We start from the raw sequence: 115,343 nt of genomic DNA on the forward strand, positions 1-115,343 counted from the left end.
ATGGAAGACGCTGCTGCTGGCCTGCATCTTCCCGCTCAGCCATTTCATCGTCTATTCGCTGGTGGTGCGCTCGGAGGACTGGCTGAGCGGACCGACGATGGCGGTCGTGCGCTTCCTGCTCGAGCTGGCCTATGACGACGTATCGATGGACTTCGCGGCCAAGGTCATCGGCACCAGCCGCTTCGACGTCATCATCGATCACCTCTGCTCCGGGTATGAAGGCATAGGCATGATGACCGTGTTCCTGATCTGGTATCTGCACAGCTTCAGCCGCGACTTCCGCTTTCCCCCCGCGCTGTGGCTGTTCCCGCTGGCGGCGCTGGCGATCTGGCTGTCCAACTGCCTGCGCATCGCGCTGCTGATCGGGATCGGATCGTCGATGTCGTCCGAAGTCGCGATGGACGGCTTCCATGCGAATGCCGGGTGGATCTTCTTCATCGCCGTGGCGCTCGGCATGGTGGCGCTGGCACGGCGCAGCGCATTCCTCTGCCGCCGCGCCGCGCCGCGCGGCCTGGTGATCGATGCCGACAATGCGCTGGCGATACCGTTGCTGGCGATGCTGGCGGCGACGCTGCTGACGTCGGCAATGGAAAGCGGCTTTCCGTGGCTGTACCCGGTGCGCATGCTGGCGACCGCCGCCGCCATTGCGCTTCTATGGCCGCACCTGCGCCCGTACCTGCAACTCCGCTTCACCCCCGCTGCGCTGCTGCCGCGGCTGTTCCCCGCGCTGGCCGGACTGCTGGTATTTTTACTCTGGATCGCGCTGGTGCCGCCGTCGGCCGCGATGGACCGCGCATTCAGCGACAGCCTGTTCGCCGCGCCGGCCGCCTTGTCCGCGGCATGGATCGTGATGCGCATCGCCGGATCGTCCGTCGTCATCCCCATTGCCGAGGAACTGGCGTTCCGCGGCTACCTGCCGCTGCTGTTCAGGGGCGGCGCGGATGCGTTCCGGCCCGGCGGCCCGATACACTGGCCGGCCTTCGCCGCGTCCTCGCTGCTGTTCGGCGCGCTGCACGACGCCTGGCTGGCCGGCACGCTGGCGGGCGCCGCCTACTACCTGGTCAGGCAGCGTTCGGGACGACTGTCCGACAGCATCGTCGCGCATGGCACGACCAACCTGCTGCTGTGCGCCTACGTGCTGATCGACGGGCGCTGGTCCTACTGGTAACGCGGCTTCGGGCGCTTCACTGCGTGCTGGCGGCGCTATCCGTCAATGGCTGGCCGTCGGCGGCCAGCGCCTTGCGAGCGTCATCGGACTTGCTGCGGGCCTGGCCTTCGGCGTCGCTGTCGGCGCCGTCCTTGCCCGGCACGGCCGACAGCATGCCGGCCGAATATTCCTGCAGGAGGATATCGAGCAGCGTCACGGTGGGCGCGAGTTGTCCGGTGCCGCCGGTCCGGGGAGCGGCTGCCGGGGCCGGCGGCGGCTTGAACGCCGGGCCTTGCGAATCGCCGGCATCGGAAGCGGTGCGCTTGGGGGCGGGCGGCAGCGCCGGGAAATGGACCAGCCTTGTCGGACTTTGCAACTGGGTCAGGATCCGGCGCTTGACGCCCTGCCGGCCCGGCTGCAACGCCTGCGGCTGCGGCGCCGCGCGCACCACCGTCGCCCTTCGCCGCACGACAGCCCTCCGGCCGGATGTGGACATCGCCGTCGGCGCCTGGCGTGCAGGATGTTCCGGCAGCGTTGGCCGCTTCGCCGCCATGGCCTCGGTCTGGGCCCGGCGCAAGGCCGCGGCGGCCGGGGAAGTCACCCGCGGACTCCGGGGCGAACGGGTCGCGCCCGGGCTGGTAGGCCTCGCGCCGTGCAGCGCGCCGACCAGCCAGTCGACCGCATCGAACCAGAGAAAATCGGCCTTCCTTATCTTTCCTGCAACGATGGCGCGCCGCCAGCGCGCGATGAACAGGCGCAGCAGCGGGCCGTCCGCCTCCTTGCGCGCCTGCGCCGCCAGCGCATCCGGTGAGCGCCCGCCGCCTTTCATCGCTTCGACGATGTAGTTCATTGCCGCCACCCGGAAAATCGCGATGCAGGCGTCGATCGATGCCGGCGCGTCGTTCGCGGCGCCCATCAGCGCGGGCAGCCTGCCGGTGGCGACGCTGTCGATGCAGAACCGGCGCAGCTGCACCCGCCGCGCGCCGTCGCCCAGGGTCAGGCTGTTCGCGCCGGTCTGCGCCAGCCAGCCGGAACGCGGTTTTGCCGGACTGTCGGCGAACGAGCGCTTCCTGCGGTTCCCGGCCAGCAGCGCAACCGCGTTGCGCAGTTGCCCGGCCCGGATGTCGCGGTCCACGTCGATGCCGGACGCGTTCTGCAGCGCGTCCACCGCGAGCCGCCCCGGCGATCCGAGCGAACGCAGCCGCTCGGGCGTCACGTTGCAGGCCGCGCTGGCCAGCGCGGCGCGCAGCGTCATGCGCTCGGCGGCGATGTCGCCGCGGCTGAAAAGCCGCCGGACCAGCGGGTCGCGATGCGGCAGCGCCCGCACTTCCACCAGGCTCCCGTCGTGGGTGCCGCGCAGCCTGGCCTTGTCGCGGGCGTCCTGGAACACCGCATTGATCTGGCGGCAATGCAACCGGTCGAGCGGGAGCTGCAAGGTGGCGGTTCGGACGGCTTGACCGCGTGTCGGCTGTTTGGGCATGGGCTCCTCGGCGAAATGCCATGACGGCGAGGGCACGCTTGCCCACCCCGCATGGAGCGCCTTGGTAACCCGACCGGCAGGCCGGTTCGCCGCCGGCCGTTGCGGCGCGGCTGGCAAGTTGCTGGGCTGAATGACGGGTAACGGCGCTACGCGCCAAAGCGGCGGCGCTGGCGGAACTCCTGCTCCCGCAGCAGCCGCCCGAGTTCGGTCGACTGATCCGGCATTTCGTCGGGCGCGTCGTTGGGCGCGAACAGCAGCGAACGGTCGTCGTCGGCGAACTGGCCGGCGAGACTGCCGGTCCTGCGCGCCGGACGGGCGCTTTCGCGCCCGGCCAGCGGCCCGTTCTCGTCGACCATTTCGCCGACCAGCGCATTGCCCTGCGGCTCGACCACGCCGTCGAAGAAACGTCCGACCTTGTCCATCGACAGCGGCTCGACGCTTGCCATGGAAAGCGCGCCGACGCTGCTGCGCGGCGCGCCGGCGGCAGGCGCCGGGTCGTCGCGGCTGCGCGGCGCCTGGCGGACGCCGCTGACTTCCTTGCCTGTATCGGCCATTGCCTGTTCCTCCATCACGCCGGAAGGTTTGCCGCAGGCGCGCCGGTCAGCGCCGGTCCGGCTGCCTGGATGGACAGGGCAACTGCATCAGCCTGTCGATCAGCCTGTCGAGCGCCTGCCGCTGTTCCGGCGTGAACGGCGCGGCCTCGACCGGGTAGCCGTCATCCGGGACGCAGCCCGGCCGATGCGGCATCCGGCCCTGCGACCCGTCGCCCGGCAGCGCGCTGACGGTCTTGCAATACAGCCGGGCCAGCACCGTCAGCGGCGGCGCCAGCCAGCCGGCCTTCGGCACGACGTTGCCGGCCAGCTGCTCGCGGACGTTGGCCACCAGCGGCCGCGCGCCCGGCATGCCGTCGACATGCTGCAGCACCACTTCGATCGCGACCCGCGCAGCCACGGCGGCGCGCGGACTTGCCTGCCGCAGCAGGGATGGGCGGTCCGTGCGGACATACAGGATGACCGCGCCGTCGGCGCCCGGCCTGCCGCCGACCTCGTCGCCCGGGGACAGGCTGTTGAACAGGGTCGCCAGTTCGACCGGCGTCGTGTGCGTGCTGACTGAAAGCTCCCGCATCCATTCCTCAATAGGGTCGATAAATCAAAATTCCGGTCGCCCGCGGTGAGCGGCGTCATGCTCGCGGCGCGACCGGCCCATCAGGCAGGTAAGTGATCCGGAACCGATCTTTGTTCCATAATCGACCGTTAAAGCGATTATCGGAATCTTATTTTTTCAGCCAGTAGCGCATCACGGTCAGCAGGCGACGGGCGTCGACCGGCTTGGTGATGTAGTCCGACGCGCCCGCGGCGATGCATTTTTCACGGTCGCCCTTCATCGCCTTCGCGGTCAGGGAAATGATGGGCAGCGTGGCGAAACGGGCGATCCGGCGGATGGCGCGGGTGGTGTCGTAGCCGTCCATTTCCGGCATCATCACGTCCATCAGCACGATGTCCACCCGTTCGCTCCGTTCCAGCGCCTCTATGCCTTCCCTGCCGTTTTCCGCGAACAGCACCGTCATCCGGTGCCGCTCCAGCACGGAGCTGAGCGCGAAGATGTTGCGCAGGTCGTCGTCGACGACCAGCACCTGGCGGCCGGCCAGCACATCGTTGTCCGCGTCGGCGTCCGCCTGCCCGGCGCCGGCCGCCGCGTCGCCGTCGTAGGCGTCCTCCCTGCCGCCGAGAATGCGCGATGTTTCCTCAAGCAGGCGCAGCGGCGAGCGCGCGTCCTTGGGCACCACCGCGCGCACCAGCCGCCGCAGCCGCAATGCGTCGTCGTCGCCGACCTCGGTGGCCGTATGGATCACCACCGGCAGCCCGTGCAGGCGTTCGTCCCGGTCTATCATTTCCAGCAGGTCGTAGCCGTCGATGTCCGGCAGATTCAGGTCGAACACCATGCAATCGAATGGCTCGGACTTCAGCGCATGCAGCGCCTGGCCGCCGCTTTCCACGGCGACCACGCGGACGTTGGGCATGCTGATCAGCGCCGTGACCGCATCCCGCTGCACCGGGTCGTCCTCGACCACGAGCACGCTGCGCCGGTCGTCCATCAGGATGCCGGTCGCCTGTTGCGATTGCGGCAGCTGCAGCAGTTGCGGTGATTGCGGGGAGTCCAGCGATGTCGCCGGCTGCAGCGACGCCGGCGACATCGCTTCCAGTGGCGCGGGCATGGGCGCCGGCGGCCCGGCCTGGCTGCGCTGCGGCAGGTAAAGGGTGAACGTGCTGCCTGCGCCGATTTCACTGCTGACCTGGATCTCGCCGTCAAGAAGCCGCGCCAGCTCGCGGCTGATCGACAGGCCGAGCCCGGTGCCGCCGTACTTGCGCGCCGTGCTCCCGTCGGCCTGCTGGAATGCCTCGAAGATCAGCTGCAGCTTGTCGGCCTTGATGCCGACGCCGGTGTCGGTCACCGAAAAGGCCAGCACCGTGTCGGCCCGCTCCAGCCCGGGATGGCCGGGGGTCCAGCCGGAACGGGCGGCGGCGACCGACAGGGTGATGCGGCCGCGGGCAGTGAACTTGAACGCGTTCGACAGCAGGTTCTTCAGAATCTGCTGCAGCCGCGTGATGTCGGTCGAGATTGCCGCCGGCAGGCCGGGTTCGATGACCACCGAAAACGCCAGCTGCTTCAGTTCGGCCATGTGGCTGAACGTGCGCAGCACGTAATGCTGCAGCTGTTCGAGCGGGTACTTCGTCACTTCCAGCGTGACCGTGCCCGATTCGATCTTTGACAGGTCGAGGATGTCGTTGATCAGCGTCAGCAGGTCGCTGCCGGACGCATGGATGGTGCGGGCGAATTCGACCTGGCGCGGCACCAGGTTCTGGTCCGGGTTGTCGGCCAGCTGCTGCGCCAGGATCAGCAGGCTGTTCAGCGGCGTGCGCAGCTCGTGCGACATGTTGGCCAGGAACTCGGACTTGTACTTCGACGACAGCGCGAGCTGCGTCGCCTTGTCCTCCAGCGCCAGCTTGGCCTGCTCGACCTCGCGGTTCTTGCGCTCGACCTCGATGTTCTGCTCCGACAGCAGCCGCGCCTTCTCGGCCAGCGCCATATTGGTCTGCTGCAGCTCGTGCGCCAGCGACTGCGACTGCGTCAGCAGGCTTTCGGTGCGGCCGTTGGCCTCGATCGTGTGGAGCACCACGCCGACGGATTCCATCAGCTGGTCGAGGAAGGAAAGGTGGGTGTCGGTGAAGCGTTCCAGCGACGCGATCTCGATCACCGCCTTGACCTGCTGCTCGAACAGGATGGGCAGCATCACGATGTTGGCCGGCGGCGCCGACCCGAGCCCGGACGAGATGCGCACGTAGTCGGGCGGCACCTGGTCCAGCCAGATCCGGCGCTTCTCCAGCGCGCACTGGCCGACCAGCCCCTCGCCCAGCGCGAACGCCGGCGCCACGCTGTCCCTGGCCTGGAAGCCGTAGCCGGCGATCATGGTCAGCATCGCGTCGCGGCCCTGGTCGTCCATCAGGTAGAACACGCCATGGTGGGCAGACACCAGCGGCGCCAGCTCGGACAGGATCAGCGCGCTGGTGGTGGCGAGGTCGCGCTGGCCCTGCAGCAACCGGGTGAAACGGGTCAGGTTGGTTTTCAGCCAGTCCTGCTGCGCGTTCTTCTGCGTCGTCTCCTTCAGGTTGCGGATCATCTCGTTGATGTTGTCCTTCAACCGCGAGACCTCGCCGCGCGCCCGCACCTGGATCGAGCGCGACAGGTCGCCGCGGGTCACCGCGGTCGCCACGTCCGTGATCGCCCGCACCTGCGTGGTCAGGTTGGCCGCGAGCTGGTTGACGTTCTCGGTCAGGTCCTTCCAGGTGCCCGACGCGCCGGGCACGCTGGCCTGGCCGCCCAGCCGGCCTTCGGTGCCGACCTCGCGCGCGACCCGGGTCACCTCGGCGGCGAAGGCGCTCAGCTGGTCGACCATCACGTTGATGGTTTCCTTGAGCTCCTGGATCTCGCCCTTCACATTCACGGTGATCTTCTTGGACAGGTCGCCGCGCGCCACCGCGGTCGTGACCTCAGCGATGTTGCGCACCTGGGCGGTCAGGTTGGACGCCATGAAGTTGACATTGTCGGTCAGGTCCTTCCAGATGCCGCTCATGCCGCGCACCTGCGCCTGGCCGCCCAGTCGGCCCTCGGTGCCGACCTCGCGCGCGACCCGGCTCACTTCGGACGCATAGGCGTTGAGCTGGTCGACCATCACGTTGATGATGTTCTTCAGCTGCAAGATCTCGCCGCGGACGTCGGCCGTGATCTTCTTCGACAGGTCGCCGCTGGCGACCGCGCCGATCACCAGCGCCATCTCCGTCGTCGGGCGCACCAGGTCGTCGATCAGGTTGTTCACCGCCTGCACCGTGTCGGCCCAGCCGCCCAGCGCGGACGGCATCGGCGCGCGCTGCGCCAGCCGGCCTTCCTGGCCGACCGCCTGGCTGACCCGGCTGAGGTTCTCGGCCATCCACTGGTTCATGCCGACGATGTCGTTGAACGCGTCGGCGATCTTGCCGGCCACGCCGTCGGCGTCGGCCGGCAGGCGCACCGAGAAATCGCCGCGCCTGAATGCCTGCAGCGCCCGCAGCAGTTCGCCGGCATTGTAGGCAGCGTCGGATGGCAGCCCCGAAAGCGGGTCCTCGTGGCTGTTCTCCGCGGGATTGGTCATCCGTTTCCTTCCTTCATGCTGCGCGCCGGCGCGACGATCGCATCAGGCGCGGCTGGTCTGGGACATCTGCCGTTCGAGGAAGTCCGCCGGCAGCGGCTTGCTGTAGTAGTAGCCCTGGTATTCGTCGCAGCCGAGCGACTTCAGCAGCGCCAGCTGCTCCCGGGTCTCGACGCCCTCGGCCACGACCCGCAGCGCCAGCGCGCGCGCCATGCTGACCACGGCCGCGACGATCGCGGTGTCGCCGGCGGTCTTGCCGAGGTCGCGGATGAAGGACTGGTCGATTTTCAAGATGTCGATCGGCAGCGACTTCAGCACCGACAGCGACGAATAGCCCGAGCCGAAGTCGTCGATGGCGATGGTGATGCCGCCTTCGCTCATCTCGCGCAGCATCGCGCCGGCGCGGTCGAGGTCGCGCATCAGCATCGATTCGGTCAGCTCGAGGTGCAGCAGCCGCGGCGGCAGCCCGTGCTGGCGCAGCATGTCCAGCAGCCTCGCCGGCAGGTCGGCGTCGACCTGCGGCAGCGCGATGTTGACCGCGATGGGCAGGTTGGCCATGGTCTTGTTGCGCTGCCACTGCTGCATCTGCGTGCAGACCGCGTCGATGACCCAGCGGCCGATCGGCGCCAGCAGCCCGCTGTCGGCTGCCTGCTGCAGGAAGGACGCGCCGGCCATCATGCCCAGCCGCGGGTGCCTCCAGCGCAGCAGCGCTTCCATGCCGACCACCCGCGAGCTCATGATGTCGACCTTGGGCTGGTAATGCAGCTCGAACTCGCCGCGCTCGAGCGCCTGCTGCAGTTCCTGTTCCAGCAGCGCCCGCTCCTGCACCCGAACATTCAGCTCCTCGTGGAAGAACTGCACGCTGCCGCGCGCCTGCTGCTTCGCGTGGTACATCGCGAGGTCGGCGTTCTTCATCAGCGTCTGCACGCTGTCGCCGTCCTGCGGATAGACGCTGATGCCGATGCTGACCGAGGTCTTCAGCACATGCGCGCCGATCTCGCACGGCGCGCTGTTGGCCTGGACGATCTTGCGCGCGACCGCCGCGGCGTCCGGATAGTCCGGCAGGCCTTCCATCAGCACCACGAACTCGTCGCCGCCCAGCCGCGCAACCACGTCGGACTCGCGGACCGCGCCGGACAGGCGGCTCGCCACCTGCATCAGCAACGCGTCGCCGACATCGTGGCCCAGCGTGTCATTGATGGTCTTGAACCGGTCCATGTCGAGGAACAGCACGGCCAGGCTGCCGCCGGCGCGGTTGGCGCGGGTGATCGCCTGCTCCAGCCGCTCCATCAGCGAGCGCCGGTTGTAGAGCCCGGTCAGCGGGTCGCGCGTGGCGAGGCCATGCGCCCTTTCCTCTGCCTGCCGGCGCTCGACGATTTCCGCCTCCAGCGCCGCGTTGGCGTCCTTCAGGTCCTTCATCCGCTGCACCTGCAGGTCGCGGTTTAGTTCGGCCAGCTCCTCGGCCTGGCGCTGCAGCAGCAGGTTCTTCCTGGCCAGGTCGACGAACACCGCGACCTTGTTCTGCAGGATCTGCGGAATGATGGGCGTAAACAGGTAGTCGACGGCGCCCTTCTGGTAGCCCTTGAGCCGGTGCATCTCGTCCGCATAATGCGCGGTCACGAAAATGATGGGCACCGATGCCGAGCGCGGGTGGGAATGGATGATCTGCGCGGTCTCGAAACCGTCCATGCCCGGCATGCTGACGTCCAGCAGGATTACCGCGAACTGCTGCTGCAGCACGTGCCGCAGCGCTTCCTGGCCCGACTGCGCGGTAATGACCTCGTAGTCAGCCTCGTCATGCTTGCGCACCAGCACGCTTTCCAGGGCCATCAGGCTTGCCGGATGATCATTGACGAGTAGGACTTTGGGCTTCATCGCATTTTCTCTCTTCAGTCGGTGCGCTTCCGGAACCGCACCAGCGTCCGTGGGCGATTATCACAAGCTAACACACTTACTTTATGGCAATGACAACAAAGTTAAGTTGATCGAGTGCAAGTTTATCGTGATTCAAGGAAACATTCTCCGCAGATCATAGCCGCGAATCAAAAGGAGGAGCCCGGTTCTTGCAAAAAGGATACTTCTTCCGGTGTCGATTCCCGACCGAGGATCGCGTTCCTGTGCGGGAAGCGGCCGAAACGTTCGATCACGCGCCGGTGCCGCAGCGCATAGGTCAGGAAATTCCGGTACTGCTCGACTCGGGAAGGCGGGGCCTGGTGAAACAGCTGCGTATATAGCTGGACCGAGCGGTTCTGGTCGGCGATGGACTCGGCATGCTCCAGCGGAAGGTAAAGGAAAACCCGTTCTATCGGCTTGAGCTGGCGGTCCATGCCGCTGTCGATGGCGGCGACCGCGGCAGCATGGGCAGCCTGGTCGGACCCGAAGGCAGCGGCGGAACCGCGGTAGATATTGCGCGGCAGCTGGTCGGTCAGCAGGATGAAGGCCAGCGCGCCCTGCGGCGCGGCTTTCCAGTCATCCAACGCGCCGGCGCGAGCTGCTTCGACCAGCGGCGTGAAGCGCGTGGCCAGTTCCGCATCCAGCGCGGCCGATTTGCTCCACCATAACTTGGACTGCCGGTCCGCCGCCGAGTCGTCGGCAGGACCGCCAAACCAGCAGGCGTGCAGGGATTCCGCTGTTTCCATACCGCCCACCGTTGTCGTAAAGCTGCATTTTAACCACGATTAACAAAGATCACACTCCCCTAACTTCGGTAGAGATCGATGCACTTTTGGCAACAAGCGAATAAGTTGCGCAGAAGCTATAGTTGTCATCGTCGGCGATGCTATGCTCGATTCTGACCGGGAATGTTTCCCGTGGGGCGGCATAGCGCAAGGGAATGAAAAGAGAATGAAAAGCACGTTTGCAATACCTGCCGGATCGAATGACCGGCAGCGCGGCGCGGCGCGTCCTGGCGTTGGCCGCAGATTGATGACCGCCCTGCAGACAGGTTTGCTGTGCCTGGCGCTGAGCGCCTGCGCCAGCCTGCCGGACCTGCGCGACCTGTCGGCATCGCTGCAGCCGAGCAAGGTCGCGACGGTCGAGACGCAAAATGGCGCGCTTCCCGCATCGAAGGCACAGTCCCTCCTGGCGCAGCGGCTCCGTGGCGCGAAGAAAACCGACCTGACCGCGCTGGCGGCGCTGGAAGAAGCCGCGACCGGCAGCCCGCTGACCGCCGGCAACAAGACCACGCTGCTGTTCGACGGCCCGGCCACGATCAGCGCGATGATGGCTGCGATCGAGCGTGCGACCGACCACATCAATTTCGAAACCTATATCTTCGACGAGGACGAGGTCGGCCTCAAGTTTGCCGACCTGCTGATCGCCAAGCAGCGCGCGGGCGTCCAGGTCAATATCATCTATGACAGCGTCGGCACGCTGGGCGTGTCGGCCGGCTTCTTCCAGCGCCTCCGCGACGCCGGCGTCAACCTGACCGAATTCAACCCGGTGAACCCGCTCAAGCGCTTCGGCGACTGGCGCATCAACAACCGCGACCATCGCAAGATCCTGATCGTCGACGGCAAGACCGGCTTTGCCGGCGGCGTCAATATCGCGGAAGACTACTCGCACAGCTCGCTGTTCCGCTCCCGCAAAACGCGCAGCGGCGAACTCGGCTGGCGCGACACGCACCTGCAGCTCGAAGGGCCGGCGGTGGCGTCGCTGCAATGGCTGTTCCTCGACACCTGGGCGCAGCAGAACAAGAACCCGCTTCCCGATCTCGATTATTTCCCGTCCCTGCCGCCGGTGGGCGACAAGGTCGTGCGCATCGTCGCCAGCCACCCGGGCGGCGACTTCGAGATCTACAAGGCATTCACGCTGGCGCTGCAGGAAGCGAAGCAGTCGATCCACATGACCAACGCCTATTTCGCGCCGGACGCTCAGATACTGGAACGGCTGCTGGACGCGGCACGGCGCGGGATCGATGTAAAAATCATTTTCCCCAGCCAGTCGGACGCGGGCGTCGTCTATTACGCGGGACGTTCGTTCTATACCGAACTCCTGCAGGCGGGCGTGCGCATTTTCGAACTGAAGGGGTCGGTGCTGCATGCGAAGACCACGGTGGTCGACGGCCTCTGGTCCACCGTCGGTTCATCCAATTTCGACATCCGCAGCTTCATGCACAACAGCGAGATCAATGTGATCGTGCTGGGCGACCCGTTCGGCCGCACGATGGAATCTGCCTTCCAGGAAGACATCCGCAACTCGCACGAAGTGAAGCTGGAAGAGTGGGAGCAGCGCTCGCCGGCCGAGCGCGTGAAGGAATGGAGCGCCAGGCGGCTCGCGTACTACCTCTGAACGGATGAATGCGGGGAGCGGCGCCGCCCTCCCCGCATCGTCTTCGCTATACCAGGTGGCAGCGTATCGCCGCGCTTTCCCCGCACAGCTTCTTCATCAGCGACTGCTCGATCGGCGCGTCGACGTCGGTCACCGCATAGCCTATCGGACCGCGCGTCTGCAGGTGCTGCGCCACGATGTTCAGCCCGCTTTCCGCAAACAGCGCATTCATCCGCGCGATGACACCCGGCTCATTGCGATGCACATGCAGGATGCGGCTGACCACTTCCTTCTGCTGGTGCGCAACCTCGGGGAAGTTGACCGCCGAGCGCGTGGTGCCGGCCGACAGGTAGCGCGCCAGCTTGTCGGACACCTCGCGGCCGATGTTTTCCTGTGCTTCCTCGGTGCTGCCGCCGATATGCGGGGTCAGGATCACGTTCTCCAGCCCGCGCAGCGGGGACACGAATTCCTCCTTCTCGCTGCGCGGCTCGACCGGGTAGACGTCGAGCGCGGCGCCGCCGAGCCTGTTGCCGCGCAGCGCCGCATTGAGCGCGTCGATGTCGACCACGCCACCGCGCGACGCATTGATCAGCACGGCCGACGGCCGCATCAGCGCAATGCGTTCCGCGCTGAGCAGATTGGTCGTGGACGCGCCGCCGGGCACATGCAGCGTCACCACGTCGGCCTGGCGCAGCAGTTCATCGAGCGGCATCGGACGGGCATTTCCCAGCGGCAGCTTGCTTTCCGGGTCGTAGTAGCAGACCCGCATGCCGACGCTCTCGGCCAGGATGCCGACCTGCGCGCCGATGTTGCCGTAGCCTATGATGCCCAGCAGCTTGCCGCGGGTCTCGAACGCGCCGGTCGCGCTCTTGTCCCAGACGCCGCGATGCGAGCGGGCATTCTTTTCCGGAATGCGCCGCAACAGCAGGATGGCCTGCGCGATCACCAGTTCCGCCACCGACCGGGTATTCGAATACGGCGCGTTGAACACCGGGATGCCCAGCGTCGCCGCGGTATTCAGGTCGACCTGGTTGGTCCCGATGCAGAAGCAGCCTATCGTGCGCAGCCTGGGCAGCGCGTGCAGCACATCGGCGGTCAGCTGGGTGTTGGAGCGGATGCCGACCGCGTCGGCGTCGGACAGCGCGTCGATCAGTTCCGCCCCGGCCAGCGCGCGGGGCACCTGGACGATGTTGGTGAAGCCCTGCGCCTGCAGGTTTTCCACGGCGCTCGGATGAATCTTTTCCAGTAGTACGATCTTGTCGTTCAATGCATTCCCCCTCGATTAGCTGAAGGGCATTTTATGGCAGAATCGGCAATCACAAGGGGCAGCACCACTTTTAAGGCCATACCATGACAACAGGACCCCTGACCAGCGACAAGGGCACGCGCGAAACCATCACGCAACTGCATCGCTGGACCGACAAGCTCATCACCTTCCGCATCACGCGCCCCGCCAACTACGAGTTCACGCCGGGCCAGTACGCCCGCCTCGGCCTGCCCGACGGCGACAGCCTGATATGGCGGGCCTATTCGATCACCTCGACGCCGGGCGAGGACACGCTGGAGTTCTACGGCATCATCGTCGAAGGCGGCCAGTTCACCAGCAGGCTGGATCAACTCCAGGCGGGCGACCCGATATGGCTCGACCGCCAGGTGTTCGGTTTCATGACCGAAAGCCGCTTCAGCGATGGCGAAGACCTGTGGATGCTGGCGACCGGCACCGGCGTCGGCCCCTTCATCTCCATACTGCGCGACAAGCCGCTGTGGCAGCGTTGGCGCAACGTGGTGCTGGTGCATTGCGTGCGCCATCCCGACGAGCTGGCCTATGCCGACGAACTGGCGGCGATGGTACGGGCCGAGACCGGGGCTGCCGGCGGGCCCGGCAGGCTGCGCGTGCTGCAGCTGGTGACCCGCGAAGCGGCCGGCGACTACCTGCATGGCCGCATCACGACCCTCCTGCAGGACGGCGCGCTCGAAAAGGCGGCCGGACTGCCGCTGAATGCGGAACGGTCGCGGGTCATGCTATGCGGGAACCCGGCGATGATCGAGGAGACGCGCAAGCTGCTGCATGAACGCGGCATGCGGCCGGTGCGGCGGATGAATCCCGGGCAGTTCGTCACCGAGAATTACTGGTAGCGCTCGCGCCTGGACGGCCGTGTTTCAGCCGGTCGCCGCGCGCGACAATGCCGGCCCCGGCGTCGCGTCGTCCGCATGCGCCAGGTTAAGCGCCGAATTGATGATGCCGATGTGGCTGAACGCCTGCGGGAAATTGCCGAGCATGCGCCGCCGCTCCGGGTCGTATTGCTCCGCGAGCAGGCCCACGTCGTTGCACAGCGCCAGCAGCCGTTCGTACAGGGCGCGCGCGTCGTCGCGGCGTCCCAGCAGCACCCACGCGTCGACCAGCCAGAACGAGCAGATCAGGAAGCTTCCCTCGCCGGCGGGCAGCCGGTCGACGTCGCAGCCGCCGAGGTAGCGCTGCAGCAGGCCGCCGCGCATTAACTGCCGTTCGATGCGCTCCACCGTGCCGCGCACCCGGCTGTCGTCCGGGGGCAGGAAACCGGTGAGCACGATATGCAGCAGGCTGGCGTCGACGTCGTCCGCGCCGTAGTACTGGACGAAGCTGCCGAGCGCGGCGTCGTAGCCTTCGCGGCAGACCTGTTCATGGATGGTGTCGGCCACCGCGCGGCAGCGCCTTGCCAGCGCCTGCCCTTCTTCATCGTTCCAGGTCTCGGCGAACCAGGTCGCATAACGGTCGAAGGCGGCCCAGGCCATTACCTTGGAATGCACATAGTGGCGCGGCGCGCCGCGCACTTCCCAGATGCCGTGGTCCGGCTCGCGCCATGCCGACTCCAGGAAGGCGACGATCTGCCGCGACAGCGCCGGCCCGCGCGGATGGCCGGACACGCCGCCGCGCAGCGCCTGCGTCATCGCGTCGACGACCTCGCCGTAGGTGTCGAGCTGGCGCTGGCTCGCCGCGCCATTGCCGATGCGAACCGGCCGCGAGCCTGCATAGCCGGACAGCCACGGCAGTTCCATCTCCGGCAGGCGGCGCTCGCCGCTGACGCCGTACATCACCTGCATCTGCTCGGGATTGCCCGCGATGGAGCGCATCAGCCAGTCGCGCCACGCCCGGGCTTCATCGAAATAACCGAGCTTCATGAAAGCCATCAGCGTCATCGTCGCGTCGCGCAGCCAGCAATAGCGGTAATCCCAGTTGCGCTCGCCGCCCGGCCACTCGGGCAGCGACGTGGTGGCCGCCGCGACGATGCCGCCGGTCGGCCGGTAGGTCAGCGCCTTCATCGTGACCAGCGAGCGCTTCACCTGCGCGCTGTAGGGACCGCAGGCCGGGCACCGTGACGAGAATTCCTCCCACCATGCCTGCGTATCCCGCAGCGCCTGCTCCGCATCGACCGGCGGCGCGACCGGCAGGTGCGACGCCTGGTGATGCAGGCAGAACGCGACGCGCTGGCCGGCCCGGACGCTGAAGCGGCTGACGGTATGCTGGTTGACGCCATGCAGCGGCGCCCGCGTGCGCAGCACCAGCAGCTCCGGCCCGGCGACCGCCGTCAGCGTCTCGCCGTCGAGCCGCTCGACCCAGGGCACGATGTGCCCGTAGTCGAAGCGCATGACCAGGCTCATCAGGAAGGGCACCTCGCCTTCGACGCCTTCGACGATGCGGACCACGCCGGGAGAATGGGAGTCGACCGGCATGAAGTCGATCAGCGTCGCCGCGCCGTCCGCGGTGCGGAAGCGGGTCTCCAGCACCATGGTGCCGTCGCGATAGGCGCGGCTGGTTTCGTAAGCCTGGTCAGGCGCGATCTGCCACAGGCCGTTCTCCGGGCCGCCCAGCAGGGCCGCGAACGGCGTCGCGGAGTCGAAGCGCGGCAGGCACAGCCAGTCGATCGAGCCGTCCCGGGACACCAGCGCCGCACTCCGGCAGTCGCCAAGCATTGCGTAATCTTCTATCGGTGCAGCCATGTCGTCATCCGGTCATCCGTGGTCGCGGCATGACAGGATACGGGACTTCGCCAATGTCTTCCGGGGCCGGGCCGGCCCTGCACCCGCCGGTTTATGCGTTCAACCTGCGTAGCGCACGGCCTTCACGGCAGATAACGCCAGCCGCCGTTCCTGATCTGCACCATCACGCGCGCCCGCGCATCGAGTCCAAGGTGGTCCTTGGCGCTCATGTTGACGATGCCGTTCGTGGTCGGCAGGTCCTTGATGCCCTCAAGCGCATCGCGCAGCGCGGACCGGAATTCGGGCGTGCCGGGCTGGGCCTTCTTCAGCGCCTCCGGGATCGCGCGCTGCAGCAGCAGGCCGGCATCCCATGCATAGGACGCGAACGCCGCCACGCTGCCGGCGCCGTGTATCGCCTCGTATTTCTTCGAGAAGTCCAGCGCGGCCTTCCGGGTCGGATTGCTCTCGGGAAGCTGGGCCGGCACCATCACCGGGCCGGTGGCAAGGAAGGTGCCGTCGCAATCCTTGCCGCAGACGCGCAGGAAGTCGCTGTTGGCGACGCCGTGGTTATGGTAGATCGGGCCCTTGTAGCCGCGTTCGACCAGCGCCTTGACCGGGAGCGCCGCCGGCGTGCCGAAGCCGCCGATGACGACCGCGTCCGGCCGGGCTCCCACCACCTTCAGCACCTGCCCGGTGACGCTGGTGTCGGTGCGGCTGAAACGCTCGACCGCGATCACCTTGATCTTCTTCAGCTCGGCGAACTTCGACACCTCGATCAGGAAATTCTCGCCCAGCGCGTCCGAGAAGCCGATAAAGCCCATGGTCTTCACGCCGTTGTCGCTCATGTGCTGCGCAATCGCCGTCGCCATCATCGTGTCGGTCTGCGGCGTCTTGAACATCCATGCGCGGTTCGCATCCATCGGCTCGATGATGCGGTTGGACGAGGCCAGGCTGATGGTCGGCGTCTTGCCCTCGCCGATCACGTCCACCATCGCCAGCGAGTTCGGCGTGGTGGTCGAGCCGATGATGGCGTCGACCTTTTCCTCGGCGATCAGCTTGCGGGTATTGGTCACGGTGGTGTTGGTGTCGGACGCATCGTCGAGGATGATGTAATCGACCTTCTTGCCGCCAATCTCGCGCGGCAGCAGCGCGATGGCATTCTTTTCCGGGATGCCCAGCGAGGCGGCCGGGCCGGTCGACGAGATGGTGACGCCGATCTTGATCTGCGCCATCGCCGGAGCCGCCGCCACAAGACCGGCGACCGCGGCGAACGCAAGTATGCCGGCCTTCAGGCGCGGCAATGCGGGTGAAGTAATACGCATGGTGAAGGTCTCCTCCGGTTTTCCGGAATGCTCCGCTGGGCGGAATTATTATTTGCGGGTGTCGCAAATGGAAGGTAGAGGATGACCCTGGGAAAGTCAATACGGCGCCCGGCAGCCTTGGCCTTGACGAAATCATGCGGCCGGACCTGGCTTGGCGGCGATGCCCCTTCCAGACAGCGTGATCGCTGATTATCCGCTCGCGGAGGTCTGTCACATGCTGAACCTCAGGCACAGGCATCGCGCCGAGTCCTGCGGTTGCGGTAATGCATGATGGTTTCACCAGTCCAGGTTGCGTTGCCTTTCCTGTCGCAATCGGCGCAGCCGGCAAGCAAAAGCCCCCTGCGCATACAGGGGGCTTTCGTTGTGACGCGTATGCGGCAGTCGCCGGACGGCTATGCCCTTATTCCCATTCGATGGTCGCCGGCGGCTTGCCCGAGATGTCGTAGACCACGCGGTTGATGCCGCGCACTTCGTTGATGATGCGGTTCGACACCCGGCCCAGCAGTTCATGCGGCAGGTGCGCCCAGTGCGCGGTCATGAAGTCCTGCGTCTGCACCGCGCGCAGCGCGACGACGTATTCATAGGTGCGTCCGTCGCCCATCACGCCGACCGACTTCACCGGCAGGAAGACCGCGAAGGCCTGGCTGGTGGCGTCATACCAGTTCTTGTGGAACATGCCTGCGCCCTGCCCCTCGGCCAGTTCGACCGGCAGCGGGATCGCGGTGTTGCGCAGTTCCTCGATGAAGATCGCGTCGGCCCGGCGCAGCAGGTCGGCGAACTCCTTCTTCACTTCGCCGAGGATGCGCACGCCCAGGCCGGGGCCGGGGAAAGGATGGCGGTACACCATGTCATGCGGCAGGCCCAGCGCGACGCCGAGTTCGCGCACTTCATCCTTGAACAGCTCGCGCAACGGCTCCAGCAGCTTCAGGTTCAGCGTCTCGGGCAGGCCGCCGACGTTGTGGTGGCTCTTGATCGTGTGCGAGCCCTTCTTGCCCTTGCCGGCGCTTTCGATCACGTCCGGGTAGATGGTGCCCTGCGCCAGCCATTTCGCATTGGCCAGGCGGCCGGCTTCCTGCTGGAACACCTCGACGAACTCGCCGCCGATGATCTTGCGCTTGGCTTCCGGGTCGGTGACGCCGGCGAGCTTGTTCATGAACTGGTCGGTGGCGTCGACGCGGATGACTTTCACGCCCAGGTTCTTGCCGAACATGTCCATCACCATCTTGCCTTCGTCCAGCCGCAGCAGGCCGTGGTCGACGAAGACGCAGGTCAGCTGGTCGCCGATCGCGCGATGGATCAGCGCCGCGGCCACGCTGCTGTCGACGCCGCCGGACAGGCCCAGGATCACTTCCTCGTCGCCAACCTGCGAGCGGATCTTTTCCACCGCCTCGGCGATGTAGTCGGGCATGTTCCAGTCCGACTTGCAGCCGCAGATCTCGTGCACGAAGCGGCTCAGGATGGCCTTGCCCTGCATCGTGTGCGTGACTTCCGGGTGGAACTGGACCGCGTACATGCGGCGTTCCTCGTCGGCCATGCCGGCGATCGGGCAATTGTCGGTCGACGCCATCAGCTTGAAGCCCGGCGGCATTTCGAGCACCTTGTCGCCATGGCTCATCCAGACCTTCAGCATGCCGTGGCCTTCGGGCGTGACGAAGTCCGAGATGCCTTTCAGCAGCGCGGTGTGGCCGCGGGCGCGCAGTTCGGCGTAACCGAACTCGCCGACCAGGCCGTTCTCGACCTTGCCGCCGAGCTGCTCGGCCATCGCCTGCATGCCGTAGCAGATGCCGAGCACGGGCACGCCCAGGTCGAATACGGCGGCCGGCACGCGGGGCGTGTCGCCGACCGTCACCGAGCTGGGACCGCCGGACAGGATGACGCCGGCGGCGCCATAGCTGCGTACGAAGTCGTCGCTGACGTCATAGGGAAAGACTTCGGAAAACACGCCGGCGTCGCGCACGCGGCGGGCGATCAGCTGGGTGACTTGGGATCCGAAATCCAGGATGAGTATTTTTGAATGCATGGCGGGGCGTTAGATAAGGACGTAATGACGGCGGTATTGAAAGTGAACAGGCCGCCGGGACATTCCGGCGGCCCGGCGTGCAATGCGGCGCGCTCAGTCGGCGCGGTAGTTCGGCGCTTCCTTGGTGATCTGCACGTCATGCACATGCGACTCGCGCATGCCGGCCGACGTGATCTCGACGAACTCGGCCTTCTCGCGCAGTTCGTCGATGGTGGCGCAGCCGCAGTAGCCCATCGACGAGCGCACGCCGCCGACCAGTTGGTACAGGATGGCAATGACGCTGCCCTTGTACGGCACGCGGCCCTCGATGCCTTCGGGGACGAACTTGTCGGCATTGTTGGCGGCGTCCTGGAAATAACGGTCCGCCGAGCCGTCCGACATCGCGCCCAGGCTGCCCATGCCGCGATAGGACTTGTAGCTGCGGCCCTGGAACAGGATGACTTCGCCCGGCGCTTCCTCGGTGCCGGCGAACATGCTGCCCATCATCACGCTGGAGGCGCCGGCGGCGAGCGCCTTGGAAATGTCGCCGGAGAAGCGGATGCCGCCGTCGGCGATGCAGGGCACGCCGGTGCCGGCCAGCGCCGCGGACACGTTGGAAATCGCGGTGATCTGCGGCACGCCGACGCCGGCGACGATGCGGGTGGTGCAGATGGAGCCGGGGCCGATGCCGACCTTGACGCCGTCGGCGCCATGTTCGAGCAGCGCGCGCGCCGCGGCCGCGGTGGCGATATTGCCGCCGATGACATCGACATGCGGATAATTCGTCTTAACCCAGCGCACGCGGTCCAGCACGCCCTTGGAATGGCCATGCGCGGTGTCGACCACGATGACGTCGACGCCGGCCTTGGCCAGCAGGTCGATGCGCTCCTCATTGTCGACGCCGACGCCGACCGCTGCGCCGACCAGCAGCTTGCCATGCTCGTCCTTGGACGCCAGCGGATGCTCGGTCGCCTTCTGGATGTCCTTGACGGTGATCAGGCCGCGCAGTTCGAATGCCTCGTTCACCACCACCAGCCGCTCCAGCCTGTGCTTGTTCATCAGGCGCTTGGCCTCGGCAAGGTCGGCGCCGTCGCGCACCGTCACCAGCTTGGCGCGCGGCGTCATCTTGGCGCGCACCTCGGCGTCGAGTTCCTCTTCGAAGCGCAGGTCGCGGTTGGTGATGATGCCGACCACTTCACGCCCTTCGACCACCGGGAAGCCGCTGATGCCATGCTGCTGCGACAACGCGATGACTTCGCGGATTTTCATGCTGGGCGGGATGGTGATCGGGTCGCGCACGACGCCGGACTCGAAACGCTTGACCTTGGCGACTTCGCGGGCCTGCTCTTTCGCGGTCAGGTTCTTGTGGATGATGCCGATGCCGCCCTCCTGCGCCATCGCGATCGCCAGGCGCGCCTCGGTCACCGTGTCCATCGCCGCCGACACCAGCGGGATGCTCAGCGAGATGTTGCGGGTCAGGCGGGTTTTGAGGGAAGTGTCCTTGGGGAGGATGTCCGAGTAGGCAGGCACGAGCAGCACGTCATCGAACGTGAGTGCTTTCTGGAGTAGACGCATGGCGATTCCTGTAGGCGCAAAAGCGAATTATACAGAAATCACGTTGCGGATCGCCCATGGGAAAGCCGTCGCTGCCGCCGTTTTCGGTTGACATCCGGGACGAAGCATGGCGAAATCGTTTCCTTTAATCACTACCGGGAACATCATGGCCTCGACTCACCTGCTGCGATTCGTCGCCTGCGCCCTCCTTGCCTGCAGCGCCGGCGGCGCGCTGGCGCAACATGTGTGGCTGAATGAAAAAGGCGTCAAGCAGTACTCCGACATGCCGCCGCCGCCCGGCACGCCAGCCAGCCGCGTGCTGCAAAGTCCCGGCCCGCGCACGGCGGCCGCATCCGGCGCCGCATCAGCTGCCGCAGCCGCGGAAGCGCCAGCCGCGCCCAGCGTCGCCGAGCGCAATGCCGCATTCGAGAAGCGCCGCATCGAGCAGGCCGAGCGGGAAGCGAAGGCGGGCGAGCAGGCGCGCTCGGCCGCCGACAATGCGCGCAACTGCGACCAGGCGCGCAGTTACGAGCGTACGCTGGCCTCGGGACAGCGCATTGCAACGATGGACAAGAACGGCGAACGCGCCTACCTGAGCGACCAGGAACGCGCCCAGGAAATAGCGGCGGCGCAGCGGGTGCTGGCAAAGTGCAAGTAAAGGTGGAGAACAAAGGCGCAGCTGTCTGAAAACCGGCACCGGGAACCTCCGGGCCGAATCGGCCAATTCGCATGTATTCACCGCCGATCGGCATGGACGGCGGTTTATCCGAGGACGCGGTGATGCGCTACTGACTGCGACATGTAGCGGCGGTGTGGCGCGCCGTCTTTAAAAGGTGAAGCCTCAGCCGGCCGCCTTCTTCGTCACCCGCCTGCGCCGCGCATCCTTCGGGTCGGCCACCAGCGGCCGGTAGATTTCCACCCGGTCGCCATCGCGCAATACCGTTTCCAGCGGCTTCTTCTTGCCGAACACGCCGACCGGGCAAGTGGCCAGGTCCACATCTGGCGCGATGAGGCCGCTGGCCTGCAGCGCGTCGCGCAGCGTGCTGCCTCCGGCCAGCGCCAGCGCGCGCAGCAGGGGCTGCGGCGTTGACGGATAACAGACCTGCACCCGTATTTCAGCCGTCCCGCCGGCCAGGCCGCCAGCCATGATTTCAGCCATACACCACGTCGGCACGCTTTGAAAACGAGTCGACGAAGCTGTTGGCGATCATGTTGAACACCGGGCCGAAGATCTGCTCCAGGATGCGGCTGGAAAATTCGTAGCGCAGGTTGAACTCGACCTTGCAGGCATCTTCCCGCAGCGCCCTGAAGGACCAGGCGCCTTCGAACTCGCGGAACGGGCCGTCGACGAAGCGCATCAGCATGGCGGTGGGCGGCGTGTTGGTGTTCTCGGTGGTGAAGCTCTGGCGCACGCCGTGGTAATTGATCTTCAGCGTCGCGATCAGGATATCGCCCTCGCGTTTCTTCACGTCGACGCCGCCGCACCATGGCAGGAATTTCGGGTAGTCCTCTACGCGATCGACCAACGTGAACATCTGTTCGGCGCTATAGCCGACCAATACTGACTTCTGCACCAATGCCATAGCCTGTGAACCGTTTGATAAAATGCGAAGTTGAAATTTTAACCGACAGCCACCATTTCCATTCGATGAGCATCGCAGACAATAAAAAAGCATTTCACGAGTACTTCATCGAAGAACGTTTCGAGGCCGGCATGGTGCTGGAAGGCTGGGAGGTCAAGGCGATACGGGCAGGCCGCACCAACCTGAAGGAAGGTTACGTGATCATACGCAAGGCCGAACTGTTCCTGTTCGGCGCGCATATCAGCCCGCTTGCCACCGCGTCGACCCACGTCAACCCGGACCCGGTGCGCACCCGCAAGCTGCTGCTGCACGGCGCGGAGATCAGCAAGCTGATCGGCAAGGTCGAGCGTGCCGGCTATACGCTGGTGCCGCTGAACCTGCATTTCTCCAAGGGCCGCATCAAGTGCGAAATCGGCCTGGCGAAGGGCAAGAAGCAGCATGACAAGCGCGCCACCGAGCGCGAGCGCGACGTCAAGCGCGAAGTCCAGTCGGTAATGAAGCAGAACCGGCGCTAGCCGGTATTGCCTTACGACATCTGTCGCCCCAGGTCGACGATGTCGGTCGCGACGATATCGAATTCACCCTTTTCGACCTCGGGCCAGCGGGCCTTCTCGCCATGTTCGTGCGGCCGCTCGATATACGCGGTGCGCAGGCCATGCTGCCTGGCCGCGCGCAGGTCTTCCGGATGGCAGGCGGCCAGCATCAGTTCCTGCGGCTCGATGCCCAGCAGGTCCGCGCAGCCGAGGTAAGTCTCCGGGTCGGGCTTGTAATGGTGGAACAGTTCGGCCGAGATGATGCAGTCCCACGGCAGGCCAGTGTGCTTCGCCATGTCGGTCAGCAGCGAGAAATTGCCGTTCGATAGCGTGGTGATCGTGTAATCGCGCTTGAGCCGGCTCAGGCCCTCGACCGTGTCCGGCCAGGCGGGAAGCCGGTGCCAGGCGCGGTTGAGCTCGTCCAGCTCGGCCGGCGGCAGGTCGCCGAGGCCATGGTCGGCCGCAACCTGCTCCAGGATGATCCGGTGCAATCCGTCGATGCGGGTCCAGTCCAGTTCGCCATTGCGCACCCGGTTCATTGCGACCGGGTAACCTGCGCGCCAGTCGTTGGCGAAACGCGCCCAGTCGCCGTTAATGCCATGCCTGCCTGCCAGCGCCGCTGCTTCGGCGCGGATGCCGCCGTGCCAGTCGACCACCGTGCCAAAAACATCGAACGCGATTGCCTTGATAGACTGCTTCATGCATTTTCCCTTGAACGCGACGCCGGGACCGGACGCATCCGTTGTCCCGGCGCCTGGTGTCAGATCATCGAATCGTCGCCGCCGAAGTCATCCATGCCTGCGGAATCGTCGAGCGCGGCGGTGTCGTCCAGCGCGCCGTATTCCTGCGCCGGCGTGTTGCTGACATCGTTCAAGCCCGCTTCCTGGGCCAGGCTGTTGTCGCTGGCCGGCGCGGCGCTGGCGGCGCCGGCTCCGCTGGTGTCGGAAGCCAGGCCCTGCTTCGCGGCGTCCGCGCCATGATTGCCGCCCATCAGGTTGCCGATGCCCTGGAACAGGAAGGCGCCGCCGGCGACGCCGGCCGCCGTGGCCGCCATCGTGCCGAGAAAGCTGCCGCCGCCCCCGCCGCCGCCCATGCCGAAGCGGGACAACGCACCCTGGCGCTGCGCCGGTTCCGGCTGGGCATAGCCCTGCTGCTGCAAGGGCGCGGACGGTGCGGCCATGGCCGGCATGTTGCTGGCCTGCCTGGAGCGGGCGCTGTTGCCCCAGTCGTCGGCGCCGCCGAGGAAGCTGGTCGCCGGCTTCGGCGCCTGCGCCTGCTGCTCCAGCTCCGCGATGCGCACGCGGGCGGCTTCCAGCGCCTGTTCCTGCAGCAGCGTGCGCTGCACCAGCAGGTAGGCGGCGTCGGGCTGGCGCGATACGGCCGCGTTGATCAATGCGTCGGCTTCCGGGTCGCGCTGCACGCCCTGCGCCTGGCGCATCTGGTTTAAGAATTGCTGCAGCTTTTCCTGTTCCTGCGGGGTCATGAGCTTGCTCCTACGAGATGGATGCCGGAAGGCCGGCAAGGCAGATAAACGTAGCCGCATGTTAGCAGGCTGGCATGCCGGCTGCAGTTCGCGGCACGCGCGGCTACGATAACGTCAAAGACTGGACGACAACGGCCGGCGCAGCAAGTCCATCCCGGGCGAACCCGCGCCGGATGCGGCCTCCGTCGGCGCGGATCGCGCCATCAGTCGTCCCCGATTTCCCCAACCGTGCTGGCCAGTCCAAGCGTCGCGGCAGCGGCGCGCCTTTCCTGTACTGAAGGCATGATCTTCTCGATAGTTGCAAAAGCGATCCATGCAGCACTGACCTCGAAGTAGTCGCGCAGCGCGGCGCGGGTGTCGCTGCGGCCGAAACCGTCGGTGCCCAGCGCGACGTAAGGCGCCGGGACCCAGGCGCGGATGCTGTCGGCGACGGCTTTCACGTAGTCGCTCGCGGCGATCACCGGGATATCGCCCTGCAGCTGCGCCGTCACGTAGGCCAGCGCCGGCTGCTCGCGCCAGCGGTTGGCGCGGTCCGCCGCCATGCCGTCCCGCGCCAGCTCGGAAAAGCTGGTGACGCTCCACACTTCGACTTCCACCCCGAAATGCGTGCGCAGCAATTCGGCGGCCTGCAACGCCTCCTTCACGATGGCGCCCGCGGCCAGCAGCCGCGCACGCGGCGCCGCGCAGCCGGCGAGACGGTGCATGCCGCGCAGGATGCCCTCTCGCGCCTTGTCCGGCAGCGGCGGCTGCGCATTGTTCTCGTTGGTCACGGTCAGGTAATAGAACACGTCCTCGCCCTCCCCCAGCATGCGCCGCATGCCGTCCTCGACGATGACCGCGACTTCGTACGCAAATGCCGGGTCGTAGGCGACGCAGTTCGGTATCGTCGCCGCCACCAGGTGGCTGCTGCCGTCCTGGTGCTGCAGTCCTTCCCCGGCCAGCGTGGTGCGGCCGGATGTCGCGCCCACCAGGAAGCCGCGGGCGCGCTGGTCGGCCGCGGCCCAGATCAGGTCGCCAACACGCTGGAAGCCGAACATCGAGTAATAGATATAGAACGGCAGCATAGGCAGGCCATGCACCGAGTAGCTGGTCGCGGCCGCGGTCCACGAGGACAGCGCGCCCGCTTCGGTGATGCCCTCCTCCAGGATCTGGCCGTCCTTCGCCTCGCGGTAGGACAGGATGGAGCCGATGTCTTCCGGTTCGTACAACTGGCCCTGCGACGAGTAGATGCCGACCTGGCGGAACAGCCCGGCCATGCCGAAGGTGCGCGCCTCGTCGGCGACGATGGGCACCACGCGCCGGCCCAGCTGCGGGTCCTTCAGCAGGTTGCCCATCATGCGCACCAGCGCCATCGTGGTCGACATTTCCTTGCCGTCCGACTCCAGCGCGAAGCGGGCGTAGCTGTCGACGGGCGGCGCCGGCAGCGGCTCGCGCGGATCTTGGCGGCGCGGCAGGAAGCCGCCCAGGGCCGCGCGCTGCGCATGCAGGTGGCGCATCTCGGGGCTGTCGTCGGCGGGCTTGTAGAAGGCCAGCGATTCGCATTGCGCATCGGTGAGCGGCAGGCCGAAGCGGTCGCGGAAGGCCAGCAGCTCGTCGCGCTCGAGCTTCTTGTGCTGGTGCGTGGTCATCCGGCCCTGGCCCGCGCTGCCCATGCCGAAGCCCTTCTTGGTCTGCGCCAGGATCACGGTGGGCCGACCGCGGTGCGCGGCGGCTGCCGCATAGGCCGCATGGATCTTCTTCATGTCATGGCCGCCGCGATGCAGCCGGTCGATCTCGGCATCGGTCAGCGTCGCGCCGATCGCCTGCATGGCCGGCGACTGGCCGAAGAAATGGGTGCGGTTGTAGCCGCCGTCATTGGCGGCGAAGGTCTGCAGCTGGCCGTCGACGGTATTGTTCAGCGCCTCGACCAGCGCGCCGTCGGCGTCGCGGGCGAACAGCGGGTCCCAGTCCGAGCCCCAGAGCAGCTTGATCACGTTCCAGCCGGCGCCGTCGAACAGGGTTTCCAGTTCGTCGACGACATGGCCGTTGCCGCGCACCGGGCCGTCCAGCCGCTGCAGGTTGCAGTTGATGACGAAGGTCAGGTTGTCCAGGCCTTCGCGCGCGGCCAGGCTGAGCGCCGCCAGCGATTCCGGCTCGTCCATCTCGCCGTCGCCGAACACGCCCCAGACCCGCCGGTCCTGCGCCGCCAGCAGGCCGCGGTGTTCGAGGTAGCGCAGGAAGCGCGCCTGGTAGATGGCGTTGATCGGGCCGATGCCCATCGAGCCGGTGGGAAACTGCCAGAAGTCCGGCATCAGCCACGGATGCGGGTACGAGGACAGGCCGCGCGCGCCGTGCCGCGCGGCTTCCAGTTCGCGGCGATAGAAGCCGAGGTCGTCGGCGCCCAGCGCGCCTTCGAGATAGGCCCGCGCATAGACGCCGGGCGCGGAATGCGGCTGGAAGAACATTAGGTCGCCACCGAAGTCGCCGTTGCGCGCCCGGAAAAAATGGTTGAAGCCGACTTCGAACAGGTCGGCGGCCGACGCGTAGCTGGCGATATGGCCGCCCAGCTCGGCATGCGCACGGTTGGCCCGCACCACCATCGCCAGTGCGTTCCAGCGCATGATGCCCGCCAGCTTCTGTTCCAGCAGCAGGCCGTCGGCGCCGCCCGGATAGGCCGGCTCGTCGGCGGTTCGTATCGTATTGACGTAAGGCGTGTTGCGGGCGGCGCGCCACTGCACGCCCCATTCCCAGGCCGCCGAGGACAGCTTCGAGAGCAGGAAGCGGGCGCGCTCCCTGCCGCCGGACTGCAGCACGGCCTGCAGCGCGTCTATCCATTCGGCCGTTTCGCCCGGGTCGGCGTCGGTATCGGTGATGAGGCGGCTGGCGGGCGGCATGTCCATGTCGGGCTCCTGGGAAAGGTCGAAAGGTCGAAAGGTCGAAAGGTCGGATGTTCGGATAGTGGACGATACGGTACGTGGAATCCTGCCGCATGTGCGCTCGAATCGACCGGGGAAAATCATCCTACCCAGCATAAAATGCTAGTAGACGCCACTTTGAAAGCATTTCATGCCAAACATCGAACTCGACGCCGCCGATATCCGCATACTCCGCCTGCTGCAGGAGGACAGCGCGCAGAGCAACGTGGAGCTGGCCGCGCGCATCAGCCTCTCGCCGTCGCCGACGCTGGCACGGGTGCGCAGCCTGGAGGCGCGCGGCGTCATCGCGCGCTACGTCGCGCTGGCCGACCCGCACGCGCTGGGTCTGAAGGTCAACGTGTTCATCCAGGTCAGCCTGGAGAAGCAGGAAGCCGGCGCGCTGGCCTGCTTCGAGCAGGAAGTCAGCCGCTTCGACGACGTGATGGAGGTCTACCTGATGACCGGGGATGCCGACTACCTGCTGCGCATCGTGGTGCCTGACATACAGGCGCTGGAGCGCTTCATCCTGGAACACCTGACGCGCATACCCGGCATCAAGAACATCCGCTCCAGCTTCGCGTTGAAGCAGGTCAAGTACAAGACGGCGCTGCCGCTGGACCATGCGGGCGGGCGCTGAACCAGGCCGGCTGTCCGGCTGGCTGTCCAGCACCTACGCGTGGTCGCTGGCGGCCGTGCTGCTGCCCGTGTTTGTCCTACTCATCATGGCGCTGCGGCGGCCCGCGCTGGCGCGGCCGGTCGCCCGCGCCGGCGCCAGGCTGCTGTTCCGGCTGGCGGGCATGCCGGTCGCGGCGCGCGGGCTGGAGCGCCTGCCCGGCGTGCCACATATCCTGCTGGTCAATCACAGCAGCTTCATCGACGGCATCGCGCTGGTCGCGCTGCTGCCGCCGACCCCGGGCTATGCGTTCGTGGTGCGCCAGCAATTCCCGGTGCAGCGGCTGCTGTGCCCGCTGCTGCGGGCCCTGGGCACGGTGGTGCTGATGCCCGCCGGGGCCGGCAGCCACGCGGGCAATGCCGCGCTGCTCGTGCAGGCGCTGCGCCGGCGCGGCAACCTGGTGATCTTCCCGGAAGCCGGCTTCGTGCCGGAGCCGGGGCTGCGGCGCTTCCATAGCGGCGCATTCGTCGCGGCCAGGCGCACCGGCGCGCCGCTCGTGACGGCCGGGCTGCGCGGCGCGCGTCTGGCGCTGAAGCCGCGCCGCTGGCTGCTGGTGCGTGCCACGATGTCGCTCGACATCGGCGCCGTGCTCGACCCGCGGCACGGCGATATGCGCTTGCTGATGGCCGCGGCCCGCGCGGCGCTGCTCCGGCTGTCGGGCGAGCCGGACGCCGGCAATGAACGCCAGCGCGTGGCCGACCGGGCGTAAGCGGCGATCCGGCGTGCTTTGACCTGGGTCAAGGGCGCGGCAAGGCGGGGATGACAAGCTGGCCATGACAACCTGGGAGTGAGAAGCGGTTCCGGCGCGCGCAGCCGGTCCGGGCGTGCCCGCTGATGCAGGCCGCGTCCGCGCTCCCGGCCCGCCCTTCCATCGCCACCAGACAAGCCTGCCCATGTCCGACCAGCCAACCCCGGCCATCGACGCCCGCACCGTCTTTTCCCTGTCGGGCGTGAGCAAGACCTACACGATGGGCGCGCTGAAGGTGGAGGCATTGAAGGCGACGGACCTCGACCTCTACGGCGGCGAGCTGGTGGTGCTGCTGGGCGCGTCCGGCAGCGGCAAGTCGACGCTGCTCAACATCATCGGCGGCCTCGACCTGCCCAGCACCGGACGCCTGCGCTATGGCGACACCGACCTCAGCCGCGCCGACGACGCCACGCTGACCCGCTACCGCCGCAACCATGTCGGCTTCGTGTTCCAGTTCTACAACCTGATCCCCAGCCTGACCGCGCTGGAAAACGTGCAGCTGGTCACCGAGATCAGCAGCCACCCGATGGACGCGGCGGACGCGCTGGCCCTGGTCGGCCTGGACGAGCGGCTGAACCACTTCCCGGCGCAGATGTCGGGCGGCGAACAGCAGCGGGTCGCCATTGCGCGCGCGATCGCCAAGCGGCCGGACATCTTGCTGTGCGACGAGCCGACCGGCGCGCTCGACTACGTGACCGGCAAGATCGTGCTGGAGGTGCTGACCCGCATCAACGACGAACTCGGCACGACCACGGTGGTCATCACGCACAATGCGGCCATCGCCGGGCTGGCGCACCGGGTCGTGCATATCGGCAGCGGCCGCATCAACCGCATCGACGTCAACCAGACCCGGCAGACGCCGCAGCAGATCTCATGGTGACGCCGCCGCATATCCCGCAGTCAATGCGCCTGCATGTCAGCATGCTCGACCGCAAGCTGCTGCGCGACCTGTGGCGCATGCGCGGCCAGGTGCTGGCGGTGGCGATGGTGGCGCTGTACGGCGTGGCGACCTTCGTCACCATGCGCGGCTCGTACGAGGCGCTGCTCACTTCCCAGCATGCATACTACGAACGCTACCGCTTCGCCGACGTGTTCGCCAGCGTCCGGCGCGCGCCGCTCTCGGTCCTTTCCCAGGTACGGACCATTCCGGGCGTCAACGAGGCCGACGGCCGCGTGGTGTTCGACGCGTCGCTCGACGTGCCCGGCCTGGACGAGCCGGCCAGCGGCCGGCTGGTGTCGCTGGCCCCGCCCGGAGAATCCGGCCTCAACCGCGTGTTCCTGCGCGACGGCCGCATGCCGGGCGCGGCCGAACGGAATGCGGTGCTGGTCAGCGTCGCGTTCTCCGAGGCCAATGGGCTGCATCCCGGCGACACGCTGGGCGCGATCATCAACGGCCGCCGCGAGCGGCTGCGCATCGTCGGCATCGCAATGTCGCCCGAGTACCTCAATGAAATCAAGGGCGACAGCTTTCCCGACAACCGCCGCTTCGGCGTGCTGTGGATGGACCGGGACGCGCTGGCCGGCGCGCTGGCCATGCGCGACGGCATCAACGATGTCTCGGTGACGCTGGCGCCGCATGCCAGCGAGAAGCAGGTCATCGAGCGGCTGGACCAGTTGCTCGCGCCCTATGGCGCGCTGGGCGCCTACGGCCGGCAGGACCAGCTTTCCCATAATTTCCTGTCCAACGAACTCGCGCAGAGCCGCGTTTCCGCGACGGTGCTGCCGGCCATTTTCCTGGCCGTCGCCGCCTTTCTCGTGCATAACGTGCTGTCGCGGCTGACCGCGCTGCAGCGCGCGCAGATCGGCCTGCTGAAGAGCCTGGGCTACGGCCGGCTGGCGGTCAGCATGCATTACATGAAGTTCGCGCTGTCGACCGTGATGGCGGGCGGCGTCGCCGGCATCGCGGTCGGCGCATGGCTGGGCCACGGGCTGGCGCAGCTGTACGGCCGCTTCTACCATTTCCCCAGGCTGTCGTTTTCCCTGTCGGCCTTCGCGGTGACGGCCGCGCTGTCGATCGCGGCGCTGTCGGCCGTCGTCGGCGCGCTGCTGGCGACGCGCCGCGTGGTCACCCTGTCGCCGGCCGAATCGATGCGGCCCGAGGCGCCCGCGCATTTCCAGCCGGGGCCGCTCGAACGGCTGGGACTGCAGCGCTGGATGCCGCTGCCGGTGCGCATGGTGCTGCGCAACCTGGAGCGCAAGCCGGTCAAGAGCCTGCTGTCGGTGCTGGGCCTGGCCTCGGCGCTGGCGCTGGTGATCACCGGCCAGTACACCTTCGACGCGCTCAATGAAGTGATCCGCCTGCAGTTCCGCGTCGCCCAGCGCGACGACGTGTCGCTGTCCTTCAACGAGCCGCGCGACTGGTCGGTCGCCAGCAACCTCGCCAGCCTGCCCGGCGTGCTGCGGGTCGAGCCGTTCCGGATGATGGCGGTGAAGATGCGCTACCGCCACCGCAGCAAGAAGACCGCCATCGTCGCGCTGGCGCCGCAGCCGCTGCTGCGGCGGGTGCTGGACGACGCCGAGCGGACCGTGCCGCTGCCGCCGCACGGCATCGTGCTCACGCGCATGCTGGCGCAGACGCTGGGCATCGCGGCCGGCGAGCCGCTGGAAGTGAGCTTCATGGAAGGCCAGCGCAGCACGGTGCAGGTGCCGGTGACGCGCATCATCGACGAGCCGATCGGCATGTTCTCGTACATGGACGCGCGGGCGCTGGCGGCGCTGGCGCAGGAGCCGGTCACCGCATCGGGCGCCTATCTCGCGGTCGACCCGGCGCGCCAGGCCGCGCTGTACCGCATGCTGAAGACCATACCCGCGGTGCGCAGCGTCAGCCTGCGCGAGGCGACGCTGCAGAGCTTCCTGGCGACCATAGCCCAGAACATGCGGATGAACACCAGGGTGCTGGTCAGCTTCGCCTGCATCATCGCGCTGGGCGTGGTGTACAACGCCACGCGCATCGCGCTGTCGGAACAGGCGATCGAGCTGGCCAGCCTGCGCATACTCGGCTTCACCAATGCCGAGGTCGCCGCGATGCTGCTGGGCCAGCAGGCCGCGCTGACGCTGGCGGCGCTGCCGCTCGGCTGCGGGCTGGGCTACCTGCTGGCCGCGCTGCTGTCCGAGCTGCTGAGCCAGGACCTGTTCCGCATCCCGCTGGTGGTCAGCGGCCACACCTACCTGCTGTCGATCGGCGTGGTGCTGGCCGCGGCCGTCGCCGCCGGCTACCTGGTGTGGCGCAAGCTGCGGCGGATGGACCTGATCGAAGTGCTGAAGACCCGGGAGTGAACGCGATGGCATGGGATGAACCACGGAGAAACGGAGCGGAGGCGGCGATGGGTCCGGCTGCCGGCAAGCGCATGGCCGGCGGCCGCCGAACGCCGCCGGCGGGTCGAACGCGTCGTCCGGACGGATCGTCCGAAGCGCCGCGCCGCGCTGTTGACCGGACCGCATGAACGGAGCGACACAGCATCATGGATACACGCACGATGTCCAGGCCGTTGCAGGCCGAGGCGCTGCCCGAGCAGAAGCCCGCCTATAAAAAATACGCGGCCGCCGCGCTTGCCGTGGCCGCGCTGGCGCTGCTGGCCTGGGTGCTGCTGGCGCCGGCGCCGCTGCGTACCGAGCTGTCGCCGGTCACGGTCGGGCCGATGCAGGTGAGCGTCGGCAACCAGGGCCAGGTGCGCATCCACGACAAGTACGTGCTGGCCGCCCCGGTGGCGGGCCGGCTGGCGCGCAGCATGCTCGACGATGGCGACCCGGTCGCCAGGGGCAGCTTGCTGGCCACGCTGCACCCATTGCCGATGGACCCGCGCCAGCGCGGCCAGTCCGAGGCCCGGCTGGAGTCGGCCCGGGCGCTGGCGCGCGAGGCCGGCCTGCGCGCGCGGCGCGCCGACAGCGACCTGCAGCTGGCGGCAAGCGAGCGCGCGCGCATCGAAAAACTGGTCGCCGAGCGTTTCGTGTCACAGCAAGCGATGGACAAGGCCGGCGCGGCGGAAGCCGCCGCGCGCGCCGAGGCGGACGCCGCCCGTGCGCGCGCGCTGGCGGCCCAGGCCGATGTCCGTTCGGCGGAGGCCGCGCTGATCGCCGCGGACAGCGCGGGCGGCGAACAGCGGCCGCTGGACCTCAGGTCGCCGGTCGACGGCTATGTGCTCAGGGTCCATGAAAAGAGCGAGCGCACGGTGCCGGCCGGCACGCCGCTGGTCTCGGTCGGCGACCCGGCCGCCTACGAGATCGTGGTCGACGTGCTGTCGACCGACGCGGTGAAGATACGGCCCGGCCAGACCATGTGGCTGGACGACTGGGGCGGCGGCCAGTCGCTGCGCGCGGTGGTGCGGCTGGTCGAGCCGGTCGCCTTCACCAAGGTGTCGGCGCTGGGCGTCGAGGAACAGCGGGTCAATGTCATCGGCACGCCGGTCGACGGCCTCGGACCGCTCGGCGACGGCTACCGGGTGGAGGCCAGGGTCGTGATCTGGGAAGGGCAATCGGTGAGAACCGTGCCGGGCAGCAGCCTGTTCCGCGTCGGCGAGGCCTGGCACCTGTTCATCGTCGACGGCGGCCGCATCCGGGAGCGCGAGGTGGCGGTCGGCCAGCGCAACCAGGACCGGGCGGAAGTCCTGTCCGGCCTGCCGGACGACGCGGTGGTCGTGCGCTTCCCCGGCAACCAGATGAAGGACGGCATGCGGGTCGAGCCGCTGGAATAGCGGGCGGCCGCCTTGCCACCGCCGTGCACCTGCTTGCCCGCCGCAACTGCATCGCGTCACCGCGTCGGCCGTCACGCCTATCCTCCCGATAGTCGCGGTCGCGCCGACCCTTGAGCGAAGGCGACGACAGCCCGGCGGCGGCGGCGGACAATTGCCGCATTCCTTTCTTCCCGCTGCGCCATGTCCGAACCCACCCCGCCCGCTCCCGAAGCGAGCCGCGCCGCGCGGCTGCGGAAGCTCGCCGGTCCGCTGCTGGGCCTCGTCATCGTCGGCCTTGCGCTGTGGGGCCTGCACGGCATGCTCCAGGGCACCAGCACGGCCGAGATCGTCGCCGCGCTGTCGGCGCTGCCGCCGGCAAAGGCGGCGCTGGCGGTGGGCTGCACCGCGCTGTCGTATGTCGTGCTGACGCTGTACGACAGGCTGAGCCTGCGCTGGCTCGGGCTGCACTGGCCGTGGCGGCGCAGCGCGCCGGGAACGGCGATGGCCTATGCGGTAGGCAACGTCTCGTTCAACGCGCTGCTGATTGCCGGCACGCTGCGCTATTCCGCCTGGAAAGCGGCGGGCGTGCAGCCCGGACAGGCGGCGAAGGTCGCGGTGTTCGCCAGCCTCGGCTTCTGGCTAGGCTATGCGGCGCTCGGCGGGCTGCTGTTCACGGCCGACCCGGTGCGGCCGTCGCTGAGGCTGGTCGGCATCGCGCTGCTGCTGGCGGTGCTCGGCTACCTGCTGCTCGCCTGGCGCGTGCCGGCATTCCGCCTCGGCCGCCGCCAGGTCGCGCTGCCGGCGCCGGGTCTTTGCATCGGCCAGGTGGGGGTTGGCGTGCTGGACCTGGCCGGCATCTCCGGCGTGCTGTGGCTGCTGCTGCCGGCCATTCCCGGCTATGCGTACATCCATTTCCTGCAGGCGTTCATGCTGGCCATGGTGGCCGGGAGCGCAAGCCAGGCGCCGGGCGGCCTGGGCGTGTTCGATTCGGCTTTCCTGCTGCTGCTGCCGGCGGGCTCGCCGCTGCCGCAGGCGCTGGCCGCGCTGCTGGCGTTCCGGGTGATCTATTACGCGCTGCCGCTGCTGCCTGCCGGCGCGGCTTTCCTGGCGCGGCAGGCGCTGCGGCTGGTGCGGCCGCGCTGATGCGGCCGGCGCGGCGGCGCCAGGCAGGCGCAAGGGATAAACTACGCGCCTGCCCTCCTTCCCCGACATCATGCGCATACTCCTAGCCGAAGACGACCAGATGATAGGCGCCGCCGTCCGCGACGCGCTGACGCAGGACGGCTACGTGGTCGACTGGATGCGCGACGGCCAGCGGGCCGATGCGGCGCTGGCCGACGGCCAGTACGACCTGGCGCTGCTCGACCTGGGCCTGCCGGGCAAGGACGGCCTGGCGGTCCTGCGCAGCCTGCGCGGGCGGCGCCAGGCGATGCCGGTCATCGTGATCACCGCACGGGATGCGGTGGAGTCGCGCATTGCCGGCCTGGACGCCGGGGCCGACGACTACATCGTCAAGCCCTTCGACCTCGATGAACTGGCCGCCCGCATCCGCTCGGCCCTGCGCCGCAGCGCCGGCCGCCCCGAGCCCGACCTGGCGCTGGGCGACATCAGCGTGGACCTGGCGCGGCGCGCCGTGCTGCGCGGCGGCCAGCCGCTGACCCTGTCGGCCCGCGAATACGCCATCGTCGAGGCGCTGGCGATGCGCCCCGGCGCCATCCTGTCGCGCGGACAGCTCGAGCAGCGGATGTATGGCTGGGGCGAGGAAGTCGACAGCAATGCGGTCGAGGTGCACATCCACGCGATCAGGAAGAAGCTGGGCGCGGACTTCATCCGCAATGTGCGCGGCGTCGGCTATTACATTCCGCGCCCGGAGCCGGCCTGATACCCATCCCACGTCAGGGCGTAACGGATGAGATCAATTGCCCCGATTCGCCGGCATGGCTCGTAGGCTTATAGGCTCGTAGGGTGCAATTAGCGCAGCGCATTACACCACCGGCCGGTCAACCGCCACCGCCTGTTCGCAACCAATGTTGTAATGCGCTTGCGCTTGTTACACCCTGCGGCGTTTCATGGCGCCTTGTGCGCCGGTCCGCGCCGCGGCTTTACGCAACGGCTTCCTGCTCTCCTACTGGCCGCGTCTTTCCGCGATTTTCCTGGCGATGACCGGCAGCAGCTTCAGCATCATCCGCGGCGGGCAGTAGGAGGCGGCCTCCTTCACGGTACAGCGCCTTTTCGCCGTGGCTCGGTTGACCGGTTCGCCGGCCGCCGAAAACAGCGTTTCCAGGCCTTCCTTCAATATTTTTGCAACCATGCCGCCCATCGTCGCCTGCGATATGGCCACGGCCTGGCCTACCGCCGACGAATCGCCCAGCAGGGCCTCGACCGACGCGACGCTGCCGGCCAGCGTCGCATGGGTCAGCGCGTTCAGTCCGCGGCCGTCCAGGATGAACACCTGCTGCGTGGTCCGGCTGTCGGCAAGCAGCAGGCGGACGATGTCGGCATCCCGGTTCTGCGCGGCCAGCATCAGCGCATTGCAACCGTCGGCGTCGCGGGCATTGGCCTGTTCGGCGCTCATCGCGTCGAGCAGCCGTTTCGCGATGGCCGCATGGCCGCCGAGCGCGGCCAGCATCAGCGCGCTGACGCCGCCGCCGGTCGCGCCGTCCAGCAGCACCCCGGCCATCGGGTCCTCGAGCAGCATCGCGACGATTTCCTCATTGCCATTCCTGGCGGCGACGATCAATGCGTCGTCGCCATCCCCGGTCACCTCGATCACCTGGCCCGCGGACGCCGGATGCGCGAGCAGGAACCTGGCCAGCGACGCATGGTTTGCACCCACCGCCAGCATCAGCGCATTACGGCCGTCATGGTCGATCGCCTGCGCCTGCAACTGCGCCGACGGCTGCGCAAGCAGCAGTTCGGCAACACCGAGCCGGCCCTGGACAGCCGCCAGCATCAGCGCGTCGCGGCCTTCCTCGTTGCGCGCAAGCGCCTGCGCGGCGGCGCTGGAGGTGCCCAGCAGCAGCGCAGCGATTTGCGTATGCCCGTCTATCGCCGCAGCCATCAGCGGGTTCCACCGATCCGGCGGCACCTCGGCGGCCAGCGCCACCGCGGCCGGATGCGCAAGCAGCGCCTGGGCCAGTGCAACATTGCCTTGCATGCATGCCAGCAGCAAGGCGTTGATGCCCAGGACGGACTCGGCGCCGAGCAGCGCCGCCGGGTCCGGCGACATGGCGATCAGCCGCTGGACCACCACCGGCAGATTGCGCTGCACCGCGTTATGCAGCGCCGGTTCGCCGTGGCGGCCATGGCAGGTCAGCAACGGCCGCAGTCCCGGCATGGCCAGCAGCCGCGCTGCCGCCTGGCCGTCGCAGGCCGCCAGGTAGTCGACCAGCAAAGCGGGCGCATCGGCCTGCCCCGACGCCGGCTGCGAAGCGATGGCAAGAAGGCGCTGCGCCATCTGCTGCAGCTCGGCTGCGGGGCGGCCGGCCGGTTTGGACTCCCCGACAGGCGGGGCGACGACGCGCAAGGCATCGGCACAGGGAACAAGGGGGATGCGGTCGTCGCCGTTGTCGCCGCCGCAGCAAAGGCCGGGGCTGCGCAGGCAGATGCCGATGGCGTGGAGGCCGAGCGCGTTGAGGACGCGAAAACGGCGTGTCTCGGTGTCGCGGTCGAGAAGCGGATTGCGCACGCCCGACGCGGGCTGCCGGCTTTTCACGTCGGGCCGCCGCGCAACGTGCGCGGTGCGCGTGGCGCCAGGCCGCTGCATGAAAGGGATGGAAAGCGCTTGGTCGGCAATGGCTTGCATGCGGTGGAACTTCCTTTGGGCTGGATCGGGTAAGGGACGCGAACGCGGTTGATGCGGGGCGGCTGCCGGTTCGACAGTACCGGCCCGGGCGGCGGGCTGCGTCAGCCCCGCTGCAGGTGCTCGGCATACTGGCTCAGCTGGTCCGCCTGGATCCGGAACAGCAGCGGCAGCACGTCGTCGGCCGGCAAGGCGCCGGTCATCCGCCGCAGTTCTGCGAGCAGGTCGGCTTCGCGCAACGCGGCCAGCAGGCTTGCCGCAAGATGCGACTGCCCTAGCCCGCGCATTGCCTCGTCCAGGATCTGCGTCAGCTGCTGAAATGTGGCGCCGGACGGGACCGCGACCGGCGTTGCCAGCAGCGACGCGACAGCAGCCGTCCATCGATCCGCAAGCATGTGCGCGAACGGCGGCACCAGGCCGCTCCGGAACAGCGCCGCGACCAGGCCGGCGACATCCACCCGGTAGCGGCTGTCGGTATGCCCGATGCAGGCCGGCATGATCTGTTCGAGCATTTCCTCGCCAAGTTGCGCGCCGGCCCGCCCGACGAGGTCCTGCAGCGCTTCAAACTGGCGGTGCGCCGCGCGCGCCAGGCGCTCGACGCCCAGGGCGCCGGCGCCCGATGCCGCGAAGATCCGCGCAGCGGCGGCGGCATGATGCTGCGGTTTCAGCCCGCTCAGGGCCGCGACGTAATACATGGCCGCATGGTGCGCGTTCGGCTGTCGACCCTCGCCGGCAAGTAGCGCAAGGCCAGGATCGCAGCCGGTGATGCGGTCTGCAACTGGCAGCGCGACGCCCATCAGCAGGCCTTCCGCGTGCAGGTTCAGCAGCAGGTTCACACGGTTATGGACCATCGATTGCTGATGCCCGGACGCCAACCCGAAGAGTTGACTGAAAGCCTGCAGCGGAGCCTGGCGTGCAGCGACGTTATCCGGCCAGGGATCGGCCGCCGTCCTGCAGCACAGCTGCAGATCGGCGATCGCGATGGCGGACGCATAGGCGTCTCTATCGGAAACCGGGCGGCCGTCTTCGGGCATCGCACCGGCGTGGCCTGCAAGCGCGGCGCCTGCATGGTGCGCCTGTTCGTCCGGGACCAGGCCGGCCAGCGCGTCGCGGCTTCTGTTGTCCGATTCCTGGCATATGAATCTGACCAGCGGGCCGGGGGGCGCCGCCGCGTGGCCGGCTTCCAGCAGGCACTCGACAATGCCTGCGCACCTCGCCTGTACGGCATGCGCCAGTGCGGCATCGCAGCGGGCCGCGGGCTGACCGGAACCGGCGGCCCACTGTTCCAGCAGCAGCCTGACGATGTCGCAATCGCTGCGCTCGATCGCCCACCGCAGCAGGGACTGTTCGTAGCCGCGACCGGCCGGCACCGCGACCTTCGCGCCGGCTGTGAGCAGGCAGACTATGGCAGCGCGCTTCCCGCAGCGCATTGCCAGATGCACGGCGCTGTATCCGTCGCTGCCAGCAAGACTGGCATCCGGGCTTGCGCAGCACAGGTCCAGTTTCAGCCCCGGACAGGACATCAGCAGGCGCATGGCGTCGACCTGTCCCTTTTCGGCCGCAGCCATCAAGGCCGTGCGGCCGCTGCGGGCATCCTGGACGTTGGGGTCGGCGCCGGCCTTGAGCAGATAGCCGAGCAGCGGCAGATGGCCTTCCTCGGCGGCGATATGGAGCGGCGCCGGCGTCAGCGCAAGCGCCGCGCCGCCGTTGAGGCTGGAATGCGCGGCCATCGCGTCGACCACCGCCAGATGGCCGCGCCTGCAAGCATGCTGCAGCGGGCTGATGCCCTGGCTGTCCGCCCTGCACGCATCCGCGCCCGCCCCGAGCAGGTAGGCGACGACCTGCGCATGGCCGTTGCACGCGGCTGCATGCAGCAACGCGTCGCCATGGCCTCTGGCAAGGTCGACACCGCCGCGCAGGTGCATCAGTTGCACGATGGCGAGCCGGCCGCTGCGGCAGGCGGCAAGCATCAGGCTGCCAATCACGCCGCCCGGGACCATGCTTGCATCGAACAGCATCGCCGCGATCTCTGCATGGCCGTTGATGGCGGCGCAGTAAAACGCGTTCGATCCGCCCTGCCTGATGTCGGCGACCCCGATGCCCGGCTCAGCCAGCAGCCGGGCAACCACGGCCTGGTGGCCATGCAGCGCCGCGCAGATCAGCGCGGTGTCGCCGCCCTCGCCATCTTTCAGGTTGACGTCGGCGCCCGCCTTCAGCAATGCGTCGATGACCGCGACGTGGCCGGTTTCGGCGGCGGCCAGCAGCGGCGTGTAGTCACCGTCTTCCACGTCGTCGAACCCATTGACGTCATGCCCCTGGCCGATCAGGGCCTGCACCTGTTCCAGGTTGCCGGTAAACGCCGCATGCACGAGGGGCGAGAGACCGCGCGGGACGCCGCGATAACGCGGCTTGCCGACAGTCGCAAGCGCCGGCGACGGGTTCCGGTCGGCATTGACGTGGAGCGGGACAGGTGCGCGAATCGATGCGGCCGGAGAGCGGCTCGAATGAAGGACCGGCGTCGGCGGCGCCGCATGCAGTGCGGCGGACGGGTTCGCGGGCAGCTGCGCTCCCTGCCCCTGCCCCGGCTCCCACTGCGGCGCCGGAAAGGTCGCCGGCATCGAAGCCGGTACTGGAACGTGGTCCATTGAATCTCCTATCGGTGGAAAAGTGTGCGTCGCAGGTTCGATGCCGGTTGCGGCCGCTACCTTGCACCGCGCGCGGCGGCACTGAGTAGGCGACGAACCTTTCAGGTTCCACCGCGGGCGGCCTGATGGAAGGCAGGCATCGCCGCTGCATGACGCCGGCAGCCCGCTGCGGCTAGAATGCGTTCTTCTCCTCACCCCGTTCACCATGCAGTCACGCTGCGACCACCTGTCCACCCCTGAACGAGCGGCCCGCCGCGCGGCGGCGGCCATCGCCATGCGGCCGGGCTTGTTGCGATGAACTCGCTGCGGACACGGCTCTGCGTTTTCCTGCTGGTTGCCGCGCTGCTTGCCGCCGGCATCACGGGCCTGCTGGCCTATCGCAATACGCTAAAGGAGAACGAGCAGCTGTTCGACTACCAGCTGCGACAGACCGCGCTGTCGCTGCGCGACCAGGGCGTCGCGCCCAACCTCCCGCCGCCCGGCGCGGACGAGGATGCGCCGGCGGTGGTGGTGCAGATCTGGACCATGAACGGCACCACGCTCTACCTGTCGCATCCGGGAACGGCGCTGCCGGACCGCGCGGTGCTCGGTTTCTCGGACGTCGACGACGGCGCTCGCCGGTGGCGCGTCTACAGCATGGTCGCGCGCAACCGCATCATCCAGGTCGCGCAGCCGCTGGAGCTGCGGCGCGACCTGGCGGCCGCGGCCGCGCTGCGCAGCCTGCGCCCGCTGCTGATCTTTGCGCCGCTGATGGCGCTGCTGATCTGGCTGCTGGTCGACCGCGCGCTGCGCCCGGTCCAGCGGCTGGCGCAGGAAGTCCGGCAGCGGGACGCCGGCAGCCTGGCGCCGCTGGCCGAACATGGCCTGCCGAGCGAGGTGCAGCCGGTGGCCCATGCGATCAACGCATTGCTGGCGCGCCTGAAGCTGGCCTTCGACAGCCAGCGCGCCTTCGTCGCCGACGCCGCCCATGAACTGCGCTCGCCGCTGACCGCGCTCAGGCTGCAGCTGCAGCTGCTGACGCGCGCGCCGGACGCGGAAAGCCGTCGCGACGCCGCCGCCCGGCTCGAACAAGGGGTCGAACGCGCAACCCGTCTGATCGAACAGCTGCTGACCGCCGCGCGCACCGGACCCGGCGAAAATGTCCAGCAGATGCAGGCGGTGGACCTGGGCGAACTGGCGCGCCAGGCCGTTGCCGACGTCTGGCCGCAGGCCGAAGCGCGACGCACCGCGATTGCGCTGGATGCACCGGGTGCACCGGGTGCACCTGACAAGGCTATCGTCACCGGCGATGCGGACGCGCTGCGCATCCTCTTGCGCAACCTGCTGGACAACGCGATACGCTACACGCCCGAAGGCGGACGAGTCGACGTCAGCGTCGCCAGGCAGCAGGAAGCACTGCTGCTAGCGGTGGACGACAGCGGGCCCGGCATTCCTCCGGATGAACGGGAACGGGCCTTCCAGCGCTTCTACCGCGGACAGCGCGAAGCCGGCGACGGCATCGGCAGCGGGCTGGGACTGGCGATCGTCGCCGGTATCGCGGCCCGCCACGGCGCCGCGGTCGCGCTGCTGGATTCGGCGCTGGGAGGCTTGCGGGTGGAACTGCGCTTCCCGCTCCAGCCGTCGCGCGAGAGCGCGACACCGTGAAATCATGCGGCGCGCAGGCCGGGCCGCAAGCCATAATATCCGGCTAAGCGCCCGCCGCCGGTCCGCTGGCAGGATTGCCGGAGCCGGCCGCCCTTGGCCTGGAACAACCTGCCGAGCGCCTGGCCGGACCGGATGAACGGGACGCGAGGAGCGCGTCGCAAACGATGACTTGCGCATGCGCATGCACGCGTCGCCGGACTATGGGATACGCTAGCTGGCGGAAGTACCGGGCTTCGCATCCGGACGCTCGAACGTCGATAGCCCAGGGTAACCGCGCGGTCATCCGGACCAACGGGCCTTGCCCGGATTCCCACCCCTGACGGGCGGTGTCCCGCAGCGCCATCGACTGGAAACGAAAAGGACATGCATGAAAAGGTTACGCCAGATATTGACCCTGCTCGCCGTGCTGCTCTGCCAGCCGGCGCTGGCCGACGACGCCGCCCTCTGGGCTGGCCTGCGCAGCGGCGAACTGGTCGCGCTGATGCGGCACGCGGAAGCGCCGGGCGTGGGCGATCCGGCCGGCTTCCGGCTGGGCGACTGCGCAACCCAGCGCAACCTGTCGGCCCAGGGCCGGCGGCAGGCGAGGGACGCCGGCGCGCTGCTGCGCAGCAATGGCGTCGCACGGGCGACGGTCTATTCCAGCCAGTGGTGCCGCTGCCTCGACACCGCGAAGGCGCTGGACGTCGGCGCTGTCGTCGAGCAGGCGGCGCTCAATTCCTTTTTCGAGGAGCCGGTGCGCGACCGGGAACAGACCGAGGCGCTGCGCCAGATGATACGCGCAAGGCCGCCGGGCATGCCGCTGGTCATGGTGACGCACCAGGTCAACATCACCGCGCTGTCGGGCGTGTATCCGCAGTCGGGCGAGATCGTCTTGCTGAAGCCGGATGGCAAGCAACTCGCAGTCGCGGGCAGAATTGCCACAATGAAATAAGGCTGTTGGAGTCGACAGCCAATTGTGGCATGATGCCGGCAGGATATTTTTACCCTTGGCTGCAACGAACGCGCGCCCTGCCTGTCTGACGGAGATATTGCTTATTCACAATATCTGCAACCTGCACGTTTAGGAAACCCGCACCATGTCCCCTACTTTCCGACCGACTGCCTGCCTCTGTGTGCTTGCCGCCCTGTTGCTTGGCGCGTGCTCGACTTCGCGCCAGGGGGTATTCCAGACCGAAGCATTTGGCGAGACCACGACCTATTCCCGCAGCTTTGCCGCCACCGCGATCGAGACCTGCGAGGCGGCGCGCCGCTCGCTGCTGAGCCAGGGCTATGTGATTACCGTGTTCCGGCCGGATGCGATCAACGGCCGCAAGAATTTCCAGCCGAACGGCGACGTCCATGCCGAGATCGAGTTCCACGTGACCTGCGCCTCCGACGGCGCCGACGGCAAGGGCAGCATTGCCTTCGTCAACGCGTTGCAGGACCATTACGCGCTGAAGAAAACCAATAGCGCGGCCAGCCTGGGCCTGCCGGCGCTGGGTTCGGTGTCCCTGCCGTTCTCCGCGAGCGACGATTCGCTGGTCAAGGTGGCCAGCCAGACCATATTGGAGTCCAAGTTCTATGACCGCTTTTTCAGCCTGGTGGAGCGATACCTTCCATCGGCCGCGCCGGCGCAGGCGGAGCAGAAGTGAGCCGCCGCGCCGGCCCGTTCCCGATCAGGCTCAAGTAGGCAGCCGTGGCGGCCGTTAACCGAGGGGGCCATGCCGGCCCCGCAACCGACGCCACCGCCATGCTCCGTCCCGCTCCCCTCCACCGAATTATCATTCTCGCCGCCGCGCTGCTGGGCGGGTGCGCATTCGCGCCGGCGACGCCGCCCTCGCCGGCCGCCGCCAGCCCGGACGGATGGCAGTCGCAGCTGCCGCCGGCCGCGCCGGTGGCGCACCAGGGCAGCGAGGAACAGCTGCTGCAATGGTGGCGCGGCCAGGGCGACCCCTTGCTGGCCGACCTGATCGCCGCCGCGCAGGCCGTCAGCCCGACGCTGGCCGAGGCGCGCGCCCAGATCGCCAATGCGCGCGCCAGCCGCACCGCCGCCGGCGCGGCGCTGCTGCCGACCCTGGACGGCACGCTGCAGGCGAGCCGCACCAGCGCCCAGCCGCCGCTGCCGATGGCCACCACGGTGCAGGGCGCGGTGCAGGCCGGCTGGGAAATCGACCTGTTCGGCGGCAACCGCGCCGCCCGCGACGCCGCCGTCGCCCGCTACGAAGGCGCTCAGGCCGGCTGGCATGACGCCCGCGTCAGCATCGCCGCCGAAGTCGCCAACCAGTATTACGCGCTGCGCACCTGTGAACGGCTGGTCGACATCACCGCGGCCGACGCCGGTTCGCGGGCCGAGACCGGCCGCCTGACCGCGCTGGCCGCCGAGGCCGGTTTCCAGGCGCCGGCCACCGCGGCGCTGGCGCGCGCCACGACCGCCGAAGGCAACAGCCGCCTGGTGCAGCAGCGCGCCGCCTGCGACCTCGACATCAAGACCCTCGTCGCGCTGACGGCGATGCCGGAACCCGAGCTGCGCCGGCGCCTGCTGGCGAATACGGGCAGCCTGCCGCAGCAGGCGCAATTGCAGGTCGACGCGCTGCCGGCCGCGGTGCTGGCGCAGCGGCCGGACCTGGCCGCCCGCGCCCGCGAGGTGGCCGCCGCCAGCGCCGACATCGGCGCGGCGGAAGCACAGAAATATCCGCGCCTGACGCTGGCCGGCTCGGTCGGCGCCGCGCGTTTTCGCAGCGCCGGCGTCAGCGGCTCGCTCGACACCTGGTCGGTCGGCCCGGTGGCGCTGACGCTGCCGATCTTCGACGGCGGCCGCCGCGCCGCCAATGCCGAGGCCGCGCGCGAACGGTACGAGGCCGCGGTGATCCAGTACCGGGCCGCGGCCCGCCAGGCGGTGCGCGAGGTCGAGCAGGCGCTGGTCCGGCTCGACAGCACCGCGCGCCGCAGCGCCGACGCGGTGGTGGCGGTGCAGGGCTACGCGGCCTCCTTCGCCGGCATCGAGGCCCGCTATCGCGGCGGCCTTGCCAGCCTGCTGGAGCTGGAGGAAGCGCGCCGGGTCCGCCTGACCGCCGAAACCGCGCTGCTGTCGCTGCAGAATGAACGCACCGCTGCCTGGATCGCCCTGTACCGCGCAGCGGGCGGCGGCTGGGATGGCGCCCTGGAACAGAACGCAACGAATGCAAGCCTCGCCAGCGACCGCGGCGCGGGCGCAAACCCATGAAAAAATCCCATCGCAACATCATCGCCGCAGCGCTCGTGCTGGCCGTGCTGGCCGGCGCCGGCGTCATGCTGTCCCGCCGCAATGCGCCGCCCCAGGAAGCCGCCGCGGCCAAGCCGGCGCTGACGGTCACCACGGTGCGCCCTGAAACCGCCGAGATGCCGCGCCGGCTGGTCGCCAACGGCAACGTGGCGGCCTGGCAGGAAGCCATCGTCGGCAGCGAGGCCGGCGGGCTGCGGCTCACCGATGTCCGCGTCAATGTCGGCGATACCGTGAAGGCCGGCGACGTGCTGGCCGTGTTCGCCGCCGACGCGGTGCAGGCCGACATGGCCCAGGCCACGGCGGCGCTGATGGAAGCCGAGGCCGCCGCCGCCGACGCCGCCAACAACGCGGCCCGCGCGCGCACGCTGAAGGACAGCGGCGCGCTGTCGACCCAGCAGATCAACCAGTTCACCACCGGCGCGCAGACGGCGCAGGCGCGGGTGGAGGCGGCCCGGGCCGCGGTCGCCACGCAGCGGCTGCGGCTGCGCTACACCAGGGTGCTGGCGCCGGACGACGGCATCATCTCGGCCCGCACCGCCACGGTGGGCGCGGTGGTGCCGGCCGGCGCCGAGCTGTTCCGCATGATCCGCCAGGGCCGGCTCGAGTGGCGCGCAGAAGTGACCGCGACCGAACTCGGCAGCATCCGGCCAGGCGCCGCCGCGACCGTGGCGGCCCCCGGCGGCGCGTCCCTCGCCGGCCGGGTGCGCATGATCGCGCCGACGGTCGACGTGCAGAGCCGCACCGCGCTGGTCTACGTCGACCTGCTGCCGCCCGAGTCCGGCGCGCTGCCGGTGCGCGCCGGCATGTATGCGCGGGGCGAATTCGACCTCGGCAGCGCGCCGGCGCTGACCGTGCCGCAGCAGGCGGTGGTGGTGCGCGACGGCTTCAGCTATGTGTTCCGCCTCAACCCGGACAACCGCGTCAGCCAGGTCAAGGTGCGCACCGGCCGCCGGCTGGGCGAACGTCTGGAGTTGGTCGAGGGCGTCGCGCCTGACGCGCTGCTGGCGCTGGACGGCGCCGGCTTCCTCAACGACGGCGACCTGGTGCGCCGCGCCGACGCCACGCCCGCCGCCGCCGGCGCGGCGACCGCCACCGCCAGCACGCGCTGAAGCGCCAGGGGACACTCGTGAACTTTTCCGCCCTGTCGATCCGCAACCCGATCCCCGCCATCATGCTGTTCGTGCTGCTGACGCTGGCCGGCCTGCTGGCCTACCGCGGCGCCGCCGTGCAGGACTTCCCGGACATCGAGCTGCCGGTCGTCACCGTCTCGGCCACGCTGCCGGGCGCCGCGCCGGCGCAGCTGGAAACCGAGGTCGCCCGCAAGATCGAGGACAGCGTGGCGACGCTGCAGGGCGTCAAGAACATCTACACCCGCGTGCTGGACGGGGTCGCAACCATCACCGTCGAATTCATCCTGGAAAAGCCGCTGGCCGAAGCGGTGAACGACGTCCGCGACGCGGTCGCCCGCGTGCGCGCCGACCTGCCGGCCGACCTGCGCGAGCCGTCGGTGACCAAGGCGTCCACCGCCGGCCGCGTGGTGCTGACCTTCACCGCTGCCGCCGCGCCCGACGCGCCCGGCGGCAGCCGCATGGACATGCAGGAACTGAGCTGGTTCGTCGACAATAATGTCACCAAGCGGCTGCTGGCCGTGCCCGGCGTCGGCGCGGTCAAGCGCATGGGCGGCGTCACCCGCGAAGTCCGGGTCGAACTCGACCCGCTGAAGATGGCCGCGCTCAACGCGTCGGCGCTGGACGTGTCGCGCCGGCTGCGCCAGGTGCAGCAGGAAGCGCCCGGCGGCCGCGGCGACGTCGGCGGCGCCGAGCAGTCGGTGCGGACCATCGCCACCGTGCAGACCGCCGGCGAGCTGGCGCGGCTGGACATCCCGCTGCTCGACGGCCGGCATATCCGGCTCGACCAGGTCGCCAGCGTCAGCGACACGGTCAGCGAGCCGCGGGCGCTGGCCACGCAGAACGGCCGCGAGGTCGTCGGCTTTGAAATCTTCCGCACCCGCGGCGCCAGCGAGGTCAAGGTCGCCGAGGGCGCGCGGGCCGCGGTGGCGGAACTGCAGGCCGCGCATGCCGGCATCCAGCTGACCCAGGTGATCGACAATGCCGCGCCGATCCAGGAGAACTTCCGGGGCTCCATGGAACTGCTGTACGAAGGCGCGCTGCTGGCCGTGCTGGTGGTCTGGTGGTTCCTGCGCGACTGGCGGGCCACGCTGGTCGCGGCCGCCGCGCTGCCGCTGTCGGTCATCCCGACCTTCCTCGGCCTGGCCTACTTCGGCTACACGCTCAACATGGTGACGCTGCTGTCGCTGGCGCTGGTGGTGGGCGTGCTGGTGGACGACGCCATCGTCGAGATCGAGAACATCGAGCGGCACCTGGAAATGGGCAAGACGCCGATGCAGGCGGCGCTGGAAGCGGCCGACGAAATCGGCATGGCGGTCATCGCCACCACCTTCGCGCTGGTCGCGGTGTTCCTGCCGACGGCGTTCATGGCCGGCGTGCCCGGCCTGTTCTTCAAGCAGTTCGGCTGGACCGCGGTGCTGGCCATCCTGGCGTCGCTGGTGGTCGCGCGGCTGCTCACGCCGATGATGGCGGCCTACCTGCTGAAGCCCAGGCAGCGCCACCAGGCCGAAGACGGCTGGCTGATGCGCCGCTACATGTCGACCATGCGCTGGTGCCTGAACCATCGGCTGGTGACGGCGATTGCGTCGGGCCTGTTTTTCATTGCGTCAATCGCGCTGGTGCCGCTGCTGCCGACCGGCTTCGTGCCGTCGTCCGACCGCGGCCAGACCCAGATCAACATCGAGCTGGCGCCCGGGTCGACGCTGTCCCAGACCGCCGCGGTGGCCGAGCGCGCGCGCCTCGCCGCGATCGAGGACAGGAACGTGACCGGCGTCTTCAGCTCGGTCGGCGGCGGCTCCAGCGGCGACGCCTTCGCGCCCGGCGCGGCGGCCGAGGCGCGGCGCGCGGTGCTGACGCTGACGACCACGCACCGCAGCGACCGGCATGAATCGATGGCCGACATCGAGCGCGGCCTGCGCAGCCGGCTCGATGCGATACCCGGCGCGCGTTTCACTGTCGGCCCGGCCGACATCGGCGTGAAGATGCAGCTGGTGCTGCGCAGCGAGGACCCGGTGGCGCTGTCGGCGGCGGCGCAGCAGGTGGTGCGCGAGCTGCGCGGCCTGCGCGGCATCGGCAACGTCAACTCCAGCGCGTCGCTGGTGCGCCCGGAAATCATCGTCCGTCCGGACTTCGCGCGCGCCGCCGAACTTGGCGTCACCGCGTCGGCCATCGGCGAGACGGTGCGGGTCGCCACCGCCGGCGACTACGACATCAACCTGACCAAGCTGAACCTGAGCGAGCGCCAGGTGCCGATCCGGGTCAAGCTGCCAGACGCGGTGCGCGCCGACCTCGACGCGATCGCGCGGCTGACCGTCCCGGGGCGCAACGGCCCGGCGCTGCTGGAGAACGTGGCCTCGATCAGTGTCGCCAGCGGCCCGGCCCAGATCGACCGCCTGAACCGCAGCCGCAATGTCACGCTGGACGTGGAACTGGGCAGCCGCGCGCTGGGCGAGCTCAACACCGAAGCGCGCAACCTGCCGGCGATGCGCAACCTGCCGGCGTCGGTGCGCATCGCCGAACTCGGCGACGCGCAGGAGATGCAGACCCTGTTCGCCAGCTTCGGACTGGCAATGGCGATCGGCGTGCTGTGCATCTATGGCGTGCTGGTGCTGCTGTTCCGCGACTTCATGCAGCCGCTGACCATCCTCGCCGCGCTGCCGCTGTCGATCGGCGGCGCCTTCGTCGCGCTGCTGCTGACCGGGCGGGCGCTGTCGATGCCGTCGATGATCGGGCTCATCATGCTGATGGGCATCGTCACCAAGAACTCCATCCTGCTGGTCGATTACGCGATCCTGGCGCGGCAGGCCGGCATGAGCCGCTTCGACGCGCTGGTGGACGCCTGCCACAAGCGCAGCCGGCCCGTCATCATGACCACCATCGCGATGGGCGCCGGCATGATGCCGCTCGCGCTGGGCTGGGGCGCCGACCCCAGCTTCCGCTCGCCGATGGCCATTGCGGTGATCGGCGGCCTGATCACGTCCACGCTGCTGAGCCTGCTGGTGGTGCCGGCGGTGTTCACCTACGTCGACGATGTCGAGCAGTGGTTCAAGCGGCGCTTCCGCCGGCATACGAAGCCGGCGCCGCTGACGATCGTGGAGTCGAAGCGGCATGCGCGCCAAACCGGACCTGGCGTATAACGCCATTCCCGGTTCGCAAGACGCCTTGAACAGCCGTAGGATGTAATAAGCGCGGGCGCATTACAACATTCCTTGTGAACAGGCGATGGTGGAATTGCCCTTCGGTTATTACATCCTACGAATTGGAACCATCGATCTCACCCGGTACGGCATGAATCGGGATTGGTAGAAGGTGGCCAATGCGAACCGAGCATCCGGCTTGCGGCTCGTCAGGGCTGGCTTGCCAATTGCGCCGTGCTCGACCTGCCGGGTCAGGCTTTATCAGCGCGCTGCCGGCGGCAAGCGTGTGCGTACCGCTACGGCCAATGCGCGTCGCCGCTTTGCGGCCTGTTCGATCCCCATTACGGCAAGCGCGTCGTCCAGGCATCTCCCTCCCGGTGCAAGACTGGAGCCAGACAGGCTGCGACCTCCCTCGCCAAGCCACTTGGTCCGGCTGTCTCCGCATCCCGCACCGGAAACCGTCGCCGCTTGCAGCCCGGCCGTCGCGACGCCGTCTGCCGACCTGTCGTTGCAACTGTCATAACGCGCATGTTGTGGAGACGCAAAGCAAGCCGAAGTAGCCGGATATAACGCCCACGCTGCTTGTCAAAATCCTCATATTGTATTTATTTCAACCATTTACCTGGAACCGACACCATGAACCTGAACCTCCCTTCCTTTGCCGGCAAAGTCTCGCCGACCGCCACAAACATGATCCGCATGGATCACACCCACGTGATGGCGACTTTCCATCAGTACGAGATCGACAGCAGCCCGCGCACCCGCCAGGGCCTGGCCAACACCATCTGCCTGGCCCTGGAAATCCATGCGCAGCTGGAGGAAGAAATTTTCTATCCGGCGCTGAAGGCGCTGGACAGCAGCAACCCGGCGATCCAGAAAGCCGTGCCGGAGCACAACGAGATGAAGCGCCTGATCGCCAGGCTGCGCGGCATGCAGCCGACCGAGGCGGGTTACGACGACACCCTGTTCGAGCTGATGCGCGACGTGATGCACCATGTCGCGGACGAGGAAACCATCCTGCTGCCGGAAGCGGAACGCCTGATGCCGGACCGCCTGGGGGACCTGGGCGCAAAGATGCTCAAGCGCCGGCTGGAGCTGGCTGCGCCGCGCGGCGGCGAGATCGCCGGCAACATGCTCAAGGGCATGCCGAAAAGCTCGATGATGCTGGCGGCAGGCGCGCTGATGGCAGGCACCTACCTGTTGAAACGCAACGGCAACCATACGCGCGGCAACGACTGACGTCGGCCCGCGCCGTAACGACCGAGGAGAAAAACATGGCAACTGACGGAGAAGAGAAGCGGCTCGAGGAGGCGGCCGGCCCGCATGGCGCCCGCACTACCGAGCTGGTTGGCGTGGACGATATCGGCCTGCCTTCCGGCATCCAGCCGGAGGATGTCGCAGGGCTGCAGCAGGGAAAGCTGGACCCATCCGCGATGGCGGATGCCAGCGCCAGCGCGCCTCGGGCCAGTGCCGGACCAGGCTCCGGCAATGACAAGGCTGCACCGTCCGACCTGCAAAGCGCGAGAACGACTGAGCTGGTTGGCATCGACGACATCGGCCTGCCCGCGGGAATACAGCCCGAGGACGTCAAGCCGTCGGGACAGGACGGGATGGATCAACCGGCCGCGACCGGCGGCGCGCAGCATGGCGGCGCGCCCAGCCCCGTTCGGGTCAACGCGGGCCAGGATTTGAGTCCCGGCGACGAGGCCGCCCCTGGCACGGTGGGCACTGGCGACGATGTCTGCCCGGTCTGCGCCGGCAGCGGCAAGAATGCCAGCGGCGGCGCCTGTCCGAACTGCCGCGGGACGGGCATCGTCACCGAAGGCATAGGCGGCGGTTAAACCGCGTTGCTCCATGCCCGGGCGGGGCGGGCATGCGCCGGTGCGGCTGAACTAGTCGCGATACCAGCGCATGCCAGGCCCTGCCCGATGACATTCGTCCTGCCAGGCCCGGCCCTGGCATCACCCCATACCCGAAGGATTCATATTGCAACGCAGGAAATTTCTTATCGGCGGCGCCGCGCTGACCAGTCTCGCGGCGCTTGGAAATGCGCATGCGGCAGACAAGCCTGCCAGCAAGGAGAGCAAGCCTCCCCGTCCCTCCTCTTCCGGCCCCGCGCCCGCGCTGACCGCGGACGCCCCTGACACGTTCGAAGTCTGGGACTGGACCAACCCGGAAAAGCCGCTACTGGAAGGGACGATCAAGCTGGACAAGCGGATCGACGACTTCGCCTACGAAGACGCCGACATGGCCGCCGAGAATGGCAGCATTGCCGTCTACCAGTCCACCCAGTCGGTGATGCTGGGCGACATCGAAGTCGGCTTCACGATGTTCGCTGCGGACAAGCGCAATACCGAGGCGGGAAAGGAGCCGCTTTACCAGGTGCTCGGGGCGTTCGCGCACCGCGGAAGCTGGACCAGCTATCCGGCCAGCGACACGTTCGATCCGAAAATCCATACCACCTTTCCCAAGCCCTTCAAGGTCGTGATGAAGAATGCAGGAGGCAAGGTGCTGCATACCTTCCAGATGCAGGATGGCCTGCCCATCAATGACCCGTCGCTGCACCAGTGGGCTTCGGCGACGCAACCGCTCCGGCCGAAATTGTCGGTGTTCATGATGCTGCCGTGGCAGAACACGCGACCGCGCGCATCGTCGAGGAAAAACCTCTACTTCCCCGGCCTGACGGCCGATGGCTTGCGGCCGTCCAGCGCCAAGGGACATTACTCGGTGCTTTCCTGCGAACCGCCGATCACGGGAGGCTACGGACGAAACTCGATGAACGGCCTGGCCAATATCTATGCCGCGCCGCGCTGGCCCCTGCCGAGGAAGGGCTATGGCCCGCCGGTCCGCGACCCGTATATCAATTACGTGGAATTCAACCGCAACGGCGGCTCGGCTTTTGGCGCAGCCTTCATCGAGGGATGGGATTACGAGCCCGGCTCGTATTCGACGCACAACTGGTACACCGCGCCCGGCGGCCCGCGCTTCGATCGCTGCGTAATACCCTCGGTTGTCGCGCTATGGGCGTCCCAGCCCAGCGGGCGGCGGCTGCAGGACAATGTGCCGCACCGCGACTGGCTGGACGGCTGGGCCATGGCCTACTTCAATCATGGCAACCATTGGGTAAGGGACGTGAAGTCCATGCACCTGATGACCAGCCGCGACGTCATGCTCAACCCGTGGGGACTCGTCGGAAATTACTACGGCGGCGGCTCGATCGGCCCGCGCAGCGTGCGGATCAATGGCAGCCAGCGCGACGGCACCACCGAAGCCAATCACGATCGCAATGGAAACATCTGGGCGCACGGCTGGGCCAGGGATGCACTCCACTCCTATTGCAACGCCGGGTGGATCGCGCTGTTGCTCAATAGTCCGATACATGCCATCGGCTGCCGCTTCGACACTGCCAATCAAATGATGATGACAGGCGACCCGGCCAACGGGATCAGGGACGATTACATGGTCCGTTCTCAGGCATGGCGCTGGATACACTACACGCTGGCCTGGAAACTGGCTTCCCGGCATCCGCTGGGACTGGCCCGGGAAGACATCGAGAACAGTTTTATCCGCCACCTCGAGCAGATCTACAAGGACGTGTACGTACCGCAAGTGCTGGAGAAGAAAGACGATCCGTACTTCAAGGGTCTGCGCAATATAGGGCAGCCGATGATCAACCATAGCGGCAATGGGAGCATGTGGATCGGCCAGGGAGGCGGCCTCGGCTATTACATGGGTCATGTGCTGCAGCTGATGAAGCAAACCGGATTCTGGGCCGCGCTGATGTCCCGCGGGGGCCATGTGCGGGATGTGCTTCTTCTGCAGCTTCGCAACATGGACCAGTTCGCGCTCGGCCTGCACGCGGATACGAACGGAACGGTCAATGTCGCCATCGTGTTTCCAAAAGACGGCGTGTTCCCGGACAGCATGGCGCACTACCATGCGCTATACGGCAACAAGAACGAGGACATGTTCACCGACGACAAGGGCAAGCCCATCAACGACCGCGATGTGTCGATACATGCCATCGCGCAGTATGTCTACATCCGCCGCGACTATTTCCCCGAGATTCCGCATCCCAAGCTGGCCGCCGCCATTTCCAAGCTCGATGCGCGCCTGGGCTCGGTGACGGCACGGGTGGCCGCGGCCGGCGACCCGGAGAAGAAACGCGAGGCCGACCATATCTACCGTTATCCGGGCCTGGCGCCGATCAAGGCGCCGGAAGTGCTGGGCCCGTCAGGCAAGGCCTGACGCCTCGGCCCTGCGTCAGAAACCGTCGGGCTGCGTCCTCACGGCTTCGCCCTCGAAGCCTTCCAGGACTTCCTTGGCCCGCTGCTTGCGCGCCGGGTCGGGATCGTCCTCGGGGGTAATGGTGGTGCTGGGCTGTGCCCGCTCCTTGTTGTTCCCGCTTGCGTCGGTCGGATCGTAATGGGGGGCCGCCGGGCTAGTGGTGTCAGGTGTGTCTGCCATGATGTTCTCCAGTTGTGCGACTACGGCTGAAAACCTTGTCAAGCAAGGCCGGGCGACGACCTCCGCAAACGGATGCCATCGCCCTTTCCGGAAGCCGTATGCCGGCTGCGTCGACGGATGCCGACGCCCGCCGGCGCTTGCCGATTAGCGTGCCGCGCCGCCGGTGGTTCCACCGGTCGATGCACCCGGCGTTCCCATCGCGCCTGCGCCAGCGGCGCTGCCGCCGTTGCCCATCGCGCCTGCGCCGGTGCCGCCCGTCGTGCCCGACGCGCCCGACACGCCGGAACTGGCCGCGCCACCGCTGTTGCCGCCGCTGCTGCTCATCGCGCCGCTGCGGGCGCCCATGGCGCCGTTATCGGTTGCCGCGCCGGTCATGTTGCCCTTCTTGCTGCCCATGCCGTGCTTCGCTGCGGTCTCCTGGGCCATCGTCAGGTGCTGGTCAACGGCCGTGATGGTCTTGGCCGCGTAGGCTTTCAGGTCGGCGTCCTTTGCCTTGTCCTGCACGCGCACCAGCAGCTTGTGGGTGTTCTCATGGTCGTTCAGGCCGCCCTGCTTCAGATAGCGCTTGTCGAAGGTATCGCCCTTGAGCGCGGACATGACCTTGGAAAGGGCCTTGTGCTTGGCGTCAGGCTCGGTCGGCAGTTTCACGCCCTTGCTGTCGGCCAGCGTCTGCAGTTCCTGCTGCGCCTTGGTGTGATCGTCGATCATTTTCTGGGCGAAGGTTTTCACGTCATCGCTCTGCGACTTTTCCAGCGCCATCTTGCCGGCTGCGATCTCGGACAGGTTTGCGTGTGCGATATCGCGCATCATCTTCTGGTCGGCGGAAGCGACCTTGGCCGCCGAACCCGATGCCGTGGTGGTGCTGGCAGCCGTGGCGCTGTTCCCCGACATCGAGCCGGTGGTGGCCGCGCCAGTCGCGTTCTGCGCAATCGCGCCGCCAAACATCATCGCCAGCGTTGCGCAGGCGGCCATACGTTTCAGTATCAGTTGCTTGTTCATGATTTTCTCCTGATGTGTCGGCAACGGTATGCCCGCTGCACTAGTGGACCCATTGTGGTCAGAGCGACATGATCCAACCATAGGAGGAGTTCTGTAATCGCCGTAGGAATGCATGAGCGCTTTCATGAAGGCAATACTTTTACCCAAAGCACTGTTGAAATTTGTAAAAATTACCGGGTTCAGGACGTTACCCGCCGCACTGCGCTATCATCAAGTCCGATAACCGCCCTTTGTTGCCTTATAAAAACTTGTTCCGGTCCGAGCCGGAAATCTGACCTGCCTATGACCCCTGGCGCATCTCCCAGCCTGCCACCTCCACCGGCCGCAAGGTCGACCACCGACGAACGCCTGCCATCCAATGGGAACGCGGCCCTGGCAACGCTGGCCGCGCTGCTGGACCAGATCGTCGAAGGCTACGAGGCCGAAGCGGGCGAGCAGGCCTGCGCCTGCATCCAGTTGCTGGACCGTGCAGGCCACCGCCTGGTGCCGGGCGCATCCCGCCGCTTGCCCGCGTCCTACCTCGATGCCACCGGCAACGTCGAGATCGGGCCGATGGCCGGCTCCCCCGGCGCAGCCGCCCACAGCGCACAGCCGGTCTATACCTGCGACATCGCCGCCGACCTGCTCTGGCGCGCCCACGGTCCGCTGGCGCTGGCGCATGGCCTGCGCGCTTGCTGGGCCATGCCGGTCATGGGCAGCGACGGCGCGGTGCTCGGGATCTTCGCCAGCTATCAGGCGGAAGCGCGCGGCCCGACGCAGCCCGAGATCGACGCGCTGGAACGCGCGGCCGGTCGCGTCGCGCAGGCCATCGAGCGCCACCTTGGCGACAGCAGCGGGCACGGGCAGGCGCCCGGAGTCAGCCATGATCATGCGGCGCCGGACTTCGCCGTCGCCGGCGCAGACCTTTCGGGCCGCATCAACTTGTGGAGCGAAGGCGCGCAACGGGTGTTCGGCTGGACCGAGGCCGAGGCAAGGGGCCGGCACATCGAGCTGATCTTCACGCCAGAAGACGTCGCCGGCGCGCTTCCCGCCCAGGAATTGCAGCAGGTCCTGCAGCTTGGCCATGCGTCGTCCCAGCGCTGGCACCTGCGGCGGGACGGCAGCCGCATCTGGGTCGCCAGCGAAACCACGGCGATGCGCGGCGATGCCGGCGAGCCGGTCGGCTTCTTCCGGGTCATGCGCGACAACACCAGCGACAAGCTCGCCCATGTGCAGCTGCAAAGGCTCAACGAGTCGCTGGAAAACGAGGTCGCGCAGCGCACCCGGGAGCGCGACCGGATCTGGCGCAATGCGCCCGACCTGCTGATGGTGCTGGGAGGAAGCGGCAACCTGCTGGCGCTGAACCCGGCCTGGACCCGGCTCCTCGGCGTGGAGGCGGCGGAGCTGACCGGGCGCCGCTTCCATACGCTGCTGCATCCCGACGATGTCGATGCGGCGCTCGAAGCGCTGGCGCGCGCCGGCCGCCGCGAGTCGATGCAGTTCGAGGCGCGCACCCGCGCCGCCGACGGCAGCTGGCGCTGGTTCGCCTGGACCGCCGCGCCGGAAGACGGCCTCGTCTATGGCAGCGGCCGCGACGTGACCAACGAGAAACGGCAGGCCGAACAACTGCTGATGGCCAGCGAGATGCGGCTGCGGCTGGCGCTCGACGCCGGCGAGATGGCCGCATGGCAGTGGGATGTCGGCGCGGCGCGCAGCGCCTGGCTGTACGGCATGGACGCGCTGCACGGTTTGACGCCGGAACGGAGCGCCGCGGCGCGCACATTGCGCGGCTACCTGAAATGCGTGCATCCGGAAGACCGCGCGCTGGCATGCCGGGCCATGAAGCAGGCATTGCGCGGCGAAGGCGACCTGCGGGTCGAGTACCGCATCGTCCGCGGCGGCGACCAGGTGCGCTGGCTGGAATCGCGCGCCCGCATCCTGCATGACAGCGACGGCGGGCATGCGCAGCTGTCCGGCGTGTCGATGGACATCACGCAGCGCAAGCGGATCGAACAGGACCTGCGCTTCCTGGCCCAGGCCAGCGCCGAGTTCGCGACCATGACCGACATCCAGCCCACCTTCCAGCGCCTGGCGCGCCTGGCGGTGCCCACGTTCGCCGACTGGTGCGTGGTGGACCTGCTGCGCGACGACGGCGAGCTGGAACGGGTGGCGGTAGCGCACGCGAACCCCGAAAAGGCGAGTATCGCCGCCAGCCTGCACCGGCAGCTGCCGCCCGACCCGGACATGCCGCACGGGATATGGAACGTGCTGCGCACCGGGCGGGCCGAGGTCATCGGCGACATGCGCGACAACGTGCTGAGCAAGGGCAGCTGGGAGCCGGAGCGGCTGGAGGCGCTGCGCAGGCTGGGGCTGCGGTCCTACCTGGGCGTGCCGCTGGTGACCCAGGGCAAGGCGCTCGGCGTGATCACTTTCATCAGCGCCGAGTCGGGCCGGATCTATGGCGAACAGGACCTGGCGCTCGCCGGCGACCTCGCGCGGCGCGCCGCCACCGCGATGGAAAACGCCAGCCTCTACCAGGCCCTGCAGCGCTCGGACCGGGCCAAGGACGTGTTCCTGGCAACCCTGGCGCATGAGCTGCGCAATCCGCTGGCGCCGATCAGCAACATGCTGCACCTGCTGCGGCTGCGGCAGGCGGCGCCGGGCGCGGCCGCCGACCGCCAGCCGCTGGACCTGATCGAACGCCAGGTCGGGCAGCTGTCGCGCCTGGTCAATGACCTGCTGGACGTGTCCCGCATCAACACCGGCAAGATAGAACTGAAGCGGGAGCCGGCCGACCTCGTCGCGGTGCTGCACAGCGCCATCGAGACCAGCCGCCCGCACATCGAGGCGGCGCAGCACACGCTGGAACTCTGCTTCGGGCCAGGCGAAGCGCCGCTCGACGCGGATCCACTGCGGCTTGCGCAGGTCTTCTCCAACCTGCTCAACAATGCCGCGAAATACACCAACCGCGGCGGCCGCATCCAGGTCACCATGACGGCAGAGCCGACCGAATACGTGGTGCGCGTCCGCGACAATGGCGTCGGCATTGCCGCGCCGATGCTGAAGGATATCTTTACCGTGTTCACCCAGGTGACGCACCCGGTCGAACGCAGCCAGGGCGGACTGGGCATCGGCCTGTCGCTGGTCGAAGGGCTGGTGCACCTGCACGGCGGCCGGGTCCACGCATATAGCGCAGGCAGCGGCCACGGCAGCGAGTTCACCGTGTACCTGCCGCGCACCCCGGCGCCTGACGCGCCGCCGCCGCTGCCGGCCGCGGCGAGCGCAGTCGCCGGCACGGCGCAGCGGCGACGCATCCTGGTGGTCGATGACAACGTGGACGCCGCCTCGACGGTGGCCGAGCTGCTGGTCCTGCTGGGAAATGAAGTGGAAGTCGTGCATGACGGCCTGAACGCGGTCAGCGCCGCGGTCGGCATGATGCCCGACGCGGTGCTGCTCGACATCGGGCTGCCAGGCATCGACGGCTACGAGGCGGCGCGCCGCATCCGCGCCGCCGCCGGGCCGGCGATACGGCTGATCGCCCTGACCGGCTGGGGCCAGGACAAGGACAGGGAGCAGGCCAGCGCCGCGGGTTTCGATGCGCACTGGGTCAAGCCGGTGACGCTGGACAAGCTGAAGTCGCTCGGAAGCCTTTAACGGAAGACCGGCGGCGCACAACGGCGCTCCATCGGCATTTCAGGCGCTTTGGCAGGCGCCAGGCAGGCGTTTATTCGCCCAGCAGTTCCGCGACCGACTGCAGGCCTTCGATGTGCTCCGCGATGACCTTCATCACCACGATGATGGGCACGCCCAGCAGCAGGCCCCAGATACCCCACAGCCATCCCCAGAACAGCAGCCCGATGAAGACGGCGGCGGGGTTCATCTTGGCGATGCGCCCGGTCATCCAGGTGGTGACGAAGGTGCCGACCACGGTGGCCACGCCCAGCGAGATGCCGGCGACCAGGAAGGCGGTCGACGCATTGCCGAACTGGAGGAAGGCGGTGACGCCGGTCGAGATCGTGATCAGAAGCGGGCCGAAATACGGAATCAGGTGCAGGAAGCCGGCGGCGGCGCCCCATGCGCCGGCATTTTCCAGGCCGATCCAGCGCAGCGCGATCCACATCATCGCCGCCAGCATCAGGTTGGTGACCAGCAGCATGAACATGTAGTTCTGGATCGATGTGTTGATGTCGTCGAGTATCTGCACGGTGATCTTTTTCTGGCTCAGCTTCGGCCCGGTCAGCTTGACCAGCTTGCGCTTGAAGGTGTCGCCGGAAAGCAGCAGGAAGAACACCAGGAACAGCACCATCGTGGTCTGCCCGATGAAACCGACCGCGCCCAGCAGGCCCGCGTTCACCAGCTCGCTGATGCGCAGCTTGGGCGCATCGGCCGCGGGAGCGGGAGCGCCGCGCGACTGGCGCGCGCCGGCCGCCTGGCTGGTTGCCTTCTCGATCTCGGAAGCGGCCTCCTGCATCTGCTGCAGCGCCGACTTCTTGCCCTGCTGGGCGCGGGCTACCGCGGTTGAAATCTTTTGGGCCGCCTCGGGCAGGCCTTCGAGGATGGACTGGAACTGCGCGCGCAGCGTATTGCCGGCTGCCGCCGCGCCCAGCGTCAGGACCAGCATGACCAGCGTGGTGCCGACGACGCGCGGAATGCGGATACGCTCAAGCCAGCGCACGACCGGATTGAGCGTATAGGAAATGAGGATGCCGAAAACGACCGGGATCAGGAATTTCTGGGACCACTGCAGCGCGTACAGGAAAGCGACCGCCGCGACGACGCAAAGCGCCATGCCGCGTGCATCGACCGCAACGCGTGGATTGAGCATCAGCGCCGGCTCGACGCCAGGCCGTTCGACCGTGAGGATGTCCGGGTTCGGATTGCTGGTGGCGGTGGGCGCCTGCGCGGCAGCTTCGACTGGTTTGTTCATCGTATTCTTTCGCGCTGGCGCGACCGCATTATGTGACGGGGCCGACCGCTCTTCCTACCCGCCGGGCAGGTGAACCGGTCGGCCCGGGCCGGAGCCGATTACTTCAGGCGGATGTCGTTCTTGACCGAGGTAACGCCTTCGATCGAGCGTGCAACGGTGCCGGCCTTGGCTGCTTCTTCGCGGGTAGCGACGAAACCGCTCAGCTGCACGGTGCCCTGGTAGGTCTCGACATTGATCTCGCGCGCCTTCAGGACCGGGTCAGCGACCAGTGCGGCCTTGACCTTGCCGGTGACGACGCTGTCGCCGACGTACTGCTTTGGCGTCTCGGTTTTTTCGCTCTTGGCCAGCGGGCCCGAGGTGGTGCAGCCGGTCAGGACCAGGATGGAGGAAGCGAAGACTGCGGCTGCGATTTGTTTGGTGATAGTCATGATGATTTCCTTATTGTGATATTGCTCTGCTCGCCTTCCTTCGAAGGCATTCATCGGTCATCCGCCACGGCGGATCTCCCTTTACTCGCCGTGCCGCGCAAGCGCCAGCAAGCTGCTGGCCCATGGTCGCGTCACTGGCCGGCGTGCCGCACTGCTCCGCAGCGCGCCGTAGTAAGACTTGTGATTACGTTCCCTTCATTCCGGCAACCGCTGTGGGCGACTGCACTGGAATTGCATGTAGTGTCGCGCAATTGACGGCCCGTTTCTGTACGCTAACGTACATTGAATGACGGGTTTATCCAGCGCGGCCCCTCTGTGGGGGTAATTGCCACGGATTGCCATGCAACTTCCGTATCGCGCCTGTTGTCGCGGCAGGCTTTAGGTACGGAAACGCACAGACAGCATGGCGGACGATGCCTACGCTTGGCAATGGCGACGCGTGCCAGAAGGCCATGCAGCGCTTTTCCCCAACCCGACCGCCCATCAGGAGATCATCATGAAAAAAATCAGGCAATCCACCGCAGGCATCATCTTCCTCGGCGCAGTGCTGGGCTTGTCCGGCTGCTCGGGCATGTCGACCCAGACCCGCAACACCGCGATCGGCGCGGGCGTCGGCGGCGTGGCCGGATCGGTGCTGACCAATGGAAGCACGCTGGGCACCGTGGGCGGCGCAGCCGCAGGCGGCCTGATCGGCAACCAGGTCAAGTAGGCCGCCAGTCCAGCGCAGCCACCCTGCCCTGCTAGGAACCGGCCAGCACCCTCGCGGCCTCGTAGCAGGAGCAGGCCGCGCCCTGCAGCCCGGCGATATCGAGAATCTTGATGTCGCCGCGGCTGTAGCTGATCAGTCCCTTCTGCTGCAGGCTGGTCGCGGCCTTGGTGATGCCGACCCTGCGCACGCCCAGCGCATGCGCCAGGAATTCATGGGTCAGGTGCAGCGCATTCGACTGCACCAGGTCGCGCGTCATCAGCAGCGAGCGCGCGAGGCGCGATTCAAGCAGATGGTAATGACTGCAGAACGCCGCCTGCGTCGCCTGCACCAGCAGGCCGTGCGCGTAATGCGAGACGGCCTGCTTCAGCGGCTCGCTCTCGTCGAGGAGAAGCCGGAAGCGGCTCTCGCGCAGCCGCATCGCGCGGCCATTACGCTGCACCAGCGCGCGCACCGGCGACACCGCGCTTCCCATCGCCACGGCAATTCCCGCCATGCCTTCACTGCCCACCAGGCCGACTTCGAGCGACATGCGGCTGTCCGCCGCCGCCAGCAGAGAGATCACGCAGCGCTCCGGAAAGTAGACGTGACGGATCGGCGCGCCCGGCTCGTGCAGCACCTCGCCGAGCACCAGGTCGACCGGCTCCAGCATGCTGCTCTTGAGCAGCGACTGCATGGCCTTTGCCGGCAGGGCGGACAGCAGGACGTTGCCGGCGAAAGCGGGTTGGGGTGCGCTCATCTTGCATTCGTGGTAAGTGGGACGGTGTGCGGATCGCTGATTCGACGCAATGTCATCTATCGCAATGTTCGTTAGCGTAACCTTGCCCCGGGCAACCGTATGTACGCCATCGAACAGTGTCCGGAGGACAAATGGCCCAGAATGCATTCCGCACGGCGCCACGCTGCGCATATCCAGTTTTATGAAAAGGACCACCAAATGAAGAAACTTTCTATCGCGATGCTTGCCGCCGTCATCGGCGTTACCGGCTGCGCCGACATGACACCGACCCAACGCGGCACTGCCACCGGCGCAGGCATAGGCGCAGGCCTCGGCGCGGTGCTTGGCGGCGCGACCGGCGGCGGCGGCGGAACCCGCTCGACCACCGGCGCACTGCTGGGCGGCGCAGCCGGCGCGGTCATCGGCAACGTATGGTCCTCGCGCATGGAGAACCAGCGCCGAACGATGGAGCAGGCGACCCGCGGCACCGGCGTGCAGGTCACGCAGACACAGGACAACCGGCTCAAGCTGGACATCCCGAGCGATATCTCGTTCGATACCGGCCGCGCGGACATCAAGGGCAACTTCCGGCCCATCCTGGACCGCTTCGCCAGCGGGCTGGTGGAGAACCCGACAGCCCAGGTCACCATCATCGGCCATACCGACAGCACCGGCGGCACTGCCCTGAACAACCAGTTGTCGATCGACCGCGCCGCCAGCGCCCGCAGCTATCTCGCCAGCCGCGGCGTGCCGCAGCAGCGCGTCTTTATCGAAGGCCGCGGCGAACGCGAGCCGGTCGCGTCGAACGACAATGACACGGGCCGCGCACGCAACCGCCGCGTCGAGATCTACGTCGCCGAGCCGCAGGCACAGGCACAGGCGCCGCAGTACCAGCAGCCTCAGCAACCGCAGTATCAGCAACCGCAGTATCAGCAGCCGCAATACCAGCAACCGCAATATCAGCAACCGCAGTACCAGCAGCCTCAGTACCAGCAGCCGCAGTACCAGCAGCCGCAGTACCAGCAACCGCGCTGATACCCTGCCCCGATGGCGGCCGCGCACCGCGCCGGCCGCCATCGCTTATCCCCGGTTTCCCCGCCTCTTCAGCCCACGCATTGCGCCCGACGGCCACCTGCTTTCCCGCAGGAAGAACACGGCGCATGATGGCGCTGGCGTCCCTGCCGGCACGACAAGCCAGTACGGACCCGACCTGCCGGAAATCGCTGCGCCCGATGTAGCCGGCCAGCCGGCCAGGTCATGCCCGGCCCGCCGCGACGCCCCGCAGTACGCTGCCTCACCGGCCCGTCCCGACGCCCGAATTGTGCTTGCGCCTGATTGCGGCTACTCTATGCACACTCACGAAGCCGCCGGCCCCGCATGCAACGATACGACGCAACAAGAAAAGAAGCGCTGCCCCGCATGCGGCAACGCTCACCCTTCCCTCCCTGTACCTGCGCCAGGAACCGCAAGCGATGCAGATAGCCGTCGTCGGCGGCGGCGTGGCCGGCGTCTGTACCGCATTTTTCCTGGCGGCAGCAGGACACCAGACAGTGGTCCTGGAGCGCTACAGCAATGTCGCGCTCGAAACCAGCTTCGGCAACGCCGGCCTGATGGCGCCCGGGCATGCGGCCCCGTGGGCTGCGCCCGGCATGCCGCAGAAGCTGCTCTCCTACCTGTTCAAGCCGGAGTCGCCGGCCGTGCTGAAACCAGGCATGAGTCCGACGCTATGGCGCTGGATGCGGCGCTGGCTGTCCGAATGCGACCTTGAGCGCTTCCGCGTCAACAAGATGCGGATGCAGCGCCTGGCCCTCTACAGCAACGGGCTGATGGCCGCGCTGCGCGAACATTATGCGCTCGACTACGAGCAGACCAGCGGCCTGCTGCAGCTGTTCCGCAGCCAGGGCGAGTTGGCGATGGCGCAGCCGCTGATGGCGCTGCTGGCCGAGAGCGGCGTCGCGCACCGGCTGATCAGCCCGGACGACGCCCGCGCCATCGAACCGGCGCTGGCCTACCATACGCCGCTCAATTCGGTGCTGCACATTCCCGGCGACGAGGCCGGCAACTGTCCGCTGTTTACCCGCCAGCTGCGGATGATCGCGCAGGACATGGGCGTGGTATTCCACTTCGACAGCGCGGTCGACGAGGTCGTGGCCGAAGGCCGCGGCGTCGGCATGCGCATCGGCCAGCAGCGCTTCGATGCGGACGCGGTGGTGATCGCCGCCGGCTACGACAGCCTGCCGCTGCTGCGAAAGCTCGGCCTGCGGCTGCCGCTGTACCCGGTCAAGGCCTATTCTGCCTCGGTGCCGATCCGCGACTTCGACCAGTCGCCGCTGGCGTCGCTGTCCGACGAGACCTACAAGGTGTCGGTCAGCCGGCTGGGTACCCGCATCCGGGTCGCCGGCACCGCCGAACTGGGCTTCCCGGCGCCGGAACTGCGCGAGACCGCGCTGCGCACGCTGGTCAAGGTCGGCGAGGACTGGTTCCCCGAGGCGGCCAACTACAATGCATCGACATTCTGGAGCGGCGTCTGGCCGATGCTGCCGGACGGCGTGCCGCTGGTGGGGCCGACCAACCGGCCGAACGTGTATATCAACATCGGCCATGGCGCGTCGGGCTGGGGGATGGCGGCGGGCAGCGGCAAGCTCATTGCCGACCTGATCGGCGGGCGCGAGACCGATATCGACATTGATGGACTGACACTTTCACGTTATGGATAAGACAGATTGCATCGTAATAGGCGCCGGCGTGGTCGGCCTGGCCGTGGCGCGCCGGCTGGCGCAGGCGGGACGGGACGTGCTGGTGCTGGACGCCCACCCGGACATCGGCATGGAAACCAGCTCGCGCAACAGCGAAGTGATCCACGCCGGGCTGTATTACGCCAGCGGCAGCCTGAAGGCGTCGCTTTGCCTTTCAGGCCGCGACGCGCTGTACGACTACTGCGCCGAACGCGGCGTCGCCCACCAGCGCTGCGGCAAGCTGGTGGTGGCGACCGGCAGCGCGCAGCATGACAGGCTCGCGGCCATCGCCGCTCAGGCCGCGGCCAATGGCTGCAGCGAGGTCGCGATGATCGCCGCCGCCGATGCGCAGGCGATGGAGCCGTCGCTGTGCTGCACCGCGGCGCTGCACTCGCCGATGACGGGCATCATCGACAGCCACGGCTACATGCTGTCGCTTCAGGGCGATGCCGAACGCGACGGCGCAGTGTTCGCCTTCAACACGAAGGTGCTGTCCGGCACCGCGGTGGACGACGGCATCGTGCTGCAGGTCGGCGACGAGGCCGAGCCGTATCCGCTGCACGCCCGCACGGTCGTCAACTGCGCCGGACTGTGGGCGTCGCATATTTCCGGCGCGATCGGCGGGCTGGATGCGGCGAGCATTCCGCGGACCTGGTTCGCCAAGGGAAACTACTATTCGCTGTCGGGCCGGGCGCCGTTCTCGCGTCTGGTCTACCCGGTGCCCGAACCCGGCGGCCTGGGCGTGCACCTGACGCTGGACCTCGGCGGCCAGGCGCGCTTCGGGCCGGATGTCGAATGGCTGGAGGGCGAGCAGATCGACTACCTGGTCGACCCGAGGCGCGCCGACCGCTTCTATGCCGAGATCCGCGCGTACTGGCCGGCGCTGCCGGACCATGCGCTGCAATCGGCCTATGCCGGCATCCGGCCGAAAATCAGCCCGCCGGGCGCGCCCGCCGCCGACTTCCTGTTCGCTTCCCACGGCAGCCCACACTATCTCGGCCTGTACGGCATCGAGTCGCCCGGCCTGACCGCATCGCTGGCCATCGCCGACCACGTGACGGCGCTGCTGCGGAGTGCATGATGACGGCGCTGCACGGGCTTTATTCGGTCCGGCAGGTCCGCGCGATCGAGCAGGCGGCGCTGGCCGCCACGCCGCAGGGCGCACTGATGCGCCGCGCCGGCGCGGCCGCGGTTGCGCTGGCCAACCGGCTGCTGCCGTCGGGCGGCAGGGTGCTGGTGCTGGCCGGGCCGGGCAACAATGGCGGCGACGCGCTTGAAACCGCGGCGTTGCTGGCCTATGGCGGCTGCCAGGTAAGCATCCATTTCGCCGGCAACGCGGCATCGCTCCCGGCCGACGCGGCCGCGGCGCTGCAGCGCGCCCAGGCCAGCCCGGCCGTGTTCCGGCAGGCCGACATCGGGGCGGGCTGGGACCTGGCGATAGACGGCCTGTTCGGCATCGGCCTGGCGCGACCGCTCGGCGGCGAACTCGCCGCGCTGGTCACGGCGCTGAACGGGGTGCGCTGCCCGGTGCTGGCGCTGGACGTGCCCAGCGGGCTGGACGCAGACACCGGCGCCGTCGTCGGCCCCGGCGGCGTCGCGGTGCGCGCCAGCCATACCGTCACCTTCATCGCCGACAAGCCCGGCCTGCATACCGCCGACGGTTGCGACCATGCGGGCCTGGTCGAAGTCGCCACGCTGGGCGTCGATGCGAGCCTTTATCCGCCCCCGTCCGCGTGCCTGTCCGGCCCCGAGCTGTTCGCCGGGCGCCTGGCGCCGCGGGCTGAAAATTCGCACAAGGGCAGCTTCGGCGACTGCGCGATCCTTGGCGGCGCGCATTCGATGGCCGGCGCAGCCATCCTGGCAGCGCGCAGCGCGGCGCTGGCGGGCGCGGGCCGGGTCTACGCCGGCTTCATCGACACGCCGCCATCGTACGACCCGCCGCACCCGGAAATCATGTGCCGCCGCGCGGCCGACCTCGACCTGCAGCGGGCCGCGGTCGTCGCCGGTCCCGGCATGGGCGCCGGCGACGAAGCCCGCGTATTCCTGGCGCAGGCGCTCGCCAGCGCCGCGCCCCTGGTGCTGGATGCCGACGCGCTCAACATGCTCGCGGCCGACGATGGCTTGCGGTCGGCGCTGGCCGGCCGCAAGGCGGCGGCCATCATGACGCCGCACCCGCTGGAAGCCGCGCGGCTGCTCGGCTGCAGCGCGGCCGACGTGCAGGCGGACAGGCTGGAAGCGGCCCGGCGCATCGCGGCCGCTTTCAACGCGATGGTGGTGCTCAAGGGCGCCGGCAGCGTGATGGCGCGGCCGGACGGCCTGGCGGCGATCAACGCGACCGGCAACCCGGCGCTGGCCACCGCCGGCACCGGCGACGTGCTGGCGGGCCTCTGCGGCGCGCTGCTGGCGCAGCACTGGCCGCCGTGGGAAGCGCTGCTGGGCGCGGTCTGGCTGCATGGCGCGGCGGCCGACCTGCTGGTGGAACAGGGGGTGGGACCGGTCGGCATGGTCGCCAGCGAATTGCCGACGGCAATCCGCAGCTGCCTCAACCGGTTGATACGCTCACGATCCGGTTGTTGACCAGCCGGCCGGCGGCGATCGTGATGGTGCGCTCGCAGAGCGCCGCGATCGCATCGTCATGCGTCACCAGCACCAGCGTCGAGCCGCGCTCGCGGTTGAGTTCGAACATCAGGTCGATCACCGCGTCGCCGGTTGCCGCATCCAGGCTGCCGGTCGGCTCGTCGGCGAACAGCAGCGGCGGCTCGCTGACGAAGGCGCGGGCCAGCGCAACCCGCTGCTGTTCGCCGCCCGACATGAACTTCGGGTAATGCCTGAGCCGGCTGGACAGCCCGACCCGGCCCAGCATCGCTTCCGCGCGCGGTTTGGCGTCGCGGTCGCCGCGCAGTTCGAGCGGCAGCATCACGTTCTCCAGTGCGGTCAGGTGAGACAGCAGCTGGAAGGACTGGAACACGAAGCCGAGTTCGGCCATGCGCAGCCTGGCGCGCCCATCCTCGTCCAGCCCGTAGATATCGACGCCGTTGAGCACCACGGTGCCTTCCGACGGCGTATCGAGGCCCGCGAGCAGGCCCAGCAAGGTGGTCTTGCCCGAGCCGGAAGCGCCGACGATCGCAAGCGTGCCTCCTGCTTGCACGGTAAAATTGACGTCCTTCAAAATCGTGAGTTCGCCGGCAGCGTCGGCGACCCGCTTGCTGAGGCGGGACACTTCTATTGCGATGTTGGCGCTATTCGGTGCTGGCATGCGGGAATAATCTGAAAGGAAATCCGATGTTGGTCAAAACATGGCGCGCTCTTGTGCTTGTCATATGCATGCTGGGCGCGACGGCGAGCGCCCATTCTGCATCAAAAACCCTGCTCGTGCTGGGCGATAGCCTGTCGGCCGAGTATGGCCTCGCGCGCGGCAGCGGCTGGGTGCCGCTGCTGGAGAAGCGCCTGAAGGCCGACAGGCTCGACGTCAGGGTGGTCAATGCCAGCATCAGCGGCGACACGACCAGCGGCGGACGCGCCCGCCTGCAGCCGCTGCTGGAGCGGCACAAGCCCGACGTGCTGGTGCTCGAACTCGGCGCCAACGACGCGCTGCGCGGCCTGCCGGTCGCGTCGACCGAAGGCAACCTGCGGGCCATCATCGAGTCCGCGAAGAAGGTCGGCACCACCGTGCTGCTGGTCGGCATGCAGATCCCGCCGAACTACGGCGGCGAGTATGCGACCCGGTTCGCCGGTCTGTTCCCCAAGCTGGCGAAGGAGCACCAGCTGCCGCTGGTGCCCTTCTTCCTCGCGCCGCTGCTGGAGCGGCCCGACCTGTTCCAGGGCGACCGCCTGCATCCGACCGCCGAAGCCCAGCCTCTGCTGCTGGACGCGGTCTGGCCCAAGCTGCAACCACTGCTCGCCAGGTAAGGTAGAAAAGACATCATGAAGTACCCCGCATTGCTGCCCATCGCCGACGTGCTGCCCAGCCTGGATGACTACGACAGCATCATCGACGTGCGCAGCCCGTCCGAGTTCGCCGAGGACCATATCCCGGGCGCCATCAACTGCCCGGTGCTGGACGACGCCGAGCGCGCCGAAATCGGCACGCTGTACAAGCAGGTCAGCCCGTTCGACGCGAAGAAGCGCGGCGCGGCGCTGGTGTCGCGCAATATCGGCCGGCATATCGAGAGCGCGCTGCTGGACAAGCCGCGCGACTGGAAACCGCTGATCTATTGCTGGCGCGGCGGGAACCGCAGCGGCGCGATGGCCCACGTGCTGGCGCGCATCGGCTGGCCCGCCATCCAGCTCGACGGCGGCTACAAGGAATACCGGCGGCAGGTCAACCTGGTGCTGGCCGAACTGCCGGCACGGCTGGAGTTCATCGTCGTCTGCGGCACGACCGGCAGCGGCAAGAGCCGCCTGCTGCAGACCCTGGCCCGCCACGGGGCGCAGGTGCTGGACCTCGAACAGCTGGCTGCGCACCGCGGCTCGGTGCTGGGCCACCTGCCGAGCGAGCCGCAGCCGAGCCAGAAGATGTTCGAGAGCCGGCTGTGGCAGGAAATGCGGCATTTCGACCCGGCCCGGCCTGTCTATATCGAATCGGAAAGCAAGAAGGTCGGCAACCTGCGGGTGCCGGACGCATTGATGGACCGCATGCGGGCGTCGGAATGCGTGTCGGTCCAGCTGTCGCAGCATGACCGGGTGGCGCTGCTGATGGAAGACTATGCGCACTTCGTCGACGCGCCGTCCGCGCTGAATGCGCAGCTGGACTGCCTGACCGTGCGGTACGGGAAGGAGACGATCAGCCGCTGGCAGCAGATGGCGCTGCGCGGTGAAATGGAGGCGTTGGTCGAGGAGTTGCTGGCCGAACATTACGACCCGGCCTACCTGAAGTCGATCGAACGGAATTTCAGCCGGTTTGCGCAGGCAGCGACGCTGAAAATCACTGGCGTGTCGGCGGAGGCGTTCGACGACGCGGCGAAGCGGCTGCTTGAGGCGGAATCTGCCACAAAAATAGGCGCTGACTGAACTTTGATTCGCCGAGGGCCGCGCGTCATCGATACGTCGTGGCGTTGGCGTGAATACAAAGGCTGGCGTGGGAACATGGGACTGCGCATCGCGCGGTGCCTGGCGGGGTCGGCTCCTGTCGTGGGACCGACCCGGTAATGCAGGACCTGCGTGCGCAGTCCTGACCTTATCGCATCGATGTTCATCCACGAAAGGCAAGCCGCCATGCTCCGTTCCATTTCGATACGCGCAAACCATGGAAAAACACCGGCGCCGCCAGCCGGGCTGGCTCCGGCCGGCAGCCGTATTCCCCGCCTGGCGACCCGCCGTCCCGCTACAGCCCGGTCTTTCGCCAGCGTACCGGGCCAGCCTGGGGCGACGGCCCTGCTTCCGGACTTCACCGCCATACGCGCCGTGCGCAAGCCGCTCACGCAACTGCCGGTCAACCCGGCGCATGCGGCGATGCAGCAGAGGATCCGGTCCTCGCTCGATGACAGGATCACCTTCGACAACTATGTGCCGGCGCTCAATCGCATGCTGAATTACATCGGGCTGGAGGAGGCGCGGGCGCCGGCACTATGCTCGTTCATCCTGACGAACCTGGTCGACGACCGTCCACTCCACCTGATTGAAAAGCATCTCCACGAAACATTGCGGTACACCATCGTCGACCCTGCGACGAACGCCAGCTTCATCGATGCCATCGGCCCCAGGCTGGCCGGTCGCGGACAGCTTATCTACAGCCAGATCGAACCGCACCTGCGCGACATGCGCGGCAAGCGCATACTCGACTTCGGGGCCGGCAGCGGCGTCGTCACCGCCGAGGTGCGCAGCAAGGTGTCGCCGCACACGATCGGCATTGACGTCCGGCCCTACGGCGATGGCATCATCCAGTTCGACGGCCGGCGTGCGCCTTTCGACGACGGCAGCTTCGACTGTGTGATCGTGACCAATGTGTTTCATCACGAACAACACAATCAGCAGTGCCTGGATGAAGTGCATCGACTGCTCAGGCCCGGCGGCAAGCTGGTCGTGATCGAGACGGTGCCAACCGGCGGCACGGAAGAAGAAGCGCGGCTGGACCTTGGACGTACTTTCCTGATCGACTTTACTTATAACCGGCTGTTCAATGATGCCGACATCCCGGTGCCCGGCACGTTCGAGACTGCCGAGGGATGGAGACGGCGCTTGATGGAATCCGGTTTCGACGAACCCGAGGTGCTGGAGCACCTGGGCTTCGACCAGGAAATCGTGCCGGACTGGCACGTGCTCTACGTCGTGCGCAGAAACCCGTGCCAATAGCGCCTGGACCCGGCTGGCGCAGGTCCCTGAATAGGGCATCCAGGGAAAGCCTGCGCTGGCTGGCAGGCTCCTGAACGCCGCGGCGGCTTACTCCGCAGGAGGCGTCGCCGGCGCCGCTGCCGGCGGATGCACGATCTTCACCTTGGCGCGGTTCTTCAGCACGTCGATATAGGCCAATGTCTCCTGCTGCGACAGCGCCGTGGCGATCTGCTGCTGCTCCGCGGTGCGGCGGGCCTCGTCAACCTTGCCGGCAGGCGCGACCTTGTTGATCCGGTAGACGCCGTAGCCCTGGCCCGGCAACTCCGCGCCGACGACGCGCGGCAGCTTGGTGACATCGGCCTTCATCACTGCCATGAAGGCGTTTTCGTCCAGGCCCGCGCTGGCGGTGCGCGAGACCAGCTTGGGCGCGCTGAAGCCGTTCGACGGCGGCGTTCCCTTGGCGTCCGCCAGCCATGCCTCGCCGGCTTTTTTCGCCATCGCCATGGTTTCCTGCTGCATCACCAATTCGCGGACCTGCGTCTTGACTTCGTCGAACGGACGGCGCGCCTTCGGCCGGAATTCGAGCACGCGGCCGGCAATCAGCGTGCTCGGCGCAACTTCGACAGCCTCGGTGTTGTGCTTGCTGCGCACCGCCTCGTCGGAGAACAGCGCGTTGAGGAACTTGGCATTGTTATACGGCGCATCCTTCAGCGCCGGATTCGGGTTGCGACCGATGTTGGCGACGGTCTCGATCTTCAGGCCCAGCTTGTCGGCCACCGGCTTCAGGCTGTCCGCCTGCTCGTAGACGGTATTGGAAAAGGTTTCCGCCAGCTCGGTGTACTTCTTGGCGGCCAGCTGCTTGCGGATCTCCGCGCCGATCTCGTCCTTGACCTGGTCCAGCGTACGCGCGCCGCCCGGCTTGATGTCGGTGACCTGGATGATGTGATAGCCGAATTCCGACTCGACGACGTCGCTGATCTGGCCTTTCTGCAGCTTGTAGGCAGTGTCCTCGAACTGCTTGACCATCATGCCCTTGCCGAAGAAGTCCAGGTCGCCGCCGCGTTCGGCCGAACCCGGGTCCTGCGAGTTTTCCTTCGCCAGCTTGGCGAAGTCGGCCGGATTCTTGCGCAGTTGCGCGAGCAGCGCTTCGGCCTTGGCCTTGGCGGCGGCGCGGTCCTTGGCGGGCGCGTCCTTTGGTGCGGTGATCAGTATGTGGCTGGCGCGGCGCTGCTCCTCGGTCGTATAGCGCTTCGCATTCTGGTCATAGTAGGACTTGATGTCCGCATCGCTGACCGTCACCTGCGCGGCGGCTGCGGCCGCATTCAGCACCACGTACTCGGCCTTGACCTGCTCCGGCACCTCGAAGCGGCTGCCGCTGTTGTCGTAGTAGGACTTCAACATCTCGTCGGTAATCTTGACCTTGGAGGCATAGTCGGATGCCTTGAACATCATCTCCTGCACCTCGCGCTGCTGCTCGTTGATCTCGGAGAGACGGGTCGACAGCGCCTTGGGCGCGAATGCGCTGTTCTGCACGGCGGCGTTGATCTGCTGCAGCGCCAGGTCCTGGCGCAACTGGGCTTCGAACATCGTCGGCGACATGCCTTGCGCTGCCAGCAGCGCCTTGTAGCGCTCGACATCGAACTTGCCGTCCGCGCCCTGCAGGTCGGGGATCTGCAGGATGCTCTGCTGCAGCGACGCGTCGGACACCGACAGCCGGTTGCGGGCGGCTTCGACGGACAGCGCCTTCTGGGCGATCAGGTTGTCCAGGATGCCCTGGCGCGCTTCGGCGTTATCCAGCATCTTCGGATCGAACCTGGATCCGTAGGCCTGGCGCAGGCGGTCTGCCTGCTGGCGCTGGGCCGCGTCCAGTTCTTCCTTCAGGATTTTCTGGCCGCCTACCTTGGCGATCACGTTGGTTTCGTCGCCCATGCGGGTGTAGCTCTCGACACCCAGCAGCGCAAACGATGGAACGATGAGGAGCAGCAGCAGGAACTGCATCAGGCGCTGGTGGGTACGGATGAAATCGAACATGGTCTACCGATCGCGGACAAATAACGGGATGCGCAAAAAGCTGGGCGCTTATGAAAAAAGGCGAACATGAAGTTCGCCTTTTTGTTTTTCTGGCGGAGTGGACGGGACTCGAACCCGCGACCCCCGGCGTGACAGGCCGGTATTCTAACCGACTGAACTACCACTCCTTGTTACTGCTGAAAACCTGCGAGGTTTTCCCCTGCCTGGAAACCGTGTTGGTGGGTGCTGAGAGGCTCGAACTCCCGACCTACGCCTTGTAAGGGCGCCGCTCTACCAACTGAGCTAAGCACCCGATATCTTCACTTCAATATCCCGTTAGCCAGCCAGGTCTTGCCGCTTGTCACCGCGACAAAGGCCGCTAGTTTAGCGCATCTTTAAAGGCTTTGCCAGGCTTAAATTTGGGAACTTGCGATGCAGCAATGAGAATTTCGTCGCCGGTGCGCGGGTTGCGGCCGGTGCGGGCCGCGCGCTTCCCCACCGTGAATGTGCCGAAGCCGGCCAGCGTGACCGAGCCGCTGTCCTTCAGCGTCGTCGTCACCGCCGACAGGACCGCCTCCAGCACGCGCGTTGCAGTCACCTTCGGGATCGCCGTCGAGGCGGCAATGTGGTCTATCAGTTCGGTTTTATTCATGGGCGTCCCTCCGTCTGGTTATACGCTTGAAGGCCATAGTTTTTCGGACAAAAAACCGGTCATCGAGGAAGCAGAGTATCTGCAGGCAGCCATTTAACTAGCCGCCGGAACGAGTGTCAAGGCTTCAACATTTGCTTTTTTACAACGGACAAGCAAAAAAAAATCGCGTCCCGAAGGACGCGATTGGATGAGATGCAACAGCTTAATGCTTGACGACGTTCGGGTCTGCCTTGTCGGCCGGCTTGGCGACCGCTGCCTCCGCCAGTTCCTCTTCGGACAGCGGCGTCGGATGCCGTTCCAGCGCGATTTCCAGCACCTTGTCGATCCAGCGCACCGGCACGATCTCGAGCTTGTTCTTCACGTTGTCAGGGATCTCGGCGAGGTCCTTGACGTTCTGCTCGGGAATCAGCACCGTCTTGATGCCGCCGCGATGCGCCGCCAGCAGCTTTTCCTTCAGGCCGCCGATGGGCAGCACTTCGCCGCGCAGCGTGATCTCGCCGGTCATCGCCACGTCCGCCCGCACCGGGATGCCGGTAAAGACGGACACCAGCGCCGTGGTCATCGCGATGCCGGCGGACGGACCGTCCTTCGGCGTTGCGCCTTCCGGCACGTGGATATGGATATCCGTCTTCTCGAACTGCTCGGGCCGGATGCCCAGCGCCTTGGCGCGGCTGCGCACCACGGTCCGCGCTGCCTCGATCGATTCCTTCATCACGTCGCCCAGCGTGCCGGTGCGGATGATGCCGCCCTTGCCGGGCATCGTGATCGCCTCGATCGTCAGCAGGTCGCCGCCGACCTCGGTCCAGGCCAGGCCGACCACCTGTCCGACCTGGTTGTCCTTCTCGGCCACGCCGAAGTCGAAGCGGCGCACGCCCAGGAACTTGTCCAGGTTCTGCGAGTTGACCTCGACCTGCTTGCCATCCTTGGACAGCAGCAGCATCTTCACCACCTTGCGGCAGATCTTGGACACTTCGCGTTCCAGCGAACGCACGCCGGCTTCACGGGTGTAATAACGGATGATGTCGCGGATTGCTTCTTCCGCCACGGTGATCTCGCCATCCTTCAGCCCGTTGTTCTTGATCTGCTTCGGCAGCAGGTAACGCTGCGCAATGCTGGTCTTCTCGTCCTCGGTGTAGCCGGACAGTCGAATCACTTCCATCCGGTCCAGCAGCGCCGGCGGGATGTTGTACGAGTTCGACGTCGCCACGAACATCACGTCCGACAGGTCGAAGTCCACCTCGACGTAATGGTCGGAGAACGTGTGGTTCTGTTCCGGGTCCAGCACTTCGAGCAGGGCCGACGACGGGTCGCCGCGGAAATCCATGCCCAGCTTGTCGATCTCGTCGAGCAGGAACAGCGGGTTGCGCACGCCGGTCTTGGACAGGCTTTGCAGGATCTTGCCGGGCATCGAGCCGATGTAGGTCCGGCGATGGCCGCGGATCTCGGCCTCGTCCCGCACGCCGCCCAGCGCCATCCGCACGAACTTGCGGTTGGTCGCGCGGGCGATCGACTGGCCCAGCGAGGTCTTGCCGACGCCCGGAGGGCCGACGAAGCACAGGATGGGCGCCTTCAGCTTGTCGACGCGCTGTTGCACGGCAAGATATTCCAGGATGCGTTCCTTGACCTTGTCGAGGCCGTAGTGGTCGTCTTCCAGCACCTTCTCGGCATTGGACAGGTCATTGTTGACCTTGGACTTCTTCTTCCACGGCAAGCCGATCAGCGTGTCGATGTAGTTGCGCACGACGGTCGCTTCGGCGGACATCGGCGACATCAGCTTGAGCTTCTTCAGCTCGCTCTGGGCCTTGTCGCGGGCTTCCTTCGGCATCTTGGCCAGCACGATTTTCTTTTCGAGCTCTTCGAGGTCGGCGCCCTCCTCGCCTTCGCCGAGTTCCTTCTGGATCGCCTTGACCTGCTCGTTCAGGTAGTACTCGCGCTGCGACTTTTCCATCTGGCGCTTGACGCGGCCGCGGATGCGCTTCTCCACCTGCAGGATGTCCAGCTCGCCTTCCAGCTGGCCCAGCAGGTGCTCATGGCGCTTGGCCACGTCGAAGATCTCCAGGATCACCTGTTTCTGCTCAAGCTTCAGCGGCAGGTGCGCGGCGATGGTGTCGGCCAGGCGGCCGGCGTCGTCGATGCCGGCCAGCGAGGTCAGGATCTCGGGCGGAATCTTCTTGTTCAGTTTCACGTACTGGTCGAACTGCTGGACGATCGCGCGGCGCATCGCCTCGACTTCGGCCTCGTCGCCCGGCTCGGATTCGACCGGGGTCAGCTCGGCGGTGAAATGGCTGTCGAGCTCGGTAATCTTGTGGATGCGCGCACGCTGCGCGCCTTCGACCAGCACCTTCACGGTGCCGTCGGGCAGCTTCAGCATCTGCAGGATGTTGGCGACGCAGCCGATTTCATAAATGTCCTCGGCCGACGGCTCGTCCTTGGCGGCAGCTTTCTGGGCAGCGAGCATGATGCTCTTGCCTTGCTCCATGGCGGCTTCCAGCGCCTTGATTGATTTCGGGCGGCCTACGAACAGCGGTATCACCATATGCGGAAAAACGACGACGTCGCGCAATGGCAGCAGCGGCAGTTGGGTAGGTGCGGTAACAGTAGAGGTAGTCGTCATGGCGGGCCTTATCAAAAATCCTGTTGTTGATGTTGGCACGAGCAGCCGAAACACAAGCCCGGGCATCAACAAAAAACATGCTGATTCGCAAAACAGAAATGAAAAAAGCCACTCACGGTTTTTATGCGCGGGTGGCTTTACGATGTAAGCCTGTTTTCGGTTGACAAGGCAGATTGTATCGGTTCTGCCCCTTTTTCCAAGGAAAACATCATCCTTTTACGGTTTCGAGCAAACCGGCCCTGGCCGGCCCTGCTTATTTTGCCCCCGAAACCTTGGGCTGCTCGTGGTAGATCAGGATGGGCTTGGCGCCGTTGGTGATGGTGTTTTCGTCAATGACGACCTTGGCCACGTTCTGCTCGTTCGGCAGCTCGAACATGACTTCCAACAGCGCATGTTCGAGGATGGAGCGCAGGCCGCGCGCGCCGGTCTTGCGCGCCAGCGCCTTGCGGGCGACAGCGTGCAGCGCAGCCGGACGGATCTCGAGTTCGGCGCCTTCCATCTGCAGCAGCTTGGAATATTGCTTGACCAGCGCATTCTTCGGCTCCAGCAGGATCTGGATCAGCGCGGCTTCGTTCAGCTCGCTGAGCGTGGCCACGACCGGCAGGCGGCCGACCAGTTCCGGGATCAGGCCGAACTTGATCAGGTCTTCCGGCTCCGCTTCCATCAGCACCTGGCTGGCGGTGCGCTCGCTCTGGCTCTTCACGCTGGCGCCGAAACCGATGCCGCTCTTCTCGGAACGTTCGGAAATCACCTTGGCGAGGCCGTCGAATGCGCCGCCGCAGATGAACAGGATGTTGGTCGTGTCGATCTGCACGAAATCCTGGTTCGGATGCTTGCGTCCGCCCTGCGGCGGCACCGACGCCATCGTGCCTTCGATCAGTTTCAGCAGCGCCTGCTGCACGCCTTCGCCGGACACGTCGCGCGTGATCGACGGATTGTCCGACTTGCGGGAAATCTTGTCGATCTCGTCGATGTAGACGATGCCGCGCTGCGCCTTCTCGACTTCGTAATTGCAGTTCTGCAGCAGCTTCTGGATGATGTTCTCGACGTCCTCGCCGACATAGCCGGCTTCGGTCAGCGTGGTCGCATCGGCGATCACGAAAGGCACATTCAGCATCCGCGCCAGCGTCTGCGCCAGCAGGGTCTTGCCGGAGCCGGTTGGGCCGACCAGCAGGATGTTGCTCTTGGAGAGCTCGACTTCGTCCTTCTTGCCGAGGTGCTTCAGGCGCTTGTAGTGGTTGTATACAGCGACCGACAGGATGCGCTTCGCATTTTCCTGGCCGATCACGTACTGGCCCAGCATGTCGAAGATTTCCTGGGGCGTCGGCAGGTCGGACTTGGGTCCGGCCACGGTCTCGATGCTGCTGGCTTCATCACGAATGATGTCATTGCAGAGGTCGATGCATTCATCGCAGATGAATACCGACGGCCCTGCAATCAGCTTTTTCACTTCATGCTGGCTCTTGCCGCAGAACGAGCAGTACAGCAGTTTCTCACCACTGGAGGACTTTTTATCTGACATGGAAAAAACTTTGGAGAGAAGGGTTTTACGATCTTACCCGCGAATCCGGACGTCGTCACGAGTATGCGCAATAAATTGACAAGCGAAACATTTGCCACTTTGCACTAAAACAAAACGCCCGGGCTTGCATTGCCAGGGCGTCTTGCGATGCAGGGATGACCGGCCTTACGCCCGGCTGGTCAGCACCTTGTCGATCATGCCGTAGTCCACCGCCTGCTCTGCCGACATGAAGTTGTCACGGTCGGTGTCGCGGCTGATCTGCTCGATTTCGCGGCCGGTCTTCTCGGCCAGGATCGCGTTGAGGCGTTCGCGCAGGTACAGGATTTCACGCGCCTGGATCTCGATGTCGGCCGCCTGGCCTTGCGCGCCGCCCAGCGGCTGGTGAATCATCACGCGCGAGTTCGGCAGCGAGAAGCGCTTGCCCTTGGCGCCAGCGGCCAGCAGGAAGGCGCCCATCGACGCCGCCAGCCCGGTGCACAGCGTCGACACGTCCGGCTTGATGAACTGCATCGTGTCGTAGATCGCCATGCCGGCCGAGACGGAGCCGCCCGGCGAGTTGATGTAGAGCGAGATGTCCTTGTCCGGATTCTCGCTTTCCAGGAACAGCAGCTGTGCAACGATCAGGTTGGCGCTCTGGTCATTGACCGGGCCCACCAGGAAAATCACACGCTCCTTCAACAGCCGCGAGTAGATGTCGTAAGCACGCTCGCCGCGTCCGCTCTGCTCGATCACCATAGGCACCATGCCTAGCATCTGTGGTTCGAGCGCGGTATTTCCCATCATGCTGGTAGTCATCTGATTTTCCCCTGAAGATCGCGCCGGCTCGGTTTAGCCCTGCGCGTTATTTGCCATCAATTCGTCGAAGCTCACCGGCTTGTCCGTGACCTTCGCTTTTTCAAGAACGTAATTGACGACGTTTTCTTCCAATACAAGAGCCTCGACTTCCGACAGGCGGCGACGGTCGCTGAAATAATACTTCATGACTTCCTGCGGGTCTTCGTAGCTCTTCGCGAATTCCTCGACCTGCGCCTTCACCTGCTCGGGCGTTGCCTGCAGGTTCTGTTCTTTGACCAGGTCGGCCAGGATCAGTCCCAGGCGCACGCGGCGCTCTGCCTGCGCGGTGAACAGTTCGCGCGGGAAAGGCATGTCCTTCATGTTCATGCCGCGCTGCTGCATGTCCTGGCGGGTCATGTCCATCAGGCGCTCGACTTCCTGCTCGACCAGCGCAGCAGGCACGTCCAGCTCGACCTGCTTGATCAGCGCATCCATCACGCTGTCCTTGGTCTTGGCCTTCGCGCGGTTCTGCACTTCGCGCTCAAGGTTGGCGCGGATGTCTTCGCGCATCTTGCCCATGTCGCCGTCTTCGATGCCCAGCGACTTCGCGAATTCGGCGTCGACTTCAGGCATGTGCGCCCATTCGAGCTTTTTCAGCGTGATGGTGAACTGGGCGGTCTTGCCGGCCACGTCCTTGCCATGGTAGTCCTCGGGGAAATGCAGGTCGAAGGTCTTGGACTCGCCGACTTTCAGGCCGACGGTCGCGGCTTCGAATTCCGGCAGCATGCGGCCTTCGCCGAGCACGAACGCATAGTCTTCCGCCTGGCCGCCCGGGAATTCGACATCGTCGATCTTGCCGGTGAAGTCGATGGTGACGCGGTCGCCGTTCTGCGCGGTCTGTTCCGCGCCGCCGTCGCCGTGCTCGCCCTGCTCGCCCTTGACGTGGTAGTGGACGCGCTGCTTGCGCAGGATGTCGATGGTCTTGTCGATCTCGGCGTCGCTGACTTCGGCGACGGTCTTCTCGATCTCGGCGCCGGACAGGTCGCCGACCTTGACTTCCGGATACACCTCGAAGGTGGCGTCGAAGGCAACCATGCCTTCCGGTGCGCCTTCCTTGGCTTCGATTTTCGGGAAACCGGCCACGCGCAGCTGGTTCTCCTCGGTGGCGGCGGCGAATGCGCGGCCGACGCGCTCGTTCAGGACGTCCGATTCAACCTGGTAGCCATACTGCTGGGCGACCATTTTCATTGGTACCTTGCCAGGCCGGAAACCCGGGGCCTTGGCGGAACGGGCGCGGATCTTCAGCTGCTTTTCCACTTCCGCCTGCACATCTGCCAGCGGAAGCGTGATGGTGATGCGGCGCTCAAGTTTGTCCAGAGTTTCGACTGCAGTTGCCATGTGAATCGTCCAAAAAAAATTCGTTCTGTGGTGCGAGGAGGGGGACTCGAACCCCCACACCATTGCTGGCGTCAGGACCTAAACCTGGTGCGTCTACCAATTTCGCCATCCTCGCGCAAAAAGACCAGCGCAAAAGCAAAGGGCGACCGGGAAGTGAAAAGTGGGTCGCCCTGCCTTGCCGTTGTCATCGGCATTTCAACTTCAAGCGCGGATTTTACTGGATTTTTCCGGCTGTCGTCGCGGTTTTTGACATTATGCAATCGGCTCCGGCTTCCTCACCCGGAACCATGCCGCGTACAGCGCCGGCAGGAACAGCAGCGTCAGCCCCGTGGCGACGATCAGCCCGCCCATGATGGCGACCGCCATCGGCCCCCAGAATACCGAGCGCGACAGCGGGATCATCGCCAGCACCGCGGCGGCGGCGGTGAGGATGATGGGCCTGAAGCGGCGCACCGCCGACTCGATCACCGCATGCCACGGCTCGGCGCCCTCGCCGATGTCATGCTCGATCTGGTCGATCAGGATCACCGAGTTCCGGATGATCATGCCAAACAGCGCGATCACGCCCAGCTGCGCGACGAAGCCGAACGGCCGCTGCAGCAGCAGCAGCGCGACCGCCGCGCCGGCGATGCCGAGCGGGCCGGTCAGGAACACCAGCACTGCCCGCGAGAAGCTGTGCAGCTGCAGCATCAGCAGCGTGAAGATGATGAAGATCACCAGCGGCACGTTGGCCGCGATCGACGCCTGCGCCTTGCCGCTGTCGGCGATCGCGCCGGCCAGCTCGATCCGGTAGCCCGCCGGCAGCTTGGCCCGCAGCGCATCGAGCTGCGGGTTGATCTGGTTCGACACGGTCGGCCCCTGTATGCCGTCGCCGACATCGGACTGCACGGTGACGGCCCACTCGCGGTTCTCGCGCCAGACCACGCCCGGCTCCCAGACGAAATGCGCGCGGGCCAGCTGCGACACGGTGACGGCCTTGCCGCTGGACGTAGGGACGCTGGTGCCATTGAGCAGTTCGATGCTGGAACGCTCGTCGACCGGCTGCCGCATCACGATGTCGATCAGCTTGTCGCCTTCGCGGAACTGGCCGATGGTGGTGCCGGACAGGATGGTGTTGGCAGTGCGCATCACCGTCTGCGAGGTCACGCCCAGCGCGCGCAGCTTGTCCTGGTCGAGGTCCAGCCGCAGCACCTTGACGTACTCGTTCCAGTTGTCGTTCACGCCTATCGTGTTCGGATTGCGGCGCATCACTTCCTTCACCTGGTCGGCCAGCTCGCGCACCTTGGTCACTTCCAGGCCGCTGACGCGGAACTGCACCGGATACGGCACCGGCGGACCGTTGGGCAGCTGCCTGACGCGGCCGCGCACTTCCGGGAAGTCCTTCTTGAAGACATCGACGATCTTGCGCCGCAGGGTCTCGCGGGCGGCCAGGCTCGTCGGCACCACGACCAGCTGGGCGACGTTGGTCTGCGGGAAAATCTGGTCCAGCGGCAGGTAGAAGCGCGGGCTGCCGGTGCCGACATAACTGGTCACGCTCTGGATGTCCGGCTGCTGGCGCAGGAAGGCCTCGAACTTGATCGCCTGCCGTTCGGTCGCGGCGAAGGCGGTGCCTTCAGGCATCCACATCTCCACCATCAGTTCGGGCCGCGACGAGTCGGGGAAGAACTGCTGCTCGATGAAGCGGAAGCCCAGCACGCCCAGGCCGAACACGACCAGCGTCAGCGCGATGGTGGTCTTGCGCCATTCGACGCACCAGGTGACCGTGCGCCGGAAACGGCTGTAGAACGGCGTGTCGAACAGCTCATGGTGGCCGTCGGCATTGGCGGCGGGCTTCACCTTCAGCAGCAGGTAGCCGATATAGGGCGTAAACAGCACGGCGGCCAGCCACGAGATCAGCAGCGCCAGCGCATTGACCGAAAACATCGAGAACGTGTATTCACCGGCGGCCGACTTGGCCAGGCCGATCGGCAGGAAGCCGGCCGCGGTGATCAGCGTGCCGGTGAGCATCGGGATCGCGGTCGACGTGTACGCGAAGGTCGCGGCGTCGAAGCGGGACAGGCCCTCCTCCATCTTCCGCACCATCATCTCGACCGCGATGATCGCGTCATCCACCAGCAGGCCCAGCGCGATGATCAGCGCGCCCAGCGAGATCTTGTGCAGGTCGATGCCGAGGATGCGCATGAACAGGAAGGTCACGGCCAGCACCAGCGGAATGGTCAGCGCCACCACCAGGCCCGGCCGCACGTCCAGGCGCAGCGGCCTGGTATGCAGGCCGAGCGCGATGAAGCTCACCGCCAGCACGATCAGCACGGCTTCGATCAGCACGTGGACGAACTCGTTGACCGACGACGCCACCGCCTCCGGCTGATTGGTCACCTGCTGCAGCTCGATGCCGACCGGCAGCTTGCCGCGGATGTCGGCCAGCGCGCTCTGCAGGTTCTTGCCGAGTTCGATGATGTTGCCGCCGCGCTCCATCGAAATGCCCAGGCCGATGACCTCCCGCCCGTTGAAGCGCATCTTGTCCTGCGGAGGATCGCGAAATCCTCTCTTGATAGTTGCAAAATCGCCGAGCCGGAATGTGTTGCCATTGACCCGCAGCTGCAGGTTTTCCAGGTCCTGCATCGAGCGCAGCGCGCCGGTGACGCGGACCTGCAGGTTGTCGGTCGGCGTGACCAGCACGCCGGTGGATTCCACCGCGTTCTGCGCATTGATCTGCGCAACCACCGCTTCGAACGGGATGCCGAGCTGGGAAAAGCGCTTGTGGGAAAACTCGATGTAGATCTTCTCGTCCTGCACGCCGTACTGCTCGACCTTGGAGACGGTCTTCACCTTGAGCAGCTGCTGCCGGACGAAATCGGCGTAATCCTTCACTTCCGCATAGGTGAAACCGTCACCGGACAGCGCAAAGATCGAGCCGTAGGTGTCGCCGAATTCATCGTTGAAGAACGGCCCGATCACCCCGCCCGGCAGCGTGCCGCGGATGTCGCCCAGCTTCTTGCGCACCTGGTACCAGGCGTTCTGCACTTCCCGCGGCGGCGTCGATTCGCGCAGCTCCAGGATGATCAGCGTTTCGCCCGGCTTGGAGTAGCTGCGGATGCGGTCGATGAACGGGGTTTCCTGCAGTTTCTTTTCCAGCTTGTCGGTCACCTGGTCGGCCATCTGCAGCGCGGTTGCGCCCGGCCAGTTGGCCCGCACCACCATCGCGCGGAAGGTGAACGGCGGGTCCTCGTCCTGGCCGAGGCGGTTGTAGCTGAGGACGCCGCCGATCAGCAGCACCACCATCAGGTAGCGGATCAGCGGGATATGCTGCAGCGCCCAGCGGGACAGGTTGAAGCCGCCCTTCATTTCGCGATTCCCGGCTTGGCGTCCGCTTTGGCTTCGGCCTTGTTTTCAGCCTTGTTTTCAGCCTTGTTGTCGGCCTGCGCTCCAGGCTTGGTTTCCGCCACCGGCTCCGCGTCCAGCACGGTGACCTTCTGGCCCGGCTTGAGCAGGTTGACGCCGGCGGTCACGACCGTCTGGCCGGGGCTGATGCCGGACGCGACCAGCATGTCATTGCCTGAGGGCACCGCCAGCTGCACCGGGGTCAGCCGCACCGTGCCGTCTTCGACCACCCAGACCGCGCTGCCGCCCTGGTTCTGCACCAGCGCCGTCAGCGGCACCTTGAGCATCGGCGTCGCGGTGGCGGCGCTGAAAGTGACGTAGGCGGTCATGCCCAGCCGGACGTCGGCCGGGGCGTTGGGAATGCTGATCCGCGCGGTGTAGGTGCGGGTCGCGGTGTCGGCCACCGGCGAGAGCTCGCGCAGCTTGCCGGGCAAGGCCTGCTTCGGGTTGGCCCAGGTCCGCACCGAGACGTCGGACACCTTGCGCAGCGCATCGACCTGGTCTTCCGGGATGCTGATGACGATTTCCTTTTCGCCGAGCTGCGCCACGCGCACCACCGGCGTGCCGGCGGCAACCACCTGCCCGGTCTCGGCATCGATGCCGGTGACCACGCCGTCGACATCGGCGACCAGGTTGCCGTAGCCGGTCTGGTTGCGCTGCGTGCGCAGCGCCGCGGCGGCCTGGTCGCGCGTGGCCAGCGCCGAACGGTAAGCGGTTTCCTTGGCGTCGAGCACCGCCTGGCTGACGAAATTCTTTTCACGCAGTTCCTTGTAGCGGGCCAGTTCGGCCTTGGCCAGCGACAGGTTGCTGTCTGCCGCGCCCAGCGCCGCGTTGGCCTGGGTCTGCGCCAGCTGCAGGTCCTGCGGGTCGAGCCGCATCAGCACGTCGCCCTTCTTGACCACCGCGCCGACATCGACCTTGCGCTGCACGATCTTGCCGCCGACCCGGAAGCCCAGCCGCGACTCGTAGCGCGCGCGGATCTCGCCGGAAAACTCGGCCACGGTGCCGGTCGCCGCCGGCGTCATCCTGATCGCGCGCACCGGCCTGATCTCCTCCACCTTTTCCACCGGCTTGGAACAGCCGGCCAGGGCCAACGCCAGGGCCAGACCGCTCAGCAACAGCCTGCCTGTGGCATTTGGACGAGTCTGCGCCGCGTGCGCAAGTATCGGGTTGACCACGGTGAATTCCTTTACTATTCGGGGCGAAAAAAGAACCGGCCACCTGCGCGGCCGTAGCAAAATAACTTACTGACTGATGAGTTATTAATTATAAGGCATTTGTATTTCGGGAATTACATGCCAGTTGATCATTACGAGAACTTTCCGGTTGCGTCGATATTGCTGCCCAGGCGCCTGCGTCCGCCGGTCGAGGCGATCTATGCATTTGCCCGCAGCGCGGACGACATCGCCGACGAGGGCGACGCCAGTCCGGCGCAGCGGCTGGCGTCGCTGCAGGAGTATGACGCGCAACTGGACGTCATTGCCGCGGGCGGCGCGCCGCAGGGGCCCATCTTCGCAAGGCTGGCGCAGATGGTCGCCGCCTGCGCGCTGCCGCTGCAGCCGATGCGCGACCTGCTCTCGGCATTCCGGCAGGACGTGGTGACGGTGCGCTATGCCGACTTCGACCTTCTGCTGGACTATTGCCGCCGCTCGGCCAACCCGGTCGGCGCGCTGATGCTGCACCTGTACGGCGTGCATGACGCGGCCAGCCTGAAGCAGTCGGACGCGGTCTGCAGCGCGCTGCAGCTGATCAATTTCTGGCAGGACGTGGCTGTCGACTGGGCCAAGGGGCGGATCTACATTCCGCTGGAAGACCTGGCGCGGTTCGGCGTGACCGAGACGCAGATCGCCGACGGCGTCGTCGACGGCCGGTGGCGCGCGCTGATGCAGTTCGAAATCGACCGCGCGCGGGCGCTGATGCTCAGCGGCGCGCCGCTGGCGCTGCGGCTGCCCGGCCGGGTCGGATGGGAGCTGCGGCTGGTGATACAGGGCGGGCTGCGGATACTGGAGCGCATCGAGCAGGCGGACCATGACGTGTTCAGGCGCCGGCCCAGCCTCGGTCGGGCCGACTGGCTGGCAATGCTGGGCCGGGCGATGCGGATGCGGGCGTGAAGGATGCGGGGATGAATGCGGGGATGAATGCCGGCGGCCTTGCCATCCTGTATTAAACCCGGGTTCTCGGCTAGCATAGCGGCTTTTCCGGCGCGGTCGGCCGTCCACCCTCTCCTTTCCCGATTCATGTCCCCAGACGACTATTGCCAGCAGAAGGCCGCGGCCAGCGGCTCCAGTTTCTACTACAGCTTCCTGTTCCTGCCGCCCGAGCGCCGCCGCGCAATCACCGCGCTGTATGCGTTCTGCCGCGAGGTCGACGATACCGTGGACGAAACCAGCGACGAGTCGGTTGCGCGCACCAAGCTCGGATGGTGGCGCAAGGAGATCGCGGCGATGCTGGCCGGCGCGCCGACGCACCCGGTGACCAAGGCGCTGCAGCCGCACCTGGACGCCTACCAGATCCAGGGCAAGCACCTGATCGCCATCATCGACGGCATGGAGATGGACCTGAACCAGACCCGCTACCTCGACTACCCGGCGCTGAAGCGCTACTGCTGGCACGTGGCCGGCGTGGTAGGCATCCTGTCGGCCAGCATTTTCGGCGTGACGCGGCCGGAGACGCTGGAGTATGCGGAACGGCTGGGCCTGGCCTTCCAGCTCACCAACATCATCCGCGATGTCGGCGAGGATGCGCGCAAGGGCCGGATCTACCTGCCGGTCAACGAGCTGCAGCAGTTCAACGTGACCGCGGCCGACCTGCTCAATGCGCGCCACAACGAGAACTTCGAGAAGCTGATGGCTTTCCAGGCGGAGCGCGCGCAGAAAACCTATGACGAGGCGTTCGCGCTGCTGCCGCAGGAAGACCGCCGGGCGCAGCGGCCGGGGCTGATCATGGCGTCGATCTACCGGACGCTGCTGACCGAAATCGAGAATGACAAGTACCACGTGCTGGAGCACAGGATCTCGCTGACGCCGATCCGCAAGCTGTGGCTGGCGTGGAAAACCTATGTCCGTGGCTAGTCCCGGGGACGCAGCCAGGCTGCCCGGGCGAACCGGGCCAGGCGCACCGCAACGGGTCGCCGTCGTCGGCGGCGGCTGGGCAGGCTGCGCCGCCGCGGTCGAACTGGCGGCGCGGGGCGCGGCCGTCACCGTGTACGAAGCGTCGCGCACGCTCGGCGGCCGGGCCCGCGCGGTGAACGTCCATGGCAAGTCGCTGGACAATGGGCAGCACATCCTGCTGGGCGCTTACCGCGAAACGCTGCGGCTGATGCGGCAGGTCGGCATCGCCGAACGGCCGGCGCTGCTGCGGCTGCCGCTGCAGATGGTGTATCCGGAAGGCGACGGCATGCATTTCGTCGCGCCCCGGCTGCCGGCGCCGCTGCATGTCGGCCTGGCGCTGCTGCGCTCCCGCGGACTGGCGCGACCGGACAAGCTGGCGCTGGCGCGTTTTTCCACCGCGGCGCGCTGGATGGGCTGGCAGCTGAACCAGGACTGCAGCGTGTCCGAACTGCTGGCCCGCTTCGACCAGACCGACAGGCTGGTGCAGCTGATGTGGCGGCCGCTCTGCATCGCCGCGCTGAACACGCCGCCGGAACGGGCCTCGGCGCAAGTCTTCCTGAACGTGCTGCGCGACAGTTTGGGCGCGCGGCGCGCGGCGTCCGACATGCTGCTGCCGCGGGTCGACCTGAGCGCGCTGTTCCCGCAGCGCGCCGCCGCCTACGTCGAAAGCCGCGGCGGCAAGGTCGTCCACGGCGTGGCGGTCGATACGCTGGAACGCGACGGCGAATGCTGGCGCCTGCGGGACGCCGTCCACGATGCGGTCGTGATCGCCACGCCGCCGGCGCAGGCGGCAGCGCTGCTGGCCGCGCATGCGCCGGACCTGTCCATGCCCGCATTCGAGTGGGAATCGATCACCACCGTCTACCTGCAATACGCCGCCGGACTCAGGCTGGAACGGCCCTTCTTCGCGCTGGTCGACCAGCCGGACGCCGGCTGCTGGGGCCAGTTCGTGTTCGACCGCGGGCAACTGAATGACGCCGACGCCGGGCTGCTGGCCGTCGTCATCAGCGCGTCCGGGCCGGCGCTGGACCTGGGGAACGACAGCCTCCCTCCGCTGGTCGCCGCGCAGCTGGCGCAGGCATTGCGGATGCCGGCGCTGGCGACGCCGGAATGGACCAGGGTGATATCGGAGAAGCGGGCGACCTTCGCCTGCACGCCGGCGCTGCAGCGACCGTCGAATGATGTCGGCATCGACGGGCTGGCGCTGGCCGGCGACTACACGGCCGGCGACTACCCGGCCACGCTGGAGTCGGCGGTGCGCAGCGGCATGGCCGCGGCGACGCTGGTCGCCCGGCGCTGATGCCGGTGCTGCGGACTGGCCGTACGACATTGCCGTTTTCCCCGGCCTGCAGCGGCTGACAAGCACGGGAACAGTCACAAGGGCGCTGCATGTCCCGCCCGTGTGCTGGCGGTCAGCCGGCAAGCTCCGTCACGCTCAATCGTGCTCGCGCACCCGCGCCAGCGCATCCTCGATCCGTTCGACCGGGATGATGGTCATGCCTTCGATCGGCTGCTTGGGCGCGTTCGCCTTCGGGATCAGCGCCAGCGAAAAGCCCAGCTTGGCGGCTTCGCGCAATCGTTCCTGGCCCCGCGGCGCGGGCCGTATCTCGCCCGCCAGGCCGACTTCGCCGAAGACCACCAGCCCGCGCGGCAGCGGCTTGTTGCGCATCGACGACTGGATCGCCAGCAGCACCGCCAGGTCGGCTGCCGGCTCGGCGATCTTGACGCCACCGACCGCGTTGATGAACACGTCCTGGTCGAATGCGGCGACGCCGGCATGCCGGTGCAGCACCGCCAGTAGCATCGCCAGCCGGTTCTGCTCCAGGCCCACCGACAGCCGCCGCGCGTTCGGCAGGTGCGAGGTGTCGACCAGCGCCTGCACCTCGACCAGCAGCGGCCGCGTGCCTTCCTGCGTGACCATCACGCAGGAGCCCGGCACCTGGTTGTCATGCTGGGACAGGAACAGCGCCGACGGATTGGAAACGCCCTTCAGGCCCTTGTCGCTCATCGCGAACACGCCCAGCTCGTTGACCGCGCCGAAGCGGTTCTTGATCGCCCGCACCAGCCGGAAGCTGGAATGGGTGTCGCCCTCGAAGTAGAGCACGGTGTCGACGATGTGCTCGAGCACCCGCGGACCGGCCAGCGCGCCTTCCTTGGTCACGTGGCCGACCATGATGATGGTCACGCCGGTCTGCTTGGCGAAGCGGGTCAGCTGCGCCGCGCATTCGCGCACCTGGGCGACCGAGCCAGGCGCCGAGGTCAGCGCGTCGGAATAGACGGTCTGGATCGAGTCGATGACGGCGACCTGCGGCTTGTGCTCGGCCAGCGTGGCGAGGATTTTTTCGAGCTGGATTTCCGCCTGCAGCATCAGGTCGCGCGCATCGACCGCCAGCCGCTTGGCCCGCAGCGCGATCTGCGCGCCCGACTCCTCGCCGCTGACATAGAGCACCCGCTTCACGCGCGACAGGTTGGCCAGCGCCTGCAGCAGCAGCGTCGACTTGCCGATGCCCGGGTCGCCGCCGATCAGCACCACGCCGCCGGCCACCAGCCCGCCGCCCAGCACCCTGTCGAATTCCTCGATGCCGGTGCCGAAACGCGGCACGTCGATCGCCTCGATGTCTGCCAGCGACATCACCGGCGACGCCTGCGCCAGGCCCTGCGGCTGGGTCGTCGAATAGCGGTTGTTGCCGCTCTCGACGATGGTCTCCACCAGCGTGTTCCATTGCCCGCAGGCCGGGCACTGGCCGCTCCATTTGCTGCTGATGCCGCCGCATTCGCTGCAGGTGTACTGGGTTTTTGCTTTTGCCATCGGGTGTTCTCGGTCCTGGTCCTGTTGGTTCGGTTGATGCTATTGCTGTTATTGCCGCTATTGCCGCTATTGCTTCTGTTCGTCTTCCCGCACCGCCACCGCGACCCGCGGGGCGACTGCGCACATCAGTTCATAGCCTATCGTGCCGGCCGCCTGCGCCACCTCGTCGACCGGCAGGCCGGCGCCCCACAATGTCACTTCGGAGCCGGGACCGGCCGCCGGCGCGGCGCTCAGGTCGACCGTCATCATGTCCATCGACACCCTGCCCGCCAGCGCGCACCTTATCCCGTCGACCAGCACCGGCGCGCCGTCGGGCGCATGCCGCGGATAGCCGTCCGCATAACCGCAGGCGATGACGCCGATGCGCATGGCCCGCGGCGCGAGGAAGCGGCTGCCGTAGCCGACCGCGTCGCCGGCGACGATCTGCTGCACTGCGATCAGCCGGCTGGTCAGCGTCATCGCCGGCCGCAGGCCGAACTGCGCCGCCGTCTTCACGCCCGGCGTGCCGCCGTACAGCATCACGCCGGGACGGACCCAGCGCTCGGCCAGTTCGGCATGCAGCAGGTCGGCCGCGGAATTGCACATCGACAGCGGCGCGTCCAGGCCGGCCGCGGCCAGCCGCGTTCGCCGCACCTGCTCGGCCATCGGCATGGCCGGATTCGCCTCATCGTCGGCATTCGCGAAATGCGTGACCAGCACGATCTGGCGGACGCCGGGCAGTGCCCGGAGCCGCGCATGCACCGCGGCAATTTCATCCGGACGAAAGCCCAGCCGGTTCATCCCGCTGTTGATCTTCAGGTGCACGTCGATGCGGTTTCGCAGCGGAAACGCTTCCAGCATCGCCAGCTGTTCGCGGCAATGCACGACCGTATCGAGTGAATGCGTGGAAACTGTTTCTACATCCTGCCGGTCGAAGAATCCTTCCAGCAGCAGCACCGGTTTCCGCCACCCCAGTTCGCGCAGGCGGACCGCGGCATCGGGCTCCACCAGCGCCATGCCGTCGGCGGCATCGAAGCCGCGCAGCGCATTGGCGAGGCCGTGGCCGTAGGCATTCGCCTTGACGACGGCCCAGACGCTGGCCGCGCCGGCATGCGCTTTCGCTACGGCTAGATTGGCGCGCATCGCGGAAATATCAATAGTGGAAGTAATCGGGCGTGGCATGGAAAAAGGGCTTTATTTTCATCGAATTAAACCGACTCGCATTTTACTTGACCACGTTCCGGCAACCGGCCGTAAATTGCCGGAACACCGGAAGTTTCATGGTATAAAGCACCTCGGAGACAAATAACTTTCCCGGCGGATATAACGGATGAATCGCGGTTTTTACACCATCATGGCAGCGCAGTTTTTTTCCTCGCTTGCCGACAATGCATTGCTGATCGCGGCCATCTCGCTGCTGGCGACCATGCACTCCCCGGCATGGATGACGCCTCTTCTGAAGCTCTTCTTCGTGCTGTCGTATGTGCTGCTCGCCGCTTTCGTCGGCGCCTTCGCGGACGCGCTGCCCAAGGGCCGGGTGATGTTCGTGACCAACCTGATCAAGGTCGTCGGCTGCGCGCTGATGTTCTTCAATGTCCATCCGCTGTTTGCCTACGCGATCGTCGGCTTCGGCGCGGCTGCCTATTCGCCGGCGAAGTACGGCATCCTGACCGAACTGCTTCCGGCCGAACGCCTGGTCGCCGCCAATGGCTGGATCGAGGGCCTGACCGTGGCGTCCATCATCCTGGGCACGGTGCTCGGCGGCATGCTGGTCAACCCGAAAATCGGCGCTGCACTGATGACGGTCGACTTCCCGATGATCGATACCGGGATCGACACGCCGGTGGAAGCGGCGCTCTGCGTGATCGTGGTCTCCTATATCGTCGCGGCGCTGTTCAACCTGCGCATTCCCGACACCGGCGCGCGCTACAGCCACCAGGAGCGCAACCCGATCAAGCTGGTTGCCGACTTCGCCAACTGCTTCAACCGGCTCTGGGCCGACAAGCTGGGACAGATCTCGCTGGCGGTCACGACCCTGTTCTGGGGCGCGGGCGCGACGCTACAGTTCATCGTGCTCAAATGGGCGGAAAAGTCGCTGCACATGCCGCTGGACCGCGCCGCGATCCTGCAGGGCGTGGTCGCCATCGGCGTTGCCCTAGGCGCGGTGGCGGCGGCCCGCTTCGTCCCGCTGAAAAAATCGCTGTCGGTCATGCCGCTGGGCATCGCAATGGGACTGGTCGTGATCCTGATGACCATGGTCACCAACGTCTGGGTCGCCTACCCGCTGCTGGTCATTATCGGCGCGCTGTCGGGCTACTTCGTGGTGCCGATGAACGCGCTGCTGCAGCACCGCGGCCACGTGCTGATGAGCGCCGGCCACTCGATCGCGGTGCAGAACTTCAATGAAAACCTGTCGGTGCTGACCATGCTGGTGCTGTATGCGCTGATGGTCAAGGCCGACCTCAACGTCAATATCGTCATCGTGATGTTCGGCCTGTTCGTGTCCGGCACCATGTACATGGTGATGCGCCGCCACGCGGCGAACCAGCGCGAGCACGATTCGCTGGCGCTGATCGGCGAGCACAAGCATTAAGCACCCGGGGCTGATACCCATCCCGGTTCGCAAGGCGCGATGAGCATCCGCAGGGTGTAATGAGCGCAAGCGCATTACACCATTGGCTGCGAACGGGCGATGGTCGTTGATGGCGAGTGGTGCAATGCGCTGCGCTTATTACACCCTACGGGCCTACGAGCCATGTTGACGCATCGGAACCGTCGATCTCATCCGGCACGCCATGTCTCGGGATGGTTATACGCGCGGTCAGCCGGGCACTGTCCCGAAGCGCTTGCCGGCGCGCTCGCGCCAGCCTTCGGGGACGATGAAGCCGCGATCCACTTCCAGCGCCTGCTGTCCTTCGATGCGCAGCAGCGCCACCAGCACCGGCATGCTGTCGCCCTCGAAATGCGCATTGATCCGGGCTTCCAGTTCGCCGCGGTTCTCCGTGTCCGCGGCCGGCAGCAGCGCGGGCGCCAGCCATGACAGCCTGGGCAATACCGCATAGCGCGCGGCCGGCCCGAGGTCGGGGAGCGTGCACCAGAAGCCGCGGCAGTGCGCGGCGGCGACGCCCGGCATGGGCAGCGGCGGATAAGCGGCGTCCGGGTAGAACAGCCAGCCCTTGACCAGCGCCTCGGCCGCGACCACCGGCTGCGGCAGGAGGGGCTGCGCCGCCGGATGCGCGGACAGGGCCAGCTGCCGGCCGAAGATCTTGTCCATCTTGGCGCCCAGGCTGTCGGCCAGGTTGGGACCGACGAAATAATCCGTCTGCCGCTGCGGGCCGCCGCCGGCCGGCTCCAGCAGGTAGAACTTGGTCGCGAATTCCCAGTGCAGCAGGTCGCTGCCGCGCCATACCAGGAAGTCGAATTCGCCGATGGTCTGCGCGCCGCCGGCCTGGCTGGCGCTGGCGCGGACCTGCACATTGTGCGCGGCCAGCACGCCCAGGTGCTGCAGGTAGAACGTCATCAGCTTTTCCGCATAACGGCCGAGACGGCCGAAGGGCTGGAAGCTCAGGTGCGCATGCAATGCCGCCGGTTCCCGGTCCAGCCCGTGCAGCCAGCCGCGAGCCGCGTCGCCCGCGCCGGAACCGAGATGGGCCACCTTGCCCCGCCACTGCGGCGCCTCGGCGTCGAGCAGGCCGGGCGCGTCGATCAGCCAGGCAAGCGCCCGGACATGCGGGTCGGCAAGCTGCGCCCAGCGCTGGTGGAAACCTTCCTGGAACGCCGGCACGGCGTCAGCGACTGCCGGCATAGGCATTCATCGCCAGGCACAGGTCGGCCCAGGACTTGCCCTTGTCGGTCAGGCGGCGCAGCAGGTAGGCCGGGTGGTAGGTCACCACCAGCGGCAGGCCGCGGTATTCGAACACCTGCCCGCGCAGCTTGCCGACCGGGCTGTCCGCCGGCAGGCCGAGCAGCGAGACCGCGGCGGTCTTGCCGAGCGCGACCAGGATGGCCGGCTGGATCAGTTCGATCTGGCGCTGCAGGTAGGGCATGCAGGCGGCGGCCTCGTCCGGCGCGGGCGGCCGGTCGCGGCCGTCGTCGCCGGTCGGCCGGCACTTGACCACGTTGGCGATGAATGCGTTCTCGGTACGCGACAGGCCCATCGCCATCAGCATGTTGTCCAGCAGCTTGCCGGCGGGGCCGACGAAAGGCAGGCCCTGCAGGTCTTCATTGCGGCCCGGCCCTTCGCCGATGAACAGCCACTTCGCCTTGCGGTCGCCGACGCCGAACACGGTCCTGGTGCGGTCTTCGCAGAGGCGGCATTTGACGCAGCCCGCCACCGCGGTTTCCAGCGCATCCCAATCCATTTGCGCGACCTCGGAGGCCGGCGGCGCGGCTGGCGGTGCGGCCTGCGGCGTCACAGCCGGCGCTGCGGCCGGCGCGGGAGCCGGCGCCATCGCGGACGCGGCAGACGGCGTTTCCAGGGCAGCAGTAGTTTCCGCGGCGGCGGGCGCGGCGACGCCGGCATCCGGCCGGGCGCGACGCGTCCAGACCGGCCCGAGGCCCATCTCCTCGATGACCTGCTGCTTCCACTGGGCCCGGTCGCTCATAGCGGCGCCTTCATCACGATGGCGTTTTCCCGGGTATTGTCGGGAGCCGGATAGTAATTGCGGCGCACGCCGATCCGGGTAAAGCCATAGCGTTCGTAGATGGCGAGCGCGCGGTGGTTGGACGGCCGCACTTCCAGCATCACCGAGCGCATGCCCTTGTCGCGCGCGCAATCGTTCGCATGGGCAAGCAGCGCCAGGCCATACCCGCGTCCGTGCAGCGCCGGATCGACGGTGATGTTGAGCAGGTGGGCTTCATCCAGCGCCATCATCATCAGGAAATAGCCGACGATCTCGCGCCTGTCGTCCCGCGCGACCCGGCACAGGTAGCCGCTCCGTATCGAGTCGAGGAAATTGCCGCCGGTCCAGGGAAACGGGTAAGCCGCCTGTTCGATGCGCAGCACCGAGGGCACGTCATCCTCGCGCATATGGGAAAACCGGACCGGGCCGGTCTGCAGCCGCGCGTTCATGCCGCCTTCCCCGCCATGCGCTCCGCGGTGGTGAGCGCGACCTTGTTGCGCAGGTAGACCGGCTGCGCCGCCGCGGCGTCCAGCGTCTCGCCGCGCGACACGGCCAGGCGCGCCAGCGCAGCGACCTGGGCCGCATGCGGCATGATGCCGGGCTCGGCGGCGGCCAGGAAATCGCGGCCCGAGAACGCGTCGGCGTAGACGGCAAGGCCATTCCCGCAGGCCAGCACCGGGCCGCTCGGCGCGACGTCTTCCGGACTGGACAGGCGCGCCGGCATCACCGTCTGCCAGCCCGCCGCGCCATGCCGGAACTGGGCCCAGTACACTTCGCCCATCCTGGCGTCGAGCACGCACAGCACGTCGGCCGCGCCGGTTTTTTCGCGGCAGGCCTCGGCCATCGCGTCCAGCGTGCCGACCGGCGCCACCGGCAGGCCGGCGCCGAAGGCCAGTCCCTGCACCGCGCCGCAGGCGGTGCGCACGCCGGTGAAGGAGCCCGGCCCGGCGCCGTAGGCAATGGCGGCGCAGTCGGAAAGGCGGATGCCCGCCTCGGCCAGCAGCGCCTGCACCATGGGCAGCAGGTTTTGCGAGTGCGTCTGGACCGAGGCGGCGTCGCGCACCAGCAGGCGGTCTTTCAGCAGCAGCGCAACCGAAGCCAGTTCGGTGGAGGTTTCGATGGCGAGTATCGTAGGCATCCGGACATTTTACCGTGCCGGGCGCGATTGGACAGGCACTGCGCGCGCCGGATTGCGTACGGTAAAATAACGCGGATGAGCAGCCTGACCCTACAGCATGACAACCGCGCCGAACTGCTGGGCGCCCTTTCCGGCGACGTCTGGATCGTTGCCTGCCTGTGCGCCGCCTGGTGCGACGTCTGCCGCCAGTTCCGGCCCGCCTTCGATGCGCTGGCCGCGCGCCACCCGGACCACCGTTTCGTCTGGGTCGATATCGAGGATGAAGCCGAGATCGTCGGCGACTTCGACGTCGAGGATTTCCCCACCATGCTGATACAGCGCGGCGACACCGTGGTCTTCTTCGGCACGCTGCTGCCGGACGCCGGCCAGCTGCAACGTCTGCTGCAGGCGCAGCTGTCGATGTCGGCCAGCGAGCTGCAGGCGCAGGCTGCATCCACCGATCAGCGCCGCAGCTGGCAACGGGACTACAACTTGCGGGCGCGGCTCGCGGACGCGGTCGGTGCCTGAGTGCCGGATTGCCGGATTCCTTAAAGGCGTCCTAGTTTCCGGCTATCCCGGCCTGCGACGCCACGCTTCCGCGGCCGTCCGGAAGCGCCGGGTTCCCTGACGACGCATCCGCATAGCGCACACGCCCGGCAAACCCAAAAATCAAACGCAGCGCGCCGGCCGGATTGCAGGCCGCCTTGACAACTGTATATGCATACAGTACCTTGGCTGTCAACACCAGCAACAAGGCCAGGCGATGCGCATACTTTTTCTCGAATTCGACGGCGTGCTCCACCCGGCCAGCGCCACGTCGCGCGTGAGTCCCTATGGCACGCTCAAGACCAGCGCGCAGCGCGCCTGGCTGTTTCGCTGGGCATGGATACTCGACGACATGCTGGCCCGGCATCCGGATGTCGGCATCATCGTGCATTCGCACTGGAAGGGCCTGGCCGCGCAGCAGCAGCTGCAAAGCATGCTGGGGCCGGTCGGCAGGCGCATGGTCGGCGTGACGCCGGGCGGCGAACGCTGGCAAGGCATCACCGCCACCGCCGAAATCAACCATCTGCGCAACTACCGCATCCTCGACTCGCGCGCCAGCGCCTACCCGCCGCGGCTGGCGGAGCTGATCGCCTGCGACCCGGAAGCCGGCCTGCGCGAGTTCAGCGTGCTGCGCCAGCTGCAGCTGTGGCTGAAGACGCCGCAGTAGGCTAGCCGGAGCCAAAAAAAAATGGCTGCCCGTAGAGGCAGCCATTTTTCATTGCAGAAGGACTTCTGTGCGCAGCGTCAGTTCTGGTACTCGCAGGACTTGACGATGCCATAGACCGGGTCGCCGAACACGTTGTTGTTGCACGCAATCGCACCGGTTGCCGACCTGGTCGCAAAGACGCCGTTGGCGCCGTAGCGGACCTGGCGTGTGCCGGTAAAGCTGCAGGTGCCGTTCTCGCCGCTGCAGCGGGTCCAGGTCGGTGCGGTCACGACCGGGGCGGCAGGCGCCGGGGTCGTAACCACCGGTGCCGGCGTGACGACCGGTGCGGCCGGGGTGCTGGCGGTCACCGTGTCGGCATAGCTGCAGGACTTGACGATGCCGTAGGCCGGGTCGCCGAAAACGCCGTTGCTGCAGCTGATCGAGCTGGTGGCCGACTTGTAGCCATAGCTGCCGTTGGCGCCGTAGCGTACCTGGCGCGTGCCGCTGAAGCTGCAGACGCCGTTTTCACCCGCGCAATTGACCCAGGTGGTCGTGGTCGGGGCCGGGCTGGGAGTAGACGGCGTCGTCGGGGTCGGGGTCGGGGTCGGGGTCGGGGTCGGGGTCGGGGTCGGGGTTGGCGCAGGCGTCGTGGCGCCGGACGCTTCATAGGCACCGATGTCGATTGCGCCGGCCAGCGTACGCGCTTCGCTGCCCGCGACATGCTTGTACTGCGCGGTTGCCAGCAGCGACACGCCGCTTGCGGCGGCGCCGGCCACCGTGCCGGCGTTGATCACCGGCGAGCCGCTGGCCGGGCGCAGGTCGAAATTGGCGCGATCAACGAATGCCGGCGACAGCGTGCGGTAGTTGCTGCGGTCGGTGGCGCTGGACTGGGTGTTGACCGTCCCGGTGCCGACAAACAGGTTGTTCTGCATCAGCACCGGCTTGCTGACGCCGCCGCCGGTCATGATGAAGGTGCCGCGCGAGCTGTCGTCGTTGAGGAAGGTGTTGTTGACCACGTACAGGTCGTGGCCGGTGTTGCTTGCGCCTTCCTCGCCATAGGCTACCAGCGCCGGGTTGTTGTTGCCGGCCGGCTGCTGGATCACGTTGCCGATGATGTAGCTGGTGCCGGCGTTCGGCAGGTCGATCTCGTAGCTGGGCTTGTAGACCGAGCTGGAAAAACGGCTGTAGACGATCGTGTTGGTGTTGGCGCGCGACTTCAGGTTATGGCCGACCTTGGCGTCGTGCGAATAGCTGTTGCGGAACACCAGGCTGTTAACATGCCCGATGTAGAGGTTATGGGAATAGCCGTCGCCATAGCCGTTGTTGGCGAATTCGGAGTTCTCGATGACGACATTGGTCACGCCGTCGTTATTGGTCAGGATGCCGTTTTCGTTGTCATGCAGGTAGCTGCCGCGCAGCGTCAGGTCGCGGCCGTCGAGGCGGATCGCCGCACCGTTCCGGTCGGGCACCGTCGCGCCGAACATTTCCACGTTTTCGATCACGGTGCCGACGCCGCTGACGACCCAGGTGCCCTTGCCCATCGAATTGGCGCCGTTGGCATTGATCTTCGGGCGGCCATTGACGCCGCGGATCGTCAGGTTGTTCGGATAGACGCCGCAGACGTCGCCGACATAGCTGCCGCTGGCGTCGATTTCAACGATGTCATTGTTCTTGGCCGCGGCGAAAGCGCGGCATGGGGTTGAATAAGTTTTGCCGGGACCGACCGACAGCGTGCCGGCGGAGGCAAGGCTGGAAAACATCAGGGCACTGATAGCGGCAGCGGACAGCGCGGAGCGTCGGCAAGGCAGCGGGAACTGGAAGGAGGACATGGAAAGGATTCTCTCTGGTGTGTGTACGATAACGTTTCTCTACATCAACTAACGCCGATATTGACACAGAGAAACACCAGATAGTTCATTCCTTACGGAAATATTTTCCGTTTTGTCGCGAAAATCTCCAAAAGATTTAAAGGAATAGCAAGAAACTTTCTAGAAAAGAAAGTCAAATTGTTTAATCCTTGCCAAAGTTTTAATGTCATCGCCGCGCCGGACTGCCCGCGATGGGGCACGGCGGGCGTCTACGGCGATCCGGGCGTCGATGCGCCCGTCTGGACTTGAATGAACGCGCCGGATAGCGGCGTTCAGGACCGGTCAGGCTGCGCGGTGTTAGCAGCAGCCGGTGCCTGCGGCGTCGTCAGCGTCGGCGTTGGCGCTGGCGCTGGCGCTGGCGTTGGCGTTGGCGTTGGCGTTGGCGTTGGCGTTGGCGTTGGCGTTAGCGTTGGCGTTGGCGTTGGCGTTGGCGTTAGCGTTGGCGTTGGCGTTGGCGTTGGCGTTGGCGCTGGCGTCGGCGTCGGCGTTGGCGTCGGCGTCGGCGTCGGCGTTGGCGTTGGCGTTGGCGTTGGCGCTGGCGTCGGCGTCGGCGTCGGCGTCGGCGTCGGCATTGGCGTTGCCGCGCCGGGCGGCGCCGACGGCGGCACGTCGCTTGCGACCACCGGCGCCGGCGGTACTGCCGGCTCGACCGGGGCCGCGCCGACGATTTCATTGTGCCGCAGCGCCTCGTTGATTTCCGCGGTCATGTCGCTCTTGACTTCCATCCAGGCATCGAGCGCATCGGTCCAGACCCGCAGTTCGAATTCGAGCTGGTCGATGCCGCGCCGAACGAACAGCACCTCCGGCCCCGGCGACTGCATCACGTGCTTGTTGCGTCGGGCCACGCCCAGCACCAGTTCGCGGGCGCGGGCCACATCGGCGTCGAGCTTCAGCAGCACCGTGACGCTGATCTGGCGGCGGCCGCTGGACAGGGTCCAGTTGATCACCTTGTCGGAAATGAGCTTGCCGTTCGGGATGATGACTTCCGCGCCCGCCGTGCTCTGTATGACGCTGGCCCGGATGCCGATGCGCTGCACGCGCCCGGTCTGCCCGTCGATCTCTATCGTGTCGCCGACCTTGATCGGCCGCTCGAACAGCACGATCAGCCCGGAAATGAAGTTGTTGACGATGTTCTGCAGGCCAAAGCCGATGCCCACGCTGAATGCACCGGCCAGGATGGTGAATTTCGTCATGTCCACGCCCATTGCCCCGAGCGCGATGACAAAGCCGGACAGCAGCACCAGGTAATGGACGACCCGGTTGATCGCATACGGCAGGCCGCGCTCCAGGTGCAGGTTGGGGAAAATTTCCTCTTCCAGGACGAAGCGGGCCAGCCGCGACAGCAGGAAGGTGAACCAGACCGTAAGCGCGAAGGTAATCACGCTGCCGACCGATGTTTCGAGTGAGCCCAGCGGCAGCATCGCCGCCCAGAGCGACTGCGCATGGACGAACAGCGGCTGCAGCAGGCCGAGCGCGCGCAGCGTCAGGCTCAGCCAGACCAGAAAGCCGACCCATTTCAGGAAGCGGTTGAAGCGGCTGGTCAGCAGCGGCGTATGGCGTCGCGTCATGCCGAGGAAGGACAGCGGCGGCACGCACAGCAGCGCATGCAGCAGCCCTTCGCCGACGCGGGTCAGCGCATAGGTGACGACGGCGCTGAAGGCGCTGAAAAACGCGGTGGTCGCCAGCATGTCGGCCAGGCGCACGTAGCCGGCGATATTGGCCGCAAGGGCCAGCGTGAAGACGACCAGGCCGGGCCAGGCGCCGTAGCGCACCGCGCGCCAGGCGGCGGTCTGGGTCCAGGGCGGCCCGTCCGCCGTGCGGCGCGACTGGATCAGGGTCAGCGCCAGCGCGACCAGGAACAACACGGTCTCGGCCAGCAAAGTCCAGCGCCAGATCACCGGCATCGGCGTCAGGATGCCGCGCAGCTTGTCGATCACGTAGAAGCCGATGACCGCATACAGCACCGGGTACAGGTGGCGCTCGATCACGCGGCGGGAAAACAGCAGCGTCGGGATCGCGCTGAACACGCCGCCGGCTATCCAGAACATGCGCGGCGCGCGCGGATAGAACCAGGCGGTCAGCAACAGGCTCAGCAGCAGCGCGCTGACCACCGGCATCTCGAATATCTTGCCGGTGCGGCGCAGGTTGCCGTCGGTCTGGCTCAGCACCCTGACCTTGCTGCGTATCAGGTACAGCAGCGCGGCGAGCAGCGCCAGCACCGCCGCATGGATGCCGAAGCGCTGCCCGTTTTCGCGGATGTAGTCGACCAGCGCGACCGCTTCGCCGACGCCGCCCGGCCCGGCATCCGGCAGCATGCGGGATTCGCCGCTGAGCGGGTTGGTCTGCCAGATCAGCGGGCTGTCGGCATAGAACAGGCGCGCGGCGGCCCGCTCGCTGGCCTCGGCCAGCGCCTGGGTGGCCTGCGCGGCGCGGGCGCCGACCTCGGCGGACTGGCCCTGCAGCGCCAGCACGCGGGCGCGGCGTTCAAGCACGGTCTTGCGGATCTTGGCCACATCGTTGGCCACTTCGCGCACCCGGGTCAGCACCGCCGCCGGCGCGGCGCCCGTCACAGCAGCCTCGCGGGTGGCGCTCCAGGTCGCGTCGAGTTTGTCGAGTTCGGCCAGGTCGCGGTCCAGCTGCGACGCCGCCTTGGTCAGTTCCCGCGTGATCGCGGCCGACCGGTTTTCCAGGTAGCGCCATTCGGCTTCCAGGCTGCGTATGGTTTCCAGCGGCGTATTGTGCGTAAGGAGCCGCCGCATCTCGACCGTGCGCACGGCCATGTCGCGCGCAAGCACCGGCAGCTCGTCGCTTGCCGTATCCAGCGCGTCAAGGTTGCGGCTGCGGGACTCGAAGCGCCCAATCAGCGCACTTGCCGCCTCCGCCTCGACGGCGACATCGGACAGCGCAATCGGCGCCGGGGCGGGCGGCGCGGCGGCGGCGGGCGCGGCCGCGGCCGGCGCTGGCGCCTGGGCGCCGGCAGGCATGCCGGCAAACAGCGACAGCGCTGCCAGGAACATCGCGATGAGGAACAGGCGGGAACGGGAGCTGCGCCGGGCGGAGGCGGCAAAGGCGGCAGCCGCGCGGGCTGGAAAACGGCCGGTGTCGGAATACGTCATCGATACCCTGGTTGCATTGATCAAGCCGCATTGTAGCCAAACGCATGGTCAGGGGTTTCCGACAGGATCAAGCGTCGGCGGCGCGGCCCGGCCGGCCTCAGCCGGAATGGGGCGACTTGCGTACAATGCCAGCTTGTCCGCTGCATCCGGCCCGCCATGCGCAGGCCGCCCGATGCGCGCCATCCAATTCACCCTACTCTGCCCGCCGCCATGAAGTGGACCATCATCACGATTTACGTGCTTTCCATCCTGCATATTCATTTCCGCGGCAGGGTGCGCCTTCCGTTCTTCCGGCAGATCTTCGACCATTCGTCGTTCGTCTCGCCGCTGAACACCTTCATGCACATGTTTTCGGGCGTGCCGGCGACGCCCTACCTGCCGACCAGCCGCTTCCCGGAGCTGCTGCCGCTGCAGCAGAACTGGGAAATGATCCGGGCCGAGGCGCTGAACCTGATCGAACTGCAGAAGATCAGCGCGGCGCAGAAGAACGACGACGCCGGCTTCAACTCCTTCTTCAAGACCGGCTGGAAACGGTTCTACCTGAAATGGTACGACGCCAGCCATCCGTCGGCGGAAAAGCTGTGCCCGAACACGGTGGCGCTGCTGCGCAGCATCCCGACCGTGAAGGCCGCGATGTTCGCCGAACTCCCGCCCGGCGCCAAGCTCAACAGCCACCGCGACCCGTTCGCCGGTTCGCTGCGCTACCACCTCGGCCTGGTCACGCCCAACAACGACAGCTGCTTCATCGATGTCGACGGCCAGCGCTACAGCTGGCGCGACGGCGAGGCGGTGGTGTTCGACGAGACCTACATCCACTGGGCCAAGAACGAGGGCAGCAGCAACCGGGTGATCCTGTTCTGCGACATCGAGCGGCCGATGCGCTACCGCTGGGCGCAGGTGATCAACAAGTGGCTGGGCCGCACGGTGATGACCGCGGCCAGCTCGCCGAATGAAACCGGCGACCAGACCGGCGGCATCAACAAGGTGTTCCGGGTGTTCTGGCATGCCGGCCAGTACCGGCGCCGCTTCAAGGCCTGGAACCGCACCGTCTATTACATCGTCCGCGCGCTGCTGATCGCCGCGGTGGCGGCCTGGATCATCTTCGGCTGACCCGCGGCCGTCCCGGTCGCCGGCCGGGCGCCCGAAGAATCAGAAGTCCCGCAGGTCGGCCACTGCGGCCGCGCCGAACGCCGGGCTCAGCGCAAAGTCCAGCAGCCGCTTCGCGCAGTCCTCTGGGCTGGCCAGCGCGCCGTTCGCCTTGAGCGCCTCGAACTGGTCGCGCAGCGGAAAGCGTTCGACGTCGGTAGCCCGGATCTGGGCCTGCATGTCGGTGTCGATGACGCCCGGCGCCAGGCTTACGATGCGCAGTCCCGGCGACTGGTCCAGCGCCGCGGCGCGGGCATGGTGGTCCAGCGCTGCCTTGCTGGCGCAATAGACCGCCCAGCCCGGATACGCATTCCGCCCGGCTCCGCTCGAGACATGCAGAACCCTGCGGTCCGCGCCGTCGATCGCGGCCACCGCGGCGGCCAGCATCAGCGGCGCGGCCACGTTCAGGCCGATCGCATGCGCCACTTCCGCCGGCGCATGGCTGGACAAGGGGCCGACCGGCTGCAGCATGCCGGCGTTATTGATCAGCAGCGCCCGGTCCGCGCCGGAAAGGAAGGACTCCAGCGCGCCGCCGGCCAGCCAGCCAGACAACGCGGCCGTGTCGGACAGGTCCAGCGCCACTTGCGTCACGCCCTGCATGTCCGCGCCCCGCTTGCGGGCCAGCGCCAGCACGGGAATGCCGCGGCCGGAAAGTTCGGCCGCGATTGCCGCGCCGAGGCCGCGGCTGTGTCCGGTCAGGACGACTTTGATTGCACTCATCATTTCTCTCCACGTTAGGGCACAGGCGGCACAAGCAGCGCAGCCGGCACAGGCGGCCGGCTAGGCGGCCAGCGCCTGGCGCGCCATTTCGCGTATGCCGTCAAAAGACTTGCATGCGGCTATGAACAGGTTGTTGTGGCAGAACACGGCATCCGGCACGCCGGTCGCGGCGGCCAGGCCCTCGCCCTGCAGCCCGGCCCATGGCGTCGGCAAGTCCTTGCGGGCGTCGAAGGTGTCGCTGCTGGTGGGCACCGTGTGGATCATGTAGCGCTGGTCCGCCAGGCTATGGCTGATCACGAACAGGACGTCGGGCATTTCGTTGCGGACGATGCCGGCCCACGGCAGCGCGCTGTTTTCCAGGAACAGCACGCGGCCGCCTTCCATCCGCTCGGACTGCCGCACCTGCTGCACCGCGAGCATCGCGCCGACGCGGTAGGCAACGCCGTTGGCCATGATGTCGGCCGCGAGTTCCATCGCCCGGCGGAAGCGCTCGAGCCTGATCGCATCGGCCGCCGCGGCGCTGCCGGCGGTCTGCTCGTCGAGCCAGCCCGGGTTGAAGCCGGAAATGATGGCCGACAGCCCGTATCCGCCCGGCGCGTTTTTCGCCGCGCCGGTGTCGGACATGTCGAGGTACTGCACCACGTCGCCGTCGATCGCCGCGGCGATTTCGCGCGCCTGTTCCGGCGTCAGGCTGTGGCCGGTGCGCTGCTCTGCCAGCAGGCTGACGCAGCGCGGCCCATGGGCTTTCCAGACCAGGCCCGCGCTCGCATACACCACGCCGGACGGCCGCGCACCCTGGAAGCCCTTCTGATGATGGTCGAAGCGTCCGCGCTCCGGGTCCCAGATGCCGCCGACGTCGACGGCGAAATCGGCCGCTTCGATCAGCGCGGGATCGCGGGTGCGGACCAGTTCGCTGCCGGGGAAAACCAGGTCCAGCACGGCGACGGCCCAGACATCGTCAGCATGAAATTTTCCGGAGTGTGTTGCAATGATCATAAAGGACCGAAAGGAAGGAAGATGGCCGAAATGGCGCCCTTCATTCTACCGGGCAAGCGGCTGGCCGGGGCGAGGCTGCGCAATACGCCGGGAAATGCCGCCGCTACAATGAACCCTACCGCCTTGTCCTGCCGCTGCGGCGGCGCCGGGAGTCGTCAATGAAAACCATCGCCATCGCCACCGCCGTCGTCATGCTCAGCCTTGCAGCCACCGGCTGCACGGGCCTGCGCAGCAAGCCCTACCAGGCCAGCGACACCACCGCGTCGAACGCAACGCAGCGCCAGGCGCCCGGGCCGACCCAGCGCAGCGCACAGCGCACGTTCAACCCGGACGGCAGCCTCGGCACCTACTTCGGCACCTGAGGCCGCGGCAAGAGGCCAGATCCCTGGCCTTCGGCATGCATCGTCCAGCGCCCTGCCCCGCATTCAGCGCCGGGGTTTGTCCAAACCCGTGCCAGCTGCATTCATACGCAACTAGTCGCCCAACCCCTGCTCTCACTGGCTGCGCAAGGCCGGGCTCCGCGACGGGTCGTCCGCCGGCCCTTGCACCAAGGAGAATAAAGATGGCAAGGATTCAGCAATCGGTGGATATCAAGGTCCCGCCGCAGGTCGCCTACAGCCAGTTGATCCGGTTCGAGGATTACCCGCGCTTCATGGACGAGGTCGAATCGGCGGAACAGGTCGACGACACCCATGTGCGCTGGACCACCCGGATAGGCGAGCATACCCATGACTGGCAGTCCGAAGTCGTCGACCGCAAGCCTGACCAGCTGATCGAATGGCGCAATGTCGAAGGCCCGGTCAGCACCGGCCGCTTCGAGGTCCAGGCGCAGGGCGCGGACAATGTGCGCGTGAGCTTCACCATCGACTCCGAAGCGACCACCGCGGGCGACGCCGCCGACGCGCTTTCCCGCCAGGTCGAGGCAAACCTGCAGCGCCTGAAGCAGATGCTGGAAGGCGCCGGCGCGGCTGCCGGCGGCGGAGCGCAGCCGCAGCCGAGCGAACCGGCGCGGCAGAGCAGCGAGGGTTACGGCGATGTCGGCACGTCGGATAAGGCGGCGCCCACGAACTGAGGCTGGCCGGCTGCATCGTTCCGGGCAATAATGTGCGTCCCCGGATTTTACGAGCGCGCCCGGCAGCGGACGCGCCACAGCCACATGCAGATTGAATCGATACGCCAGCGCCTGCGCGGCCTGGGCGCCCTGCCCATCCACGAGCAGCGAGTGCTGCGCGACTGGCTGCAGGCGCTGCCGCACGACCGCGGCCGGCGCCGGCCCGACGACTTCCTGCCCAAGCCGCTGCGGGCTGCATTGCCGGCCATCGACGAAGAGCTGCGAAGCATCGTCCGCCTGATTTCATCCCATTCGACCGACGACACGTCGGCGCGCCTGCTGGTCGGCCTGGCCGACGGCCAGACGATCGAAAGCGTGCTGCTGCCGCGCGGCGGCGTCTGCGTGTCCAGCCAGGTGGGCTGCGCGGTCGGCTGCCAGTTCTGCATGACGGGGCGTAGCGGGCTGATCCGCCAGGTCAGCAGCGGCGAGATCGTCGCGCAGGTCGCGCTGGCAAGGACCATCCGCCCGGTAAGGAAAGTGGTCTTCATGGGCATGGGCGAACCCGCGCACAACCTCGACAACGTGATGGACGCGATCGCCCTGCTCGGCACCGAGGGCAATATCGGCCACAAGAACCTGGTGTTCTCGACGGTCGGCGATCCGCGGGTTTTCGAACGGCTGCCGCAGGCGCTCGTGAAGCCGGCGCTCGCGCTGTCGCTGCATACGACCAAGCCGGCGCTGCGCGAACTGCTGCTGCCCCGTGCGCCGCGGATGACGCCATCGGAACTGGTCGAGCTGGGCGAGCGGTATGCGCGGCTGACCCATCATCCGGTGCAGTACCAGTGGACGCTGCTCGACGGCGTCAACGACGGCGACGACGAGATCGACGGCATCGTCGCCCTGCTCAAGGACAAGTACGCGGTGCTCAACATGATCCCCTACAACACCATTCCCGACCTGCGGTTCAGGCGGCCCAGCTGGGACAAGGCGCAGCACATTGCCCGTGTCCTGCATGGTCGCAGCGTGCTGACCAAGCTGCGCGATTCGGCCGGCCAGGACGTGGACGGCGGATGCGGGCAGCTGCGGGCGCGCGCAGCCGGGTCCGGCGCCCAGGTGATCGCGCTGCGCCGCGCGGGTTGAGCGCGGCGCTCGACCCCGTCAGCGCATCCGGTCCCGCGTGCTGACCACGGCAAGGAAGATCTCCCGCAGGAACACCGTGAGGCCGACGATGAACGCGGCCATCGCGAAGACGAACAGGCAGGCGATGCCCAGCGACACGTTGGCGCCGAGGACGGCGCCGACGAAGCCGGCCGCGATCAGCAGCCCGACGAACAGCGCGCACAGCACCTCGCAGGTCAGCGCCAGGTAGATCAGCCACAGCCGGCGGCGCAGCACCTGCAACTCCATCTCGTCCCGCGCCTCGGTGCCCGGCCCGGCCCTGCTCAGCCGTTCGTCCAGTACGCGAATCCGGTCGACCGCGCGCGACAGCCGGTTGATCAGCACGCCGATGATGGACGCCACCGCATTGAGCAGGAACACCGGCGCAATCGCAAGCTGGATCAGGTGGGTGACGTCGGTCAGGTTAGTTAACGGAAACACGGCTCGCCCTCAGGTCGACTGCGACAATGCGGACCGGCCGCCACGCGAACTGCCGGTGCGCACTCACCCACCGGCCAGCGTGCCGAGCAGGCGCAGGATGGCCCGCAGCGCCTGGAACAGTTCGCCGAAGCCGTGAAAGATGCCCTTGATCGTATCGACCAGTTCGCCGATGCCTGCGACCAGGTGCAGCGCGCTGCCTGGCATTTCACTCATCATGCATTCCCGGATTCCTTGAAGATTGGCTGTGCCAGCGCTGCAGCCGATGCGGACCGCACAATGCGCCGGCTGGCGAAAGACACGCAAGTATAAGGTGTTGCGGGAAGAATGACGGATAGCCGTGAGATGGGCGGGCCTGTCGCGGCGGTCGGCCACAAGGCCAGATCGCGGAAGCGCCCCGGCGTTCAGCCCAGCCAGCCCAGAATGGTGAGGATCAGTTCGATCGCCTGTTCAGGCGCATGTTCGGCAGCCGCTTCCTGCAAGCCCTGCAACGATGTGGAATACGTTTCAGTCAGCGCAAGCAGGATGGATCGCCGCTCGCCCTCGTTGCATGCCTTGAAGCGCTGGCGCCACCGCAGCACCGTGGTGTTGTCGACGCCGCAGATTTCCGCGCTCTTCCGTATGCTTTTCTGCTGCGAGACCGTATGCAGGAAAAGGAACCACTTGTCCTTGCTGCGCAGGCGGGCCAGGCTGGTGCCGGTCAGGGGATTGAAGGTGCGCTGGCATTCGCCGCACCGGTAACGGGGCAAGCCGCCCGATGCGCCCCAGCGCTGCACATTGCTGCTGGCGCAGTGCGGACAGAGGCGGCCCTGCGCGGCCGGTGCGGCTTCTGCGGAAGGCGGCGTCCGGCTCTCCCGGTCGCCGCCATCGCCTGACGCAGAATCGCTCATCATCGCCAGGCCCGCGGCGCACGCTGGCGCCGCGCATCGACGACAACGTCATGCATACTGCTTGGTGCGCCGCAGCTCTTCCTTTTCAACTTTGCCATTCGACTCTTCAATGCAACGCTTGCGCATCGGCGCCAGCGTCGTCCGTGCCAGGATGCCGGCGCCTATCGTGATGACCGCGCCGACGATGAACACGCGGTCCCAGTTGCCATGCACGGCCAGCAGTGACGCCAGCGGCACGAGGATGGCCGCCGTGCCCTTGGCAGTATACAGCGTGCCCGCATTGGCGGCAGCGTTCCGCGCGCCGAACGTGTCTGATCAGATAGCGGGGAAGATCGAAAAGATTTCGCCCCAGAACAGGAAGATGAGCGCGGCGAATGTCATGAAGGCCACCGGGTGGTGTCCGAACTTCATCAGGCCCAGCATCGCCAGCCCCTCGCCGATGAACACGATCATCATCACGTTCTCGCGGCCGATGCGGTCCGAGATGAAGCCGCACAGCGGACGGGTGAAGCCGTTGCAGAGATTATCGATGGACAGCGTCATCGTCAGCAGCGGAAGCGTGAGGCCGAACACGCTGACCGGCAGATTGGCAAGCCCGTAATCCTTCGCGATCGGCCCGATCTGCGCGGTCGCCATCAGGCCGCCCGCCGCGACCGCGACGAACAGCAGGTACATCAGCCAGAACACCGGCGTCTTGATCATCTGCCCGGCCGTGTAATCGGCCTTGGTGGCGACGATGCGCGGCACCGGGACCGCACCGGGCCGGATGACCGGCCGCACCAGGAACAGCGAAAGGATGAAGATGATGACGCCCTGCGCAATGCCGAAAAACAGGAATGCATGCTCGTAGCCGCTGGACTGGATCATGTTCCCGATCGGGATCACGGTTACCGCAGCGCCCGCGCCGAAGCCGGCTGCGGTGAGCCCGGCCGCCAGGCCGCGCTTGTCGGGAAACCACTTGAGCGCATTGCCGACACAGGTGCCGTAGACGCAGCCGGCGCCGATGCCCGCAATGATCGCGCCGGCATACAGCATCACCAGGCTCGACGCATACGAGTCGATCACCCAGCCGAGTCCCGCCATCAGGGCGCCGAAGGCAACCACAGGCCGCGGCCCGAACTTGTCCACTGCCCAGCCCTCGATCGGCACGAGCCAGGTCTCGACCACGATGAAGATCGAGAACGCGAGCTGGATCGCCGGCAGCCCCCAGTGGTTCTTGGCTTCCATCGGACTGACGAACAGTGTCCATGCATATTGCAGGTTCGCGACCAGCCCCATGCATACGATGCCGATGATGAGCTGCATCCATCGATTCGGGTAGCGCCTGCTGCCCGGTGCTTCAGGTATTTTCTGCGTCATTTCAGTCTCCATGATTATGTTTTGGTCAAGCTGTTGCGGCAATCCACCTGCATGCGCCTCATGCGCCTGCTGCGTCATCGATGGTTGAGTGATTCGTCGTTAGCTGCCTACCGGCGCCTGAGCGGCACATGCTGCGGAGACCTTGCCAGCAGCGGGCATTGCTCGCAGCCGGGCTGTGCCGCGGCCGCGGCAGGCGCATGCTCCGCATCCATGTACAGCTGCTCGATGCTGACCACTTCAGGGTCGGGCAAACTGACCTTGAAATAGATGCAAAGTCCAACGGCTTCCATCACGCTCATGACGAAAATAAAAATCACCCAGCGGGGTATGAACTGTGTATTTGGCGGTTGCTGCATGGGGTGGAAGATAGAAGTTGGAACTGGCCGGGTAATTGACCGCGGTCAATTTAAGGAAATGGTTTTTTTGACTACGCGGCGGTCGCCGATAGCGTTACGTGTTGGTCAAAAACAGGCAATGGCAAAACATCGTGAAGGCTGTTTGCGCCCCTGGAATCTGGCGCTTCTTGCATCGCCAACAGCTAACGCGAACACCAAAATTTTTTTGAATTGATGAGCTTGCAGATCCCATCTGGCGCACTCCGCATAAGCCCATCCGCGGCCTGCGGCAATTGGATGCGTCCTTCCGTTCTTCGCCGGCTACTCATTGCGGGACGCTATGCCGGACAATGAATGGCACGATGCGGAAGGTCACATTCGGGTCCTGCAAGGCCGTTTTCGAGCGCAACGCTTTCATTCCGCAATTCGTCCATTCGGTCCATCTGGATAGCGGCTCGAATTATTTCCTGCGCATTGCGAATTAAATCTTCAATCGATAGTCAATTCAATAGGCCGTCATGAATTGAACGCGCATTGGTTTTAATGCGCCTGCCAATTCACGGCTGCCTGTCAATCACGATAAAGATCCCTGCTTCATTCGCAAGGCAGGGACAAACACCCGGGAAGCTCGGCATTGGAATCGAACCGGACATGACATCAATAACTGGAGACACAATGAAATCGTTTCAATTACGGAGACACGTATCGGGCGCAGTGCTTGGCAGTCTTTGTTTGATCATTGCGGGTTGCGGCGGCAGCGACAGTAACGACGAATCCAACACGCCTGCCATCGCGGCGCCCACCGCAACACTGCTGTCGTCGCGGGCCGAGTATGTCAGCGGCGGCAATGCGCTGGTCGACATCAACCTGCCTGCGGTGCCGGCCGGGACTGCGGCGCCCGCACTCAAGGTGGTGCTCAACGATGCCGATGTGAGCAGCGCATTCAAGGCAGACCCGGCGAATCCGGGCCACATGATCGGGCTCGTAAGCGGCCTGAAGGACGGGGACAACAACCTGACCGCGACCTATGGCGGCAGCCCCGCGGCGCTGAAGCTCACCAACTATCCGATCGTCGGCCCGATGTTCTCCGGTCCGCGGATTACGCCCTTCATCTGCCAGACCGCCACCCTTGCGCTGCCGGACGGAACCCGCCTGCAAGGCCAGCCGAACGATCCCACCTGCTCCGCGCCGACCAACGTGCAGTATGCATACCGCAGCAGCGCCAATACCTTCAAGCCGCTGCCCGACCCCAAGGCGCTGCCGGCGGACCTGGCAACCATCACCAAGGCAAGCGGCGAAACCGTGCCCTACATCGTCCGTGTCGAAACCATGACCATCGACCGCGGCATCAGCCAGATCACGATGCTGTTCGACCCGTCGAAGGACAGCGACCCCTCGCCCACCGCCCGTCCGCGCAACTGGAACGGCCGTCTGGTCTACGGACACGGCACCGGCTGCGTCGGCGGCTGGTACATCCAGGGCGGCGCATGGGGATACAACCCGCTGAACGACACCTGGCTGTCGCGCGGCTATGCAGTCGCGTCCAATACGCTGAACCATCCGACCAACAGCTGCAATGCGGTGCTGTCCGGCGAAGCCGCGACGATGACCAAGGAATATTTCATCGAGCGCTACGGCGTCCCCGCCTTCACCATGACGGTCGGCACGTCCGGCGGCGCCTATTCGAGCCTGCAGCTTGCCGATGCCTTCCCCGGCCTGTTCGACGGCGTGTTTGTCGACGCCACCTTCCCAGATGCGCTTGCGATTGCGATGTCCGGCATGGATGCGCACCTGCTGTCGAATTACTTCCTCGGCGGCTCCGGCTCCGCAGCCACCTTCACGTCCGCGCAGCAGGCCGCCGTGTCGGGTTATGCGAACCCGCTCACCCTGGTCGCCAACGGCAACCAGATGGGCCGCACCGACCCCGTGCCGGGCAGAAGCGCCCCGACCTTCCCGGGCGTCGGCAACTATGCGCCGGCGGTCTGGAATGCGGCGGTCCCGACGGCCCTGCGGTACAACCCGACCGGCGCAAGCCCGAACTTTGCCGGCGCGCGGCCCACGGTGTTCGACGCCAGCGTCAACATCTACGGCAAGGCCAGGAACCCGCTCGACCCTTCGGGCGCGTCGAGCTATGCGCTGCGCCCGTATGACAACGTCGGCGTCCAGTACGGCCTGAGCGCATTGAACGCCGGCGCGATCACGCCGACCCAGTTCCTCGACCTTAACGAGTCTGTGGGCGGCTTCGACACGGACGCCAACCCGGTGCCGGCGCGCAGCGTGGGCAATGCGGGCGCGATGCAGCGCGCCTACCAGGCCGGGCTGATGCTGTCGGGCAGCGGCGGGCTTGCCTCGCTGCCCATCATGGACACGACGGCGATCTATTCGGAAGACACGTCCAACTACCACATGCAGTGGGAGCATTTCGCCGTGCGTGAACGGCTGATCCAGGCCAACGGCAATGCCGACAACCAGGTGATGTGGCGCGGCGGGCCGTCGACGGCGCCGATATCGACCGGCAATGCGCTTGCCATCTCGACCTTCGAGCAGTGGATGGAAAAGATCGTCGCGGACAAGGCGGCCGGCAGCGCAATCGAGAAGGTCCTGCGCAACAAGCCCGCTGCCGCAGTGGACGGCTGCTTCGACCCTTCGCTGAAGTTCATCGCCGAGAAGCAGACGCTGGGCGTCAACGACTCGACCTGCAACACCTTGTTCCCGTCCTATACGATGCCAAGGTACCAGGCCGGCGGCCCGCTGGCGGCGAATGTCTTCAAGTGCCAGCTGAAGCCGGTCAGCGCAGCGGACTACAAGGTCACGTTCAGCGGCCCGGAACTCGCCCGCCTGAATGCGATTTTCCCGTCCGGCACCTGTGACTGGACCAAGCCGGGCGTTGGCCAGACCAGGGTGGTGACCTGGCCGTCCGTCGGTCCGTCTGCTGCCAATCGCATCTTCGATGTGACGGCGCAGCAGTAGGGAGCAATGCCATGCCGGACCTGGCTGTCAGCCCGGTCCGGCGGCGTCAGTACAGCGACGACTTCAGCCGTTCCGGCAGGTTTGCGTCATAGCTGCGGCCATCGATGTCCGACTGGCTCAGGGCTTCGAGGATGGCCCCGGCGCTGGGCAGCGCAGTGCGTTCGATATGACGTTCCGGGTTCCATAACTGCGAACGGAGAATGGCGCGCGAGCACTGGAAGTAGACCGCATCGACATGCACCACCAGCACCGAGCGCGGCGGCTTTTCGTCGATCGCGAAGGAGGCGAGCAGCGCCGGGTCGGTCTGTATCGCGGCCCGCCCGTTGACGCGCAGGGTTTCCCCCATGCCCGGGATCAGGAAGATCAGCGCGACCCTTGGGTCGCGGATGATGTTGCGCAGGCTGTCGATCCGGTTGTTGCCGCGGCGGTCGGGAAGCAGCAGCGTCTTTTCATCGTGGACCTGCACGAACCCGGCCGGGTCGCCCCGGGGCGATGCATCGAGTCCTTCCGGGCCGCTGGTCGCCAGCACCGCGAATGGCGACGCCTCGATGAACTTCCGGTAGAGCGGATGGACGTGGTCCGCCTCCTTCCTGATGGACGCCGCGATCGGCGCGCCGTAGAGCGCTTCCAGCGCGGCGATATCGGAAACCTGGTAACGGTGATCTATTTCGGTCAAGGCAATGCTCCGTGCAAGGTGGTTGGACAGGACATCGCCCAACGTTATCAGACCTTGCGCACAGGCTGCACCCCTTTTCGTTCAAACCGCCGCATGCCTTATTTATTCGCCGACGGGAAGAACAGCTGCTCGCCATCGACCTTGTAGCTGGCTATCTTCTTCTGGCCTTCATCGGACGTGATCCAGTCGATCAGCTGCATCGCCCCCTTGTAATTGACTTCCTTGTGCCGGGCCGGATTGACCGCGATGATGCCGTACGGGTTGAACATTTTCGGGTCGCCCTCGACGACGATCGCAAGGCCGGTCTTGGCCCGATAAGCGCCATAGGTTGCGCGGTCCGTCAGCGTGTATGCCTGCATTTCCGCAGCCATGTTCAGCACCTCGCCCATGCCCAGCCCGGCAGACACATAGGCGCTGCCTTCGGGCCTGGCGCCGACGTCCTTCCAGTAGGCTTTCTCCATCTGGTCCGTGCCGGAATTGTCGCCGCGCGAGATGAATTTCGCCTTGCTGTCAGTGATCTTCTTCAATGCCTTCAGCACGTCGCGGCCGCCCTTGACGCCGGCCGGGTCGGACGTCGGGCCGACGATGATGAAGTCGTTGTACATCACGTCGCGCCGGTTGACGCCGTGGCCTTCCGCGACGAACTTGTCTTCCGACGGCCGCGCATGGACCAGGGTCACGTCGACGTCGCCATTCTTCGCCATCTCGAGCGCCTTGCCGGTGCCCACCGAAATGACATGGACGCGCATATTGCTCTTCGCCTCGAATGCCGGCAGCAGGTATTTCAGCAGGCCCGAGTTCTCTGTGCTGGTCGTGGTGGAAAGCTTGATGACTTCCTGCGCCAGCGCCGGCAGCGCCGCCACCGCCAGCAATCCGGCCATCAGCAGGCGTCGTTTCAGATTCGGCATGCATTTCTCCTTCGATGAAGTTCGTTTTTTTGTGTGCCGGCCCATCCCGCCAGGGATGAAGCGGGCCGGGCATTGCTCTCCCGGCGACGGGCGCGCGGCAGCGCCGCAGGCGTCATCGCATGCCGCCCATTTGTTGTCGCCATGCTATGGTACGCACCACATCCAACCGCCACAATATGAATGCCCTTGCATATGTTGCACATCTCTGTCGGCTACACTTTTTCCACCGAACCGACCGCCGGGACCCAGCTCGACAACCCGCTGTTCGACACGCTGGCGGCGATACACCGCAGCGGTTCGGTAACGCAGGCGGCGCAGGACCTGGACCTGTCCTACCGCCATGTATGGGGCCTGATCCGGAAATGGGAAACGCAGCTCGGCGCCAGCCTCGTGGTCTGGCATCGCGGCAAGCGCGCCCGGCTGTCGGGATTCGGCGAGAAGCTGTTGTTCGCGGAACAGCGCGTCAAGGCGCGCGCCCTTCCGGAACTGGAAAACCTGCGTGCCGGGATGGAGCGCGAATTCGCGCTTGCCTTCGATCCCGGCGCCCACGTGCTGTCGCTGCAGGCTAGCCATGACCTGGCATTGTCGGAGCTGAAGGACTTCATGGCGCGCACCGCCAAGCTGCACCTGAACCTGCAGTTCCGCTCCAGCATGGAATCGCTCGCTGCGCTGTCGCGGGGCGACTGCCTGCTGGCCGGCTTCCATGTCAGCGAGGAGCGCGCTCCCGGGACGCTTGCGCAAAAGGCCTTCAAGAAACTGCTCAAGCCCGGCAAGCACAAGCTGATCAATTTCGTCACCCGCCAGCAGGGCCTGATGGTGGCCGCGCGCAATCCCAAGCGCATCGGCGGCATCGCGGACCTGAAGCGCGGCGACATCCGCTTCGTCAACCGGCAGCCGGGGTCCGGCACGCGGCTCGAGATCGACCAATGGCTGCAGCAGGAAGGCATTGCGCCCGCCGCCGTCACCGGCTACGACACCACCGAGTCGACCCATCTCGCCGTCGCCGCCGCGATCGCCTCCGGCGCAGCGGACGCCGGCATCGGGATCCAGGCCGCGGCCGCCCGCTTCGGCCTGGACTTCATCCCGCTGGCCCGTGAGCAATACTATTTTGTCTGCCTCAAGGAAACCCTGGAGTCGCCGGCGGTCATCCGGCTGCGCGAGCTTTTGCAGGAGAAGCACTGGCAGGATGCGATCGGCAACCTGCCCGGCTACGACACCGCTGCGACCGGCGAGGTCGTGGCGTTGAGCAAGGCCATGCCGTGGTATGCGTTTCGCAAGCCCAAGGCCTGAAATGGGCTGCAGGGGCGCCGAATCGGCGAAGCAATGAGGGCTGGTCGTGCGGGGAATCGGACGCGCTGGGCTAGGGCAAAAAAAAGCCGCTCGTAAGCGGCTGTTTGTCATACCAATTCTGGCGGAGACGGAGGGATTCGAACCCTCGATACAGGTTTAAGCCCGTATGCTTCCTTAGCAGGGAAGTGCCTTCGACCACTCGGCCACGTCTCCACGCGTTGACGGTCTTGCATGTCCGTCCAACGAAGTCCCGCATATTAACTTCTGGCAGGGACTTGGTCAATGGAACTACAGGGTTAAATCAGGCTTTTTCCAGTTCGAAAGCCTTGTGCAGCACGCGCACGGCAAGTTCCATGTATTTCTCGTCGATCAGCACCGAGATCTTGATTTCCGACGTCGAAATCAGTTGCATGTTGATGCCCTCTTCCGACAGCGTGCGGAACATCTGCGAAGCGATGCCGACATGGCTGCGCATGCCGACGCCGACCACCGACACCTTGGACACCTTGGTGTCGCCGACGATGTTGCCGGAGCCGATGTGCGCCTTGACGCTGCTGTTGAGGACTTCCATCGCGCGGTTGTATTCATTGCGCGGGACGGTGAAGGTGAAGTCGGTTCTGCCGTCCACGCCCTGGTTCTGCACGATCATGTCGACGTCGATCTTCGCATCGGCGATCGGGCCCAGGATCTGGTAGGCAATGCCTGGCCGGTCCGGCACCTGCATGACGGTAATCTTCGCTTCGTCGCGATTGAACGCGATGCCGGTGATGGTGGCTTGTTCCATGTGTGTATCTTCCTCAAACGAAATCAGGGTGCCGGAACGCGCTTCCTCTTCCAGCGGGATCATCGGGTCGGTCAGCGAGGACAGCACCCGGGTCGGCATCCGGTAGTTGCCGGCGAATTCCACCGAGCGTATCTGCAGCACCTTGGAGCCGAGCGATGCCATTTCCAGCATTTCCTCGAAGGTCACGGTGCGCAGCCTGCGGGCGTCGCTGACGACGCGCGGGTCGGTGGTGTAGACGCCGTCGACGTCGGTGTAGATCAGGCATTCGGCCGCTTTCAGCGCCGCTGCGACCGCCACTGCCGAGGTGTCAGAGCCGCCGCGGCCCAGCGTGGTGATGTTGCCGTCGGCGTCGACGCCCTGGAAGCCGGTGATGATGACGATGCGGCCGGCGTCGAGGTCGCGCCGCACCCTGGCGTCGTCGATCGACTCGATCCGGGCCTTGGTGAACGAGGAATCGGTGCGCACCGGCACTTGCCAGCCGGCGTAGGACACGGCGTCCTTGCCGATCGACTTGAGCGCCATCGCCAGCAGCGCCACCGACACCTGCTCGCCGGTGGAGGCCAGCATGTCGAGTTCGCGCGGGTCGGGCTCGGCCATGACTTCCCTGGCGAGGCCGATCAGCCGGTTGGTCTCGCCG

The 115,343-nt window shown here is 66.8% G+C and carries 91 protein-coding genes, 4 tRNA genes and 2 pseudogenes (2 of these 97 cut by a window edge); 43 read left to right on the top strand and 54 right to left on the bottom strand.

The window, feature by feature from the left end:
* A protein-coding gene (gene xrtE / locus QOL82_RS04755) for an exosortase E/protease, VPEID-CTERM system (protein ID WP_283441099.1) crosses the window boundary here: on the top strand, positions 1-1,168 show its 3' portion. Its footprint begins 515 nt before the window's first position; the window shows 1,168 of its 1,683 coding nt (coding positions 516-1,683); its start codon lies beyond the left edge, outside the window; its stop codon occupies positions 1,166-1,168.
* Positions 1,169-1,184: 16 nt separating this feature from the next.
* Here the strand turns inward: xrtE and QOL82_RS04760 are convergent, their stop codons facing one another.
* From QOL82_RS04760 to QOL82_RS04785, 6 genes and pseudogenes are all read right to left on the bottom strand, one after another.
* Positions 1,185-2,582, bottom strand: coding sequence for a hypothetical protein (locus tag QOL82_RS04760; RefSeq protein WP_283441100.1), 1,398 nt, complete (start codon positions 2,580-2,582; stop codon positions 1,185-1,187).
* A 191-nt stretch (positions 2,583-2,773) separates the two neighbouring features.
* Entirely contained in the window at positions 2,774-3,181 is a 408-nt protein-coding gene (locus QOL82_RS04765) for a hypothetical protein (RefSeq protein WP_283441101.1), read from the bottom strand.
* 46 nt (positions 3,182-3,227) lie between these two features.
* Positions 3,228-3,752: a hypothetical protein gene (locus tag QOL82_RS04770; RefSeq protein ID WP_283441102.1), complete on the bottom strand. Its 525-nt coding sequence runs from the start codon at positions 3,750-3,752 to the stop codon at positions 3,228-3,230.
* A gap of 148 nt (positions 3,753-3,900) precedes the next feature.
* A pseudogene (locus QOL82_RS04775) lies at positions 3,901-7,029 on the bottom strand (response regulator); the annotation flags it as partial.
* Between the two features lie 327 nt (positions 7,030-7,356).
* On the bottom strand, positions 7,357-9,186 hold the full coding sequence (locus tag QOL82_RS04780) for a putative bifunctional diguanylate cyclase/phosphodiesterase (protein ID WP_283441104.1): 1,830 nt from the start codon (positions 9,184-9,186) through the stop codon (positions 7,357-7,359).
* Positions 9,187-9,353: 167 nt separating this feature from the next.
* Entirely contained in the window at positions 9,354-9,950 is a 597-nt protein-coding gene (locus tag QOL82_RS04785) for a DUF924 family protein (RefSeq protein ID WP_283441105.1), read from the bottom strand.
* 286 nt (positions 9,951-10,236) lie between these two features.
* Between QOL82_RS04785 and cls the strand changes: the two genes are divergently transcribed.
* The gene (gene cls / locus QOL82_RS04790) at positions 10,237-11,601 is read left to right on the top strand and encodes a cardiolipin synthase (protein ID WP_283441106.1); all 1,365 of its coding nucleotides are present in this window, start codon (positions 10,237-10,239) and stop codon (positions 11,599-11,601) included.
* Between the two features lie 46 nt (positions 11,602-11,647).
* Here the strand turns inward: cls and serA are convergent, their stop codons facing one another.
* The gene (serA, locus tag QOL82_RS04795) at positions 11,648-12,847 is read right to left on the bottom strand and encodes a phosphoglycerate dehydrogenase (protein ID WP_283441107.1); all 1,200 of its coding nucleotides are present in this window, start codon (positions 12,845-12,847) and stop codon (positions 11,648-11,650) included.
* Between the two features lie 83 nt (positions 12,848-12,930).
* Between serA and QOL82_RS04800 the strand changes: the two genes are divergently transcribed.
* Positions 12,931-13,716, top strand: a complete 786-nt coding sequence (locus QOL82_RS04800) for a ferredoxin--NADP reductase (protein WP_283441108.1) — start codon at positions 12,931-12,933, stop codon at positions 13,714-13,716.
* A gap of 24 nt (positions 13,717-13,740) precedes the next feature.
* Here the strand turns inward: QOL82_RS04800 and QOL82_RS04805 are convergent, their stop codons facing one another.
* From QOL82_RS04805 to guaB, 4 genes are all read right to left on the bottom strand, one after another.
* Positions 13,741-15,558 (bottom strand): glycoside hydrolase family 15 protein, encoded by a 1,818-nt coding sequence (locus tag QOL82_RS04805; RefSeq protein WP_283441109.1) that lies wholly within the window; start codon positions 15,556-15,558, stop codon positions 13,741-13,743.
* A gap of 122 nt (positions 15,559-15,680) precedes the next feature.
* The gene (locus QOL82_RS04810) at positions 15,681-16,859 is read right to left on the bottom strand and encodes an ABC transporter substrate-binding protein (RefSeq protein ID WP_430438434.1); all 1,179 of its coding nucleotides are present in this window, start codon (positions 16,857-16,859) and stop codon (positions 15,681-15,683) included.
* 400 nt (positions 16,860-17,259) lie between these two features.
* On the bottom strand, positions 17,260-18,879 hold the full coding sequence (gene guaA, locus QOL82_RS04815; RefSeq protein ID WP_283441110.1) for a glutamine-hydrolyzing GMP synthase: 1,620 nt from the start codon (positions 18,877-18,879) through the stop codon (positions 17,260-17,262).
* 93 nt (positions 18,880-18,972) lie between these two features.
* A complete protein-coding gene (gene guaB, locus QOL82_RS04820) occupies positions 18,973-20,433 on the bottom strand; it encodes an IMP dehydrogenase (protein ID WP_283441111.1) in 1,461 nt (486 codons plus the stop codon).
* A 145-nt stretch (positions 20,434-20,578) separates the two neighbouring features.
* Between guaB and QOL82_RS04825 the strand changes: the two genes are divergently transcribed.
* The gene (locus QOL82_RS04825) at positions 20,579-21,070 is read left to right on the top strand and encodes a DUF4124 domain-containing protein (protein ID WP_283441112.1); all 492 of its coding nucleotides are present in this window, start codon (positions 20,579-20,581) and stop codon (positions 21,068-21,070) included.
* Between the two features lie 183 nt (positions 21,071-21,253).
* On the opposite strand, the gene QOL82_RS04830 is transcribed toward QOL82_RS04825, so the two are convergent.
* Positions 21,254-21,571 carry an RnfH family protein gene (locus QOL82_RS04830; RefSeq protein ID WP_283441113.1) on the bottom strand — a complete coding sequence of 106 codons (318 nt, stop codon included), beginning with the start codon at positions 21,569-21,571 and terminating at the stop codon, positions 21,254-21,256.
* Positions 21,564-21,995, bottom strand: a complete 432-nt coding sequence (locus tag QOL82_RS04835) for a type II toxin-antitoxin system RatA family toxin (RefSeq protein ID WP_283441114.1) — start codon at positions 21,993-21,995, stop codon at positions 21,564-21,566. Before QOL82_RS04835 ends, QOL82_RS04830 begins: the two co-directional genes overlap by 8 nt.
* A gap of 65 nt (positions 21,996-22,060) precedes the next feature.
* On the opposite strand from QOL82_RS04835, the gene smpB reads away from it, so the two are divergent.
* Positions 22,061-22,510, top strand: coding sequence for an SsrA-binding protein SmpB (gene smpB, locus QOL82_RS04840; protein ID WP_283441115.1), 450 nt, complete (start codon positions 22,061-22,063; stop codon positions 22,508-22,510).
* Positions 22,511-22,521: 11 nt separating this feature from the next.
* On the opposite strand, the gene QOL82_RS04845 is transcribed toward smpB, so the two are convergent.
* The 3 genes from QOL82_RS04845 to mdeB form a co-directional block, all read right to left on the bottom strand.
* Positions 22,522-23,229 carry a haloacid dehalogenase type II gene (locus tag QOL82_RS04845; protein ID WP_283441116.1) on the bottom strand — a complete coding sequence of 236 codons (708 nt, stop codon included), beginning with the start codon at positions 23,227-23,229 and terminating at the stop codon, positions 22,522-22,524.
* Positions 23,230-23,288: 59 nt separating this feature from the next.
* On the bottom strand, positions 23,289-24,011 hold the full coding sequence (locus QOL82_RS04850; RefSeq protein ID WP_283441117.1) for a DUF2076 domain-containing protein: 723 nt from the start codon (positions 24,009-24,011) through the stop codon (positions 23,289-23,291).
* Positions 24,012-24,214: 203 nt separating this feature from the next.
* Positions 24,215-26,890, bottom strand: coding sequence for an alpha-ketoglutarate dehydrogenase (mdeB, locus tag QOL82_RS04855; protein WP_283441118.1), 2,676 nt, complete (start codon positions 26,888-26,890; stop codon positions 24,215-24,217).
* Positions 26,891-27,065: 175 nt separating this feature from the next.
* Between mdeB and QOL82_RS04860 the strand changes: the two genes are divergently transcribed.
* From QOL82_RS04860 to QOL82_RS04890, 7 genes are all read left to right on the top strand, one after another.
* Positions 27,066-27,542, top strand: a complete 477-nt coding sequence (locus QOL82_RS04860) for an Lrp/AsnC family transcriptional regulator (RefSeq protein WP_283441272.1) — start codon at positions 27,066-27,068, stop codon at positions 27,540-27,542.
* The gene (locus tag QOL82_RS04865; RefSeq protein ID WP_283441119.1) at positions 27,526-28,287 is read left to right on the top strand and encodes a lysophospholipid acyltransferase family protein; all 762 of its coding nucleotides are present in this window, start codon (positions 27,526-27,528) and stop codon (positions 28,285-28,287) included. Before QOL82_RS04860 ends, QOL82_RS04865 begins: the two co-directional genes overlap by 17 nt.
* A gap of 184 nt (positions 28,288-28,471) precedes the next feature.
* On the top strand, positions 28,472-29,206 hold the full coding sequence (locus tag QOL82_RS04870) for an ABC transporter ATP-binding protein (protein WP_283441120.1): 735 nt from the start codon (positions 28,472-28,474) through the stop codon (positions 29,204-29,206).
* On the top strand, positions 29,200-31,602 hold the full coding sequence (locus tag QOL82_RS04875; RefSeq protein WP_283441121.1) for an ABC transporter permease: 2,403 nt from the start codon (positions 29,200-29,202) through the stop codon (positions 31,600-31,602). The genes QOL82_RS04870 and QOL82_RS04875 overlap by 7 nt, the downstream gene beginning before the upstream one ends.
* A gap of 185 nt (positions 31,603-31,787) precedes the next feature.
* Positions 31,788-33,017 carry an efflux RND transporter periplasmic adaptor subunit gene (locus QOL82_RS04880; protein WP_283441122.1) on the top strand — a complete coding sequence of 410 codons (1,230 nt, stop codon included), beginning with the start codon at positions 31,788-31,790 and terminating at the stop codon, positions 33,015-33,017.
* Positions 33,018-33,197: 180 nt separating this feature from the next.
* Positions 33,198-34,139, top strand: a complete 942-nt coding sequence (locus tag QOL82_RS04885) for a lysylphosphatidylglycerol synthase domain-containing protein (RefSeq protein WP_283441123.1) — start codon at positions 33,198-33,200, stop codon at positions 34,137-34,139.
* A gap of 70 nt (positions 34,140-34,209) precedes the next feature.
* Positions 34,210-34,878, top strand: coding sequence for a response regulator (locus QOL82_RS04890; protein ID WP_283441124.1), 669 nt, complete (start codon positions 34,210-34,212; stop codon positions 34,876-34,878).
* A 243-nt stretch (positions 34,879-35,121) separates the two neighbouring features.
* Here QOL82_RS04890 and QOL82_RS04895 read toward each other — a convergent pair whose 3' ends face one another.
* The gene (locus QOL82_RS04895) at positions 35,122-36,801 is read right to left on the bottom strand and encodes an ankyrin repeat domain-containing protein (RefSeq protein ID WP_283441125.1); all 1,680 of its coding nucleotides are present in this window, start codon (positions 36,799-36,801) and stop codon (positions 35,122-35,124) included.
* Between the two features lie 101 nt (positions 36,802-36,902).
* Positions 36,903-39,443, bottom strand: coding sequence for an ankyrin repeat domain-containing protein (locus QOL82_RS04900; RefSeq protein ID WP_283441126.1), 2,541 nt, complete (start codon positions 39,441-39,443; stop codon positions 36,903-36,905).
* 294 nt (positions 39,444-39,737) lie between these two features.
* Between QOL82_RS04900 and QOL82_RS04905 the strand changes: the two genes are divergently transcribed.
* The 9 genes from QOL82_RS04905 to QOL82_RS04945 all read left to right on the top strand — a co-directional run bounded on the left by QOL82_RS04905 (position 39,738) and on the right by QOL82_RS04945 (position 52,840).
* On the top strand, positions 39,738-41,087 hold the full coding sequence (locus QOL82_RS04905) for an ATP-binding protein (RefSeq protein WP_283441127.1): 1,350 nt from the start codon (positions 39,738-39,740) through the stop codon (positions 41,085-41,087).
* A 367-nt stretch (positions 41,088-41,454) separates the two neighbouring features.
* Complete coding sequence (locus QOL82_RS04910; protein WP_283441128.1) at positions 41,455-42,018, top strand: histidine phosphatase family protein; 564 nt, start codon at positions 41,455-41,457, stop codon at positions 42,016-42,018.
* A gap of 145 nt (positions 42,019-42,163) precedes the next feature.
* Entirely contained in the window at positions 42,164-42,718 is a 555-nt protein-coding gene (locus QOL82_RS04915; protein ID WP_283441129.1) for a DUF2242 domain-containing protein, read from the top strand.
* A gap of 98 nt (positions 42,719-42,816) precedes the next feature.
* Positions 42,817-44,289 carry an efflux transporter outer membrane subunit gene (locus tag QOL82_RS04920; protein WP_283441130.1) on the top strand — a complete coding sequence of 491 codons (1,473 nt, stop codon included), beginning with the start codon at positions 42,817-42,819 and terminating at the stop codon, positions 44,287-44,289.
* On the top strand, positions 44,286-45,437 hold the full coding sequence (locus QOL82_RS04925) for an efflux RND transporter periplasmic adaptor subunit (RefSeq protein WP_283441131.1): 1,152 nt from the start codon (positions 44,286-44,288) through the stop codon (positions 45,435-45,437). The genes QOL82_RS04920 and QOL82_RS04925 overlap by 4 nt, the downstream gene beginning before the upstream one ends.
* Positions 45,438-45,454: 17 nt before the next feature.
* The gene (locus tag QOL82_RS04930; RefSeq protein ID WP_283441132.1) at positions 45,455-48,592 is read left to right on the top strand and encodes an efflux RND transporter permease subunit; all 3,138 of its coding nucleotides are present in this window, start codon (positions 45,455-45,457) and stop codon (positions 48,590-48,592) included.
* Positions 48,593-49,228: 636 nt separating this feature from the next.
* Complete coding sequence (locus QOL82_RS04935; protein WP_283441133.1) at positions 49,229-49,831, top strand: hemerythrin domain-containing protein; 603 nt, start codon at positions 49,229-49,231, stop codon at positions 49,829-49,831.
* Between the two features lie 35 nt (positions 49,832-49,866).
* Entirely contained in the window at positions 49,867-50,433 is a 567-nt protein-coding gene (locus QOL82_RS04940) for a hypothetical protein (RefSeq protein ID WP_283441134.1), read from the top strand.
* A 145-nt stretch (positions 50,434-50,578) separates the two neighbouring features.
* The gene (locus QOL82_RS04945) at positions 50,579-52,840 is read left to right on the top strand and encodes a hypothetical protein (RefSeq protein WP_283441135.1); all 2,262 of its coding nucleotides are present in this window, start codon (positions 50,579-50,581) and stop codon (positions 52,838-52,840) included.
* A gap of 15 nt (positions 52,841-52,855) precedes the next feature.
* Here the strand turns inward: QOL82_RS04945 and QOL82_RS04950 are convergent, their stop codons facing one another.
* Together QOL82_RS04950 and QOL82_RS04955 are read right to left on the bottom strand one after the other, a co-directional pair.
* Positions 52,856-53,059 (bottom strand): hypothetical protein, encoded by a 204-nt coding sequence (locus tag QOL82_RS04950; RefSeq protein WP_283441136.1) that lies wholly within the window; start codon positions 53,057-53,059, stop codon positions 52,856-52,858.
* Between the two features lie 144 nt (positions 53,060-53,203).
* Positions 53,204-54,058, bottom strand: a complete 855-nt coding sequence (locus QOL82_RS04955; protein ID WP_283441137.1) for a DUF4142 domain-containing protein — start codon at positions 54,056-54,058, stop codon at positions 53,204-53,206.
* A 282-nt stretch (positions 54,059-54,340) separates the two neighbouring features.
* Here QOL82_RS04955 and QOL82_RS04960 point away from each other — a divergent pair, with 282 nt between their 5' ends.
* Positions 54,341-57,691 (top strand): PAS domain S-box protein, encoded by a 3,351-nt coding sequence (locus QOL82_RS04960; protein ID WP_283441138.1) that lies wholly within the window; start codon positions 54,341-54,343, stop codon positions 57,689-57,691.
* 70 nt (positions 57,692-57,761) lie between these two features.
* Here QOL82_RS04960 and QOL82_RS04965 read toward each other — a convergent pair whose 3' ends face one another.
* Positions 57,762-58,964 (bottom strand): AI-2E family transporter, encoded by a 1,203-nt coding sequence (locus QOL82_RS04965; protein ID WP_346772282.1) that lies wholly within the window; start codon positions 58,962-58,964, stop codon positions 57,762-57,764.
* A 98-nt stretch (positions 58,965-59,062) separates the two neighbouring features.
* Positions 59,063-59,392 carry a BON domain-containing protein gene (locus tag QOL82_RS04970; protein WP_283441139.1) on the bottom strand — a complete coding sequence of 110 codons (330 nt, stop codon included), beginning with the start codon at positions 59,390-59,392 and terminating at the stop codon, positions 59,063-59,065.
* A gap of 496 nt (positions 59,393-59,888) precedes the next feature.
* On the opposite strand from QOL82_RS04970, the gene QOL82_RS04975 reads away from it, so the two are divergent.
* Complete coding sequence (locus QOL82_RS04975; RefSeq protein ID WP_283441140.1) at positions 59,889-60,101, top strand: glycine zipper 2TM domain-containing protein; 213 nt, start codon at positions 59,889-59,891, stop codon at positions 60,099-60,101.
* Between the two features lie 31 nt (positions 60,102-60,132).
* Here QOL82_RS04975 and QOL82_RS04980 read toward each other — a convergent pair whose 3' ends face one another.
* Positions 60,133-60,837, bottom strand: coding sequence for a Crp/Fnr family transcriptional regulator (locus tag QOL82_RS04980; protein WP_283441141.1), 705 nt, complete (start codon positions 60,835-60,837; stop codon positions 60,133-60,135).
* 198 nt (positions 60,838-61,035) lie between these two features.
* Here QOL82_RS04980 and QOL82_RS04985 point away from each other — a divergent pair, with 198 nt between their 5' ends.
* The 4 genes from QOL82_RS04985 to QOL82_RS05000 all read left to right on the top strand — a co-directional run bounded on the left by QOL82_RS04985 (position 61,036) and on the right by QOL82_RS05000 (position 66,128).
* On the top strand, positions 61,036-61,851 hold the full coding sequence (locus tag QOL82_RS04985; protein ID WP_283441142.1) for a YiaD family glycine zipper/OmpA-like lipoprotein: 816 nt from the start codon (positions 61,036-61,038) through the stop codon (positions 61,849-61,851).
* 437 nt (positions 61,852-62,288) lie between these two features.
* Positions 62,289-63,533: a D-amino acid dehydrogenase gene (locus tag QOL82_RS04990; protein WP_283441143.1), complete on the top strand. Its 1,245-nt coding sequence runs from the start codon at positions 62,289-62,291 to the stop codon at positions 63,531-63,533.
* Positions 63,526-64,632, top strand: coding sequence for an NAD(P)/FAD-dependent oxidoreductase (locus QOL82_RS04995; RefSeq protein WP_283441144.1), 1,107 nt, complete (start codon positions 63,526-63,528; stop codon positions 64,630-64,632). The genes QOL82_RS04990 and QOL82_RS04995 overlap by 8 nt, the downstream gene beginning before the upstream one ends.
* Positions 64,629-66,128 carry an NAD(P)H-hydrate dehydratase gene (locus QOL82_RS05000; RefSeq protein ID WP_430438435.1) on the top strand — a complete coding sequence of 500 codons (1,500 nt, stop codon included), beginning with the start codon at positions 64,629-64,631 and terminating at the stop codon, positions 66,126-66,128. The genes QOL82_RS04995 and QOL82_RS05000 overlap by 4 nt, the downstream gene beginning before the upstream one ends.
* Here QOL82_RS05000 and QOL82_RS05005 read toward each other — a convergent pair.
* Positions 66,094-66,807 carry an ABC transporter ATP-binding protein gene (locus QOL82_RS05005; protein WP_283441146.1) on the bottom strand — a complete coding sequence of 238 codons (714 nt, stop codon included), beginning with the start codon at positions 66,805-66,807 and terminating at the stop codon, positions 66,094-66,096. The two genes, QOL82_RS05000 and QOL82_RS05005, sit on opposite strands and share 35 nt — an antisense overlap.
* A 26-nt stretch (positions 66,808-66,833) precedes the next feature.
* Here QOL82_RS05005 and QOL82_RS05010 point away from each other — a divergent pair, with 26 nt between their 5' ends.
* From QOL82_RS05010 to QOL82_RS05020, 3 genes are all read left to right on the top strand, one after another.
* Entirely contained in the window at positions 66,834-67,460 is a 627-nt protein-coding gene (locus QOL82_RS05010; protein ID WP_283441147.1) for an arylesterase, read from the top strand.
* A 15-nt stretch (positions 67,461-67,475) separates the two neighbouring features.
* A complete protein-coding gene (mnmH, locus tag QOL82_RS05015; RefSeq protein ID WP_283441148.1) occupies positions 67,476-68,561 on the top strand; it encodes a tRNA 2-selenouridine(34) synthase MnmH in 1,086 nt (361 codons plus the stop codon).
* A 204-nt stretch (positions 68,562-68,765) separates the two neighbouring features.
* Complete coding sequence (locus QOL82_RS05020) at positions 68,766-69,842, top strand: class I SAM-dependent methyltransferase (protein WP_283441149.1); 1,077 nt, start codon at positions 68,766-68,768, stop codon at positions 69,840-69,842.
* 87 nt (positions 69,843-69,929) lie between these two features.
* Here QOL82_RS05020 and QOL82_RS05025 read toward each other — a convergent pair whose 3' ends face one another.
* The 11 genes from QOL82_RS05025 to QOL82_RS05075 form a co-directional block, all read right to left on the bottom strand.
* Entirely contained in the window at positions 69,930-71,852 is a 1,923-nt protein-coding gene (locus QOL82_RS05025; RefSeq protein WP_283441150.1) for a SurA N-terminal domain-containing protein, read from the bottom strand.
* Positions 71,853-71,942: 90 nt separating this feature from the next.
* Positions 71,943-72,019, bottom strand: a tRNA-Asp gene (locus tag QOL82_RS05030).
* 49 nt (positions 72,020-72,068) lie between these two features.
* A tRNA-Val gene (locus QOL82_RS05035) sits at positions 72,069-72,144 on the bottom strand.
* A gap of 66 nt (positions 72,145-72,210) precedes the next feature.
* Entirely contained in the window at positions 72,211-72,483 is a 273-nt protein-coding gene (locus tag QOL82_RS05040) for an HU family DNA-binding protein (RefSeq protein ID WP_283441151.1), read from the bottom strand.
* 202 nt (positions 72,484-72,685) lie between these two features.
* Complete coding sequence (gene lon, locus QOL82_RS05045) at positions 72,686-75,019, bottom strand: endopeptidase La (RefSeq protein ID WP_430438445.1); 2,334 nt, start codon at positions 75,017-75,019, stop codon at positions 72,686-72,688.
* A gap of 331 nt (positions 75,020-75,350) precedes the next feature.
* Positions 75,351-76,619: an ATP-dependent Clp protease ATP-binding subunit ClpX gene (clpX, locus tag QOL82_RS05050; protein ID WP_283441153.1), complete on the bottom strand. Its 1,269-nt coding sequence runs from the start codon at positions 76,617-76,619 to the stop codon at positions 75,351-75,353.
* A 165-nt stretch (positions 76,620-76,784) separates the two neighbouring features.
* Positions 76,785-77,414: an ATP-dependent Clp endopeptidase proteolytic subunit ClpP gene (clpP, locus tag QOL82_RS05055; protein WP_283441154.1), complete on the bottom strand. Its 630-nt coding sequence runs from the start codon at positions 77,412-77,414 to the stop codon at positions 76,785-76,787.
* Between the two features lie 33 nt (positions 77,415-77,447).
* Entirely contained in the window at positions 77,448-78,791 is a 1,344-nt protein-coding gene (tig, locus tag QOL82_RS05060; protein ID WP_283441155.1) for a trigger factor, read from the bottom strand.
* Between the two features lie 28 nt (positions 78,792-78,819).
* Positions 78,820-78,906: transfer RNA gene (locus QOL82_RS05065), tRNA-Leu, on the bottom strand.
* Positions 78,907-79,043: 137 nt separating this feature from the next.
* Positions 79,044-82,136 carry an efflux RND transporter permease subunit gene (locus QOL82_RS05070; protein ID WP_283441156.1) on the bottom strand — a complete coding sequence of 1,031 codons (3,093 nt, stop codon included), beginning with the start codon at positions 82,134-82,136 and terminating at the stop codon, positions 79,044-79,046.
* Positions 82,133-83,350 (bottom strand): efflux RND transporter periplasmic adaptor subunit, encoded by a 1,218-nt coding sequence (locus tag QOL82_RS05075; RefSeq protein WP_283441157.1) that lies wholly within the window; start codon positions 83,348-83,350, stop codon positions 82,133-82,135. Before QOL82_RS05075 ends, QOL82_RS05070 begins: the two co-directional genes overlap by 4 nt.
* 117 nt (positions 83,351-83,467) lie before the next feature.
* Between QOL82_RS05075 and hpnC the strand changes: the two genes are divergently transcribed.
* The 3 genes from hpnC to hpnE all read left to right on the top strand — a co-directional run bounded on the left by hpnC (position 83,468) and on the right by hpnE (position 86,582).
* Entirely contained in the window at positions 83,468-84,283 is an 816-nt protein-coding gene (hpnC, locus tag QOL82_RS05080; protein WP_283441158.1) for a squalene synthase HpnC, read from the top strand.
* A gap of 126 nt (positions 84,284-84,409) precedes the next feature.
* The gene (hpnD, locus tag QOL82_RS05085; protein ID WP_283441159.1) at positions 84,410-85,243 is read left to right on the top strand and encodes a presqualene diphosphate synthase HpnD; all 834 of its coding nucleotides are present in this window, start codon (positions 84,410-84,412) and stop codon (positions 85,241-85,243) included.
* The gene (hpnE, locus tag QOL82_RS05090; protein WP_283441160.1) at positions 85,230-86,582 is read left to right on the top strand and encodes a hydroxysqualene dehydroxylase HpnE; all 1,353 of its coding nucleotides are present in this window, start codon (positions 85,230-85,232) and stop codon (positions 86,580-86,582) included. Before hpnD ends, hpnE begins: the two co-directional genes overlap by 14 nt.
* 135 nt (positions 86,583-86,717) lie before the next feature.
* Here hpnE and radA read toward each other — a convergent pair whose 3' ends face one another.
* Both radA and alr read right to left on the bottom strand, forming a co-directional pair.
* Positions 86,718-88,091, bottom strand: a complete 1,374-nt coding sequence (radA, locus tag QOL82_RS05095; protein ID WP_283441161.1) for a DNA repair protein RadA — start codon at positions 88,089-88,091, stop codon at positions 86,718-86,720.
* A gap of 66 nt (positions 88,092-88,157) precedes the next feature.
* Positions 88,158-89,252: an alanine racemase gene (alr, locus tag QOL82_RS05100; protein ID WP_283441162.1), complete on the bottom strand. Its 1,095-nt coding sequence runs from the start codon at positions 89,250-89,252 to the stop codon at positions 88,158-88,160.
* 148 nt (positions 89,253-89,400) lie between these two features.
* Between alr and lplT the strand changes: the two genes are divergently transcribed.
* Entirely contained in the window at positions 89,401-90,663 is a 1,263-nt protein-coding gene (gene lplT, locus QOL82_RS05105; protein ID WP_283441163.1) for a lysophospholipid transporter LplT, read from the top strand.
* Between the two features lie 228 nt (positions 90,664-90,891).
* Here lplT and QOL82_RS05110 read toward each other — a convergent pair whose 3' ends face one another.
* From QOL82_RS05110 to tsaB, 4 genes are read right to left on the bottom strand one after another with little or no spacing between them, the layout of a single operon-like run.
* Positions 90,892-91,875, bottom strand: a complete 984-nt coding sequence (locus QOL82_RS05110) for a DUF1853 family protein (RefSeq protein ID WP_283441164.1) — start codon at positions 91,873-91,875, stop codon at positions 90,892-90,894.
* Positions 91,859-92,674: a uracil-DNA glycosylase gene (locus QOL82_RS05115; protein WP_283441165.1), complete on the bottom strand. Its 816-nt coding sequence runs from the start codon at positions 92,672-92,674 to the stop codon at positions 91,859-91,861. Before QOL82_RS05115 ends, QOL82_RS05110 begins: the two co-directional genes overlap by 17 nt.
* A complete protein-coding gene (gene rimI, locus QOL82_RS05120; RefSeq protein WP_283441166.1) occupies positions 92,671-93,141 on the bottom strand; it encodes a ribosomal protein S18-alanine N-acetyltransferase in 471 nt (156 codons plus the stop codon). Before rimI ends, QOL82_RS05115 begins: the two co-directional genes overlap by 4 nt.
* Complete coding sequence (tsaB, locus tag QOL82_RS05125; protein WP_283441167.1) at positions 93,138-93,830, bottom strand: tRNA (adenosine(37)-N6)-threonylcarbamoyltransferase complex dimerization subunit type 1 TsaB; 693 nt, start codon at positions 93,828-93,830, stop codon at positions 93,138-93,140. Before tsaB ends, rimI begins: the two co-directional genes overlap by 4 nt.
* 75 nt (positions 93,831-93,905) lie before the next feature.
* On the opposite strand from tsaB, the gene QOL82_RS05130 reads away from it, so the two are divergent.
* Positions 93,906-94,337 carry a thioredoxin family protein gene (locus QOL82_RS05130; protein WP_283441168.1) on the top strand — a complete coding sequence of 144 codons (432 nt, stop codon included), beginning with the start codon at positions 93,906-93,908 and terminating at the stop codon, positions 94,335-94,337.
* A 235-nt stretch (positions 94,338-94,572) separates the two neighbouring features.
* Complete coding sequence (locus tag QOL82_RS05135) at positions 94,573-95,022, top strand: HAD domain-containing protein (protein ID WP_283441169.1); 450 nt, start codon at positions 94,573-94,575, stop codon at positions 95,020-95,022.
* A gap of 77 nt (positions 95,023-95,099) precedes the next feature.
* On the opposite strand, the gene QOL82_RS05140 is transcribed toward QOL82_RS05135, so the two are convergent.
* Both QOL82_RS05140 and QOL82_RS05145 read right to left on the bottom strand, forming a co-directional pair.
* A complete protein-coding gene (locus QOL82_RS05140) occupies positions 95,100-96,761 on the bottom strand; it encodes a hypothetical protein (RefSeq protein ID WP_283441170.1) in 1,662 nt (553 codons plus the stop codon).
* 380 nt (positions 96,762-97,141) lie between these two features.
* Positions 97,142-99,985 (bottom strand): mechanosensitive ion channel family protein, encoded by a 2,844-nt coding sequence (locus tag QOL82_RS05145; RefSeq protein WP_283441171.1) that lies wholly within the window; start codon positions 99,983-99,985, stop codon positions 97,142-97,144.
* A gap of 210 nt (positions 99,986-100,195) precedes the next feature.
* Between QOL82_RS05145 and lpxO the strand changes: the two genes are divergently transcribed.
* Positions 100,196-101,095, top strand: a complete 900-nt coding sequence (gene lpxO, locus QOL82_RS05150) for a lipid A hydroxylase LpxO (RefSeq protein WP_283441172.1) — start codon at positions 100,196-100,198, stop codon at positions 101,093-101,095.
* 39 nt (positions 101,096-101,134) lie between these two features.
* Here the strand turns inward: lpxO and QOL82_RS05155 are convergent, their stop codons facing one another.
* Together QOL82_RS05155 and QOL82_RS05160 are read right to left on the bottom strand one after the other, a co-directional pair.
* On the bottom strand, positions 101,135-101,854 hold the full coding sequence (locus QOL82_RS05155; RefSeq protein WP_430438436.1) for an SDR family oxidoreductase: 720 nt from the start codon (positions 101,852-101,854) through the stop codon (positions 101,135-101,137).
* Positions 101,855-101,911: 57 nt separating this feature from the next.
* A complete protein-coding gene (locus QOL82_RS05160) occupies positions 101,912-102,847 on the bottom strand; it encodes an MYG1 family protein (protein WP_283441174.1) in 936 nt (311 codons plus the stop codon).
* A gap of 158 nt (positions 102,848-103,005) precedes the next feature.
* On the opposite strand from QOL82_RS05160, the gene QOL82_RS05165 reads away from it, so the two are divergent.
* The 3 genes from QOL82_RS05165 to QOL82_RS05175 all read left to right on the top strand — a co-directional run bounded on the left by QOL82_RS05165 (position 103,006) and on the right by QOL82_RS05175 (position 105,038).
* Entirely contained in the window at positions 103,006-103,209 is a 204-nt protein-coding gene (locus QOL82_RS05165) for a hypothetical protein (RefSeq protein ID WP_283441175.1), read from the top strand.
* Positions 103,210-103,409: 200 nt separating this feature from the next.
* On the top strand, positions 103,410-103,919 hold the full coding sequence (locus tag QOL82_RS05170; protein ID WP_283441176.1) for an SRPBCC family protein: 510 nt from the start codon (positions 103,410-103,412) through the stop codon (positions 103,917-103,919).
* A gap of 84 nt (positions 103,920-104,003) precedes the next feature.
* Positions 104,004-105,038, top strand: coding sequence for an RNA methyltransferase (locus tag QOL82_RS05175; RefSeq protein ID WP_283441177.1), 1,035 nt, complete (start codon positions 104,004-104,006; stop codon positions 105,036-105,038).
* A gap of 18 nt (positions 105,039-105,056) precedes the next feature.
* On the opposite strand, the gene QOL82_RS05180 is transcribed toward QOL82_RS05175, so the two are convergent.
* The 5 genes and pseudogenes from QOL82_RS05180 to QOL82_RS05200 all read right to left on the bottom strand — a co-directional run bounded on the left by QOL82_RS05180 (position 105,057) and on the right by QOL82_RS05200 (position 108,033).
* Positions 105,057-105,497 carry a DUF2721 domain-containing protein gene (locus QOL82_RS05180; RefSeq protein ID WP_283441178.1) on the bottom strand — a complete coding sequence of 147 codons (441 nt, stop codon included), beginning with the start codon at positions 105,495-105,497 and terminating at the stop codon, positions 105,057-105,059.
* A gap of 63 nt (positions 105,498-105,560) precedes the next feature.
* Positions 105,561-105,710, bottom strand: coding sequence for a hypothetical protein (locus QOL82_RS05185; RefSeq protein WP_283441179.1), 150 nt, complete (start codon positions 105,708-105,710; stop codon positions 105,561-105,563).
* Between the two features lie 188 nt (positions 105,711-105,898).
* Positions 105,899-106,384, bottom strand: coding sequence for an IS1/IS1595 family N-terminal zinc-binding domain-containing protein (locus QOL82_RS29230; RefSeq protein WP_430438437.1), 486 nt, complete (start codon positions 106,382-106,384; stop codon positions 105,899-105,901).
* 48 nt (positions 106,385-106,432) lie between these two features.
* A pseudogene (gene oxlT / locus QOL82_RS05195) lies at positions 106,433-107,743 on the bottom strand (oxalate/formate MFS antiporter).
* Between the two features lie 107 nt (positions 107,744-107,850).
* Positions 107,851-108,033: a hypothetical protein gene (locus QOL82_RS05200; RefSeq protein WP_283441180.1), complete on the bottom strand. Its 183-nt coding sequence runs from the start codon at positions 108,031-108,033 to the stop codon at positions 107,851-107,853.
* A gap of 7 nt (positions 108,034-108,040) precedes the next feature.
* Here QOL82_RS05200 and QOL82_RS05205 point away from each other — a divergent pair, with 7 nt between their 5' ends.
* Both QOL82_RS05205 and QOL82_RS05210 read left to right on the top strand, forming a co-directional pair.
* Complete coding sequence (locus QOL82_RS05205; RefSeq protein ID WP_283441181.1) at positions 108,041-108,313, top strand: hypothetical protein; 273 nt, start codon at positions 108,041-108,043, stop codon at positions 108,311-108,313.
* A 497-nt stretch (positions 108,314-108,810) separates the two neighbouring features.
* Positions 108,811-111,048 carry a DUF6351 family protein gene (locus QOL82_RS05210; protein WP_283441182.1) on the top strand — a complete coding sequence of 746 codons (2,238 nt, stop codon included), beginning with the start codon at positions 108,811-108,813 and terminating at the stop codon, positions 111,046-111,048.
* Positions 111,049-111,094: 46 nt separating this feature from the next.
* On the opposite strand, the gene QOL82_RS05215 is transcribed toward QOL82_RS05210, so the two are convergent.
* On the bottom strand, positions 111,095-111,715 hold the full coding sequence (locus QOL82_RS05215) for a pyridoxamine 5'-phosphate oxidase family protein (protein ID WP_430438446.1): 621 nt from the start codon (positions 111,713-111,715) through the stop codon (positions 111,095-111,097).
* Between the two features lie 107 nt (positions 111,716-111,822).
* Positions 111,823-112,632 carry an ABC transporter substrate-binding protein gene (locus tag QOL82_RS05220; RefSeq protein ID WP_430438438.1) on the bottom strand — a complete coding sequence of 270 codons (810 nt, stop codon included), beginning with the start codon at positions 112,630-112,632 and terminating at the stop codon, positions 111,823-111,825.
* Between the two features lie 192 nt (positions 112,633-112,824).
* On the opposite strand from QOL82_RS05220, the gene QOL82_RS05225 reads away from it, so the two are divergent.
* Positions 112,825-113,922, top strand: a complete 1,098-nt coding sequence (locus QOL82_RS05225) for a substrate-binding domain-containing protein (protein WP_283441184.1) — start codon at positions 112,825-112,827, stop codon at positions 113,920-113,922.
* A gap of 119 nt (positions 113,923-114,041) precedes the next feature.
* On the opposite strand, the gene QOL82_RS05230 is transcribed toward QOL82_RS05225, so the two are convergent.
* Together QOL82_RS05230 and QOL82_RS05235 are read right to left on the bottom strand one after the other, a co-directional pair.
* Positions 114,042-114,135 (bottom strand) — tRNA-Ser (locus QOL82_RS05230).
* 88 nt (positions 114,136-114,223) lie between these two features.
* Positions 114,224-115,343, bottom strand: the 3' portion of a protein-coding gene (locus QOL82_RS05235; protein WP_283441185.1) for an aspartate kinase. Its footprint extends 131 nt past the window's final position; only the last 1,120 of its 1,251 coding nucleotides appear in the window; its start codon lies beyond the right edge, outside the window — the gene reads right to left on this strand; it ends in the stop codon at positions 114,224-114,226.

Origin of the sequence: Noviherbaspirillum suwonense (assembly GCF_900182955.1) — a bacterium.
Lineage (GTDB): Bacteria > Pseudomonadota > Gammaproteobacteria > Burkholderiales > Burkholderiaceae_D > Noviherbaspirillum_A > Noviherbaspirillum_A suwonense.

Coding starts and splice junctions, on each gene's coding strand:
- QOL82_RS04765 (WP_283441101.1), bottom strand. CDS start 3,181: ATGGCCGATACAGGCAAGGAAGTCAGCGGCGTCCGCCAGGCGCCGCGC.
- QOL82_RS04770 (WP_283441102.1), bottom strand. CDS start 3,752: ATGCGGGAGCTTTCAGTCAGCACGCACACGACGCCGGTCGAACTGGCG.
- QOL82_RS04780 (WP_283441104.1), bottom strand. CDS start 9,186: ATGAAGCCCAAAGTCCTACTCGTCAATGATCATCCGGCAAGCCTGATG.
- QOL82_RS04785 (WP_283441105.1), bottom strand. CDS start 9,950: ATGGAAACAGCGGAATCCCTGCACGCCTGCTGGTTTGGCGGTCCTGCC.
- cls (WP_283441106.1), top strand. CDS start 10,237: ATGACCGCCCTGCAGACAGGTTTGCTGTGCCTGGCGCTGAGCGCCTGC.
- QOL82_RS04800 (WP_283441108.1), top strand. CDS start 12,931: ATGACAACAGGACCCCTGACCAGCGACAAGGGCACGCGCGAAACCATC.
- QOL82_RS04805 (WP_283441109.1), bottom strand. CDS start 15,558: ATGGCTGCACCGATAGAAGATTACGCAATGCTTGGCGACTGCCGGAGT.
- QOL82_RS04810 (WP_430438434.1), bottom strand. CDS start 16,859: ATGCGTATTACTTCACCCGCATTGCCGCGCCTGAAGGCCGGCATACTT.
- guaA (WP_283441110.1), bottom strand. CDS start 18,879: ATGCATTCAAAAATACTCATCCTGGATTTCGGATCCCAAGTCACCCAG.
- guaB (WP_283441111.1), bottom strand. CDS start 20,433: ATGCGTCTACTCCAGAAAGCACTCACGTTCGATGACGTGCTGCTCGTG.
- QOL82_RS04825 (WP_283441112.1), top strand. CDS start 20,579: ATGGCCTCGACTCACCTGCTGCGATTCGTCGCCTGCGCCCTCCTTGCC.
- QOL82_RS04830 (WP_283441113.1), bottom strand. CDS start 21,571: ATGGCTGAAATCATGGCTGGCGGCCTGGCCGGCGGGACGGCTGAAATA.
- QOL82_RS04835 (WP_283441114.1), bottom strand. CDS start 21,995: ATGGCATTGGTGCAGAAGTCAGTATTGGTCGGCTATAGCGCCGAACAG.
- smpB (WP_283441115.1), top strand. CDS start 22,061: ATGAGCATCGCAGACAATAAAAAAGCATTTCACGAGTACTTCATCGAA.
- QOL82_RS04845 (WP_283441116.1), bottom strand. CDS start 23,229: ATGAAGCAGTCTATCAAGGCAATCGCGTTCGATGTTTTTGGCACGGTG.
- QOL82_RS04850 (WP_283441117.1), bottom strand. CDS start 24,011: ATGACCCCGCAGGAACAGGAAAAGCTGCAGCAATTCTTAAACCAGATG.
- mdeB (WP_283441118.1), bottom strand. CDS start 26,890: ATGGACATGCCGCCCGCCAGCCGCCTCATCACCGATACCGACGCCGAC.
- QOL82_RS04865 (WP_283441119.1), top strand. CDS start 27,526: ATGCGGGCGGGCGCTGAACCAGGCCGGCTGTCCGGCTGGCTGTCCAGC.
- QOL82_RS04870 (WP_283441120.1), top strand. CDS start 28,472: ATGTCCGACCAGCCAACCCCGGCCATCGACGCCCGCACCGTCTTTTCC.
- QOL82_RS04875 (WP_283441121.1), top strand. CDS start 29,200: ATGGTGACGCCGCCGCATATCCCGCAGTCAATGCGCCTGCATGTCAGC.
- QOL82_RS04880 (WP_283441122.1), top strand. CDS start 31,788: ATGGATACACGCACGATGTCCAGGCCGTTGCAGGCCGAGGCGCTGCCC.
- QOL82_RS04885 (WP_283441123.1), top strand. CDS start 33,198: ATGTCCGAACCCACCCCGCCCGCTCCCGAAGCGAGCCGCGCCGCGCGG.
- QOL82_RS04890 (WP_283441124.1), top strand. CDS start 34,210: ATGCGCATACTCCTAGCCGAAGACGACCAGATGATAGGCGCCGCCGTC.
- QOL82_RS04895 (WP_283441125.1), bottom strand. CDS start 36,801: ATGCAAGCCATTGCCGACCAAGCGCTTTCCATCCCTTTCATGCAGCGG.
- QOL82_RS04900 (WP_283441126.1), bottom strand. CDS start 39,443: ATGGACCACGTTCCAGTACCGGCTTCGATGCCGGCGACCTTTCCGGCG.
- QOL82_RS04905 (WP_283441127.1), top strand. CDS start 39,738: ATGAACTCGCTGCGGACACGGCTCTGCGTTTTCCTGCTGGTTGCCGCG.
- QOL82_RS04910 (WP_283441128.1), top strand. CDS start 41,455: ATGAAAAGGTTACGCCAGATATTGACCCTGCTCGCCGTGCTGCTCTGC.
- QOL82_RS04915 (WP_283441129.1), top strand. CDS start 42,164: ATGTCCCCTACTTTCCGACCGACTGCCTGCCTCTGTGTGCTTGCCGCC.
- QOL82_RS04920 (WP_283441130.1), top strand. CDS start 42,817: ATGCTCCGTCCCGCTCCCCTCCACCGAATTATCATTCTCGCCGCCGCG.
- QOL82_RS04925 (WP_283441131.1), top strand. CDS start 44,286: ATGAAAAAATCCCATCGCAACATCATCGCCGCAGCGCTCGTGCTGGCC.
- QOL82_RS04935 (WP_283441133.1), top strand. CDS start 49,229: ATGAACCTGAACCTCCCTTCCTTTGCCGGCAAAGTCTCGCCGACCGCC.
- QOL82_RS04940 (WP_283441134.1), top strand. CDS start 49,867: ATGGCAACTGACGGAGAAGAGAAGCGGCTCGAGGAGGCGGCCGGCCCG.
- QOL82_RS04950 (WP_283441136.1), bottom strand. CDS start 53,059: ATGGCAGACACACCTGACACCACTAGCCCGGCGGCCCCCCATTACGAT.
- QOL82_RS04955 (WP_283441137.1), bottom strand. CDS start 54,058: ATGAACAAGCAACTGATACTGAAACGTATGGCCGCCTGCGCAACGCTG.
- QOL82_RS04960 (WP_283441138.1), top strand. CDS start 54,341: ATGACCCCTGGCGCATCTCCCAGCCTGCCACCTCCACCGGCCGCAAGG.
- QOL82_RS04965 (WP_346772282.1), bottom strand. CDS start 58,964: ATGAACAAACCAGTCGAAGCTGCCGCGCAGGCGCCCACCGCCACCAGC.
- QOL82_RS04970 (WP_283441139.1), bottom strand. CDS start 59,392: ATGACTATCACCAAACAAATCGCAGCCGCAGTCTTCGCTTCCTCCATC.
- QOL82_RS04975 (WP_283441140.1), top strand. CDS start 59,889: ATGAAAAAAATCAGGCAATCCACCGCAGGCATCATCTTCCTCGGCGCA.
- QOL82_RS04980 (WP_283441141.1), bottom strand. CDS start 60,837: ATGAGCGCACCCCAACCCGCTTTCGCCGGCAACGTCCTGCTGTCCGCC.
- QOL82_RS04985 (WP_283441142.1), top strand. CDS start 61,036: ATGAAGAAACTTTCTATCGCGATGCTTGCCGCCGTCATCGGCGTTACC.
- QOL82_RS04990 (WP_283441143.1), top strand. CDS start 62,289: ATGCAGATAGCCGTCGTCGGCGGCGGCGTGGCCGGCGTCTGTACCGCA.
- QOL82_RS04995 (WP_283441144.1), top strand. CDS start 63,526: ATGGATAAGACAGATTGCATCGTAATAGGCGCCGGCGTGGTCGGCCTG.
- QOL82_RS05000 (WP_430438435.1), top strand. CDS start 64,629: ATGATGACGGCGCTGCACGGGCTTTATTCGGTCCGGCAGGTCCGCGCG.
- QOL82_RS05005 (WP_283441146.1), bottom strand. CDS start 66,807: ATGCCAGCACCGAATAGCGCCAACATCGCAATAGAAGTGTCCCGCCTC.
- QOL82_RS05010 (WP_283441147.1), top strand. CDS start 66,834: ATGTTGGTCAAAACATGGCGCGCTCTTGTGCTTGTCATATGCATGCTG.
- mnmH (WP_283441148.1), top strand. CDS start 67,476: ATGAAGTACCCCGCATTGCTGCCCATCGCCGACGTGCTGCCCAGCCTG.
- QOL82_RS05020 (WP_283441149.1), top strand. CDS start 68,766: ATGCTCCGTTCCATTTCGATACGCGCAAACCATGGAAAAACACCGGCG.
- QOL82_RS05025 (WP_283441150.1), bottom strand. CDS start 71,852: ATGTTCGATTTCATCCGTACCCACCAGCGCCTGATGCAGTTCCTGCTG.
- QOL82_RS05040 (WP_283441151.1), bottom strand. CDS start 72,483: ATGAATAAAACCGAACTGATAGACCACATTGCCGCCTCGACGGCGATC.
- lon (WP_430438445.1), bottom strand. CDS start 75,019: ATGGTGATACCGCTGTTCGTAGGCCGCCCGAAATCAATCAAGGCGCTG.
- clpX (WP_283441153.1), bottom strand. CDS start 76,619: ATGTCAGATAAAAAGTCCTCCAGTGGTGAGAAACTGCTGTACTGCTCG.
- clpP (WP_283441154.1), bottom strand. CDS start 77,414: ATGACTACCAGCATGATGGGAAATACCGCGCTCGAACCACAGATGCTA.
- tig (WP_283441155.1), bottom strand. CDS start 78,791: ATGGCAACTGCAGTCGAAACTCTGGACAAACTTGAGCGCCGCATCACC.
- QOL82_RS05070 (WP_283441156.1), bottom strand. CDS start 82,136: ATGAAGGGCGGCTTCAACCTGTCCCGCTGGGCGCTGCAGCATATCCCG.
- hpnC (WP_283441158.1), top strand. CDS start 83,468: ATGCCAGTTGATCATTACGAGAACTTTCCGGTTGCGTCGATATTGCTG.
- hpnD (WP_283441159.1), top strand. CDS start 84,410: ATGTCCCCAGACGACTATTGCCAGCAGAAGGCCGCGGCCAGCGGCTCC.
- hpnE (WP_283441160.1), top strand. CDS start 85,230: ATGTCCGTGGCTAGTCCCGGGGACGCAGCCAGGCTGCCCGGGCGAACC.
- radA (WP_283441161.1), bottom strand. CDS start 88,091: ATGGCAAAAGCAAAAACCCAGTACACCTGCAGCGAATGCGGCGGCATC.
- alr (WP_283441162.1), bottom strand. CDS start 89,252: ATGCCACGCCCGATTACTTCCACTATTGATATTTCCGCGATGCGCGCC.
- lplT (WP_283441163.1), top strand. CDS start 89,401: ATGAATCGCGGTTTTTACACCATCATGGCAGCGCAGTTTTTTTCCTCG.
- QOL82_RS05110 (WP_283441164.1), bottom strand. CDS start 91,875: ATGCCGGCAGTCGCTGACGCCGTGCCGGCGTTCCAGGAAGGTTTCCAC.
- QOL82_RS05115 (WP_283441165.1), bottom strand. CDS start 92,674: ATGAGCGACCGGGCCCAGTGGAAGCAGCAGGTCATCGAGGAGATGGGC.
- rimI (WP_283441166.1), bottom strand. CDS start 93,141: ATGAACGCGCGGCTGCAGACCGGCCCGGTCCGGTTTTCCCATATGCGC.
- tsaB (WP_283441167.1), bottom strand. CDS start 93,830: ATGCCTACGATACTCGCCATCGAAACCTCCACCGAACTGGCTTCGGTT.
- QOL82_RS05130 (WP_283441168.1), top strand. CDS start 93,906: ATGAGCAGCCTGACCCTACAGCATGACAACCGCGCCGAACTGCTGGGC.
- QOL82_RS05135 (WP_283441169.1), top strand. CDS start 94,573: ATGCGCATACTTTTTCTCGAATTCGACGGCGTGCTCCACCCGGCCAGC.
- QOL82_RS05140 (WP_283441170.1), bottom strand. CDS start 96,761: ATGTTTTCCAGCCTTGCCTCCGCCGGCACGCTGTCGGTCGGTCCCGGC.
- QOL82_RS05145 (WP_283441171.1), bottom strand. CDS start 99,985: ATGACGTATTCCGACACCGGCCGTTTTCCAGCCCGCGCGGCTGCCGCC.
- lpxO (WP_283441172.1), top strand. CDS start 100,196: ATGAAGTGGACCATCATCACGATTTACGTGCTTTCCATCCTGCATATT.
- QOL82_RS05155 (WP_430438436.1), bottom strand. CDS start 101,854: ATGATGAGTGCAATCAAAGTCGTCCTGACCGGACACAGCCGCGGCCTC.
- QOL82_RS05160 (WP_283441174.1), bottom strand. CDS start 102,847: ATGATCATTGCAACACACTCCGGAAAATTTCATGCTGACGATGTCTGG.
- QOL82_RS05165 (WP_283441175.1), top strand. CDS start 103,006: ATGAAAACCATCGCCATCGCCACCGCCGTCGTCATGCTCAGCCTTGCA.
- QOL82_RS05170 (WP_283441176.1), top strand. CDS start 103,410: ATGGCAAGGATTCAGCAATCGGTGGATATCAAGGTCCCGCCGCAGGTC.
- QOL82_RS05175 (WP_283441177.1), top strand. CDS start 104,004: ATGCAGATTGAATCGATACGCCAGCGCCTGCGCGGCCTGGGCGCCCTG.
- QOL82_RS05185 (WP_283441179.1), bottom strand. CDS start 105,710: ATGAGTGAAATGCCAGGCAGCGCGCTGCACCTGGTCGCAGGCATCGGC.
- QOL82_RS29230 (WP_430438437.1), bottom strand. CDS start 106,384: ATGAGCGATTCTGCGTCAGGCGATGGCGGCGACCGGGAGAGCCGGACG.
- QOL82_RS05200 (WP_283441180.1), bottom strand. CDS start 108,033: ATGGAAGCCGTTGGACTTTGCATCTATTTCAAGGTCAGTTTGCCCGAC.
- QOL82_RS05205 (WP_283441181.1), top strand. CDS start 108,041: ATGACGAAAATAAAAATCACCCAGCGGGGTATGAACTGTGTATTTGGC.
- QOL82_RS05220 (WP_430438438.1), bottom strand. CDS start 112,632: ATGCCGAATCTGAAACGACGCCTGCTGATGGCCGGATTGCTGGCGGTG.
- QOL82_RS05225 (WP_283441184.1), top strand. CDS start 112,825: ATGTTGCACATCTCTGTCGGCTACACTTTTTCCACCGAACCGACCGCC.